A 113,174-nucleotide genomic window follows, 5' to 3' on the forward strand; every position below is an offset into this window, starting at 1 on the left:
GAATGTCCCCACCCCTGCCGCAACCGCCAGAACATGAAGACAGGCAGAAGCCCCCCGCCCGGCAGGGGAGGGGGGCTTCTGAGAGTGGCGCGCCCTGCAGGACTCGAACCTGCGACCGACCGCTTAGAAGGCGGTTGCTCTATCCAGCTGAGCTAAGGGCGCGTGCGTGGGCAGTAGACGGGGAAGAGGCCAGGAAGAGAAGAAAGGAAAAGGGCCCCCTGGAGTGGGGGCCGGTCTGTGGAGCGGGATCACGGATTCGAACCGAGGCCAGAAGCTTGGAAGGCTGCTGTGCTACCACTACACCAATCCCGCGTGCGGCGCGCTGCGTTGTGCTGCCTGTAAAGAACAGTCTGGTCGAGGCGACTGGATTCGAACCAGCGACCCCTTGGTCCCAAACCAAGTGCGCTACCGGCCTGCGCTACGCCTCGTCAAGCAACGCGCGCCTGAGCACTATAGCAAAAACATGGCGGGTGGGTAAGAGGCGCGCGGGCCGCCCGGAGGCGTATTCTGCGGCATTGTGAGTGAAGGCGTCGCAGGAACCGGAGTGAAGTCGCGCGTGAAAACCTACCTGGATCTGGTGAAGTTCGAGCACACCGTGTTCGCGCTGCCGTTCGCGTACGCGGGAATGCTGCTGGCCAGCATGCAGCACAGCGGGACGGGCTGGCCCGGCTGGGGCGTGCTGATCTGGGTGACGGTCGCCATGGCCGCCGCCCGCACCGCCGCGATGGGCGCCAACCGCGTGATCGACCGCTTCATTGACGCCCGTAATCCCCGCACGGCAGGCCGGGAGGTGCCCAGCGGGAAGGTCAGCCCGGCACAGGCGTGGACGCTGGTGATTGTCAGTCTGATCGTCATGGCGTTCGCGGCGGCGCAACTGAACCCGCTGTGTCTGGCGCTGCTGCCGCTGGCCGTGGTGTTCCTGATCGGATACCCGTACACCAAGCGCTTCACGTGGCTGTGCCACGCGTGGCTGGGCGTGACGGACGGCGCGGCGGCGGCCGGCGGCTGGATCGCCGTGACCGGCGAGTTCGCGCCGCCCGCCTGGGCGCTGTGGGCGGTCGTGATCTTCTGGATGATCGGCCTGGACGTCATCTACGCCACCATGGACCGGGATTTCGACGTGCAGAACGGCGTCCGGAGCATCCCGGCCCGCTTCGGGATTCCGCGCGCCCTGCGGATCGCGGCCGTGAGTCACGCCCTGACCTTCGCGCTGCTGCTGCTGGTGGGCGTGCTGGCGGGCGCGAGCTTCTGGTATTACCTCGCGGCGCTGGCGATGGGCGGCATTCTGCTGTTCGAGCACCGCATCGTGAACCCGAACGACCTGGCGAAGGTGAACGTGGCGTTCTTCGACGCGAACATGTGGCTGGCGCTGACCATGCTGGCCGGCGTGATCGTGGACGTGGCGTGGCGGACCCTGACCTGAATGACTGACCGGGCCTCCCTGCGGCGGCTGGTGCCGCGCGCGGCCGCGCAGGCGTTCGCGGACGGCGACGACCGGCTGACCGCCACCCTGCTGCAACGCGCCCGCGACGCGCACCCGCCGGGCACGCTGGCCTGGGCGGTGCTGGAACGCCTGCTGGGACTGGCCTTCATTCACGTGCAGCGGGAGGTCGAGGGCACCTTCGCGCTGGAGCGGGCCGACGCGCTGCTGGACACCCTGACGGACGAGCAGCGGCTCGTCGTGGGCCGCCCCGACCTCGACTGGCTGGACCTGGACGGCCTGGACGAAGACTGACCCGGCCCAGGAGGCCCCGGTCGGTGCATGGCCAGTGGCGCGGGCAGGCGGCGGAGCGTGCGCTAGACTTCCGGGAATGTTGATGTCCTGGCGGTTGGTGCCGAAGAACGGGGGGCCGCGTTGACGCTGGAAACGTCGGAGCGGGAGTTCACGGCGCGTTTCGCGGCGTTCGCGGCGGACGGGACGCTGTACCCGCAGCGCGAGGGCAGCCCGCTGCTGGAGTTCGCCTCCGGCGGGCGGGTGCTGTACCTGTTCGACCGTTCCGGGCCGTACGCGGCGCTGCCGGGGCCGGGGCGGGTGGTGGTTCACGGCGTGCTGGACCCGCAGGGCACGGCCCCGGCTCCGGGCGGTCCCGAGGCGCTGTCGGTGGTGGGCGTGTCGGGGGTGGAGGGCGTGGGGCGGGTGCTGGCCGTGATGCCGGGTACGCTGGTGGTGCAGGCGCGGTTGCCGCTGGTACTGGGAAGCTTCGGACCGCTTCCGGAGGTCGCGGCGGGTGGGTGGCTGGCCTTCCGGACGCTGCCGCCGCTGCATGGGTTTCTGGCTCCGTAGTTCTGCCGCGCAGCAGACCTGACCGGAAAGGTCAAGACCAATCCCGCTGTGTTCCCCGGCGAGTAACGGATTTGCTGTGAATTGTTCCCCAGAACCGTTTGACGTCCGCTGATTCAGGCCTTTCACTGAAACCTTTCGTCATTCATCATGAAGGGGTCCTATGGCTGACCTGCTGCTTCCCCTTCCCGGTGCCCACGACAGCACCCACGCGTGCTTCGTGCTGGTCGACCTGGTCGGCAGTACCACCATGGCCCAGCAGCTCCCGCTGCGGAACTACCAGACCCTCATGCAGGAATTCGTGCAGGTCATGATCCTGAGCTTCGAGGCGCGTGGCGGTGAGGTCCTGCAGCACCAGGGCGACGCCGTCCTGGCGTGGTGGCCGCTGCAACAGGCCGCGCAGGCCTGCCAGGCCGCCGCCGAGGCCCACGGCCGCGCCGCCCGCCTGACCCTGGCTGCCCGCCTGGGCCAGCGCCTGCACCTGCGCGCCGGGGTGTCTGGCGGCGAGGTCATCATGGGTGTCGTGGGCGGTCAGAACAGCGCCTACGGACTGCCCGTCAATTACGCCGCCCGCCTGTGCGGTGCAGCCGAACCCGGCCAGACCCTGGTGTGCGACGCGGTCCTGGCCAGCGCCCCCGGCGTCCGCACCGAACCGTACCAGCCGCTGCACCTGCAGGGCTTCGGTGAGAACTGCTGCGCGCACCTGCTGCTGCCCATCCTGAACGCAGGCCCGCGCACGGCGCATGAAAGCTGATTAAGCAGCGCAACCCTCTTCTCATGAGAACGGTCCCTAGACTGACCGCATGGAACGCAAGCCCCTGGTACTGGTCATCGAGGATGAGAAAGACATCGCTCGGTTTATCGAACTCGAACTCGCCGCTGAAGGGTACGCCACCGAAGTCGCCTTCGACGGCGTCACCGGCCTCTCCAAATTCCGTGAAGTCAACCCCGACCTCGTCATCCTGGACCTGATGCTCCCCGTTCTGGACGGCTTGGAAGTCGCGCGGCGCATCCGCAAGACCAGCAACACCCCCATCATCATCCTGACCGCCAAGGACGGCATTCAGGACAAGGTCGAGGGCCTCGACAGCGGCGCCGACGACTACCTGATCAAGCCGTTCTCCATCGAGGAACTGCTGGCCCGCGTGCGCGCCCACCTGCGCCGCGTGAACCCGGCCGTGACCGGCGAGGTCCGCGTGGCCGATCTGGTCATGAACCTCGACGGCCGCGAGATCTTCCGTGGGGGCCGCCGCGTGGAACTGTCTGCCAAGGAGTTCGAACTGCTGGAACTGCTGGCCCGCAACCCCGGTAAGGTCTTCTCGCGCTTCGAGATCGAGGAGAAAGTCTGGCCCGAGTACACGGGCGGCAGTAACGTCGTGGACGTGTACATCGGGTACCTGCGCCGCAAACTGGAAGAAGGTGGCGAGCGCCGCCTGATCCACACCGTGCGCGGCGTCGGCTACGTGCTGCGCGAGGAGTAACCCAGGCATCAGGCCCACTCCTGGCGTTCCGAGTGGCCGCAGACCATCCCGTCCCAGCTTGTGGGGCGCGTGGTCTGCGGCCCGTCTGCATTCCCCGCGTTCCTCATGGCCGGGTGAGGGCGACTCATGAGGCGGCCCGGTAAACTGCCGGACATGCCCGTGCCAGACGCCCCCACCCGCCGCAGGGCCGCATGACGCTCCGCTGGCGACTGACCCTGTTCTATACCGCGCTGCTGGCCCTGCTGCTGACCAGCGTGGGCGTCACGACGTTGTACCTGATGCGCAGCAGCCTGATCGGCGGCCTGGACAACGAACTTCGGGGTACGTACACGCAGTTCACCACGTACGTTCAGAGCACCCGCGCGGCCAGCGAACTGTCCCTGCCGCTGGATACCGCCCGCAACGACCCCGGTCAGGTGTCCGACTCGCTGATGCTGGCCCGCTACCAGTTCCCTAACTCCAGTCTGGCGCTCGAGCAGATCGACGTGTACGACCGGCAGACGCTGCTGGACTCCCTGAACCGCGCCCGCAGCCCCGAGGAACGCGCTGCGCTGCTCAGCACCCTCGAAGCCCTGCGCAACGCCTCGCGCCGCTCGCTGGGCGTGGACACGCAGCGGCCCATCAGCCTGTCCGGTGAGGAACTGTCCGACCTGATCCGCTCCAGCAGCGGCCAGATGTTCCTCAATCACCTCGTGCAGGAGCCGTACCGCTCGGCCCCCACCCTGATGCGCCTGATGGTCGTCCTGACCCCGCTGCCGCAGGTGCCGGGCGGCGCGGAAAGTGCCGGCGTGTTCGGCCCCAACGACGGCCTGAGCATCGTGTACGTCGCGCGGTCCCTGAGCACCGTGCAGGACACCCTCTCACAGTTGCAGAACGTGATCCTGCTGCTGTTCGTGGTGGGCCTGATCACCGCCGGCAGCGGCGCGTACGTACTGGCCGGGCAGGCCCTGCAACCCCTGCGCCGCGTGCAGCGGGCCGCCGAACGCATCGGCGGGCAGACCCTCACCGAGCGCGTGCCCGTCCCGCAGACCGGCGACGAGGTCGAGTCCCTCGCCATGGCCCTGAACGCCATGCTGGGCCGCCTGGAGGACAGCTTCGACGCGCAGCGCCGCTTCACCAGCGACGCCAGCCACGAACTGCGCACGCCGGTCACGGCCATCAGCGGGCACGCCGGGTACCTGCTGCGCCGCACCAACCCCAACGAGCAGCAGCAGGAAAGCCTGAAGATCATCCAGAGCGAATCGGCCCGCCTGACCAACCTGATCGCCAGCCTGCTGCAACTGGCCCGCAGTGACAGCGGCGCGCTGCTGCTGACCCGCGAACCCATCTTCGCCACGCTGCTGCTGTCCGACATCGCCCGCGAGCTTGCGCCGCTGGCACAGGCGCAGCGGACCGCGCTGACCACCATCGGCCAGGAAGTCGCCTTCGAGGGCGACCCGGACCGCCTGAAACAGGTGATCATCAACCTCGTCAGCAACGCCCTGAAAGCCGGCGCGCAGACCGTCACGCTCGACAGTCATACCGTCAGCAGCGCCGCCGTGGGCGGACAGGCCGTGCGCCTGAGCGTGCACGATGACGGCCCCGGCATTCCCGCCGATCAACTCGAGCGGCTGTTCGACCGCTTCTACCGCCTGGAAGACAGCCGCAGCCGCGACCAGGGCGGCGCCGGCCTGGGCCTCAGCATCGCGCGCGGCATCGTAGACGCCCACGGCGGGCGCATCTGGCTAGAAAGCGAGGTCGGACGCGGCACCACCGCCCACGTCGAATTACCCATCGGGAACGTGCCCGTGCTGGACGAGGACGACGTCCCGTAACAGGGGATGATGGTGAACGGTTGATGGTTGATAGAAAGGGCCGCCCGCCGCCTCTCTATCAACCATCAACTTTCAACCATCACCCGCTGTTATCCCAGCATCAGGGCGTGGAATTCCTCCATGATGCTTTCCGCCTCGGTGGTGGTGCGGGCCACGACGAAGATGGTGTCCTCGCCGGCGATGGTGCCGACAATGTCGTCGCGGCGGACCCGGTCGAGCAGCAGTGCCACACCGCTGGCGTGCCCCTCGGCGGTGCGGATGACCAGCATGTTCTCGCCCCGGTCCACGTCGTGCACGAAGTTCTGGAACAGGCGGGCCAGTTCTTCCAGGGCGTCGGTGTGTCCGGTCGTCTGCGCCAGGGCGTAGCGGTGGCGGCCCTTGCCGACCGGGAGGCGCACGAGGCGCAGTTCGTTGATGTCGCGGCTGACGGTGGCCTGCGTGACACGGATGCCGCCCTGACGGAGGCGTTCGACCAGTTCACCCTGGGTGCTGACGCTTTCGCGCGCGATGATGTCCTGAATGCGTTTCTGACGTTGTTCCTTGCTCAGCGGTCCCGGCATTCCTCACATGGTATGCATAAGCGGTGAATTATTCAATGGGCGTGGTGGGGGCAGCTGCCACCCGTCCCGCCTCACGGCCCGGCAGGCGCCGCGCCGCCTCATCCAGCAGCCGCCGCGCCACCTCGCGCTTGCTGACGCGCGGCCAGTCCTCATGCGAGCCGTCCGGGCGCACCAGCGTCACCTGATTGTCATCCCCACCGAACGCCGTGCCCTCGCGCGTCGGGTAGTTCAGCAGGATGAAATCCGCGTTCTTGCGCTGCGCCTTGAGGGCCGCGCGCTCCACGCCCGCGTGCGTCTCCATGGCAAAGCCCACCAGCACGCGGTTGCCCTTCTCCTGCCCCAGTTGCGCCAGGATGTCCGGGTTCGGCGTCAGGTGCACCGTCACGTCCCCCGCCACCTTCGCCTGCTTCTCGCCGCTCTGGGTGGCCGCGCGGTAATCCGCGACCGCCGCCGTCATCACCACGATGCCCGCCGCGCGCGCCGCCTCCACCACCGCGTCCCGCAGTTCCAGCGCCGACTCGATCCGCACGACCCGCATGCCCGCCGGGTCCGGCAGGTTCACCGGGCCGGTCACCAGCGTCACCGCCGCCCCCCGGTCACGCGCCTCCTCGGCCACCGCGAAGCCCATCTTGCCGCTTGACGGGTTACTGATGAACCGCACCGGGTCCAGGTACTCGCGGGTCGGGCCGGCTGACACGACCACCGGCACGCCCTCCAGGTCGCGCACCCGGGCAGGGGAGAGCGGTGACAGGAGGGCCAGCGCTGCGTCCGCGATGTCGCCCGGCTCGCTCATGCGGCCCACGCCACTGCCCTCGCCGCGCGTCCCGAAGGCTCCCACCTCCGGCCCCAGGAACGCGTGCCCCCAGCCGCGCAGGGTCGCCGCGTTCGCCTGCACCGCCGGGTGCATCCACATCAGCTCGTTCATGGCGGGCACCCACAGCACCGGCCCGCGTACGCTCAGCAGCGTCGCCAGCGCCAGCTCGTTCGCGTGCCCGTGCGCCGCCCCGGCTAGCAACTCCGCCGACGCACCCACCACCACCGCCACGTCCGCCCGCGCGTGCGTCAGGTGCAGCGCGTCGGGCCGGGCTGCGAACCAGTGCTCGTCGGTCCCGACCGGCCCGTCCGCCGCCGTACTCAGGCTCAGTTCCGTGATGAACGCCAGCGCCGCGCGCGTGGCGATCACCTGCACCGCCGCTCCCCGCTCGCGCAGCCGGCGCAGCACCGACGGGGCCTTCACCGCCGCCATGCTTCCACCCACGATCACCAGCACGGTCGGCCCGGACTTCAACGCATTCACGCCCCACAGGATAGGGCGCGCCGGGCCTGGCAAAGGCGCGGGCCACCCCCCCACCGGGAAGGAGTGGCCCGCCTGCGCCCAGGGCTCAGCCCTCGCGCTGCCCGGTCACCCAGTAACGCACGCGCTCGGCGATGTTCTCCATGTGGTCGCCCACGCGTTCCAGGCTGCGGCCCACCCGCATCAGCATCAGCGCCTTGCTGATGTTCCGGGGGTCTTCGAGCATGTACGTGACCAGTTCGCGCTGAATCTGCTCGTACAGGTCGTCGACCTCGTCGTCCATCTGCACGGTCGCCTCGGCGCGCGTCACGTCACGGTCGGCGATGGCGGTGCGCAGGTTCTCGCTCATCTCGCCCAGCCGCTCAAGCATGCGCGCGAGGTTCACGTACCGTTTGAGTGCCGGCGCCTGCGCGAGTTCCGCGCCGTCCTCGGCGACATGCACCACGTAATCGCCCATGCGCTCGATATCGCTGAGGCTCTTGAGGATCAGCGCGACCATCCGCAGGTCCCGCGCGACCGGCTGGTGCAGCGCGATGATCCGCAGGCACTCGGCCTCGATCTGCGCCTCCTGCGCGTCCACCTCGCGGTCCAGGGCCTTGACTTCCGGCAGGCGGTCCACGTTCTCACGCAGCAGCACGTCGGCCGCCACGGGCAGCATCCGCTCGACCGTGCCGAGCATGTTCAGGGCGCCGTTCAGGACGGCACGTAGATCGTTTTCAAGGGCTTCACGCATGGGAACTCCTGTTCATGAACGTACCACCCCGCAGGGGGGAACGTGTCAGAGGGTGGTCAGTGGTGGGGTGGGCCAGCCGGGCGGGCACCGTCCAGACGGGCACGGTGTGGGCCAGCTGGGAGCGGTGCAGGCCAGAGGGGAAGGGCTCTGCGCGGCGCCCGGCCAGGGCAGGCGGTGAGAACGGGGCGACCTACAGGCCCAGGCCCCCCACGCCGGGCAGCGTGAAGCAGAAGGCGTTCGCGTCGCCGCGCCGCTCGGCCCACGCCTGCCCGCCCCAGCCCTGCACGATGCTCCGGACGATATACAGGCCCATGCCGCTGCCCTGCCCGGTCGCCGCGCGGCCCCGCGTGTGCGCCCGGAACAGGTTCTCGGTATCGGGAATCGGGGTGCCCCGGTCGAGCACGCTGACTTCCACCCAGGTGCCCCGCTCAGCTGTGACGACCTCGACCCGCTGCCCGGCCGGGCCGTACTTCAGGGCGTTCTCGATCAGGTTCAGCAGCACCTGCAGCAGCTTGTCGGGGTCGGCGCGCACCAGGTGATCCGCACCGAACGTGACGGCCGCGCCGCGCGCATGCAGGTCCGCTTTCAGCAACCGCTCGGCGCGCGTGAACGCCTCGGCCAGCGGCAGCGTCCGCGCCCGCGTGGGCCGGAACCCCACCGCGAGGTCCTCGACCAGCCGCGCCAGCCGCTCGGTCTCCTGCAGGCCCTGCCGCACGAAGTTCTGCGACAGGTCGCGCGGCATGTCGTACTCCAGCGCCTCCAGTACCCCGCGCAGCGCCGCGACCGGCGTGCGGAACTCGTGGCTCAGCACGGCCGTCGCCTCGCGCAGTTCCGCCTCGCGGCGGCGGTGCTCGGTCACGTCCTCCACGATCAGCGCCGTGTGCTCGCCACTGCGGGTGGCCGTGCAGCGCAGCGTGCGGCCCGTGACCTCCAGTTCCAGTTCCCCGCCGCGTTCCAGCAGCGTTTCCAGCGTGTGCCGCCGCACGACCTCCAGCACCGGCCGGCCCGAGGCGCGCTCCTGCGGCACCCCCCACAGCCGCACGGCGGAGGCGTTCACGCGCGTGACCAGCCCCGCGCGGGTCAGCAGCACCGCCTGCGGCAGCGCGTCCATCCAGGCGTCGCCGGGCCCGCCAGCCGCCCCGGCGGTCACGGGCCCGGCTTCCGGGGGCAGGGGGGGCGTCACGGGGTGTCCGTCCAGGGGCGCATGCGGTAGCCCTTGCCGCGCACCGTCTCCAGGAAGCCGGGGCGGCTGGGATCGTCCCCCAGGTGCGCGCGCAGCTGCGTCACGTGCTGGTCCACCGTGCGCTCGCCGCCCAGGAAGTCCGCGCCCCACACCCGGTCCAGCAGTTCCGTGCGCGAGTACACGCGGCCCACGTGCTGCGTCAGGAACGCCAGCAGGTCGAACTCCCGGCGGGTCAGGTTCAGGCGGCCGCCGCTCACGCGGGCCTCGGCCGCCCCCATGTCCACGGTCAGCGGGCCGTTCGTCATGGTGGGCGGCACTTCCGGCTGCGTGCGCCGCAGCAGCGCCCGCACGCGCGCCACCAGTTCCGCCGCTGAAAACGGTTTGGTCAGGTAATCGTCCGCGCCGGACTCCAGGCCCTCGACCCGCTCGGCCTCGGCGGCGCGGGCGGTCAGCATCAGCACCGGCAGGCGGCGCAGTTCCGCGTCGGCGCGCAGGCGGCGCAGGAAACCCAGGCCGCTCTCGCCGGGCAGCATCCAGTCCAGTACCAGCGCGTCCGCGCCGCTCAGGGCGTCCAGGGCGCCCGCCGTGGAATCCAGGGCCGTGACCCGCAGCCCCGCCCGCTCCAGGTGAAAGCGCAGGACGTCCCGCACTGTTCCCTCATCCTCGATGACAACGACGTGGCTCATTCACCTCATTCTGAGCCCTCCGGTCAGGCCCATGTCAGGTACCGCGCCCCGCAGGCACCGGGATCGCCCCGTCCAGACCCGGCGCGTCTGGCGTGGCCGGCCACGCCTTCACCCAGGCCAGACCCTGCCCTTTCGTCCTTTTCAGCCCTGGCGCGGTGCGGTACGCTGCGGCACGACACGGCCTGTCCCGCCCGGTTGATCCGGCCCGGGCCGGGCCGCGCCGTGCGGGGACCGCAGCGACATCCCTCTCCAGGCGGTTCTGTGAGACGCCCCCCCGCACGCAAGGAGCCAGTATGCGGAAGTCCAGTATGCGGAAATACTACACCTCGGAATCGGTGTCCGAAGGGCACCCTGACAAGCTCGCCGACTTCATCTCGGACAGCATCCTCGACGAGTTCCTGCGCCAGGAACCCACCAGCCGCGTGGCCGTCGAGACCCTCCTGACCACCGGCATGGCCGTCGTGGCCGGCGAGGTCCGCGCCGAGACCGCGCACGTGGACGTGCAGAAAACCGTCCGCGAGGCCGTCAAACAGGTCGGTTATACCCGCGCCAACTACGGCTTCGATGCCGAGTACAGCGCGGTGCTGGTCAGCATCCACGAGCAGAGCCCTGAGATCGCCACTGGCGTGGACACCAGCGAGGAGTGGCGCGCCATGACCCCCGAGCAGCGCGCCGACCCGGCCAACGCGCACTCCATGGTCGGTGCGGGCGACCAGGGCCTGATGTTCGGCTACGCCACCGACGAGACCCCGGAACTGATGCCGCTGCCCATCAGCCTCGCGCACAAGCTGACGCGCCGGCTGGCCGAACTGCGCAAGGACGGCAGCCTGCCGTACCTGCGCCCCGACGCCAAGGCCCAGGTCACGGTCGTCCGGGACGGCGAACCCCACGAGGCCACGCAGACCCTGGTGGACACCGTCGTGATCAGCACCCAGCACAGCGAGGACGTCACGCAGGAACAGATCCGCGCCGACATGCTCGAGCACGTCCTCCGCGCCGTGATTCCCGCCGAGTACCTGACCGACGACACCAAGTACTTCATCAACCCCAGCGGGCGCTTCGTCATCGGCGGCCCGCACGGCGACACCGGCCTGACCGGCCGCAAGATCATCGTGGACACCTACGGCGGGGCCGTCCCTCACGGCGGCGGCGCGTTCAGCGGCAAGGACCCTACCAAGGTCGACCGCAGCGCGGCGTACTACGCCCGCTTCATCGCCAAGAACGTCGTGGCCGCCGGACTGGCCCGCCGCGCGCTGGTCGAGATCGCGTACGCCATCGGCCGCGCTGGACCCGTCAGCCTGCGCGTGGACACCTACGGCACCGGCACCGTCAGCGACGAGCAGCTGGCCGCGCTGATCGCTGCGCACTTCGACGCCCGCCCGCAGTCGATCATCGCGGAACTGGACCTGCAGCGCCCCATCTACGCGCAGACCGCCGCGTACGGTCACTTCGGGCGCCCCGAGTTCCCCTGGGAGCAGACGCCCAAGGCCGGGGCCCTGAAGACTGCCGCGCAGCAGTAACGACGCAGTGAAAGGAGGGGGCCGGACACAGTCAACGTGTCCGGCCCCCTTCCCTTGCTGCGTGGCCCTTGCTGCGTGGCAGTCAGCGGCCCGGCTGTTCCTGCTGCTGCGCCTGCTTCTGCTCTTCCTTCTCGGCCTCGCGTTCGGCGTACACGTCGGCGTGCTTGCGGCGCAGCGCGGCGGCACTGGCGCGCGGGACCATCTCGCTCACGTCGCCGCCGTAACTGGCGATCTCGCGGACCATGGAGCTGCTTACGAAACTCCAGCGGGTGGCAGCCATGATGAACACCGTCTCGGCGTCCCCGATCTGGCGGTTCAGGTGCGCGATCTGCAACTCGTACTCGTAGTCGCTGACCGCCCGCAGGCCGCGCAGGATCACGCTGCCGGGCTCCTGGCGGGCCATGTAGTCCACCAGCAGGCCCCCGAAGGTGTCCACCCGGACGTTCGGGAGGTGCGTGGTCGCCTCGCGCAGAATGTCCATGCGTTCCTCCAGCGTGAACAGGTGGCGGCCCTGCTTGCGGGCGTTGTGCATGACCGTCAGGGTCACGTGGTCGAAGATCTTCGCGGCGCGCGTCAGGACGTCCATGTGCCCGCTGGTGATGGGGTCGAACGACCCGGGAAAGACAGCGTTCATAGCCCCGTCACCTTACCCTACTTCCGCCGCGCCTTCATGGCCGCCCGCCTCGTCCGTGGGTTCTTCCGTTGGTTCTTCCGTGGGTTCGTCGCGTTCATAGATGGTCAGGCTGTTGCTGCCGTACTCGCGGAGCTCGCGGGTGTACCCGGCCTTCTCGGGCAGGCGCGTGCGGTCCGGGTGCTGGCAGACCAGCAGGCCGCCGGGCCGCACCACGTTCCGGGAGAGCAGGTTGGCGGCCAGCGCGGGAATATCCACGTCGTACGGCGGGTCGCTGAACACGATGTCGAACGGTCCCAGGGCCGGCATCAGGCTCTGCGCGTCACCTTTCAGGATGCGGGCACGCAGGCCCAGCGCGCGGGCGTTCGCCTCGAGCGCCTTCACGGCGCGGCCGTCCATCTCGATCAGCGTCACCCGGTACCCCCGGCTGGCGGCTTCCAGGCCGATGGCGCCGCTGCCGCCGTGCATGTCCAGGAAGGTCCCTTCCGGCAGGCGCGCGGCCAGCAGGTCGAACAGGCTCTTGCGGATGCGCGCGCCGCTGGGCCGGGCGCTGTCCGGCACTTCCAGCGCGCGGCCCTTGGCGCTGCCGCCCAGGATGCGCAGGCTCATACAGACTCCGACTGAATGGTTTGCAAAAACCGTTCAGTCCGAGCGGATGCGAGCAGGAGCAAAGAGGATTCCGGGCGTGGAGTTGGCAACCCGGTGCATGGGCGGGTTGTGAACGAAACAGACGGAATCCGCATCATACGGACTCCGGGCGGGCGGGGCAGTGAAGAAAGGAGGCAGTCATCCGTACAGGATACGGGCTGCCCCTCAGGTCAGGAACGGCTGCGCCTGCGGGAAGCCGCTCAGGGCGTCCGGGGTCAGGTGCCAGTCCTCGCCGCTACGGGTCGCGTGGCCCGCCTGCACCAGCCGGTTCAGTTCGGCCTCCACGCGCTGCTGCACGCGCCGCAGCGGCATGCCGGCAGCGTCCTCGATGCCGCGCCACGTCAGGAACGCCCGGTGAAAGGCGGGCAGGTCATCCAGGCCCACGCGGGTTTCCAGGGCGCGCCAGCTGAGGGGCGTGTGGGTGGGTGGGGTGGCCGGGGCAGTGTCTGTCATGTTTCCTGTTCTACCCGCCGGGGCCCGCCGCGTACAATGGCCCTCATGAGTGCCGACCTGCCCCCTGACCTGCCCGGCGACCCGAACGGAGACGGCCGCCCGCCGGTCACGCCGGACCTGCTGCGTCAGCTGGAGGCGCTGGGCGGGCAGCTGGTCTGGCGTATCGGGAAGGACGAGGCCAGCGACGACGTGATCGTCCGGCTGGGCTTCGCGTCCGCCACGCCCCGCTTCGCGCACCTCTCAAGGCTGCGCAGCGCCGGGGACGCCGAGTTGCAGGCCGCACTGGCCGAGGACCGCATCGTGATCGAATGGGTGGACTGACCCCGGCCCCAGCCCGGAGCGGCGCGTGATCTTCGACGCCGAGCAGATTTTCACGCTGCCGTACCCCGGCCCCCCCGCCGACGCCCTGGCGTTCGTGCGCGACCCCGCCCGCGCGCTGGGCCGCCTGCGGTTCCTACGGGACCTGCGCGCAGGCGAGGGCAGCGTGCGCGGCGAACTGGTCGTGCCGCTGCCGGGCCTGGGTGACGCCGACCTGCCGTTTCACAGCCTCCTGAGCCTCACGCCGGACGGCGCGAACCTGATCCCGCAGGCCCTGAGCGGCGAGCGCGCCTGGGTGGAGGTCAGCGGGCAGGCCCGCGCGGAGGGCACGGACCTGCACTTCACCTTCCAGTTCCGCGCGCATCTCGCCACGCCCGACGCGCAGGGTTGGGGCGGCGCGGCCTTCGAGAAGATGATCCGCGCCGCTGCGAGCCGCACCCTGGACCGCGTGGCCCGCGAACTGCCGGGCAGCATCAGCCGCGCCATGCCGACCGAACCGGCCTGAATCCAGGCATACACGCAACGGCCCGGCCTGCACCGCGTGGGTGAGGCCGGGCCGCTACATGCCGGATCAGGCTTTGGGGCTTTCCTGCAGGTCCGGGAAGTCCAGGGGGCGCGCGTCGCTCCAGAGGCCTTCGAGGTCGTAGTACTCGCGGGCGTCCTTGGTCATGATGTGCACGACGATGCCGCCGCCGAAGGCGAGCAGCAGCCAGCGTTCGCTGGGGCCTTCCACGCTGGGGCGGGGCAGGCCGGCGGCCATGGCCTTCTCGCGGATGTTCTCCTGCACGGCGTTCAGCTGCAACCCGGCAGTGGCGGTGCAGATCACGAAGTACTCCAGGGTGGAGCTGACGGCCGTCAGGTCCAGAACGGTGACGTCCTCGGCGCGGCGTTCACGGGCGGCGTCCACGATGGCTTGCAGTTGGGTCAGGGTGCGGGTGTCTGGTGTCATGAAAACTCCGGTGGTTCAGGGGGTGGGGGTCGTGGGGCGCGCGGCGCCAGCGGCAGAGGGCAGGGAGCAGTCACCTGCTGGAAAGTGGAAGCCGGAAACGCAGGCCTGAAACGCGGTGAGCGCGGCCCCGTCAGCGTTCCTGCCACCCTTAGTGGGGGGTGGGCGTGGCGGCGGGCGGCGCAGCAACAGGTCAGTGTACAGGGACGCGCCGCGCCGAAGGCAACGCGGCTCACCCGGCCCGGCCGCCCGGCGGCCCTCCCGGCGCGCCCAGCGCCGGAATTCCGTCTCAGTTGCTGCCGGGAGCGGTGGTGGGCAGCGGTTCGGGTGACGGGCCCGGCAGCGCGGTGTCGTCGGCCACCCGGGGATCGGCGGCCAGTGGGGTGCCGGCCAGCGCGGCCAGTTCCTTCAGGTTCTCCTGGGCGTCGCGGGTCAGCAGGACGCCCACCTCGCCCGCCGCGACCGGGAAGCGCTCGCCCTGCAGGCGCGGCAGGTTCAGCAGGTCCGCCAGCGCCCCGGCCTGCGCCACGTCCTGCTGCGTGAAGACCTGACTGGCCTCCTGACTGGCCGGCGCGACCGTGACCTGCACGTCCGCGTAGCCCAGCGCCGTCAGGGCGGTCTTCAGGCCTTCGCCCAGGCCCGCGCCGCTGGCGTCCACGACCGTGACCTTCACTCCCGGCGCGTCCGTGACCGGGGCGGGTGCGTCGCCCCACAGTGCGGCCAGCCGCTCGCGGTTCACGGCGAGGTTGAACGTGCCGGGAATCTCGTCGGTGGGCAGCGTCGCGAAACTCAGTTTCAGGCCCGGCAGGAACGGCCGCAGCGCCGCGAGGGTGTTCGGGTCCGCGTTCGTCTCCACGCCGTTCCCGATGCCGCCCAGAATGGTGGGGAGCGCCGCGAGGCCCTGCGCGGATTTCAGGCGGCCGGCCAGTTGCGTCAGCGCCTGCTTCTGATGATCGATGCGGCCGTAGTCATCCCCGAAGCCCTTGCGGACCCGCAGGAACAGCACCGCGTCCGGGCCTTCCAGGTGGTGCGGGCCGGCGTCCAGTTGCAGGTTCACGCCCGCCGCCCGGTCGATCCACTCGATGCCGCCCTCGGGCACGGTCACGTCCAGGCCGCCCAGCGCATTGATGACCCGCTCGACGTAATCGGTGCGGACGATCACGTACGAGTCCACCCGCTCGCCGGTGATGGTCTCCACAGCCTGCTTCAGTGCCTGCGGGCCGCCCGAGAAGTACTGACTGTTCACCTTCTGCGCCGCCACGGATTCCCCACGGTCGAACTCGCCGACGTTCGTGTCACGCGGGATGTTCAGCACCCGCACGCGCGCGCCGTCCACCTTGACCAGCATGACCGTGTCCGTGTTCGGCGGCTGCACCAGCCCCGTCCGCTGATCCTGATCCTTGCAGGGCTGCTGGTAGTAGCAGTACACGATGTCCCGCCCGGCGATCAGCACCGTGAACTGCGGCGCCGTGCCCGGCAGTACCGACGACGCGACCGTGCGCCCCGCCCCGCTGAGCAGCGCGAAACCACCCAGCGACAGGCAGGACAGGGTCAACCCGAAGGCCTGCAGGGCGCGCAGCCTGCCCAGGCGGGAAGGGCGCGTCACAGGAGAGACGGACGGGGAGGGGAAGGCTGGATCTGTTGAGCGACGCACGGCAGCGCATGATAGGCCTGCAACGTCCGCGGATGCACCTGAATGCCCCGCCCCTGCAGGTACGTGACCTTCGAGACGATGGCGCGCTCCAGCGCGGCGTTCAGGTCCCGCAGCGCCAGTTCGCGGATGTCGGCGTTCACGCCCCGCCCCGGCTCGGACACGTCCGCGATGTACACGCACTCCGCGACCCGATTCCCGCCGCGCGGCCCGGTCGTGTGGTCCTCCACGGCCTCCAGCACCACCTGATCCTGGTACCCCCAGCGTTCCAGCAGCACCCGCGCGGCCCGCCCGTGCAGCGCCAGCGGATGCCCGGCGTCGATCTCGCACTCGGGCGGGGCGAGGCGCAGCAGCTCGGCGTCGGGCAGGTCGCGGGCAATGTCGTGCAGAATCCCGGCGGCGTAGGCGCGCATGTCGTCCAGACCGTTCGCCAGGGCAATCTGGGCAGCCAGTTCAGCCACGCGCAGCACGTGCTCGTAGCGGCGTGGGCGCACCATCAGGCGCACGCGTTCTTCCCAGCCGGTCCACTCCGCCACAGGGTGCCGGGGTACGAGGAGCTGGGCGATCACAGGGGCATGTGGCCGGTTCTCCACATCATGACCTGACTATACGCCCCGCACTCCCGGCCGCGCTGACATCCGGGTCACTTTCCCCCCCCTGTTACCCCGCAGGTTCCGCCGCCCGACCAGTGCTGCCCAACCCGTTGCCGGGATAGCCGGCAGCCCAGGCGCGGGTGTCTCAGGGCTGATGTTTCAGGCGCTGGCCTCTCACGGAGCGGCCCTTCTCACGGAGCGGCCGAGGTGACCCGCTCGACGGTCAGGCGCACGCTGACGGTCTCCAGCGCCTGCGCGCCAGCCGGAATCGAGAGGTTCACGGCCGCCGTGTACGTCCCGGCGCGGTACGTGACGGTTCCCCCCACCTCACGCAGTCGCCCCAGCAGTTCCGGCGCCGCGACCACCCGCACGGTGCTGGGCTGCACGCTGACCGACGTGACCCGCAGCGTCGCCGGCGGATCGTTCAGCACCACCCGCACCGTCTTGACCGGCAGTTCCCCGGTATCCAGGCGGCGGACCGTCACGGTCGACGGCGTGGCCTTGACCCCACCCACCGGCAGGCCCGCGCCGTCCAGCGCGACCAGCGGCACCTCCCGCTCGGCCCCCGCCGACAGGGCCGCCGGACTGGTCACCACACGCGTCACGGTGGACACCACCCGGCCCGGCCCGGACACCTGCGCCTCGGCCGGCGAGACCACGTACCGGGGCACGCTCGCCTCGGGTGGCGACGCCACGCTCAGCGTGACCGGCAGTGTGCGCGTCACCTGCGTATCCAGGAACCCCTGCACCCGCGCGGGCGTCTGCCGGCGCACCTCGGTCCCGCTGGGCGCCGTGACCGTCACGGGCTGCGTGAAACTCCCCTCCGGCACGCCTGTCACGTCCACGACTGCCTCGATGTTCTCCGGTTGCAGTTCCCGCAGCCGGTCCGGGCTGCCCCACAACGTCACCCGCACCGACGCCGGGCTCAGGTCACTCGTGGCGCGCTTCTCCTCGCCGCTGCCGGTCGTGTCCCGCACGGACACCGGCACGTTGAATCCCTGCTCGACGTTCGCGCGCCGGTCCGTGGTCGCCACCACCCACAGCGTCAGGGACACGCCCAGCGCCAGCATCTTCAACCCCAGGTTGTGCGTGCCACGCGTCCAGGCGTGACGCGGGTCCAGCCAGCGCCGCAACTGCGCCGCCAGATCAGACCCGGCCCTCACGACGACTCCCGCGCCGGTTCACCCTCGGCGCCGCGCTCATCCGGGTCCGGTTCCGACTCCCCGGCCGCCAGGAACCCCGCCCGGTCGTACACCAGCGCCCGCAACTGCTCCCTCAACTCCGTTCCGTTCAGGTCCGGACCCAGCCGCCCCGTCAACGCGATCCTCATGCTGCCCCGCTCCTCACTGACCACCAGCACCACCGCGTCCGTCAACTCCGACAGGCCGATCGCCGCGCGGTGCCGCGTGCCGTACCGCCGGTACGTACCGTCACTCGACTGCAACGGAAACAGGCACCCGGCCGAGATGACCCGCGACCCCTGAATGATCACCCCGCCGTCATGCAGCGGCGCGTTCCGCGCGAACAACGCCTCCAGGAACGGCACGCTGACCAGCGCGTCCAGCGACACGCCCGTCGCCGCGTACTCACCCAGAGGCGTGCGCCGCTCGATCGCGATCAGCGCCCCGGTCTTGCGCTCCGCGAGGCGCTCCATGGCCCGTGCCAGGTCCTGCAACGCCGCGCCGCTCGCCCCGGTATCCCGCCCGCGCGGCCGCCCCACCCGCTCCAGCGCCGCCCGCAACTCCGGCTGGAACAGCACCACCAGCGCGAAGATGCCCACCGTTCCCGCCCGGCCCAGCAGGTAACTCAGGGTCGGCAGGTTCAGCACCTGCGCCGCCACCCACACGCCCGCGAACACCAGAATGCCGCGCACCACGTTCACCGCCCGCGTTCCCGCCACCAGCAGGTACCCCTGGTACACCAGGAACGTGACCAGCAGGATGTCCAGAACATCCCGGACATTCACCTGACCGAACGGAGTGGGCATGACTTGAACGGCGCTCCTTTCAAAAAACGGGACGAAAAACAAAAGTCGTTGCGCGCCCACTATACGGTGTTCAGCCCCACCGTCCCGCACGCCGCGCCGCCGTAGCCTCAGCAGCGGCGCGGCCCCAGCGGCGCCCCCCCCAAGGAGACCCCCATGAACATTCACTTCATCGGCCACAGCGCCTTCATGCTCGAACACGGCCAGACGCGCCTGCTGATCGACCCGTTCATCCAGGGCAATCCCCAGGCGGCCGTCACCCTGCAACAGGCGCTCGACTGGAACGTCACGGCTGTCCTGATCAGCCACGCGCACGGCGACCACTGGGGCGACACCCTGGAGTTCACGCGCGGCGGCACCCCGCTGATCGCCACCGCCGAAATCGCCGGGTACGCCCAGCAGCACGGCGCGACGAACGTCACCGGCATGAACATCGGCGGCACCTACCGCACCGACTGGGGCAGCGTCACCCTCACCCCCGCCTGGCACAGCAGCTCCTTCCCCGACGGCACGTACGGCGGCATGCCCACCGGCCTGATCATCGAACTCGGCGCTCAGCGCGTGTACTTCGCCGGCGACACCAACCTCTTCGGCGACATGAAACTCATCGGCGACCGGGGCCTCGACGCCGCCATCCTGCCCATCGGCGACCACTACACCATGGGCCCCGAGGAAGCCGCCCGCACCCTCGACCTGCTGCGCCCCCGCGTGGCCATCCCCATGCACTATGGCACCTTCCCACCCCTGACCGGCGACCCCGCCGTCTTCCAGCGCGAGGGACAGGCCCGCGGCGTGGACATCCGCATCATTAAACCCGGCGAACACACCACCCTGTAAGAACCAGAGAGAGATGGCAGATGGCCGTTACGTGCCATCTGCCAGCTTTTTATGCCCGTCCGCTCAGCGTTCCCCGGTCACCAGCGCGCGGCCCGCCAGATCATCCTCGGACGCCACGCGCGTCTGATTCGGCGTGGCCTCCGGAAACTCCGGATTCGCCTTCCGGTCCGGCACGCGCACCAGCGACCGCGAATCCACCAGCACCGACTGCGGCTCCCGCAGCTTGAAGCGCGTCGTGCGCGCTGGCACCCCCATCGCAATCCCATGCGGCGGAATATCACTGCGCAGCAGCGCGTGCGTCGCTAGCATCGCGTCATCACTCACCACACTGCCCGCCAGGACCGTCGAATGGTACGTGATCCGCGCCCCACGCCCGATCACCGTGCGCCGCAACGTCACGTCCGGACCGTCCAGCACGCTGTGCGTATGACTGTACACATTCACGTAATCGCTGATACTCGCCCCGTCATGCAACTCGATCCCACCGATGTCATCCAGCAGCACATGCCGGTGAACGACCACATCGTCCCCCACCTCCATGTTGTACCCCACGCTGAACTCCACGTTCTGCCAGCACTTGAAATCCCGCCCCACCCGCCGGAAAATCCGTTCCGCCAGCACCCGCCGCACCGGAATCCCCAGCACCGGATTCTGCCCAACCGGCGTCAGATCCAGATTCTTCCACAGCCACAGCAGCGGCTTGACCTGCCCGAACAACTCCGCGTCCGTCGCCATGTAGTACTCCGCCTCGAACGTCACGTTCCTCGCGTCCAGATTCAGAGCCGCCAGCGGAGCGTCCGCCAGCAGTGCCTCATAGGGCCGGCCGTACATCGCCTCGGACAGCACCTCACGCGCCAGCACGAACCGGTCCGTACCCGCATCCGACAGACGCGCCTCCAGATCCCGCAAGAACTCACCGTACGCCGACTGCGCGTCACGACCCACATCCACCGGCTTCAGCCAAGTCACCCCCACACTGTAACGCCTACAGTGAAAAACAAAGTGGTGGCAGGTGTGCCGACTCTTTGCGTGTTTCGGTGCCCAGTCAGCAGTCTCGCCGCGCACAGGTGCTACACCCCTCCGCCTCACAAAAAAGTCACAAACGGCGTCTGAATCGACAAAATACCCCCTATCAGGTGAGCCCCTGCCCTGGGGTGGTTTCTGCTCCTCACAAAGAACAGACTGCTGCTATGAAGAAGTCTCACCGCACCGAGGGAGCCATGCTGATCGTGACCGTGTTGGTGGTCATGGTCATGATGGTCGTGATCCTGGCGATCACCTCTCAACTGGCACTGTCCTCCCGGCGCACTTCCACCGCTCAGGAATCCTCTATTCGCGCCATGTACGCGGCGGAAGCGGGCCTGTCGCGCTCGCAGACGCAACTGAACCTCGTCAACAGCCTCCTGCAACCCAACTCCATGGTCATTCCCTCATCTGGCTTATCGGCCGTCACAACCACCCAAATGCAAACAGACATCCTGAACCTGTGCGGCCTAACCGCCCTGCCCACTGCCACCACCCTGTGTAGCGGCACCAGTTCACAGGGCGTGCTTGGCACACTGTCGACCAGCGACCTCGGAACAGGAAACCGCCTGGATTTCTTCGCAAAATACATTCCTGTGTCCTCGTTTACGTCGGGGGCGTACACCCTGACTGGAGACAGCCGTGCTTTCTGGGCACAGCTGTTCAGCGAGAACGGCGTTGAGCTGAAGGGCGGCAAGAACAACGCTGAATACTCCAGCCGCATCCAGCTGGTCCTGAACTCCGTGCAGAAAACCGCAACAGACACCTTCGTCCTGACCCTCTCGGTACCCTCCGTCTCTGCCGCGGGTACTCCTGACAGCAGTTCAACCCGCAATCTCGTCGTGGGTAGCCAGAACAGGACGTACACACTGAATGTTGGGCGTGGTTCGTTCGCCAAGTATGCCCTGCTGACCAACCGGCATTACTCCAGCAAAGGCGCTGAAGACGAGTGCGCTTTGAAACCCAGTGACTGCTCCCGCATCACATTCACCAGCAACACCCTGTTCTCCGGTCCTGTGCACACCAACTCCAACTTCAACTTCCAGGGCACACCGTACTTTGGCGGGGAAGTCACTTCTGCTGGCTGCCCTGGCGGTGCCATCAAGACCAACAGTAGTGGCGACGACTACTGCTCGGTAACCGCGAAACCCGGCGCCTACTTCTACAGCACGACCTGGAAGGACAAGAGTGCGATGTCCCCGAATGATCAGGCTCCGATCGTCTCCACCACCAGCGGGAACTCCGACCCCCGGTTCCAGGGTGGAGTGTCGTGGAACAAGAATTTCATCCCGCTGCCCAAGAACGCCAACAACCAGGCGCTGCAGGCTAAGTCGGGCGGTGTGTTCATCAACGGCACGGCCTCCAACCTGACCCTTCAGGCCTCGAATATCACCTTAGGCACAACCAGCACTCCGGTGCAGCGCATCTCGTACACCCTGAGCGGCAATACCGTCAATCTGGCCACTGACGCTGACCAGAACGTGTACCTGCTGAATACCACGACCAACGTGTGGTCTAAAGCCACCCAGGACCCCATCACGGGCACCTGGATTCCGGGCGGCGCAGGAACGAAATTCACGGGCGTCATCTACGCGAAGGACGGAGTGACTAACCTCAACGGTCCTGCGCGGACCGACGCCAACAACCCCGCCACTGCTCCCGCCGCTATTGCTTCCTTCGCACAGATGACCCTGGCCTCCACCGGCGATATCGCCATCACCAGCGACCTCAAGTACGCAGATCCTCCCTGTAGCGGCAGTAACTCGGTGACGAACGGCGTGTTCAATGCTGCTACCTGCACCAACAAGAACGCCAAGAACATTCTGGGCATCTATTCCTCCGGTGGGGACGTCGATCTGGTCAGCCCGAAATGTGCAGTAACGAACGCCGACGGCGCCTGCACCACCGCCGGAACCCGCCCGGGCATGCCCAAGAACGTCAACATCCACGCCGTTCTGATGGCCAGTCAGGGCAAAGTCAAGGTTGATGGGTACGATGGCGGTGCCGCAGACGGTAGTCTGGGACAGGTGAACCTGATGGGCGGCATCATCGAGAACTACTACGGCGCGTTCGGTCTGACGAGCGGCAAGGGTTACGGTCGTAACTTCGTCTACGATCAGCGCACCAACGAGGGTGTCACCCCTCCCTTCTTCCCCACACAGCAGGAATGGTCCGCCGGTCTGACGACCCCCATCAAGCTGCAGCAGAACGGCAATCAGGTTCAGACTGCAAAGGATGGAACCTGAGGTGACCGCGTTTCCCTCACGAAACCGGCGCACCCAGGGGTTCTCCCTTATCGAGCTTCTCATGGTGATGGCGATCGTTGGGATTCTCTCTGCTGTCCTGTTCGTCAGCAGCGCCCGTGGCGTTCGGCAGCAGCAGTTGCGGGAGGCCGGAACCCAGCTGCTGGCGGATTTAAACAGGACTCGCACCCAGGCCACGCAAAGCTCTACCGCCACTAGTGTGACGCTGACCAGTGCCGCAGCCTCGTCGCCTAAGGCAACATACGTGACCGTCTGGTCGCCGGGCGGGAGTGTCACACGTACCTTGCCGAACAACGTGCTGGTCGCCCCGGTGGCCACCTACGCAAATACCATCACCTACACGGCTCCCTACGCGGAGAGCAGCGTGCCGGGCGGAGCCGTCTGGGTCCTGAGCAACTCAGCCGGTGAACTGCTCTACATGAAACTCCTGGGAACCACAGGAAAGGGGACTTTCAGTGCGCAACCCTGATTCAGATCACCGGTACACCCAGCAGGGTTTCACCATCGTCGAAGTCTTGGTAGCAGTCATGCTGCTGCTTGTCATCGTGACTGCCGTCCTAGCGCCGCTGACCGGACTCTTCGGGCTGTCACGGCAATCAACTCAGCAGGTGGCCGCAACCAACCTCGCGCAGGCGGCCATAGAACAGGTTAAAGGCGAATGGCAAGACAGCCCCAAGTACCAGATGAATTGCGTATCCCTGACCAGTTTTCCTGCGGGTGTGCAGGTCCGGGCACAGGGTATGGACTCTAATTTCAACAAAGTTGGCAGTGAAACGGACGTTCAGGCGACTGGTACCGCCTGCGGTGTCAGTCCGGCCCTGCCGGATACCAGCCCGACCAACCGGACCGTGACAGCGTCAGCCACGAGTGCAGGCAAAACAGTCAGTTTCTCCACGGAGATTGCCCACCCATGAGGACTGATCTTGCAATGATCCGGCAGGCCGGCTTCACGCTGGTAGAACTGTTGATCGGCATGGCCCTGATGAGCGTGGTCCTGCTGGCAGTCTTCAACGTGAATCTGTCCTCTACGCGGGCGTCCATGTCATTGCAGACGCGCAATGACCTCCTGCCGGAAACGCAGATCGCGCAGACATACCTGCTCTCCAAACTCCGTGAGGCAGCGTACGTGTACCCCACCGCAACAGCGTTTGATCTGGGAACAGATCCCACTGTGCGGAATCCCCGTACCGGTTCTGGCATCTGGTCTGTGGGTACAGATGCGTTTGTCGCCGTAGTCCTACCGCCCAGAAGCGGGACGCCGAATTGCGCTGTCACTGCTCCAGCCGTGCCGGACACAGCCAACTGCTATACCCTGCACGCTTACTACCCGGTCTTGCGCTCGGCCCTGACCGGCAGCACCACCCTGAGCAGTGGCCGTCGACCGTCGACTGAGCCGCTGAACGACTCAGCCTGGGTATTGATGGAATACCGCCGCTCGTTCGGCAAACTGACCGGCACCGTGTTCCCAGTCCCAGCGGCCAACACCACGCAGGGCGCGATGGTGATGGATTACCTGCTGCCGGTCACCCTTCCGCAGGTGAGCAGCATTCCAGACCGCCTGTTCAGTCTGGCGGGAGATGCAGGCATTCAACAGGTCGGCAGGACCGCTATCACCGTGAATCTGGCTGCCCAGCGTCAGGTGGGTGGCAGTCCAAGCGTGCGTGTTCCCGGCAGTGGTCGCTCCACGGTCACAGTGTTCCCCAGAAACGTCGGTAAGGGCATCGGCCTGAACTGAACGGCAGGCGTTCTCACTCTGACTGGTGGCTGGTGCGGACTGCATCAGTCACTAGCTTCGCGTTACACCCGATAGGGGTGGCGGTAGGTTTGCTGAAGGTGTGGTCAGGTGGGGGCGGGTAGGCTGTCTGACATGTTGGTGTCGAGTCGGGTGCAGGATCTGCTGGGGCGTGAGCGGGCGCTGCTGGGTGACGTGCTGGGGTTGCTGGTGGGGCAGGGCGCGCCGCCGGACGTGGTGGAGGGGGCGCGGGTGGCGGTGCGGGCGCTGGATGAGGCGTTCCTGCTGGTGGTGGTCGGGGAGTTCAATGCGGGGAAGAGCTCGTTCGTGAATGCGCTGCTGGGCGCGTCGGTGCTGCCGGAGGGGGTGACGCCGACCACGGACCGGATTTACGTGCTGGTGAACGGTGAGGTGCCGGGGCAGATGGAGGCGACCCGTGATCCCTTCGTGAGTCGTCTGACGTACCCGCTGCCGAGTCTGGAGGGGGTGGCGCTGGTGGATACGCCGGGCACGAACGCGATTGTCCGGCAGCATCAGGCGCTGACGGAGGGGTTCCTGCCGCGCGCGGATCTGGTGTTGTTTCTGACGTCGGCGGACCGGCCGTTCACGGAGTCCGAGCGGCAGTTCCTGTCGCTGGCGGCGCGCTGGGGCCGGAGTGTGATCATGGTGGTGAACAAGGCGGATCTGCTGGAGACGCCGGAGCAGAAGGCGCAGGTGCGGGAGTTCGTGGAGGCGGGCGCGCGGGGCGTGCTGGGCCTGACGCCGCCGGTGCTGCTGATCAGCGCGCGGGCTGAGCAGCGGGGCGGGGACGTGGGTTTTCACGCGCTTCGTGAGGTGCTGCGGATGCGGCTGTCCGAGGTGGAACGCACGCGCCTGAAGTTGCTGAGTCCGCTGGGGACGGTGTCGGAATTGCTGGCGGGGGAGGAGGCACGGGGCGTGGCGTCCCGGCAGACGCTGGCGGAGGACCTGGGTGTGCTGCGGGAGCTGGAGGCGCGGCAACTGGCGCACCAGGAGAGCACGCTGGGAGAACTGGATGGGCAGCTGAACCGCGTGAACCGCCTGCTGAGCGAGTTCGAGGTGCGCGCCGACCGGTTTATTGACGAGAAGTTGCGGTTCGGGAACCTGCGGGGCCTGCTGAACGGGCGGGAACTGGAGGAGGCGTTCCGGCGGGAGGCGGTGGCGGAGTTGCCGGACGCGATCGACCGGCAGTTCGGGACGATGATCGACCGGTTCGTGGAGGTGAACCTGGGCTTCTGGGAGGACGTGCAGGTGTTCCTGGCACGGCGGCAGCCGGAGTCGGCGGTGGCCAGAACGCGCTTCAGTTACGACCGGGCGGCGCTGCTGGAGGGTATTGCGGGCAGCGCGCAGCAGCACCTGCAGGCGACCACGCAGACGGAACTGGCGCGGCAACTGTCGCGGGACGCTGAGGACGCCATGAAGGGCGCGGTGGGTGGTCTGGCAGGTGGCCTGGGAATCGGGGCGGGTCTGGGCGCGCTGATCGGGGCGTCCGCGCTGGATTTCACGGGCGGGATTCTGGCGGGCCTGACGCTGGGCAGCCTGGGTCTGTTCGTCCTGCCGAACAAGAGGTTGCAGGCGCACCGGCAGCTCCGTGAGAAGGTCGCGGCGCTGCGTGAGGCCCTCGAGCGGATCGTGCGCAGTGAGTACGGGCGCGAGCAGGAGCGGGCCGATACGCGCCTGCGGGACGCGGTGCGGCCGTTCACGCAGTTCACGGCGCAGGAGCAGACGCGCCTGAATGAAGCCGAGCGGAAACTCACGGCGCTGCAGGCGGAACTCGACGGTCTGCGGACCGAGGTGGGCGCGCTGTCCGCCCCGCCGCTGCCATCAGGAGGCGCGACCGGCTGACATTCTGGGTCATGCGGGTGCCGGGCGTGGAGTTGCCAGCCCGGCACCCGTTTTTCTCCTGCTCGCGTCCGCTCGGATTGAATGGCTTGCACCTGGGGTCAGGGCAGCGCTTCGGCCTCGCGGACAATCTGCAGGACGCGTTCGCGGATGCTGCGTTCCTCGCGCAGGTAGCGTCCGGCGCTCATCTGCACGCCGATGGCCGCCACGACCGTGTCGCCGGGGTGACCGTCGGGCAGGCCGCTGTGCAGCGCGTGGTACGGCACGCCCAGGGTGCACTGCCCGGGAATCCACTCCTCGATGGAGTACGCGTACCCGAGGCGGCGGACCTTGGCGACCTCGGTTTTCCATTCGTCCAGTGAGGTGATGGAACTGGGCGTGCACGCCTCGAAACTGCGGGGTGTGATGTCGGCGTGCGCGTAGAGGATCTTGCCGCTGGCGGTGGCGGTGGCGGGCAGGTACACGTCGAGCGGCAGGTCGATGTCGGCGTCCGGGTGGCGTTCGCGGATGGTCGCGACGACCTCCTCGCCTTCCAGGATGCACAGGAACGCCACGGCGCGCACCTCCAGGGCCAGCCGGGTGATCAGGGAGCGGGCCTCGGGGAACCAGGGGAGCGAGGCGGTGAGCTGCGCGCCCATCTCGGCGAGGTGCCAGGACAGGCGGTACTTGCCGGCGGGAGTGCGGCGCAGGAAGCCCGCCTCGGTCAGGCCGGCGAGGTAGGCGTGTGCGGTGGCGCGGGGCACGCTGAGGTGGGAGGCCAGCGCCCGGACGCCCCATTCGGGTTGTTCGGCGCTAAAAGCTCCCAGAATGTTGGCCGCTTTCTGGAGTGAGAGCACACGTCCAGCCTACAGGGACGACGGCGGATTGTATACATCTTTTTTCTCGTTTCCTGCCCTCATTTGACCGGGTTCAGCAATCCACATCCAGAGGCGCCGCCACCCGCAGGGAAGAGGTCGGAACCACCGTTGCGCACGGTCAAAAAGGACTGCTGATCAGTCCGGGTCGGTCCACGCCCGGAGGGGCGTTTCTCTCCTGCTCGCTCTGCGGCGCAGCTCTACGAGTCCGCTCGGGTTGAAAGCTTTTGCAGACCTTTCAACCGGCGTCCGTATCAAACGAAGCAGACGGACTCCGCATCACGCCCAACCCTGCCCGCCAGGCGCGGTCAGCTGTGGCCCGCATGGGCGCACGCTACAGTGCCCCGTGTGCCCGCCCGACCCACCCCCACGCCCCGACCTGCGCGCCTGAACCGCATCCTGCTGCCGGGGCTGCTGGCACTCGGCCTCGCTGCCCTGCCGGTCGTGGCGGCCCCGGCCTCCGCCCCGGTCAGCACCTCACCAGTCAGCGCCGCCCAGGTGCAGGCCGCGCGCGGCGAGACGGTGTACGTCCTGGCCTGCGCCATGTGTCACGGCGACCGCCTGGAGGGCCTCAGCGGTCCCGGTCTGCGCGACGAGAGCTTCGAGGCGGGCTTCGCGGACCTGCCGCCCCTGGGCCTGCACGACCTGATCCGCGACACCATGCCCCAGGACCAGCGCGGCACCCTGAGTCCGCAGGAGGTGCTGGACGTCACCGCCTACCTGCTCGGCGAGAACGGCCACGTGCTCCCGGACACCGGCCTGAACGCCGGGAACCTCTCCGGGCTGCTGCCGCACCGGCAGGACACGCCGCCCTCTCCCTGAACCGGAGCGGCCCCAGTCTGGCATCCGGTTCAGTCGCGGTGCAGGTAGGCCAGCATCAGGTCACCCGTGGCGCGCAGGGCGTCGGTGTGCGTGCGCTCGTAGGCGTGACTGGCGTCCACGCCCGGCCCGATCAGCGCGACCGGGTAATCCCCACCGGCCCGCCACGCCGCCGTGCCGTCCGAGGCGTAGAAGGGGTAGATATCCACCCGCAGGTCCAGCCCGGCCGTGCGGGCGGCGGCGCGCAGCCGGTTCCCGAGCGCGTGATCGTACGGCCCGCCGCCGTCCGCAACGCACAGCGTCACGTGATGCTCGCTGCTGGTCTGCCCGTCCCCGACTGCCGCCATGTCCACGGCGATCAGCTCGTCGGTGTGCGCGGGAATGCCGGTGGCCGCGCCGTGCCCGACCTCCTCGTACGTGGTGATGTGAAAGGCGGCCGTAATACCCGCCGGGCGGGCCAGCAGCTCGCGCGTGACCGCCAGGAACACCGCGACCGCCGCCTTGTTATCCAGGTGGCGGGCCTTCACGTACCCGCTGCCGGTCACGCGGGGCCGCGCGTCGAAACTCACGAAATCCCCCACGCTCACGCCCAGCGCCTGCACGTCCCGCGCGCCGAACACTGGTTCGTCCAGCCGGACTTCCATGACGGCCGCCTCGCGTTTCAGGTCCCGCAGCGCCGCGCCGTGCACGTGCGTGCTCTGGCGGACGTTCACGACCGTGCCCGTCAGTTCCCGCCCGGCCTGCGTGTGCACGCGCACGTCCTCGCCCTCCACGGTCGCCCAGTCGTACCCGCCCAGCCCCCACAGCCGCAGCCGCCCGCTGTCCTTGACGCCCTTGACCATCGCGCCCAGCGTGTCCACGTGCCCGCTGAACGTCACGTGCCCCGCGCCCGTGCCCGGCACCGCCCAGGTCAGCGCACCCTTGCGGGTCCGGTGGGACGGCACGCCCAGCGCCCGCAATTCCGACTCGATCAGGGTCACGGCGCGGTCCGTGAAGCCCGTGGGGCTGGGCGTGTCCAGCAGGCGCACCAGCACGTCCAGGGTGTACTCGAGGTTCAGGCCCGGAGCGCTCATGCCAGCACGTCCAGTTCGGCGACCGCGAAGCCCGCGGCCTGCGCGGACGCCAGGGTCGCCGTGAGTTCCGGCGTGCCCGGCAGTGCCAGCACGTGCAGGGTCTGCACAGCCCGCCCGTGCAGCTGCGCGGCCAGTTCCGAGTCCTCGAAGGCGTCCGGGCGGCCCGCGCGGACCAGCACGTCACCCTGCTCGGCCCGGAAATCCGGGTGCAGCGTCCACGCTTTCGAGAAGGTCTCCCAGTCCGCGCCGCGCGGCGCGTCCCACTGCACGAACGCCACCAGCCACCCGGCCGCGCGGGCCTCATCCACGTGGTGCGCCCAGTCGCGCGCCAGCGCCCGCTCGTCGCTGCGGTCCTCCAGGTCGTGACGCTGCGCGTTCAGCAGCAGCAGGGCGTTCGGGGTGAGGGTCATGCCGCCCAGAATAAGGCAGCGATCCCGTGCGGGGCGGGAACAGGAGCCGGTCAGGGGCGCAGTACGAGCTTGCCGACCGTGCGGCCGGTCTGCTGGGCGCGGTGCGCGTCGGCCACCTGCGACAGCGGGAACACCTGACTCACGTGCGAGCGCAGTTGCCCGGCCGTGACCAGCCGCACGAGTTCGTTCAGGTGCGCGCGTGACGGGTACACCAGAATCCGGGTGGCGTGCACGCCCCGCTCCTGCGCCAGTGCCGCAGACGGCGCGGCCGTGATGGACACCAGCCAGCCGCCGGGGCGGATCACCGCGAACGAGCGGTCCGTGGTGTCGCCGCCCACCGTGTCGAACACGGCGTCCACGTTCTGCACCTGCTGCTCGAAGGGCTGCGCGCGGTAATCCACGACCTCGTCGGCCCCCAGGCTGCGCACGAAGTCCACGTTCCCGGCCGAGGCGGTGGCGATCACGTGGGCGCCGCGCGCGCGGGCCAGCTGCACCGCGTAGTGCCCGACGCCCCCGGCGCCCGCGTGGATCAGGACGCGCTGACCGGCGCGCAGGTCCATCTTCTCCAGCGCCTGATGCGCGGTCAGGGCCGCCAGGGTCATGGCGGCGGCGTCCTCGTGACTCAGCGTGGCGGGCTTCAGGGTGATGTCGGCCGCGCGGGCCAGGACGTATTCGGCGTAGGCGCCGGGCAACTGCGGGAAGGCCAGCATGCCGAACACCTCGTCACCCGCCGCGAACTCCATCACGTACGGCCCGACTGCCTCGATCACGCCGGACACGTCCCAGCCCAGCACGACCGGGAATTCCTTGAGTGGCCCCCCGGCGCGCCACTTGGTGTCCACGGGGTTGATGCTGATCGCCTGTACGCGTACGAGCACCTCGCCCAGGCCGGGTGTGGGGACGGGGCGCGTGGCGGGCTGCAGGACTTCGGGGCCGCCGGGCTGCTGGATTTCCATGACGGTCATGGTCTCGGGAATGGGCATGGGGACTCCTGCGGCGGGTCCGCCCGGAGGCGCCCGCCGTTCTGAACGGGGAGGAGGGGAGGGGAGGCAGGCGGGCGGTTTCCCCCTGCGGTGGCCCCAGTCTGCCAGGGTACCCACGCATTGCCAAGTACGTACACTTCTGGTAGGTACGCACATTCTGGGAACCATGGACTGTTACCCTGCGGGCATGACCGCGCCCGCCGGACCGTCCGCACCTGCCAACCCCCTGCCCTGTCCCGTCACGACCACCGTGGCCGTGATCGGCGGGAAGTGGAAGGCCGTGGCGATCTATCACCTGCTGGGTGGGCTGCGCCGCTTCTCGGAATTGCAGCGGCGCATGCCGGGCGTCACGCAGCGCATGCTGACCCTGCAACTGCGGGAACTGGAAGCCGACGGACTGGTCCACCGTGAGGTCTACCCGCAGGTGCCGCCCAGAGTCGAGTACTCCCTGACCCCGCTGGGCCTGACGCTGGAACCCATCGTGCGCGCCATGCTGGCCTGGGGAGCCGCGTACCGCGAACGCCCCACCCGGCCCGATCCGACCCTGCCCACCCCGGACGCCTGAAGGGCGCGGCGGGCCAGACAGGCCCGCCGCGCCCCGTATACCTCCGTCCTTAGCTGTCGGCCTTCATGGCCATGATGCTGGACCCGGCGTCCACGTACACGGTCTGCCCGGTCATGCCGCTGCCCAGGTCGCTGAGCAGGAACAGTGCGAGCTTGCCGACCTCGTCGGGCGTGGCGTTGCGGCCCAGCGGGGCGGCCTCGGCGGCCTTCTCGTACATGGTCCCGAAGCCGGGGATGGAGCGGGCCGCGATGGTCCGCATAGGGCCGGCGCTGATGGTGTTCACGCGCACGCCGGCCGCGCCCATCTCGCTGGCCAGGTAGCGGGTCGTGGCTTCCAGCGCGGCCTTGGCCACGCCCATCACGTTGTACTTCGGCACGACTTTCTGCGAGGCGTGGTAGGTGAGGCTGATCACGCTGCCGCCGGGGCGCAGCAGGCTCTCGGCGTGCCGGCAGGTGGAGACCAGCGTGTACGCGCTGACGTTCAGGGCGGTGTTCCAGTCGGCTTCGGTGGTGTCCAGGAACCGGCCGTCCATGGCGGCGCGCGGCGCGAACGCGATGGAGTGCACGAGGTAATCCAGCCCGCCGAATTCGTCTTTCACGCGGCCGAACAGGGCGCCCAGGTCGTCCTCGCTGGTCGCGTCGGCCTGCTGGGTCCAGACGTTCTCGCGTCCGGCCAGCAGTTTGTCCAGCTCACCTTTCAGGCGTTCGCCCTGATACGAGAAACCCACCCGGCACCCGGCCGCCAGAAGCTGTTCCGCGATGGCCCAGCCGAGGCTGCGTGCGTTCGCCACGCCCATCACCAGGGCCGTCTTGCTGCTCAAGTCAATGCTGACACTCATGGGGGGGACTCTAGCAACCCGCGCGTGAGCCTGCTGAAGCCGGTGCAAAACGTGCCCGGGCGCCGCCCTTCCGGGCCGGGGGCGTTCCCTGCATGAAGACCGCCTCCCCCGGTGTGGGCCTTGACGCGTCAGAATCCGGTGAGAGATGACCCTGCATACTGAACGCCTGATGCTGATCCGCGCGCCGCACCTCACTGCGCCGCACGCCTTCACGACGCGTGCTGGTGGCGTGTCCACCGGTCCCTACGGTGGGCTGAACCTCGACGACCGTGAAGACGACCCCGCGCACGTGCAGGAAAACCGCCAGAGGCTGTGCGCCGCGCTGGGCTTCACGCCCGCCCAGGTGGCCCGCCTGACCCAGGTGCACGGCACCGACGTCGTGCACGCCCGCAGCGGCGGCCACTGGACCGGGGACGCCCTGGTCACCGCCGACGCCGGGGTGCTGCTGGCCATCGGCACCGCCGACTGCTACCCGCTGCTGCTGCACGACCCGCACGCCGGCGTGATCGGCGCCGCCCACGCCGGCTGGAAGGGCACGCTGGGCCGCGTGGCTGCCCGCACCGTGCAGGCCATGACGGACCTGGGAGCCGACCCGGCGCGGATCCTGGCCGCCGTCGGCCCCGGCATCCGCGCCGCCGCGTACCCGGTGGGCGAGGAGGTCGCGCTGGCCTTCGCGCAGGACGGTCTGGGCGCGCACGTGGGCGCCGACGAGGACGAACTGCGCGGCGATCCCACCTGGCACCTGGACCTCGCCGGAGCGAACCGCGCGGTGCTGCGGGAGGCGGGCATCCCGGCCGCGCAGGTGTGGGTCAGTGGCCGCTGCTCGACCGAGGCTGACTTCTACTCATACCGCCGCGACTCGGGCCGCACCGGGCGCATGTGGGCCGTGATCGGCCAGCACGCCCTGGGCGACGGTGCCGGCCGGGGGCAGGCGTGAGCCTGCTGCGCCCCCGCGCCGTGATCGACCACGTCACGCACCTCACGCCGGAATTCCTGGCCGACCGGGGCCTGCACGGCCTGCTGCTGGACCTGGACAACACCCTGGTCCCGTACGGCAGTTACGACCCGGCGGGCGTCACGCAGACCCTGGCGTGGGTGCGGGACCTGAAGCTCGCCGGGGTGGGCCTGTACCTGCTGAGCAACGCCACCGGGCGGCGCGCGGCCTTCTGGCTGGACCGCCTGGAATTCCAGGGTGTCGGGCTGGCCGGGAAACCCAACCCGCGCGCATTCCGCCGCGCCCTGAGCGAACTGGGGCTCCCGCCGCATCAGGTGGGCATGGTCGGTGATCAACTGTTCACGGACGTGCTGGGCGGCAACCTCAGCGGCATGTACACCATCCTGGTGCGCCCCCTGGCCACCAACGCCCTGCCGCACACCCGCGTGGCCCGCCGACTGGAACGCGCGGTCCTGAAACGCTACGGGCATGACTGGAACCACTGACATGACGGCACCCCCTGACCCGCCCCGCCTGCACGCGGCCCACGCTTCCCTTCCTCATCTTCCCGTAATCTGCACTTTCCCTCACGCCGCGCGGCCCGACCGGGTCTGAACAAGGAGACACAACATGGCACTCTCAATCGGTGACCGGCGCCTGGGCGCCATTCTGCTCGAACAGGGGTACGTGAACGACACGGACCTGCAAAAAGCCCTGGTCCGTCACGCCGAGGTGGGCGGCCGCCTCGCAGAGATCCTGATCGACTCCGGCATGGTCGGCGAGAAACGCATCGCGCGCGCCATCGAGGAGGCGCTGGGTATTCCGCTGGTGAACCTGCTGGTCGTGACGCCCGAACCGCAGGCCCTGGCCGCCGTGCGCTCCCAGACGGCCCTGAGCGTGCAGGCCTTCCCGTTCGCCGTGGAGGGCGGCACCCTGCGCGTGGCGATCGTGGACCCGCTGTCCAGCCTGAGCATCGAGGCGCTCGAGGACGACAGCGGCCTGAACATCGAGCCGTACCAGGCGCTGCGCGACCAGATCATGTGGGCCATCGCCACGAACTACCCGGACCTGAACCTGCAGGCCGACCTGCCTGCCGACGCCGAGGGTAACAGTGGCGGCGGCATGATGGGCCAGCGCCTGATCTCGCGCGGCCTGATCACGGACGCCCAGCTTCAGATTGCGCTGGACTCGCAGCAGCAGACGGGCGAACCGCTGGGCTCCACCCTGATCGCGCAGAAATCCATCACCGAGGATCAACTGTACGAGGTGCTGGCCGAACAGGTCGGCGCGGTGTACCTGCGTAACCCCCGCGACTTCCAGCCCAGTGAGGACGTGCTGGGCAGCATGCTGCGCGCCGACGCGCTGCGCCTGAACGCCGTGCCCGTCGACGAGACCGACTCGGGCGTCACCGTGGTCGCCAGCGATCCCCGCAAACGCGAGGACATCGAGGCGCTGGTGGGCCGCCCCGTGCAGCTGATCCTCGCCAAGCCCCGCGACGTGGAACTGCTGATCGAACGCTTCTACCCGCAGCGCGGCCGCCTGGGCGAGCAGATGGTGCAGCAGGGCACCCTGTCACGCGCGCAACTGCGCGAGGCGCTGCAGGTGCAGGCCCGCGAGGGCCGCGTCAAACCGCTGGGCGAGGTGATCGTGGAACTCGGCTTCGCCGGGGCCGACGAGATCGACAACGCCCTGCAGAAACAGAACTCCGGGGGCGGCCGACTGGAAGACACGCTGGTGCAGTCCGGGAAGCTCAGCCCGGAAATGCTGGCCCGCTCGCTGGCTGCGCAGCTCGGCTACGAGTTCCTCGACCCGGTTCAGAACCCGCCGGACAGCAAGGTCGCGCTGATGATCCCGGAAAGCACCGCCCGCCGCTACGGCGTGGTCCCGGTCCGCCTTCAGGGCGAGTCTCTGGTCATCGCCATGAAGGACCCGCGCAATGTGTTCGCGCTGGACGACCTGAAACTCATCACGGGCCGCGAGGTCATCCCGGCCGTCATGGCCGAAAAGGACATCGTCCGCCTGATCGAGCGGTACTTCGGCAGCAAGGACATGGCCGACCTGAACCAGAGGCTGGTGCAGGAAAGCAACAAGCGCGACAAGGACAACAAACGCCAGGAAGACACCGACGTCACCGCCGGACTGGACGACAACGCCGTGGTGCGCGTCGTGGACAACATCATCCGCGAGGCGGCCCTGCAGGAAGCCAGTGACATCCACATCGAACCGACCGAGACGGCCCTGCGCGTCCGCTACCGCGTGGACGGCATCCTGCGCGAGCAGAACGAGCTTCCCAAGGGCAGTTCGCAGAGCATCCTGGCGCGCATCAAGATCATGGGCCACCTGGACATCAGCGAGCGGCGCGTGCCGCAGGACGGCCGCGTGCGCTTCAAGAAGGGCAGCATCGACCTCGACCTGCGACTGTCCACGCTGCCCACCGTGTACGGCGAGAAGGCCGTCATGCGACTGCTGCAGAAGGCCAGCAACATCCCGGAAGTCGAGCAGCTGGGCTTTTCCGAACACAACTACCAGCGCTACCTGGACACCATCCACAAACCCAACGGCATCTTCCTGGTGACCGGCCCCACGGGTTCCGGGAAGTCCTTCACCAGCTTCTCGACCCTCAAGCGCATCGCGGTTCCCGAGAAGAACACCACCACCATCGAGGACCCGGTCGAGTACGAGATTCCGGGCATCATCCAGTCGCAGGTGAACAACACGGCGGGCATGACCTTCGCCCGTGCCCTGCGAGCCTTCCTGCGACAGGATCCCGACATCATCTTCGTTGGCGAGATCCGAGACACCGAAACCGCCAAGATCGCCGTCGAGGCCGCCCTGACCGGACACCTCGTGCTGGCCACCCTGCACACCAACGACGCGCCCGGCGCGATCGTGCGACTGGAAGAGATGGGCGTCGAGCACTTCAACATCGGCGCGGCCGTCGTGGGCGTGGTCGCCCAGCGCCTCGTGCGTAAGGTCTGCCCGGACTGCAAGGCCCCCACCAACGCCGACCCGGACGTGCTGCGCCGCCTGGGCATCACGGAACGCGACCTGCGCGGCGCGCAACTGATGCGCGGGGCCGGCTGCAACCGCTGCGGCGGCACCGGCTACAAGGGCCGCATGGGTATCCACGAACTGATGGTCATCGATGAGCCGCTGCGCGTGGCCATCGGTTCAGGCAGGAACGCCACCGAGATCGCCGAGGTCGCCATGACCCAGAGCGGCATGAAAACCCTGCGCCAGGACGGCATCGAGAAGGCGCTGTCCGGCATCACCACCCTCGAGGAGGTGCTGGCCGTCACCAGCAAGTAAGCTCCCGCGCGCCCGTCCCCCCCGCCCGCCCCCCGTTCACCCCCGAGGTACTCCCATGACCCAGCCCGCCGCCGACATCACCGACATCCTGCGTTTCGCCGCCGACAAGGGCGCGTCCGACGTGATCCTGACCGTGGGACTCCCCCCGAAGTTCAAGTTGCAGGGCGTGTACGACTCGCAGGGGTTCACGGAACTGGCCGCCACCGAGACCCGCAAACTGATGTACTCCATGATGAACGAGAAGCAGCAGCGCACCTTCGAGGAACGCCGCGAACTGGACTTCTCGTTCGCGCTGGGCGAGAAGGCCCGCTTCCGCGTGAACGCCTTCATGCAGCGCGGCAACGTGGGCGGCGTGCTGCGACTGATCCCCACCAAGATCAAGAGCGCCCAGGAGATGGGCCTGCCGCAGAACGTCATCGACATCGCCAACGCGCCGCGCGGACTGGTGCTCGTGACCGGCCCGACCGGCTCGGGGAAATCCACCACGCTGGCCGCCATGATCGATTACATCAACACCACCAAGAACCTGCACATCATGACCATCGAGGATCCCATCGAGTTCATGCACACGCACAAGCAGTGCGTCATCAACCAGCGTGAGGTCGGTGCGGATACCATGAGCTTCAACGACGCCCTGCGCGCTGTGCTGCGTCAGGCCCCGGACGTCATCCTGGTCGGCGAAATGCGCGACTACGAGACCATCAAGGCCGCCGTGACCGCCGCCGAAACCGGTCACCTCGTGATGGGCACCCTGCACACCAACTCTGCCCCGGAATCCATCGACCGTATCGTGGACGTGTTCCCGGAAGAGCAGCAGTCGCAGATCCGCGTGCAGCTCGCCAACAACCTCGTGGCCGTCATGACCCAGCAGCTGCTGCCCCGCCTGGACGGACAGGGTCGCATCCTGGCGTACGAACTGCTGATCGCCAACCCCGCTGTGCGCGCCCTGATCCGCGAGGGCAAGACCTACCAGATCACCAGTGTCATGCAGACTGGCGCGCGCGAGGGCATGGTCACCATGGACGCCTTCCTGGCGAACCTGTACCGCCGCCGCGTGATCTCCTTCGACGTGGGCGTGGAACGCTCCGTGGACAGCAAGGAATTCGCCCGCCTCGCCAACGACCCCACGGTCGGCACGGCCGGCGGCAGCGCCGCCGCGCCCGCCGGGTACGGCAGCGCGCCCGTGGCTGGCTTCGCGCCCAGCACCGCCCCCGCACCCGGCGGGTACGCGGGCCGTGACGCCGGAGCCGGGCGCGGCGCGGATACCGGACGCAGCGCCAGCACCACCAGCACCCCCGAAATGGGCGGCGGCACCAGCGGGTACGGACGCCGCTGACCGACCCGCACAACAGGAACGTCCCCCCAGTCTGACTGGGGGGACGTTCCTGTTGTGCGTTTTGTTGTGACGCCGGGTGCTTACGCGCCGGGCTGGGTGGGGGCCTTGCTCAGGGGGACCGGCATGCTGTCCGTATCGGCCTCGGGTTTGGGCAGCAGCAGCAGCTCCAGCACCTCTCCGACCCGCTCGGCCGCGTGGATGCGCAGGTCACCGCGAATGCTGTCCGGCACTTCCTGAAGCTGAGGCTCGTTGTCCTTGGGAATGATGACCTCGCGGATCCCGCCCTGGTGCGCGGCCAGCAGTTTCTCCTTGACGCCGCCGATGGGCAGCACCCGGCCGCGCAGGCTGATCTCGCCGGTCATGGCGACGTCCATGCGCACGGGGCGGCCGGTCACGGCGCTGATCACGGCTGTGGCGATCGTGATGCCGGCGCTGGGGCCGTCCTTGGGCGTGGCGCCGTCCGGGAAGTGCACGTGCAGGTCCATCGTCTTGTGGAAGTCGGGGTCCGCGCCGTACTGCGCGGCGTGCGCCCGCAGGTACGCGATGGCCGCGCTGACGCTTTCCTTCATCACGTCACCCAGCGAGCCGGTCATGACGATCTTGCCGTTGCCGGGCGTGGCGAGCGCCTCGACGAGCAGCATGGTGCCGCCCACGCTGGTCCACGCGAGGCCCTGGGCCACGCCAACCTGCGGTTCCTTCTCCATCTTCTCCGGGCGGTGCACGGGCACGCCCAGGTAATCCGGAACCTGCGCCGCGTCGATGACTTTCACGCCGTCCCAGGCCTTCTCCAGCAGTTCGCGGGCGGCCTTGCGGGCCAGTTTGCTGACCTGCCGGTCGAGGTTCCGCACGCCGCTCTCGGCGGTGTACTCCTCGACGATGCGGTTCAGGGCGGCGTCCGTGATCTCCAGCTTGCCGGTCAGGCCGTGGCTCTTGATCTGCCGGGGCACGCGGTAACGCCGGGCAATCTCGACCTTCTCCGGCTGGGTGTAGCCGGGAATGTTGATGATCTCCATGCGGTCCAGCAGCGGGCGCGGAATGGTCTGCAGGCTGTTGGCGGTCGTGATGAACATCACCTGCGACAGGTCGTACGGGACTTCCAGGTAGTGATCCTGGAAGGTGTGGTTCTGTTCGGGGTCCAGCACTTCCAGCATGGCGCTGCTGGGGTCGCCGCGCCAGTCGCTGCTCATCTTGTCGATCTCGTCGAGCAGGATCACGGGGTTCGTGACGCCCGCGTTCTTCATGGCCTGAATGATCCGCCCCGGCATGCTGCCGATGTACGTGCGGCGGTGACCGCGGATCTCGGCCTCGTCACGCACGCCGCCCAGCGCCATGCGGACGAACTTGCGGTTCAGGCTGCGCGCGATGCTCTTGCCCAGGCTGGTCTTGCCGACGCCGGGAGGGCCGACGAGCACCAGGATCGGGGCGCGCAGTTCGGCGTCGTCCGTGCGTTCCTCGGCGCTGCGTTCCTTGCGGGCTTCCTCGGTCTCGCCGGGCTTGTGGGTCAGCTGACGCACCGCCAGGAATTCCAGGATGCGGTCCTTCACGTCGCCCAGCGCGTAGTGATCGGCGTCCAGGATCTCGCGGGTGCGGGCGATATCCAGGATCTCCTCGTCGCGTTTGCTCCAGGGCACGTCGACCAGCCAGTCGATGTAGTTGCGGACCACGGTGCTCTCGGGGCTGCCGCCGGGCGTGCGTTCCAGACGCTGGAGTTCCTTCAGCGCCTTTTCCTTCACGCTGTCGGGCATGCCGGCTCCCTCGATCTTCTCGCGCAGCGCCTCTACCTCGGCCGGGCCGTCCTCACCGCCGCCGAGTTCTTTACCGATGGCTTTCATCTGCTCACGCAGGTAGTACTCGCGCTGGTTGGCGTCCATCTGTTCCTTGACGCGCCCCGCGATCTTCTTGTCCATGTTGAAGCGTTCGGTGTCGCGGCCCAGGAACTTCAGCACGCCTTCCAGGCGGGCGCGCAGCGCGACGGCCTGCAGGATCTCCTGCTTCTCCTCAGGCGTCCAGGTGGCGTGGTGCGTGACCTGATCGGCGAGCGCGCCGGCGTCGGTCAGGGCTTTCAAGCCTTCAAGCTGGTAGTTATCCAGGCGCAGGTTCTTGTTCTGGCGCTGGTACTCCTCAAAGGCACTCTTGACTTCCTGGGCCAGTACGACGACCTCGCGGCTGTCGTCGGCGGGCGCGGGCTGCGTTTCGGCGCGCACGCGCATGTAGGCCGAGGGCACCTCGTCCTGCACGGCGGCGCGTTCCTGCGCCTCGACGAGCACCTGATAGGTGTTGTCGGGCATACGCACGACCTGCTTGATGACGGCCAGCACGCCCATGTCGAACAGTTCGGCGCGGGTGGGGTCGTCGGTGCGGGCGTCACGCTGGGTCAGCAGCAGCACGCGGCGGTCGCTGGCCTGGGCCTCGTCGACGGCGCGTTTGCTCTTGGGGCGGCCCACGTCGACGTTCATGGTGACGCCGGGCAGGATCACGATGTTTCTTAAGGCGACTACGGGCAGTTCCCAGATCATGCTTGCTCCTTACGGCCACGCCCTTGCGGGCGCGGGAATGGTTGAGTGTAACGCGGGGACTCCGGTAGACGACACCCCCGCACGGTGTCCCAGAAGTGTAGGGACGCCGGCAGGGGCTCGCTGTAATCTCTGTTGCGTTTAGGCAGACTTCTTGAGTCCCTTAGACTCAAGCAGGGCCAGCGGCGCATCGATGTGTTCCGCGTCGAAACGCAGGTCCTTCAGGCCCTCGACCGGCAGTTCGAACAGCAGGTCCGTCATGGCCTTCTCCAGAACGGCCCGCAGTCCACGCGCCCCGGTCTTGCGGTCACGCGCCCGGCGCGCCACCTCCCGCAGGGCTTCCTCCGTGAACGACAGGTCCACATCCTGGAAGCCGAACAGCGCCTGGTACTGCGACGCGATGGCCCCCTGCGGCTCGGTCAGGATGCGCACCAGCGCCTCCTCGTCCAGATCCTGAAGTTGCACGACCAGCGGCAGGCGACCCACGAACTCGGGAATCAACCCGAACTTCACGAGGTCTTCGGGCAGGAAGCGCAGTTCGGCCTTCTCGTCGCCCTTGTGCTCGGCCCCGAAGCCCACCGCGCGCACGTTCGTGCGGCTGCGGCCGATGTCCGCGATCCCGTCGAACGCGCCGCCCACGATGAACAGGATGTTTTTCGTGTTCACCTGCACCAGTTCCTGCTGCGGGTGCTTGCGGCCCCCCTGCGGCGGCACCTGCGCGACCGTGCCCTCGATGATCTTCAGCAGCGCCTGCTGAACACCCTCGCCCGACACGTCACGCGTGATGCTGGTCCCCTCGGACTTGCGGGCGATCTTGTCGATCTCATCGACGTAAATGATCCCGCGTTCGGCGGCGGCCACGTCGTACTCGGCGGCCTGCAGCAGGCGCACGATCACGTTCTCCACATCGTCACCCACGTACCCGGCCTCGGTCAGGGTGGTCGCGTCCGCAATCGCGAAGGGAACTTCCAGCATCTCGGCCAGCGACTGCGCCAGCAGCGTCTTGCCGGTCCCGGTCGGCCCGATCAGCAGGATGTTGCTCTTCTGAAGGTTCACGTCCGGGTGCGCCAGCCGCTGGTAGTGACTGACGACCGCCACGGCCAGCGCCTTTTTCGCCTCGTCCTGCCCGATCACGAACTCGTCGAGGTACGCCTTGATCTCACGCGGGGTCGGCAGTTCTTCCAGGCTGAACTCGGCGCCCACCTTCTTGTTCTGCTTGACCAGCTCGTGCGCCCGCTCGGTGCACTCGTTGCAGATGAACGCCGCGCGGCCCGGAGCCTCGATCAGCTGCGCGATCTGCGGGTGCTGCCGGCCACAGAACGAGCAGCGGTCCCCACCATTCTTCGTCACTGTTCCTCAGCCTCCCCGGACCGGACGCGGTCCACCACACTGTCGATCAGGCCGTACCCCATGGCTTCCTCGGGCGACATGAAGTAGTCGCGTTCCATGTCCCGCATCAGTTTCTCGTGCGGAATGCTGGTGTGCTCGTGGTAGATGCCGACCAGCTTGTCACGCAGGTGCAGCACCTCCTTGGCCTGCACTTCCAGGTCCGGCGTGTTCCCACGGAAGCCCGCCGACCCCTGGTGAATCATGATCCGGCTGTTCGGCAGCGCCATGCGCTTACCCTTATCCCCGGCCATCAGCAGCACGCTGCCCATGCTCATCGCGATTCCCACGCAGATCGTGCTGATCGGCGCCTTGATGTAGCGCATGGTGTCGTAGATCGCCAGGCCCGCGTACACCTCACCGCCGGGGCAGTTGATGTACATCTGGATCTCCTGCTCCGGGTTCTGGCTGTCCAGCAGCAGCAGCTGCGCCACGATGGTGTTCGCCATCTGCGACTCGATGGGCGTGCCCACGAAGATAATCCGGTCCTTCAGCAGGCGCGAGTAGATGTCGTACATCCGCTCGCCACGCCCGGTCTGCTCGATCACGTAGGGAATCACGCTCATAGAGCAATTATCGCACGGCGCGGGAACGGGAACGTAGGCGAACCCGGACTTAACTGCACTGCGTTGATCCCGCAGACAGACCGGGCGGAGGGAGAAGCAGGAACAGGCCGTCCCAGTGGCCGTGAAGGGCTCCGGGCGCGTCATCATACGGATGTCGTCTGTTTCGTTCACAGCCCGGTGTCGTCCCGGGGTGTGAACTCCATGCCCGCAACCCGTTTCGCTCCTGCTCGCATCCGCTCGGACTGGACGGTTTGCCAGGACCATTCAATCGGAGTCCGTATCAGGTCCGCGTCACGCCGTAGGCTGGCAGGTATGCGGGTCAAGATCAGTGAAGTGGCGACTGCCGCCGGCGTGAGCGCCGCCACCGTCTCCAAGGTGCTCTCGGGCCGCCCCGGGTACACCGTCAACGTCAGTACCGCCGAACGCGTCCGCGAGGCCGCCCGCACGCTCGGGTACGTGCCGGACGTCGCCGCGCGCAACCTGCGGACCCGCCGGACCGGGCAGCTGGGCGTCATCCTGGAAGCGGTCGGGGCGTCCGAACCCGAGGACCTGACCGACGGCGTGAATGCCGCCGCCGTGCGCCGCACATTCGACGGGGCGATCATGGCGGGCCTCAGCGGCGCGGCCCGCGACCTGGGCGTCCCGGCGCTGGTCGTGTACCCCGGCGGGAACGTCCCCCCGGAAAGTTTCCTGGACGGCCGGGTGGACGGCCTGCTGGTCAGCTGCAACCCGCTGCGCGGCCATGAGCTGCTGCACGCCCTGGCCGCCGCGCGCCTGCCGGTCGTGGCCCTGTGGACCCAGCAGGCCCCGCCGGGCCTGAGCGCCGTGGACGTCGATCACCGCGCCGGGACGCGGCAGGCCACCCGGCACCTGCTGGACCTGGGGCACCGCCGGATCGTGTTCTACGGCGCAGGGCGCGGCAGTCAGGTCGAGCATTTCCGGCGGCGCGAGGACGGCTACCGGGACGCGCTGGAGCAGGCGGGCCTGAGCCCCCGCCCCGCCCTTCACGGCGGCCCCGACCTGATCGCCCAGGTGCGGCGGGACGGCGTGACCGGCGTGGTCGCCGAGACGGATCTGGCCGCCGCCGCCGCCTTTCACGCCCTGCGCGAGGTGGGCCTGCGCGTGCCCGAGGACGTGTCCCTGGTGGGCTTCGACGACATTCTGGGTGCCGAGTACATCGCGGGCGGACTGACCACCGTGTACCACCCGGCCGCCGAGATGGCCGCCGGGGGAGTCGCGGCCCTGATGCGCCGCATGGAAGGTGCGCCCGCCACGCAGACGCTGCTGCCCACGCACCTGGTGCGGCGGCACAGTACGTCCGCGCCGCGCCGCTGACCGGGAGCCGCGCCGCGCAGGTCGGCGGGCGGATTCGCTGGGTGGAATCGGCAGGCAGGGTCGGGCGGTGGGGAAGAGGCGGGCTGCACTGAAGCGGAGCCCGCCTCTCCCTCTTGCGCCGGGGGGGGCGTTCTGTATACTGAACCTGTACCGAAATCGATTTCCATGATGGTCTGAATGCCTCGCCCGAGGCTCAGGACCGCCGCCCTGCCCCCCGGCCCAGTGCCCCCACTGGGAGTCCAGGCAGGCCCCCTCACACAGGCCTGCACCTGCATCCAAAGGAGCCCCATGAAACGACACGCGACCGTCCTCTGCACCCTGCTCGGCCTGTCCCTGCTGGCCGGCCCCGCCCACGCCCAGGCCCCGATCACGGTGGGCGTCAGCTGGTCGAACTTTCAGGAGGAACGCTGGAAGACCGACGAGGCCGCCATCAAGGCCCAACTGAGCAAACTGGGCGCGAAATACATCAGCGCCGACGCGCAGAGCAGCAACGAAAAACAACTGTCGGACATCGAGAGCCTCATCACGCGCGGCGCGAACGTCCTGATCGTTCTGGCGCAGGACTCCGAGGCCATCCTGCCCGGCGTCTCCAAGGCCAGGGCCGAAGGGATTCCCGTCATCTCCTACGACCGCCTGATCGAGGACCCCTGGGCCTTCTACATCTCCTTCGACAACAAGGAAGTCGGCCGCCTGCAGGCCCGCATGATCCTGGCCGCCAAACCCAAAGGCAACTACGCCTTCATCAAGGGCAGCCCCACCGACCCCAACGCGCAACTGCTGTACGACGGACAGCTGGAAGTCCTGGCGGGCGCCCTCAAGTCCGGCGCCATCAAGAACGTGGGCAACCAGTTCACGGAAGCCTGGAAACCCGAGGTCGCGCAGCGCAACATGGAACAGATCCTGACCGCCAACGCCAGCAAGATCGACGCGGTCGTCGCCTCCAACGACGGCACGGCCGGCGGCGCCGTCGCCGCGCTGGCCGCCGTGGGCCTGTCCGGCAAGGTCCCCGTCTCCGGCCAGGACGCCGACAAGGCCGCCCTGAACCGCATCGCGCTGGGCCAGCAGACCGGCACCGTCTGGAAAGACTCCCGCACCCTGGGCACCGAGGCCGCCAGGATCGCCGTGCAACTGGGGCGCGGCACCAAGCTCGCCGCCATTCCCGGCGCGAAAGTCTTCAGCGGCGGGCCGCGCAAGGTCAAGGTCAGCAGCATCCTGCTCAAGCCCGTGGTCATCACCAAAGCGAACCTGGGCACCCTGATCACCGCCAAGTGGGCCACCAAGGCAGAAATCTGCAAGGGCGTCAGCGGCGCTGCGGCCCCCGCCGCCTGCAAGTAAGCCCGTCCACCCGGCACATTTACCCTGCCCTGACCATCACCCCCACCCGCCGCCGACCGGCCCGGACGTCGCGCCCCTGTCAGGTTGATTCCTGAAAGGACGGCGCGACTTTCACGCCCCTGGAGACCCATGCAGACCGTCCGTACCGCCCCGCTGACCCGCCCCCTGATGCACCGGCTTGGCCTGGACGGCCGGCTGGTGTTCATGGTGGCCGCCATTGCCGTCATCTGGATTCTCTTTCACCTCCTCACGCAGGGCACGTTCATCAGCGCCCGGAACCTCTGGAATCTCTCGGTGCAGACCGCGTCGGTCGGCGTGATGGTCAGCGGCATGGTGCTGGTGATCGTCATGCGTAACATCGACCTGTCCATCGGGTCGGTGCTGGGCTTCACCGGGATGGCCATGGCCGTCGTGAACACCCGCCTCGTCACGGCCGACACGTGGTGGGGCACGCTGATCACGCTGCTGATCGGACTGCTGCTGGGAGCCCTGGTGGGGGCACTTCAGGGCACCTGGATCGCGCGGCTGGAGGTGCCGTCGTTCATCGTCACGCTGGGCGGCCTGCTGATCTTCCGGGGCGGCGCGTGGCTGCTTACCAGCGGCCAGACGGTCGCGCCCCTCACCGAGTCCTTTCAGGTGATGGGCGGCGGCCTGAACGGCGCGATCGGCGGCCCCTGGAGCTGGGTGGTGGGCCTGACCCTGATGGCCGCCATCGGCCTGTCCGACCTGAACACCCGCCGTACCCGCGACCGGCGCGGCCTGCCCAACCGCCCTCTGGCCGTGCAGGCGCTGTTTACCGGCGGGAGCCTGCTGCTGGTGCTGGCCTTCGTGCTGGTCATGAACGGCTACCCGGACCCCCGCACGGGCCTGCCGCGCGGTATACCGGTGCCCGTGCTGATCATGCTGGCCGTGACCGCGCTGATGATGTGGGTCGTGCGCGCCACCCGCTTCGGCCGGTACGTGTTCGCGTACGGCGGGAACCCGGAAGCGGCCCGGCTGGCTGGCATCAACACCACCCAGCTGACCATCACGGTCTTCGCGCTGATGGGCGCCCTGGCAGCCCTGGCCGGAGCCATTCAGACGGCCCGCCTGAACGCCGGCACGAACAGCACCGGCACCCTGGCCGAACTGAGCGTCATCGCCGCCGCCGTGATCGGCGGCACGTCCCTGTCCGGCGGGACGGGCAGCATTCCCGGCGCGTTCCTGGGCGCGGTCCTGATGGCCAGCCTGATCAACGGCATGCTGCTGCTCGACCTGTCCAGCGCGTGGCAGAACGTCGTGCAGGGCCTCGTGCTGATGCTGGCCGTGACCCTCGACGTGATCGCGCAGAGGAGACGCACCCGCTGATGACCGACCCACACCCCACCGCCCCCGGCACCCCACTGATCGAGACGCGCGGCCTGTCCAAGGCCTTCGGCGGCGTGCACGCCCTGGAGAACGTGGACGTGCAACTGCACTCCGGCGAGGTCCTGGGCCTGCTGGGCCACAACGGCGCGGGCAAGAGCACCCTGATCAAGATGCTCTCCGGCGCGTACACGCCCGACACCGGGCAGGTCCTGATGAACGGCCAGGAGGTGCGCCTCAGCTCCCCACGCGCCGCGCAGCGACTGGGCATCGAGACGATCTACCAGAACCTCGCGCTGGCCGACAACCTCGACGTGGCCGCCAACATCTTCCTGGGCCGCGAACTGATGCGCGGCGGACGGCTCGACGAGGACACCATGGAGCTCGAGAGCCGCCGCGTGCTCGACCGCCTGAAAGTGAACCTGCCGGACCTGAAAAAACCCGTGTTCAACCTGTCCGGCGGGCAGCGGCAGTGCATCGCCATCAGCCGCGCCATCCACTTCCGCGCGCGGGTCCTGATCATGGACGAACCCACCGCCGCGCTCGGCCCGCAGGAGACCGCGCAGGTGAATGAACTGATCGCCTCGCTGAAACAGGAGGGCGTGGGCATCTTCCTGATCAGCCACGACCTGCACGACGTGTTCGATCTGGCCGACCGCCTGACCGTCATGAAGAACGGCCGCGTGGTCGGCAGCGTCCGCACCGATCAGGTCACGCAGGACGAGGTGCTGGAGATGATCATCGCCGGGAAAGTCCCGCGCGCCTGAACCCCGGCCCGGCACGGTCAATACACCATAGGAACGGGCCCGCCAGTGATTCCTGGCAGGCCCGTTCAGGTGGGGCGTTCAGTCCCGCGTTCAGTCCACCAGCAGGGGGATCAGGACGGGGTTGCGGCCCGTGACCTTGCGCACGAAGCGCCTGACGGCTCCGTACATGTCGTCACGCACGTCTTCAAGGCGTTTCTTCTCGCGCAGGCCCTGTTCGATGGCTTCCAGCGCGACCTTGCGGATCTGCCCGTCGAGTTCACGGTTGGCGCGCACGAAGCCGCGCGACACGATTTCCACGTGCGGGGTGGGGTGCAGCACGGCTGTCATGATCAGGATGCCTTCCTGGCTCATGTTCACGCGGTCGAGCAGCACGTCGTCCCCGATGTCCCCGACGCCCAGGCCGTCCACGTACACGGCTCCGGCGGGTACGGTGCCCGTGACCTTGAATTCGTCCTGGCTCAGGCGGATCACGTCGCCGTTCTTGGCGATCAGGGTGCGCTTGGGCGGGCGGGGGAGGGTCTGGGCGAGGCGGGCGTGGTTGATCTGGTGGCGGGGCTCACCGTGCCACGGCAGGAAGTACTTGGGCCGCGCGAGGTTCAGGATCGTGGCGAGTTCTTCCTGGCTGCCGTGCCCGGAGGCGTGCACCTTGTAGGTGGGGGGGTAGTACACGTCCACGCCGATCTCGTACAGGCGGTTGATGACGAGGTTCACGGCTTCCTCGTTCCCGGGGATGGGGTTGCTGCTCAGGATGACGCTGTCGCCGCGGCGCAGGGCGATCTTGGCGTGGTTCCCGAACGCCAGGCGCGACAGGACGCTCATGGGCTGGCCCTGGCTGCCGGTGCAGACGTACAGCACCTGCTGGTCCTGCAGGCCGCCGACCTCGTCGTTCGTGAGGAACGGTTCGGGCAGTTCCATGTACCCGAGCTGCTGCGAGACCTGCGCGTACTTGAGCATGCTGCGGCCTTCCATGACCACGCGGCGGCTCTGGCGGTGCGCGATGTTGATGACGTTCTGGATGCGGTGCACGTTCGACGCGAAGGTCGTCATGAACACGCGGCCCTTGATGCCGGCGATCAGGGTTTCCAGGCTGCGGGCCACGTCGGCCTCGCTGGCCGTGCGGCCCGGACGCTCGGCGTTGGTGGAGTCGCTGAGCAGCAGCAGTACGCCGTCCTTCCCGGCCTGCTCGATGCGCGCCAGGTCCGAGAGTTTGCCGTCGCTGGGTTCCTCGTCGAGTTTGAAGTCCCCGGTGTGCAGCACCACGCCGGCCGGCGTGGTCAGGATGTACCCGGCGTTGTCGGGGATCGAGTGGGTCATGCGGATGAATTCCACCTGGAAGTGCGTGCCGATGCGGATCTTGTCGGTCAGCCCGATCTCGCGCAGGTCCACGTCGCCGTCCTTGATGCCGAACTCGGACAGTTTCTCGCGCACCAGGCCCAGCGTCAGGCCCGCGCCGTACACGGGAATGCGCGGCAGGCGGGGCAGGACGTACGGCAGGCTGCCGATGTGATCCTCGTGCCCGTGCGTGAGGATCATGCCCTTGATCAGCCCGGCGTTCTGCTGCAGGTAATCGATGCGCGGGATGATCAGGTCGATGCCCATCTGGTGGCTTTCCGGGAAGGCCAGCCCGGCGTCCACGATCATGATCTCGTCTTCAAAACGGTAGGCGGTGATGTTCTTGCCGATCTCGCCCATGCCGCCCAGCGGAATGACTTCGAGGTGTGGGGCGGCGACCGCTTCGGTCTGGTCGGCTTTGTGTTGGGTCATGGGTACTCCGGGTGGCCTGCGGGCAGAGCGCAGGCGGGTTGTGTGAGACGGCGGGGCCTGGAATGCGGCCTGAGTGTGGATCATGCGGTTGTGTCGCTCGGCCCCCCGGTAGTGCCCTGGGACGTGGTGCCCGGGGACGGGGTCAGAGCGCGGTAGGTTCAGGCTACCACACCCCACACCCCGCGCTGCGCGCCCCCCGCCAGATGCCGGTGCCAGCGGAGCGCGGGGACGCGGTATCATCCGGGACGTGACCTCTCAACGCATTCTTGTCATCGAGGACGACCTGGATATCGCCAACGTCCTGCGCATGGACCTGACGGACGCCGGCTTCGAAGTGGAACACGCCGATTCGGCCATGAACGGCCTGATCAAGGCCCGCGAGGAGCAGCCCACGCTGATCCTGCTGGACCTGGGTCTCCCGGATTTCGACGGCGGTGACGTCGTGCAGCGCCTGCGCAAGAACAGCGCCGTGCCCATCATCGTGCTGACCGCCCGCGACACCGTCGAGGAGAAGGTCCGCCTGCTGGGCCTGGGTGCCGACGACTACCTGATCAAGCCCTTCCACCCGGACGAACTGCTGGCCCGCGTGAAGGTGCAGCTCCGGCAGCGCACCACCGAGAGCCTCACCATGGGCGAACTGACCCTGGACCCCCAGAAACGCCTCGTGACCTACAAGGGCGACGAGCTGCGCCTGTCGCCCAAGGAGTTCGACATCCTGGCGCTCCTGATCCGCCAGCCGGGCCGCGTGTACTCCCGCCAGGAGATCGGCCAGGAAATCTGGCAGGGTCGCCTGCCCGAGGGCAGCAACGTCGTGGACGTGCACATGGCCAACCTGCGCGCCAAACTGCGTGACCTGGACGGCTACGGCCTGCTGCGCACCGTGCGTGGCGTCGGGTACGCCCTGCGCGGCTGAGCCCGGCAGACCCCGTGACAGACCAGTCTGACTCCCGGCCGCTGACCCGGCCGGGCTTCAGCGGTGCGGACGCCCCGGCCCTGCTGCTGGCGTTGCCCGACCCGCTGCTGCTGATCGCCGCCGACGGAACGGCGTACCTGAACCCGGCGGCGCAGACGGCCCTGACGGACGCCGCGCCGCAACCCGGTGGGGGCCGCGTGACCGTGTGGACGGCGCTGTTCACGCCGGAAGTGGCGGGCGTGCTGCGCGGTCCCCTGGAGGCCGCGCTGGAAGGTCAGACCGCGCGGGCCAGCGTGGTGCTGCGTCCCGGCGGGCCCGTCACGCTGGTCACGGCCGCGCCGGCCGCCCCCGGACCTGACGGTGAGGCCCGCGCGCTGCTGCACCTGCGCGAGACGGGCGCACCGCTGAGCGTGGCCCTGGACTTCATGGACGGCCTGGGGCTGGGCGTGGCCGTGCAGGGCCACGACTCCCGCATCCTGCAGGTGAACCCCAGCGCCACCCGCATCCTGGGTCTCAGCGAGGCGCAACTGAGCGGGCGGGACTCCCTGGACCCCCGCTGGCGCGCCATTCACCCGGACGGCCTGCCGTTCCCCGGCGACACGCACCCCTCCAACGCCGCGCTGCGCAGCGGTCAGACGATCCGGGACGTCCCCATGGGCATCTACCGCCCGGAACCCGGCGACTGGCGCTGGCTGCACGTGACGGCCATTCCGCACACCCTGCCCGGCCAGGACACCCCGGAGCAGGTGACGACCGTGTTCGCCGACGTCACCGACCGCTACCGCATGGAAGCCGACCTGCGCGGCAGCGAACAGCGCTTCCGGTCGCTGGTCGAGGCGACCACGCAGATCGTCTGGGACGCCCACCCGGACGGCACGTTCCTGCCCCCGCAGCCCGGCTGGGAAGCCTTCACCGGCCAGAGCGAGGCGAGTTACAGCTACGCCGGCTGGCTGAACGCCGTGCACCCGGAAGACCGCGCCCGGACCATCGAGTGCTGGCAGCGCGCCACCCTGACCCGGCAACCGTACCTGGTCGAGCACCGCCTGCGCCGCGCCGACGGCACGTACGTGCCCATGCAGGCGCGCGCCGTGCCGGTCATCGACGACGGCGGCCAGATCCGCGAGTGGGTCGGCACGCACACCGACATGAGCGACGTGCGCGAGGCGCAGCAGGCCCTGATCGACCTGAACGCCGACCTGGAACGCCGCGTGCAGGCCCGAACCCTGGACCTGGCGAACGTCACGCGCTTCAGCACGCTGCTGCTGACCGCCGCCGGTGAAGGCATCTTCGGGCTGGACCTGCGCGGCGTGACCACCTTCGCCAACCCGGCCGCCGCGCGCATGCTGGGCTACAGCGTGGAACGCATGATCGGGCACAGCCAGCACGAACTGGTCCACCACCATCACGCCGACGGCCGCGAGTACCCCCTGCACGACTGCCCCATCCACCAGACCATTCAGGACGGCCAGACGCGCCGCGTGGACCACGATGTGATGTGGCACGCGCAGGGGTACCCGGTGCCGGTCGCGTACGTGGTCACCCCCACCCACGACGAGGCGGGCGCGGTCAGCGGCGCGGTGGTCATGGTGCAGGACACCACCGAACGCGAGCGCGCCCAGGCGCAACTGCGCGACGTGATCGAGAACCTGGAACGCAGCAACCAGGACCTCGAACAGTTCGCGTACGTTGCCAGTCACGACCTGCAGGAACCGCTACGCACCGTCGGCAGTTACACCGAACTGCTCGTCCGCCGCTACCAGGGCCAGCTGGACCCCCGCGCCGACCAGTACCTGCACTACATGCAGGACGCCGTGACCCGCATGCGCAGCCTGATTCAGGACCTGCTGGGCTTCGCGCGGGTCGGCCGGCAGGAAACGCCGCTGGAACGCACGGACCTGGGGGGCCTGCTGCGCGCCGCTGAGCAGAACGTGCGCGCCACGCTGGAACAGGGCGGCGGCACGCTGGAATGGCACACCCCGCACGCCGTGCTGGGGCGGCCGTCCCTGCTGCTGCAACTGCTGACCAACCTGATCAGCAACGGCCTGAAATTCCGCGCCGAGGACCGCCTGCCGCGCGTGCAGGTCCGCTCGGAACTGGACGGTGAATTCGTGCACATAACCGTGCAGGACAACGGCATCGGGATCGCGCCGGAATACCACACGCGCGTGTTCGACATCTTCCAGCGCCTGCACCTGCGTGAAACCTTTGCTGGTAACGGTATGGGCCTCGCCATCTGCCGTAAAATCGTGGAGTTCCACGGGGGCCGCATCTGGCTGGAATCTCTGCCCGGACAGGGCAGCACCTTCCACCTGACCCTGCCCGTGGCGCCCACTTCCTAATGACCCCAACATCCACCATCCAACCCATTGAGATCCTGCTGGTCGAGGACAACGAACCGGACGTCCTGCTGACCCTGGAAGCCTTCGAGGACGCCCACGTTCCCAACCGCCTGCACGTCACCCGTGACGGCGTGGACGCCCTGCGCTTCCTGCGTGGCGAGGGTGAACACAGCGGCGCGCCCCGTCCCGACGTGATCCTGATGGACATCAACATGCCCCGCAAGACCGGCCTGGAAGTCCTGGAGGAGATCAAAGCCGACCCCGAACTGCGCAGCATTCCGGTCGTGATGCTCACCACCAGTCAGGCGGACGACGACGTGCGCGCCTCGTACGAACGCCACGCCAGCGGGTACGTGGTCAAACCCGTGGGCTTCGAGAACTTCCTGGGCGCCATGCGCGCCTTCGAGGCGTTCTGGCTGACCTTCGTGCGCTTCCCCCCGCGCGGCCCGTAGCCGCCACGCGCACCACGGACAGCGGGGGAGAGGGGACCGGGTGTGCTGGCCGGTCCCCTCTCCCCGTGCGGTTCAGGAGGGGGTCGGTTCGGGCGCGCTGTCCTGAAGGGCACCCAGAACCCGCTGCATGTGCTCGTCGAGCGGCACGCCCAGTTCGCGGGCGCCCTGCTCGACCTCGTCGCGGTTGACGCCCGCCGCGAACGCCCGGTTTTTAAAGCGTTTTTTCAGGCTGCCCAGTTCCACCTGCCGCACGTCCCGGTCCGGGCGGACCAGCGCGGCCGCCTGCACCAGCCCGGTCAGTTCATCCACCGCGAACAGCGTCTTCGAGAGCTGCGACTCGCGGGGCGTGCCCGTGAACGCCGCGTGGCCCATGATCGCGTCCAGCACGGTTGCCGGCGTGTCGGTGTGCTCGCGCAGGAACGCCACGCCCCAGCTCGGGTGCTCGTCCGGGTGGGCCTCGTAATCGAAGTCGTGCAGCAGGCCCGCCACGGCGTACAGGTCCTCGTCCTCGCCCCAGTGGCGGGCGTAGGCGCGCATGGCGGCCTCCACGTTCAGCATGTGCCGCCGCAGCGACCCGGACGGAGTGTGCTCCAGCATCAACGCGTACGCCTGATCACGGTTCATACGGCAGTCTAGCGGCCAAGCAGCTACGCGGGGGGGGCCGGGGTCAGCCGCCCAGGTAGCGGGTCCACTGCGGCTGCCAGTGCGCGAACTGCCCGTGGGCGTACACCCCGAAGGTCGGGGCGCGCGGGCGGGTGCGCAGCGGCATCGCGGCCTCCTCGGGCGTGCGGTTGCCCTTGCGCTGGTTGCAGGCGCGGCAGGCGGTCGTGACGTTGTCCCAGGTGTGCCGCCCGCCGCGCGAGCGGGGCATCACGTGGTCCAGCGTGAGTTCCTCCGGCGAGCCGCAGTACTGGCAGGCGAAGGTGTCGCGGCGCAGTACGTTGCGGCGGTTGAACGGCACCGGGTGCACGCGCGGGCGGCGCACGTAGCGGCGCAGGCGGATCACGCTGGGCACGGTCATGACGGTGCTGGGCGAGCGGACCACGTCGGCGCTGTCCTCCAGAATCTCGGCCACGCCGTACTGCACCAGCGTGATGGCCCGCTTGGCACTCGTGACGTGCAGCGGCTCGTACGAGGCGTTCAGGACCAGCACGCGCGGCGCGTTCAGGTCGGCCGCAATACGAGGTATTCGGGTGTCTTCCTGCACGTCCTTTCTGGAGGTCATGCACGGCATTCTAAGGCGCGGCGGTCAGGTCAATGTTGCGCTGGGACGCTTAGTGATTCTCCCCGGCCCCTGCGGCGAATGGCCTACCGGGGGCCGGGTCGGATCAGTGGGGTCAGGTCAGCCAGGGGAGCGTGCCGGGCAGCCACCCGGTCTTCAGGCCGCCCCGGATCAGTTCCAGCGTGCCGTCGGCCACGTACTGCACGGCCAGCGCGCCCAGCAGCACGCCCAGCACGCGCGTGACCACGTGCACGCCGGTCAGGCCGATCACGCGCGCGATCTGCCCGGACAGGCGCAGCGCGAGGTAACACAGCAGCAGCACGGCGGCCGTCACCAGGAACACGGCCGTCAGCAGCAGCGGCGAGCCGTGCGCGTCCGCCGCGAGAATCATGATGCTCGCCAGCGTGCCTGGGCCCGCGATCAGCGGAATGGCGAGCGGGAACACGCTGATATCCTCGCGCTGCTGCGCCTCCTGCTCTTCCTCGGCGGTTTCCTTGCTGCCGCTGGGCCGCGCGAACACCATGTCCAGCGCAATCAGGAACAGCAGGATCCCGCCCGCAATACGAAACGAACTGAGGCTGATGCCCAGGTGCTCCAGCAGCGCCCGGCCGAACAGCCCGAACAGCAGGATGATGATGCCCGCCACCAGGCACGCCTTGAGCGCCACGCGCCGCCGCTCGAAACTGGGGCGGTTCCCGGCCAGCCCGATAAAGATGGGCGCCAGGCCCACCGGGTCCATGACGACCAGCATCGTCAGGAACGTCTGAAGGGCAATGCTGGAAAGTTCCGTCACGTTCACCGACCGAGCGTACCACCCGCGCCCGGCCTGCCCACACCCCCCGGCGCGGGTTCAGGGAGCGGGCGGCGGCGTGCCCTGGGGCGAGGACTGGGTGCCCTGGGGCGAGGGCTGGCGCGGCGCGGGCCGCACGTCGATCTCGATGGTGCCGGCCGCCTCGACGGTCTTCTCGCCCTGCGGCGTGCGGGCGCTGACGCCCACGGTGTAGGTGTTCACGGGCGCGCCGGGGGCCGCCGACACGGTCAGGCGGAAGGGCTGCCCCGCGCGCACGCGGTCCGGCGTGACGGTCACGTTGATGCCGGGCGCGCTGCCCTGCGCCCGCACCGTGAACACGCCCGGATGCGTCTGCGGGGTGTACCCGCCCACCCGCGCCGTGAGTTCCTGCGACGTGCCGGCCACCAGCGAGACGCTGCTGACACTGCCGCCCGCCTGCCCGGCACTGTCCAGGCGGGAGACGACCACGTACCCGCCGGCGCAGCCCGTGCGGCGCAGCCCGCCGATGTCCTGCGCGCCCACGTACAGCGCCGGCAGCAGCGAGGCCAGCACCAGCCCCAGCCCCAGCGCCGCGCGGCGCGGCCGGCGCCAGTTCGCGGCCGTGAACGCCAGTCCGCCCGGCCCCAGCAGCAGCGGCACCAGCAGCGCCAGCACGGTCCGGCCCTCGCAGGGACCACCCAGCAGCGCGCTTCCCACGCCCCGGACCGTGAACGTCAGCGCCACTCCCAGCCCCCAGCCCAGCAGGAATGCCGGAACGAACGAGTTCAGGCGGAAGGTCGGGAACTCCTGAAGTTCCGGGGCGGGTGGAGCAGGGGGCGCGGGGGGCGGCGGGGTCATACGCGGCAGAGTACCGCCCGCCCGCCGGGACGAACCGCCCCGGGCTGTCCGGGGGTCGTTACCCGGCGGTGCTGGTGGTGGCGTCGGCCTGCGCGTGGCAGGCGGGGCACACGCCCAGGAATTCCAGGCGCACGTCGGTCACCTGGAACCCGGCGGGCAGGGCCGAGGCGGGCAGCGTGGGAATCACGGCGGCGTCCACGTCAAAGATCGCGCCGCAGCCCCGGCACACCGCGTGGTGGTGGGTGTCGCCCTCGTGCTTGTAATCGTAGCGGGTGGCCTGCCCGGCGCGTTCCAGCGTGACCACCACGCCGTCGCGGACCAGGGCGTCCAGCGTGCGGTACACGGTGCCCAGGCTCACGCTGGGCAGTTGTCCGCGCACCTGCGCGTGAATCCAGGCGGCGTCCGGGTGGGACCGCGCGCCCTGAAGCACCTCGATCACCGCCGCCCGCTGCTTGGTCTGCCGCACCATCGTCATGCGCGCAGTCTAGCAAATGCGTCCTGACCCGCTCATGACGCGCGGAACAAAGCCCGCCGCGCCCCCGGTCCGGCCCGGCCAGCCCTGTTTTCTGAACCGGGTTCATTTGCCTTCGTTCAGAAAAGCGCGTAGAACACTGAACGAATGTCCGAACGCCTCCTTCCCCTCCTGACCGAACGCGCCCAGACCGGCGACGCGCTCGGACAGGCACTTGGCGTGAACCGCGTCACCGTGAACACCCTGGCCCGCCGCCTGATCGACAGCGGCGTTCCCGTGCAGGTCACCCGCGCCGGGTACGCCCTGGCGCCCGGCACGCCCGCCCCGCAACTGACCGCCCGCAGCGGCACGCTGGGACAGGCCATGCGCTACCACGGCACCGTCACCAGCACCCAGGACGCCCTGCGAGCCTGGGCTGACCATCCCGACCACCCCGCCCCGCACGGCGCGGTCATGGTCGCCGAACGCCAGACCGCCGGACGCGGCCGCCGGGGCCGCACCTGGGACACCACCAACGGCACGCTGGTCTTCAGTGTGCTGCTGACCAGCGGCCCGCACGGCGCGCCCCTGACCCTGGCCGACCTGCCCCTGATGCCCCTGGCCGCCGGAGTCGCCCTGCACCGCGCCGCCGGGGTGGGCGGCCTGAAATGGCCGAACGACCTGCTCGCCCCCGGAGGCCGCAAACTGGCCGGCATCCTGCTGGAAGCCGACCTGCGAGGCGAGGAAGCCCGCCGGGTCGTGATCGGCATCGGCGTGAACGTCACGGCCGCCCCGCAGGACGCCGCGCACCTGAGCGCCCTGCACACCCCCGGCACCCCGGAACCCACCCGCGCCGCCCTGCTCGGCACCCTGCTGCGCGAACTGGAACGCGCGCTGGCCGCCACGCCCGAACAGACCCTGGCCGCGTGGCGGGCCGCGAACGTCACGCTGGGCCGCCCCGTGCGCATCCAGACGCACGCGGGCCTGCTGGAAGGCACCGCCACCGACCTCGACGCGCAGGGCAGCCTGATCGTCACCACGCCCGCCGGCCCCCGCACCGTCAGCGCCGGGGACGTGCAACTGATCGGCAGCCTCAGCCCCGATCAGCCCAGCCCGGACGCCCCCCTGCCGGCCACCTCCCTTCCGGCTGCCGACGTGCCGGAAGGCGGCAGCGGCCCGGCCCCCTGAACGGCACCCGGCCAGACCGCTGACAGTCCATCCCATCCCACACCCCCCGCAAAGGAGAGACCACCATGACCCTGACCCACCCCACCCTGGCCCGCCAGCTGGCCCCCACCCCCAGCCTCGTGCGCGACCTGCTGCTCGTCGGCGGCGGCGCAGCCTTCATCGCCCTGCTCGCCCAGGCCGAAGTGCCCCTGCAGCCCGTCCCCATGACCCTCCAGACGCTGGGCGTGCTGCTGGTCGGCGCGGCCCTCGGCTGGAAACGCGCCTTTGCCGCCGTGCTGCTGTACGCCCTGGCCGGCGCGGCCGGACTGCCCGTGTACGCCGGCGGTGCCAGCGGCTTCATGAACACCGCCGGCACCGGCCTGCGCGCCAGCATCGGGTACGTCATCAGCTGGCCCTTCGCGGCCGCGCTGGTCGGTTTCCTGGTCGAACGCTTCGGCCTGGACCGCCGTTTCCTGGGCACCTGCCTCGCCATGCTGGCCGGCAGCGTCGTCATCTACGCCATCGGCCTGCCCGTCCTGGGCGCCATTACCGGCCTGAAGGGTGCGGCCCTCATGACCGCCGGCCTGACCCCCTTCATCATCGGCGACAGCATCAAGCTGTTGCTGGCCGCGCTGCTGCTGCCCACCGCCTGGCAGTTCACCCGCCGGTAAGCCGCTACAGGCAGTCAAAAAAGCCCCCCACCCTCACCCGGGTGGGGGGCTTTGCCTGGGCGTGGGTTGTCGATGTCTCCCATGCGGAAACCCCACCCCGAAGCGTGCGCCCAGTCTGCGCCGGGCAGCCCTGGCACGGCATCCGCCTAAAGAGGGATGGCCGGGTAAGCCAGATGGGGGAGGGCACATGAGGGACGGGGGAGAGGCACGCTGGCCCCTTCCCCCGTGAACCCTCAACCGTCAACCGTCAACTTTATTCAGCGATGACGGGGGGCTTGGCGGGCAGTTCCGGGGCGTTGCCGGTGCGGATGGCGGTCAGGACGCGCTCGCGGATCTCGTTTTCCATGTCGGGACGCTCGGCGATGTACGCGATGGCCTTCTCCTTGCCCTGGCCGATGCGTTCGTCGCCGTACGAGTAGAAGCTCCCGGCCTTCTTGATGATGTCCATGTCGCTGGCCAGCGTGACAAGGTCGGACAGCTGGTCGAAGCCCTTGCCGTACACCAGGGCCAGTTCGACTTCCTTGAAGGGCGCGGCGACCTTGTTCTTCACGGTCTTGACCTTCACGGTGTTCGCGACGGCGTCGTTGCCGACCTTGATGGGCTGCCCGATCTTGCGGACGTCCAGGCGCACGGAGGCGTAGAACTTCAGGGCGCGGCCGCCGGTGGTGGTTTCCGGGTTGCCGTACATCACGCCGATCTTCTCGCGGACCTGGTTGATGAAGATGGCGGCGGTGTTCGTCTTGCTGAGAATCCCGGTCAGTTTGCGCAGCGCCTGACTCATCAACCTCGCCTGCAGGCCGGGGAGGCTGTCGCCCATCTCGCCCTCGATCTCGGCGCGGGGGGTCAGGGCGGCGACCGAGTCGACGACGACGATATCGACGGCGCCGCTGCGCACCAGCAGTTCCATGATTTCCAGGGCCTGCTCACCGTTATCGGGCTGCGAGACGAGCAGTTCGTCGGTGTTCACGCCGAGCGCGCGGGCGTACACGGGGTCCAGGGCGTGTTCGGCGTCGATGAACGCAGCGGTCCCGCCGGCCTTCTGGGCCTGCGCGATGATGCTGAGGGCCAGGGTGGTCTTACCGCCGGATTCCGGGCCGTAGATCTCGGTGACGCGGCCCTTGGGGATGCCGCCCACGCCGAGGGCGAGGTCGAGGCTGAGGCTGCCGGTGCTGATGGTCTGCACGTCCAGTTTGCTCTCGGCGCCGAGTTTCATGATGCTGCCCTTGCCGAACGCCTTCTCGATCTGGCTCATGGCGGTGTCGATGGCCTTGGCGCGTTCCTTGGCGTCGGTGGGGGCGGCAGTGATTTCTTTTTCCTTGCTCATGGTGTCTCCTTACTGATGGTCCGGGGCGGCCTGCGGGGCCGGGGAGGTCGTGGTGGGCGCGGTGCTGGGTTCGGTCGTGCTGGGTTCAGTGGGAGTGGGTTCAGTGGTCGGGTCTGCGGGCAGCGGGGCACGGAAGCGGAAGGTGCTGGCGGTCTCGTAGATGGGACCGGTCTTGCGCAGGATGCTGCGGTACAGGACCGCGCCGCCCGCCTGCCAGTTCTGCGTGAAGATCAGCGGCGGCACGCGCGGCGCCGGGCCCTTCTTGCGCGCCAGGGTGATGTGCCCCTTGAACGGCTGGTCATCGGTGCGCAGGCCCAGTTCGTGAATGCCGTCGCGCAGCGCCTGCGCCAGTTCGGTCAGGCCCTCGGCCTCGACCTTCACGAACCACACGCGCGGGCTACCCTCGTTGGGGTGGTAGCCGGTGCCGCGCAGGTGCACCTGCATGGGGGCGAGGTCCTGCATCAGCTGCACGCCCAGGCGTTTGAGTTCGTCCACGCGTTCGTTCGGCACGGCCGGCAGGTACGCCAGCGTGACGTGCATCTGGTCGGCGTTCACGTTGCGCCAGTTGCCGCGCAGTTTGCGCTGCGCTTCCCGGATCGGCCCGGCGAGGTTCGCGGGAACCTTCAGCGCGAAGAACAGACGCTGCGTGCCCGGAGGCTGGTGCTCGTCATCGCCGCGCCCCCGGCCAGGAGCGCCGCCTGCGCCGGCTGGTTTCGCAGGGCGGGGGGGCCGCTCACCACGGGGTTTCGCGGCAGCGGGTTGGGCACGGTCAGGCTTCTCGCGGGTGGGCTTGTCACCCCTGGGCTGCTCGCGGTCGGGTTTCGGGGCGCGCGCCTGCCCGGCCGGGGCTTTTGCACTCTGGGGGGATGCGGGGCGCGGCCCGGCGCTGCGTGGTTCGGCGCTGCGCTGCGCGCTACTGGGCGGCGCGCTGGCCTGCCGCGCTTCGGCCAGGGCGCGCTGCACGACGCTGCGGCCGTCCTGCGGGGCGGCGGGTTCTGGTTTGCGGGCTGTTTTCTTGATTTTCATGCGGTCCTTCCTTCGGGCCGCTGCGCGGAATCCGGGGTGGTGCTGGTCTGTGAATCGATCTGGGAACTGGTCTGTGAATCGGTCGGGGTGGGTGTGGGGGCGGGCGGGCCGGTCAGTGTGCTGCGCAGCAGAGACAGGGCGCTCACGGCGGCGCGTTCCCGCACCTGCGCGGCGTCGCCGGGCCAGTTGACGTGCAGCGTGCGCTCCAGCGGCGCGCTCCCGGCCTGCGGGACGTTCACGGCCACGAAGGCCTGCCCGGCCCGGTCGCCCGTGGTTGCGACGACCACCGCGAGGCCCACGTCGGCCCCCAGGTGTTCGCGCGCCCCGGCGGCCAGTTCGCGGGCGGCCTGCTCGCTGACCAGTCCGGTCCCGCGCAGCGTGACGGGCGTCAGGCCCAGCGTGATCAGGCGCGCGTGGTCCTGCGTGACGGCGGCGTCCAGGAAGGCGGGTTGGTCGGCCAGCAGCGTGCAGAGCATTCCGGCACTGCCGGCCTCGATCACGCCCAATGTGCGTCCCTGTAAGGCTCCCTGCGCGGCCCCGGCGAGGGTCTGGTCGTCCTCGCCCCAGGTCCAGCGGGCCAGCAGTTCGCGGACGCGCTGCCGGACCGGGTGCAGCAGCGCCGCCGCCTGATCGCGGTCCGGGGCGCTGGCGGCCACGCGCACGTCCACGCCGGTCGCGCGGGCGTACGTGGCGACGCTGGGGTTCGCCTGCCGGGTCAGGTCGCCCAGCAGTTCGGCGAGGTTGCTCTCGCCGATGCCCTGCGTGTGAATGGTGGTGTGTTCCAGCGCCGCCCCGGGCAGTGGCAGGCGCGGCAGCACCTGCTCGCGCCACATGCGCTGCATCTCACGGGCCGGGCCGGGCAGCGCGACCAGCAGCTTTGCAGAGCCGCCGCGCGTGGTCTGCACGAACCAGCCGGGCGCGGTGCCGACCGGGTTGGGCAGGGCGCTGGCGCTGGGAATCAGCCACGCCTGCTTGCGGTTGATTTCGGGCATGGCGCGCCCGCGTGATTCGTACAGGCCGCGCAGGTGCGCGAGTTGCGCGGGGTCCTCGGTGGGAGTCTCGTTCAGGGCAGCGGCGATGGCCTCGCGGGTCAGGTCGTCGTCGGTGGGGCCCAGGCCGCCGCCCAGGATGACCAGATCCGCGCGGTCCAGGGCCGTGCCGATGGCGTCGGTCAGGCGGGGCAGGTTGTCTCCCAGCACGGTCTTGCGGTGCAGGGTGACGCCGCGCGCCCCGAGTTCACGGGCGAGGAACGCGGCGTTACTGTCGACGATCTCGCCGAACAGTAGCTCCGTGCCCACGCTGATAATTTCTGCTAGAAGCATAACAACCTCGGCGCAGTATAGGCCAAAGCGAAACGTACGTCCAGTGAATCACCAGACGTACGCACGGGCAGAAGGGGCGTCATCCCCTCAGTCTACCCCCAGGCCATGACCGGCCCCGGTCCCACCGCGACACCCTCTGCGATCCCGGAAAGACCGCGTTCAGGCCGCCAGTTTCCGGCAGGCCTCCTCGCAGCGGCGGCACGCCTCGGCGCAGCGCTGGCAGTGCTCATGACTGTGCTGACCGCACTCGGCGGCGCAGGCCGCGCAGGCCTCGGCACACAGCGCGCACGCCCGCGCATGCACCGCGCTGCCCCGCATCAGCAGCCGCGCCGTGACCATGCACACGTCCGCGCAGTCCCGGTCCAGACGGATACAGCCGCGCATCATGTCAATATCCGGCTCCGACAGGCACGCCGAGGCGCACTCCTCGCACGCCGCCACGCACGCCAGACACGCATCGATGCACTCCTGAATCAGCTGTTTGTCCATGCCCAACCGTGGCACACCCCGCCGCCGCAAGGATAGGAAGAAACTTCAGACGGGATTGGCCCGGCGCAGAGCGGGCGTTCATCCGCCCAGCGGCAACTCGAAACACAGGCTGTTCTCCAGGCCCTCGTAGTACCCGAAGTTCGGAATGCGCCGGAAGCCCGCCCGCGTGTACAGTGCCAGCGCCGCCGCCTGCTGAACCCCGGTTTCCAGCAACAGCCGCGCTCCGCGCAAGGCCAGCGCCTACCGGTTCACGAGTTCCGCCACCCACGCACTAGACAGTTCCCGGTCATCCCGCGACTCCCCGGCCGCGCTGGCGTGCGATGTGAAGCGCGACACCGGCCACTCGTGCGCCCCGGCGCTCAGCACGTACGACCCGTGCTCGGACGCCCCGGTCACGCGGCGGCCCGGATCGCGGTACCGCACCACGACCTCCGCCCTGACCGGAAGCGCTTCCAACGTGGACTCGGTCACCTCACCATGAAAGGAACGCGACGGATCCGTCGCCTCGCCCCGCCACGCCCCAAGCAGGCCCACCGTCACACTCGCACTGGAATCAGTCATACCCCATCAGGCCACACCCACCATGAAGAGACGTGAGCGCCCGCCCACGCCCCCTTCACGCCCGGCCACCCCGCCCGGATCAGCAGGATCAGGCCAGGCCGTGTCAGGTCAGGCAGCGTCAGGTGAGGAACAGGCGGTACGCCGGATTGGCCGTCATGTCCACCGCCGGGTACCCCAACCCCGCCAGGAACGCCGCGAACGCCGCCTCATCCCCGGCCGGCACCTGAAGCCCCGCCAGCACCCGCCCATGCGCCGACCCGTGATTCCGGTAGTGGAACAGGCTGATATTCCAGCGCCCATGCAGGTGCGTCAGGAACTCCAGCAGCGCCCCCGGCCGCTCCGGGAACGTAAACGAGTACACCCGCTCATCCGTCGCCTCCGGCGCCCGGCCCCCCACCATGTGCCGCACATGCACCTTGGCCAGCTCATCCTCCGTCAGGTCCGCCACCGCGTAGCCCAGCCCCACCAGCCCCGCCACCAGCTCCGCCCGCTGCCCCGGCCGCGCCAGCTGCACCCCCACAAAAATCTGAGCCTCCTCACGCGGCGCGAAGCGGTAATTGAACTCCGTGATCGCCCGCGCCCCGATTGCCTCAATGAACTCCCGGTACGCCCCCGGCCGCTCCGGAATCGTCACCGCCAGGATCGCCTCGCGCTGTTCACCCACCTCGGCCCGCTCCGCCACGTGCCGCAACCGGTCGAAATTCACGTTCGCGCCGCACGTCAGGCCCACCAGCGTCTCCCCGCGCACGCCCCGCTCGGCCACGTACTTCTTCAGGCCCGCCACCGCCAGCGCCCCCGCCGGCTCCATCACGGCCCGCGTATCGTCGAACACGTCCTTGATCGCCGCGCACACCTCATCCGTGTTCACCCGCACCCAGTCATCCACGTACCGGCGCGTCAGATCGAACGTGAACGCCCCCACCTGCTTGACCGCCACGCCATCCACAAAAATCCCTACCGTGTCCAGCCGCACCCGCTCCCCGGCCTGCACCGACTGGAACATCGCGTCACTGTCATCCGGCTCCACGCCCACCACCCGGATATCCGGCCGCAGCGCCTTCAGAACCCCCGCCACACCCGCAATCAGGCCGCCGCCACCCACCGGCACGAACACCGTCACCGGCCCGTCCACCTCCACCTGACGCAGCAACTCCAGCGCCACCGTCCCCTGCCCCGCCAGCACCAGCGGATCATCGTACGGATGCACGAACGTCATCCCCCACTCCCGCTGCAACTCGAACGCCCGCGCCTCCGCGTCACTGAACGAATCACCGAACAGCACCACCTCCGCCCCCCGCGCCCGGCACGCCCCCACCTTGATCTCCGGCGTCGTCGCCGGCATCACGATCACCGACCGCACCCCCAACTTCTGCGCCGCGAACGCCACCCCCTGCGCGTGATTCCCCGCCGACGCACAGATCACCCCACGCGCGCGCTCCTCCGGCGTCAACTGAGCCATCTTGTTGTAAGCGCCCCGCAGCTTGAACGAAAAGATCGGCTGCAGATCCTCCCGCTTCAGCAGCACCCGGTTCCCCAACCGCGCACTCAACGACGGCGTCTCACTCACCGGCGTCTCGATCGCCGCGCCGTACACCTTGCTCGTCAGCGCCAGCCGCAGCACATCCATCGCGTCCATCTCACCCGGTTTGAACTCCCTGACCTGCATCACCACGAATCACCCCTTGATCCCACCGAAAGAAAAAACCCCCACCAGCAGCGGGTGGGGGACGATTGGCAGCGCGCAGGCCGTCAGGCAATCACCCCTGACCAGCCCGTAATTCGCGCCGCTCTCATGGGCGACAGCTTAGGCGCCAGGGGCGGCGGGCGGGTGGGGAAGGGGTAGACAACAGGGGGCGCCTTCCCGTGTGCTGCCCCACCCCCCAGCCCCCTACCCCAGGGGGGCAGGGGGAGCTTTCGTTGGCACTGGGCAGGTATTTCGCGGGCTTTTCGGGTGTGTGATCGGCGGGTTCGGCCACGCCTCACACGCCATCCTCCGCTCCCGCCGCGTTCGCCCCGCGCGCTGCGCGCACGACGGGCCTGGTGGCTACGGCGGTCACGGGCGAATCTGTCTTGGCTCCCCTTGAGGGGAGCTGTCAGCAAAGCTGACTGAGGGGTCCTGCGAAGCAGCTGTGTTCCGCTGCGTAGCAGCCTCACTTCCCAATCCCTACGTCCCTGCCAGTTGCTGCGCGAGTTCCTGGGCGGTGTGTGGGCCGAGGGTGTCGGCGTGGGGGCCGCCGAGGAGGAGGGTGGTGTGGGGGTCGAGGGGTTCGTGGGTGGGTGGGGCGTGGGGGTTGCCGTGGGGGAGGGCGACCCAGCTGCCGGGGATGTCGCTGAGGCTGCGGCCGAGGTGGAGGGCCGGGGTGGCGAGGGTGGGGAGGGCGTCCATGAGGGCGACGAGGTCTTCGAGGGTTTCGCGGCGCAGGCCGGTGGGCACGCCGGTCAGGTGGCCGCCGGTGGGGGCGTACCCGTGCGGGTCGCGGTGGTGGATGGCGGGGTGCAGGGTGTACGCGCCGTGCTGGGGGTTCAGGGTCAGTCCGGCGGCGTGCAGGGTGGGGCTGGTGGGGGTGCTGGGGGCGTTCAGGTGCGGGGTCTGCTGGTAGGCGCGGGCGTGGCGGGTGTGAATGCCGAGGTGGTGTTCGGCCTGGGTGGGGGCGTCGGCGCCGGTGGCGAGGATGACGTGCCGGGCGCGCAGGGTGTGGGTTTCGTGCGTGATGATCTGGTGGGTGTTGGTGACGGTCAGGCGTTCGGCGGTGACCACTCCGGCGGGGTGGGGGGCGGCGCGGGTGTTGAGCATCAGGTGCGCGCCGGCGCGGATGGCGGTCTGCGTGGCGTTCAGGGCGAGCGTGCCGGGGCGGTAGGCCAGGGCGTGCGGGTCGGTGGTGGCGTGCGTGAGGACGCCAGGGTCGATCAGGGCGAGGCTGTCCGGGTGGCCCTCCAGGGCGTCTGCGGTGGGCACGCTGCCGGGGGCGGGGTGGGTGTGCAGGGTGATGTGGGGGCGGGGGGTGGGCTGGCCGAGTTCCTCGATCAGGGCGCGGCTGGCGTGCGCGGCGGCGTGCTGGTCGTGGGTCAGGTGCGCGGTGGTCCACAGGCCGGGCGCGAGGATGGTGTGGCCTTCCTCGTTGGGCAGACCGCCCTGTTCGATCAGCAGCAGGCGCGTCTGGGGCGCGGCGCGGGTCAGGGCGAGCGTCAGGAGGCTCCCCATGCGGCCCGCGCCGATCACGATGAAGTCGTAGTGCGTGCCGTCCGGGCGGGCGGCAGGCGGCGTGAACGGCTGACCGACGTGGGCCCAGACTTGGCCGGGGGCGGGCGGATCGGACGCGGGGGTCATGCCCGGCATGATGGCGTGGCGGCGGGGTGCGGCGGGTGGGGCGTGCGTTCACGTCACGTCCACCTCGGCGTCCACCTCAGCTTTCGCAGGCTGCCACTGCCCCGCCCGCACGGCACTGGGCTGTCTGCCCGTCTCTCACGGTTCTGTCAGGCGCGTGCTGGGCGGCGTGGGTATACTTGGCCTTGATCATGCGTTCATGCCTGCGTTTCGGCGCTTCTCTGCTGTCTGCGGCGTTGCTGGGGCTGGGCAGCGCGTCTGCCCTGAATGTCCGCGTGCTGGTGGCCGCCGCGCCGCAACTGACGGTGCGGGTGCCGTCCTCACCGGCCGCCGTGACGGGCGTGCCGGGGTCGGTATCGGGGTCGCTGCCCTCCACCACGCTGCCCACGCAGGCGTGGACGGTGGGCGTGTCCGGGTCGGGCGCGGCGGCGCAACTGACCCTGAACGGCCAGCCGACCGGCAGCGTCACGCTGTACCTGCCGCCCGGCGCGGGCCGCACGGTCGAGATTGCCGGGAACACCTACCGGGGCGGCGTGCAGCTGCGCATCGAGCGGGGCGGCGTGCAGGGCATCAACGTGGTGGACGTCGAGGATTACCTGCGGGCCGTGGTGCCGGCCGAGATGCCTGCCTCGTGGCCGTCGGCGGCCGTGCAGGCGCAGGCGGTGATCGCGCGGACGTACGTGTCGGCCCGCATCAACCCGGCCGCGCCGTACGACACCTGCGCCACCGAAAGCTGCCAGGTGTACCCGGGCCTGAAGGCCGAGAAGCCCGCCTCGGACGCCGCCGTGACGGCCACGCGCGCGCAGGTCGTGGCGTTCGGCGGTCGGGCGGCCAGCACGTACTTCAGCAGTGATTCCGGCGGGTTCACGGCCTCCAGCGCCGAGGTGTGGGGCAGCGAGGTGCCGTACCTGACGGCCCGCGCCGACCCGTTCTCGGCCGGCAGTCCCCGCGCCAGCTGGCAGGTCACGGTGCCCCTTGCGAAGGTGCAGGCGGTCGCGGCGCAGTACGGCGCGAAGACGGGCGCGCTGACGAGCGTGACCGTCACGCGCCTGAGCCCGTCGGGCCGCCCGACCGAGATCATGCTGGTCGGCGCGGCGGGCGCCGCGAAACTCAGCGGCGCGAACGCCGGGGGCTTCGTGCGTTCACTGGGCGCGGCGGGCACGCGCGTGACCCTGGCGGGCCTGAACCCCCTGGTCATCACGGGCAGCGGCGCGGGGCACGGCGTGGGCCTCTCGCAGTACGGGGCGCTGGGACTGGCGCGCGCCGGGTACGACCACCTGCACGTGCTGGGCTTCTACTACCCGGGCACGGTGCTGGGCACCCTGACCGGCGCCCGGCCCACCACCCTGCCCGGCGAGCGGCCCGTGCTGGCGATGGGCGCGGCCCTGCCCACCCCAAACCTGCCGCTGCCCGCCCTGCCGCTGCCTGCCGCTGCCCCAGTCCTGGCGACGGCGCCGTGGACGGCCGCCGAATGATACGGATTCCGTCTGTTTCGCCCTCCACCCGGAAAGGCGCCGGGTTGCCAACTCCACGTCCGGAACCCGTTCTGCTCCTACTCGCTCTGCTGCGCAGCTCTACGAGTCCGCTCGGATTGAACGGCTTTGCAAGCCATTCAATCGGAGTCCGTATGAGCCGCCCATGACGCGTCGCCGCCGCCGTGGGCGGGTGCGGGCCGCGCTGCTGGGCCTGGGCCTGCTGGGCGGGCTGCTGGGCGGCGCGCAGGCCCGCACGGTGAAGATCATCTCGGCCGACACGCTGGAACTGCGGCAGGTGGACGATCAGGAACTGGTGATCATCACGGGCGACGTCGAACTACGCGTGGATGACGACGTGGTCCGCGCGCGGCGCGTGGAGTTCAACCGCACGCGCCGCACCCTGACCCTGATCGGCGCGGCCAGTTACCGCAGCGCCCGGGACGGCCAGAACCTCAGCGGTGAGAACCTGGTCGTGGAGCTCGGGCAGGAGCAGGTGACGGGCGAGGACGTGCTGATCAGCGACTCGCAACTGGAAATTCGCGGTCAGGAAATAGAGCGCATTCCGGGGCAACTGCGCGCCACGGGCGGGTACTTCACGACCTGCGCCCGCTGCGGCCGCACACCGAACGATTTCGCGTTCCGCGCCGAGCGGCTGCTGCTGTACCCCGGCGACCGGCTGGTCGCGTACCGCGCGCAACTGCTGCTGGCCGACGTGCCCGTGCTGTTCCTGCCGGTGCTGGTGCTGCCCCTGAACGACCGCGAGCGCCAGCCGCGCCTGGAAGTCGGGCGGGACGCCGTGGACGGCTACACCGTGCAGGCCGACCTGCCTTTCAGCATCGGCAGCAGCACGCTGGGCACCACGCTGCTGCGCTACTACCAGAACCGTGACCCCAGCCTGGGCCTGGGCGTGAGCCTGCGCTCGTACGCGCCGCTGGCGTGGGTGGACCGCGTGAACCTGTACGCCCTGGCGAACCCCCGCCCGGTGGGCAGCAGCGGCTACGACCTGGACCTGAACTTCGGCGTGCGGGGCCGCGTGCCGCTGGAACTGGCGCTGCGCGACCTGGATTACACGCTGGGCGTCACGCGCAGCGACATCGGGCGCAGCGACACCGACCCGCAGCGGGGCGTCACGAACGTCACGTTCGGTGCCAAGGTGGACTACCCGCTGTACACGGCGGAATTCAACTACGTGAACCGTTTCGGGCCCGAGCCCACCACGGCCCTGAGCGCGCCCCTGAAACTCCCGGAAGTCACGGTGGACCCCAAGGTGTACACCAACGGGAACCTCAGCGCGGACTTTCGCGTGAGTGCCGGTCGGTACACCGGGGCCAGCAACCCGCTGTCGCGCAGCGCGTCGGCGAAGGGCGTGAACATCACCACCGAACGCCTCGAGGAGCAGCACAGCCTCGCGTACACCGCCAGACCCTGGCAGAACGCGGACCTGAGCCTCAGCAACACCTTCACCGGCCGGTACTACGGCACGGGCGCGCGCACCGTGCAGCTGAACCTGGGGGCGACCCTCACGCAGCGGTTCAATACAACCAACACCTTCAGCGTGGGCGCGGGGTACCTGCGTACCGAGGGCACCAGCCCCCTGGCCTTCGACGCGCTGTACGGCCGGACCCTCAGCGCCCCCCTGAGCGTCACGCTGTCCACCGTGCCCGTGCGGGACGTGACGTTCGGCGTGTCGTACAGCCGCGACCTGTTCCTGAAGGCCGAGCAGCAGCCGCCCGCCTCGTTCACGCTGAACGTCAACCGCAGTCCCCTGAGCCTGAACGCCAGCAGCACGGTGGACCTGTACGCCCGCGAACTGAAGACCTTCTCGTACTCCGCGACCCTCAGCAACACCACGGGGAACAGCAGCCTGCCGCTGTCGCCGACTGGCACGGCCGGCCGCGTGAAGGCCGCGCCGCGCCCGCAGTGGCCGTCCACCCTGGCCCTGAGCGCGCAGGGCGGCTACGACCAGACGACCGGGCCGCGCCCCTTCACGGTGAGCGCGACGGTCAACGGCGACGTGCGCACCAACAACTTCACCGTCAGCGTCACGCACAACGTCAGCACCCCGGTCATCAACGAGGCCCGCGTGAACTACTCGCTGTCGCGCACCAGCGACACCGTCCTGAACCCCCTGACCTTCAGCGGCACCGAGCGCCTGCTGCCGCCCAGCGGGCAGATCATCGGGGACGCCAGCCTGACCTGGCGGGGCCGCTACCGCCTGAGCACCGCGCACAGCCTGTACCTGACCCGCCCGGCCGGCGCGACCAGTAACGGCACCCTGAGCATCAGCGCCGGCACCGTGCAGGGCAGCGCCACCAACTGGAACGTCACGTACGGCGGCCCGTACGATCTGGTACGCGGCGGGTTCACGCAACCCACCCTGAGCGGCAGCCTGGGAGCCACCCGCCCCGGCCAGAGCCTCGCGCTGGGCGCGACCCTGAACACGCCGGGCCTGGACCAGCCGCGCACCGAACTGAGCCGCGCCAGCCTGGACGCCTCCTGGCAGTTCGGGAGCCGCGCCGCCCTGTCGGGCCGGGGCACGTACGCCCGCACCCGCAGCGGCACCTTCCCGGACGACCGGGCCACCGACACCCTGACCCTGGACCCCCTGCGGCTCAGCGTGGGCCTGGGCCGCAGCGGGCAGCCGCCCGGCGCGTACCTGAGCGGCAGCCTGCGCCAGACCTTCACCTGGGTGGACGGCGTGCGGCAGAACCCCGCGCCGCTCTCCCCGGTGCTGGGCCTGACCATCGACCGCTGCTGCTGGGCGCTCCAGGCCGAGGCGGACCTGGGCCTGCGCCGCTACCGCGTGGCCGTGGGACTGCCCGGGCAGTCGTTCTACCCGCTGTTCGACCTGACCGGCGACGGCCTGAACGTGCCCCTCATCAACCCCTGATCCCACCCCCACGAGGTAACTCCATGCCGATCCACCGTTCCGCCCGCCCAACGCGCGTCCCGCTGGCCGCCCTGCTGGCCCTGCCCCTGCTGCTGGCCGCCTGCACCGGCACCGAGGAAACCAGCGCGCCCCTGAGACTGGTCCTGCTGACCGACGGCGGCTCGGTCCTGCGCGCGGTCACGCCGTCCGGCAGCAGCGGCGGCAACGTGATCGTCACCGAGGACGCCCGCGAGTCCGTCACGGGCGGCGTGAATGTCACCACGCCCACCGGCGGGCAGCGCGTCACCCTGACCCGCGCGGCCGGCACCGAGAGCCGCGCCGCCGACCTGAGCGACCCGCGCGCCTACCCGGACCCCGCCTACACGCCGCGCTGCACCGTGCGGGCCGCGCAGAACGCCGCGCGTGACCGCCTGCTGATCCTCAGCGACTGCGGCGGCGTGCAGAACCTCGCCATGTACCAGAACGCCGCGCTGCAATGGACGGCGGCGCTGCCCACCGCGCTGCAACCCGCGCCGGGCAGCGACACGCCCCCCACCCGCGTGGCCGTGCAGGGCGACCTGGGCGTCGTGGCCCGCGCCCGCCTGGGCGGAGGCAGCGAGGTCCTGCGCGCCGCGCCCGCCAGCACCGGCGACGCGGTGGCCGAGGTCAGTCAGCCGGTCGCCGCGCCCGCCATCCGCGACCTCGCCAACTACGGCGGGCAGCTGATCGCCGCGACCGACAGCGGCATCCAGAAGCTGGCCAGCAGCGGCGTGCCTGACAGCACTACGACCTTCAGCGCCTTCGGGAACGTCCGCTACGACCGCCTCTGGAGCGGCACCGGCAGTCAGAACCTGCTGGCCGCGTGGCGCGACAACGCCCTGTCCGGCGCGTTCAGCGAACCCCTGCGCCTCTGGAATGGCCAGAGCGCTGCCGCCGCCACCATCGAGAACGTCACCGACCTGCGCGACCTGACCATCGCCCCCGACGGGTACCTGTACGCCCTGAGCGCTGGCAGCCTGCGCCGCCACGACACCCTGCCCGGCCTGCAAAGCGGCAACTGGCGCAGCGCCACCCTGCCTGCCGCCATCAACGACGCCCGCAGCGTCACCTGGGTCGTGCCCACGCCCTGAAGAGCGGCTGCCGGCGGCGCGGACCCTGTCCTCGACTGTCCATGGGCCGCTGTCACCCGGTTCACTCCAGCGCCCGCAGCAGCAGGCGCGTCACCTGGGCGCGGCGGCCCAGCAGCGGCTCGCCACCGCGCGCCAGGACGGCCAGGACCGCGCCGGTCTGCGCGTGGAAGGCCAGTCCGGTGCGGGTGTGGCGGGCCACGCCGTCATGCCAGCGCAGCGGGCCGCGCGCCAGCCACCCGGCGCTGACCTGCATACCCGGCGGCAGGCCCGGCGGGCGGACGGTGTCCTGCCACGCGCCCAGCGGTCCCGTGGGCGCGGCCGTGCCGGGCAGGTGCGCCTGCGCGAAGCTCAGCAGGGAGTCCGGGGTGGCGAACAGGCCGCCCGCCCCGACCAGCGGCCCGAACGCCGTGTGCGGAGAGTGCGCGGCCGCCGCACGCCGGGGCACGAGGCTGACGTCCAGGTTCAGCGGGCCGGTCACGTGGCGGCGCAGCGCCCGCCCGTACCCGTCGGCGCTGCACTCCTCGCCGGCAGCGGCGGCACAGGCCAGCGCCAGGGCGCCCACGCCCAGGTTCGAGTACACGAAGCGGCCCGGCCCGCCCGCCCAGCGGCGCACGCTGCCCAGCACGGCCCGCGCGTCCATCCCACCGTACGGGTCGTGGTAGCGGGTCAGGACCGTCAGGGTCGCGCGGGCCGGGTGGGGCGGCAGGCCCGCCGTGTGCGTCGCCAGTCGCCACGCCGTCACCGTGCGCGGCACGCCCCGCAGCAGCCCGCCCAGCGCCGAGAGGGGCGCGTGCCATTCCAGCCGCCCGCTGTCGACCAGCGCGGCGGCCAGCGCCCCGGTAAACGGTTTGGTCACGCTGGCCAGTTCCCAGCGGTCCAGTTCCCAGCAGTCCGGCTCCCACGGGTCCAGCGTCCAGTCGTGCGGGTCGTGCTGGCCCGGCGTGACCCTGGGGGCGCCCAGGGCCGTCACCACGCGCGCCTCGCCGCGCGCCGCCGCGATCACGCCGCCGTGCGGCAGGGCGGCGCGCAGCAGGGGCCGCAGGGCACTCAGGTCGCGGCCCAGCACTTCACCCACCCCGCGCAGGGCGGCCCGGTGCGCGTCACGGCGGAACATGACTCCAGGGTAGCCCGCCGGTAGCGTCGGGGACAGACCCGCCCAGGCGACCGGGCCGCTGTCAGAGTCGTGGGAGAGGCCCGTTCGTATCCTGCACCGTGTGGTCCGGCCCTCCGGTTGGCCCGTGGGTACTCCGGGAATACACCCACGTGCCCACGCCCCATTCCGGTGGCCGCACAAGGAGTCTGCTGTCATGCCCAGTCGTTCCCGTACCCTGCCCGTTCAGACTGGCCGCTGCCCGGCGCACGGCCGGTGCTGCGCTGCCGTGCGTACTGGCGGGGGTCCGGCATGACCGGTGACCGGCAGGGTCAGCCGCAGGAGCCGGAGGTGTTCAGTCTGCCGGAACGCATCGGCCGCCTGTACTTCCGGATCGCGCTGCCGATGGTGGGCGGGTCGCTGCTGGTCGGGGCGGTGGGGGCGTCCGCGAACTCGCAGCGGGTGATCGTGGCCCTGACGGGCATGACGGTGGTGGGGGCGCTGCTGCACCTGCTGCTACCTGCCCGCTGGCACGATGTGGTGCGCCGCGCGTTCCCGGTGATGGCCATCGCGTTCGTGCTGACGGTCGCGCTTCTGTCCGGCGTGGGTGGACTGCCCGGTGATTCGCTGCTGCTGTCCGTGGTGCTGCTGCTCGCGCCGGGCACCGTGCTGGCCTGGAGCCTGCTGTTCATGGATGACGCCCGCATGGGCCGACTGGTCGGGCTGGGCCTGACCGCCAGTGCCACGCTGCTGGTCTGGCGCTGGCAGCAGGCCGGATTGCAGCCGGCCCTGGCGGGCACCACGCCCCTGCTGCTGCTGGTGGTGTGCCTGACGGTCGTGTCGTACGGCGCGGCGTTCACCGAGATCAACCGCCGGTACCTGGACGGCGAGCAGGCGCAGCGGCAGGACCCGCTGACCGGCCTGCTCAACCGCCGCGCCTTCGACGAGCACACTCGCCGCGCCCACCCACCCGGCACCGCGCTGGCCGTGCTGGACATCGACCACTTCAAACGCGTGAACGACACGCACGGGCACACGGCCGGGGACCGCGTGCTGCGCGGCGTGGCCGACGTGATGCTCGACGTTCTCGCCGGGCGCGGACAGGTGTACCGCTGGGGCGGCGAGGAATTCGCGCTGCTGCTGCCGTCGGGCGGGGCGGACCTGTCGGCCGAGGCGGCCGGGCTGCTCGAACAGATCCGCGCGGAGGTCGCGCGCCGCACCTTCACGGGTGGGCAGCGCGTGACCCTCAGCGCCGGCCTGAGCACCGTGCAGCCCGGCGAGGCCGTGCAGGCCGCCTTCGAGCGCGCCGACGCGGCCCTGCGGGAAGCCAAGGCGGGCGGGCGTGACCGGGTGGTCAGCCGCCTGCACCCGGGACCGCCGGGCCTGCCCTCTTGACTTCCGGGCCCGTGACCCTTAACCTCTGTTCCGCTGGTCCGGTAGTGTAGCGGTTAGCATATCTGCCTGTCACGCAGAAGGTCGCGGGTTCAAATCCCGTCCGGACCGCCAGCCAGAAGGGAGCGAGGTGAAAGCCTCCGCTCCCTTCTTCCTTTGTTATTTCCTGTTTCTGGTGCCTGCTGCGGCTGGCCCACTCGCCGCCGCGTGCCCGTGAGGCTGCCCCCCGCGACCAATGAAGTGACAGATGACATCCGCGCCGCGGCGTTTGCCGTATCATGCGCCCGGTTTCGCACGGCGTCCGTGAGTGCTGCCCACCTGATCCCGCTCCGGCGGAGGCCGGGGCAGCGCAACTCCGAACCCCGCGCACGGCGAGCCTATCCACACGGAGGAGGACGCCCTCAATGACGACACCCAGCATATTTTCCACCACCGACGCCGCCGAGCTGTACCAGGTTCCCAACTGGTCCGGAGGCTGGTTCCGCGTGTCCGACAAGGGCCAGGTCGAAGTGACCCCCACCCCCGGCCTGCACGCCCCGCTGCGCGCCATCGTGGACGAGATCGTGGACCGCGGCGAGAGCCTGCCGGTCATCCTGCGCTTCCCGCAGGTCATCACGGGCCGCGTCAAGCACCTGAACGAGTCCTTCCAGGCCGCCATTCAGGAGTACGGGTACACCGGGCACTACCAGGGCGTGTTCCCCATCAAGGTCAACCAGCGCCGCATGGTCGTCGAGAGTGTCGCCGCCGCCGGGTACGACTACGCGCACGGCCTGGAGGCCGGCAGCAAGGCCGAACTGGCGCTGTGCCTCGCGCAGAAGATGCACCCCGACGCCCTGCTGTGCTGCAACGGCTTCAAGGACGACGGCTTCATCAAGCTGGCCCTGTGGGGCCGCACGCTCGGCAAGAACGTGGTCATCACCATCGAGAAGTACAGCGAACTCGACCGGATCCTCAAGCAGGCCAAGGCGCTCGGCGTTCGCCCGGCCATGGGGGTGCGTTTCAAGCTGCACGCGCGCGGCTCGGGGCAGTGGGAGGAGAGTGGCGGGGATCAGGCGAAGTTCGGCCTGAACGCCTACGAACTGCTGCGCGTCGTCGAACGCCTGCGTGAAGAGGACATGCTGGACACGCTGGTGATGCTGCACACCCACATCGGGTCGCAGATCACCGACATCCGCCGCGTGAAAGTCGCCGTGCGCGAGGCTACCCAGACGTACGCCGGCCTGATCGCCGCCGGCGCGCAACTGAAGTACCTGAACGTGGGCGGCGGTCTGGGCGTCGACTACGACGGCTCCAAGACTACCTTCTACGCCAGCATGAACTACACCGTCCGCGAGTACGCCGCCGACATCGTGTACACCGTGCAGGAAGTCTGCAAGGCCCGCAGCGTGCCCGAACCTGTGATCGTCAGCGAATCCGGCCGGGCGCTCACCGCGCACCACGCCGTGCTGATCATGCCCGTCGTGGACGTGACCGGCCCCACCCGCGACCTCGAGGACCTCGCCCCGGCCGTCGAGACCAGCCACCAGATCGTCAAGGACATGGAAGACATCCTGTCGAACATCACGGCCCGCAACTACCGCGAGTCGTACAACGACGCCGTGGGCGACAAGCAGACGCTGCACAACCTGTTCGACCTGGGCTACGTCACCCTGACCGACCGGGCGCGCGGCGAGGCGCTGTTCAACGCCATCCTGCGCAAGATCGCCAAACTCATCCAGAACGAGAAGTACGTCCCGGACGAACTGGAAGACCTGCAAAAAGTGCTGGCCGACAAGTTCATCTGCAACTTCAGCCTGTTCCAGAGCCTCCCGGACAACTGGGCCATTCAGGCGCTGTTCCCGATCGTGCCGCTGGACCGCCTGAACGAGAAACCCACCCGTCAGGCGACCATCGTGGACATCACCTGCGACAGCGACGGCAAGATCGAGAAGTTCATCGACCTGCGCGACGTGAAAGCCACCCTGCCCCTGCACGAACCCGGCGACCGCCCCTACTACCTGGGCGTGTTCCTGATGGGCGCGTACCAGGACGTGCTGGGCAGCGCACACAACCTGTTCGGCAAGGTCAGCGAGGCCCACGTGACGGTGCGCCCCGGCGGGAAGTACCACATTGACCTGTTTGTGCGCGGCCAGAAGGCGCGGCGCATGATCGAATCCATGGGCTACGAGGAACCCATGCTGCGCGACGCCATCGAGGATCAGGCCGACGCCGCCATCAAGGCGAAGACCCTGACCAGCGAGCAGGAACACGAACTGCTCGAAGATTACGGCGAGGAACTGCTGGGCTACACGTACCTCGAATACGAGAACTGAAGACCGACTTTCAATGGCGCGGCGGCCTCCGGGGTGACTCCCTGGGGGCCGCCGCATCCGTCCTGACCGGGGTGCGCCGGGCACGGCCGGGGCGCAACGTGAGCTGGGGGCAGCGGCGCGGGTACCGGACGCGCTACCCTGTACGTTATGTCGGACGCTTTACTTACGCTGGAAATCGAGAAACTTGTTGCGGGGGGGCTGGGGCTCGCCCGGGATGAGTCCGGCGTGGTGCTGGTCCGCGGGGCCCTGCCCGGCGAGCAGGTCACGGCCCGCGTGCGCGCCGGGAAGGGCGTGCGCCAGGGCCAGACGGTCGAGGTGCTGCGCCGCAGTCCCGCCCGCGTGGACGGCCCGGAACTGCCCACCGCCGATCTGGCGCACGCCACGTACGAGGCGCAACTGGACTTCAAGCGCGCCTTCGTGCAGGAGGCCCTGAGCCGCATCGCGAAGGTGCAGCACGGCGTGGCCGCCACCGTCCCCAGCCCCGAGGCGTGGGGGTACCGCAACACCGCGCAGTACCTCGTGACGCCCGGCGGGCTGGCATACCGCGAGCGGCGCGGCAGCGAACCGCTGGTCGTGCAGAATGACCCGCTGGTCATGCCGCAGATTCAGGCCGTCATGGACCGCATTGACCCCACGTTGCTGGACCCAGCCACCGAGGTCGCCTTCCGCGCCAGCCGCCTGACCGGTGAGGTCGTCGCCGCGCTGATCGGGCCGGGCGAGACCCGCCAGTACCTGCGCGCCAGCGACCACCTGATGGAAGCCGGCGTGGTCGGCGTGTCCCTGGCGCAACCCGCCGGGAAACGCTTCAGCGCCGGCGTGCGCCTGATCGCCGGGGAAAGCGAGATCCGCGAGCAGTTCGGTCAGGTACAGGTCAGCGTGTCCGCCACGGGCTTCGCGCAGGTGAACCCGCAGGCCGCCGGACTGGCGTACGAACGGGCCGCCGAACTGGCCGGCAAGGGCGAGCACGCCGTGGACCTGTACGGCGGGGCCGGCGCGATCGGTCGTCACCTCGCCCCGAACTTCCGCCGCGTGACCGTGCTGGACGCCGCGCCCGAGGCGCTCGCCCGTGGCCGCCAGGACGTGGCCGTCAGCGGCGAGAGCAACGTCACCTTCCGCAGCGGCGACGCCGCCCGCTTCAGCGAACTGGGCACCGACGTGATCGTCGTGGACCCGCCCCGCGCCGGACTGGAAGAGGGCGCGCGTGAGCACATCAACTCCAGCACCGCCGACCGCCTCGTGTACGTGTCCTGCGACCCGGCCACCTGGGCGCGCGACGTGGGCGACCTCGTGCGGCGCGGCTGGAAACTCGCGGAAGTCATCCCGCACGACTTCTACCCGCAGACCAGCCACGTGGAGATCGTCAGCGTCCTGAACCGCTGATCTGATACGGACTCCGGTTGAAAGGTTTGCAAAAGCTTTCAACCCGAGCGGAGCGAGCAGGAGAGAAGCGGGTTCCGGGCGTGGAGTTGGCAACCCGGTGCATTGCCGGGTTGTCACCGAAACAGACGGAATCCGTATGACTGGCTCTGCGCGCCGCCTCCCTTCCTGCTGCCGGAAGGGGGCGGCGCGTCCCTGTTGACCCCCCCGTGCTGACCCGCCCGCGCATCTTCATGAAGAAACGAATGGTGGACGGTGCCCGGTCCACGCGGCGACGCGTGCGCTAACCTGCGCCGCGTGATCCGCCGCCCGTTCCCTGCCTCCGCCCCGCCGCTCCCTTCCCTGGCCGCATGAAGCGTCCTGCCCTGATCCTGATCCTGCTGCCGCTGCTCAGTGCCTGCCAGGACCGCGAGGCCCGCGCGCAGAACGCCGACCTGACCCGCCGCGTCGAGGCGCTGGAACGGCAACTGAACGCCGTGCAGACCGTGCAGCAGAAAGACCCGCTGACCGACGCGGGCCGCGTGACCACCCAGGCCGCCGCGCAGAACTGCGCGAACAGCCTGACCCGCGAACTCGAGACGTTCCGGCAGAACAGCATCGACCGCCTGTACCCCACACCCGCCCAGCTGGAACTGCCGGGCGCCTGCGTGGACCAGCGCGTGAACTGGCTGCGGCAGGACACGGCGCAGTACACCTTCACGGTCACGGACCGCCAGGGCCGCGAACTGGCCCGCCAGACCAGCCAGAACGGCTCCTGATACGGACTCCGGTTGAAAAGTTTGCAGAAACTTTCAACCCGAGCGGACTCGTAGAGCTGCGGAGCAGAGCGAGCAGGAGAGAAACGGGTTCCGGACGTGGAGTTGGCAACCCGGCGTTCTTCCGGGTTGTTAACGAAACAGACGGAGTCCGTCTGACAGCGCAATCAGCGTGAGGCGGGGTGCAGGGCGACGGGCGCGTCGCTGCGGTCCTCTTCCAGCGCGATCCCGAAGGTCGTGACCTGCGTGCCGGTGAAGCCCAGTACGACCGCCCACACCAGATCCGGCGCTTTCTCGAAGGCGGCGCTGCGCACGTAGAACACCTCGGGGCCACGCGTGAAGGTGCGTTCCTGCACGACCTGCCGTTCGGGGCCGTACTGCGCCAGTCCGTCGCGCCGGAACGCCCGGAAGTCCGTCAGCGCTCCCCACTGGGACCGCACGCCGGGCGAGAAGGCTCCCCACAGCCCGTCGAGTTTCACGGCGTAGAAGTCCCGCACCAGTGTCCGCCCGCGCGTCATGGCGGCCTGCTCGGCGGCGCTGACCCTGGCAGGGGCCGCGCTGGTGGCCGGCGGCGCTTTGGGCGCGGCGGCCCCCGCCTCCTGACCGGCCAGCAGGACGGCACCCAGCAGCAGGGTCAGCGGTGCCAGCCGGACGGAAAACGCGGACCTGCGTGCAGGGTTCATGCCCCAGCGTAGGCCCGCGCCCGATAGGTCTGGTGTCAGCGGGGCAACGATTGCTCCGCCCGCCTCGTCACTCTGAAGGAACACTCAACGCGGCGTTCCCTGGCGCGGCGTGCAGGTCCGGCAGCCGCTCGATCACGGCTGCCACGCCGTCCCGGTCGTTGCTCAGGGTCACCTCGTCGGCCGACGCCTGCACGTCCGGCCCGGCGTTCCCCATCGCCACGCCACGTCCGGCCCAGGCGAGCATCTCGGTGTCGTTCCGTTCATCCCCGAAGGCCAGCACGTCGCCGCGCGCCACGCCCAGGTGTGCGCACAGCCGCTCCAGGCCCCAGGCTTTACTGACCCCGGCGGCCAGGACCTCCAGGAACGGCGCGCCGCTGTGCGTGACCGCGAAGCCCGGCAGCTTCAGGGCCTGCACCTGCTCCAGCAGTTCGAGTGGCGACAGGGTCGGGTGCCGCACGATGAACTTCAGGCTGGGCGCGGCCAGCACGTCCTCCAGCGGGAACCCTCCCAGGCCGCGCGGCTCCCGCCGGTGATCTGTGAACGACGCCAGCGCCGCGTACCCCTGCTGCGCCACGAACACCTCGCCGCCCGCCCGCACCGACGCGAACACCACGCCCGGCACCCGCTCCGCCAGCGCCCCGGCCAGTGCCCGCTGCGCCGCGACCGGCAGGTGCTGTGCGAACAGCGCTTCGCCCGTGCCAAGGTGCAGGGCGTGCGCGCCGTTCCCGCACACCGCCCACCCCGTGAACCCCGCCGCCCGCGCGATCAGCGTCAGCCCGCGCGGTTGCCGCGCCGTGACCGGCACCACCCACAGTCCGGCGGCGCGGGCCGAGTCCAGCGCCGCGCGGGTCCGGGTGCTCACGCTGCCGTCACCTCGCAGCAGGGTTCCGTCGAGGTCCGTGGCGATCAGGCGAACAGGCATACGCGGCAGTATCGCGTGACCGGCGGGTCAGCGCCCTTCGAGAATCACCACGGCCGACGCGTGCTCGCGGGTGTGCGTGAGCGTCAGGTGCGCCGCCCAGCCCTGCTCGCGCATGTGCTGCGCGATGTGCGGCGCGAATTCCAGGTGCGGCCGCGCGAACGGGAAGGGACCGCCGGGCGTGGCTGTGCGCTCCACCCACACGTCCCGCCAGCCGTGCGGGCGCGGCCAGACCTTCTGGAAGGCTTCCTTGGCCGCGAACCGCGCCGCGAGGCTGGGCGCCGGGTCGCTCAGGCGCGCGCAGTACGCGAGTTCCGTGGGTGTGAACAGCTTCTCGGCCCGCCGGCCCTCGCGCTCCAGCATGCGCCGGATGCGGTCGATCTCGATCAGGTCGTGGCCCACGGCGATAATCACCCGTTCAGGATACGGTCCCCGCGCGCCGGCGCGCCGTATTCTGGGCGGAATGAACGCTGCCCAGCCGCTTTTTCCCGATGTTCGCCTCGAAACGGTCGCCGGGCGCCTGCGGGAAGTCCGGGCGCAGTGGGAGGCGCTGGGCGTCACGCGCGTGCGGGTGTTCGGGTCGGTCGCGCGCGGCGAGGCGGGTGAGGCCAGCGATATCGATCTGCTGATCGACTTCGCGCCGGGCGAGGCGCGCGGCCTGCTGGACCTGATGCGGGCGCGTGAGGTGTGCGAGCGTGCCCTGGCACGCCGGGTGGACGTGGTGACGGAGGCGGCCCTGCGCCCCCCGCTGCGCGGCGAGATTCTGGCCGACGCGGTGGACGTGACGCAGGTGCCGGACCCGGTTCCCTATTCGCACCGCGAGAAACGCTGGCGCTGGAGGGTGTTCGACCTGCTGCGCGCCATCGACCGCGTGACGGCCTTCACGGACAGCCACACCCTGAGTACCTTCGAACGCGACGAACTGGCGCAGGACGCCGCACTGCACGGACTGGCGCGGCTGGGTGAGACCACCAAGTTCATTCCGCAGTCCGTGCAGGACACCAACCCGCACGTGCCGTGGGCGCTGCTGCGCGACGTTCGCAACCTCGTCTCGCACGATTACTTCGGGATCGAGGTGGCGCTCGTGTGGCACACGGCGCGCGTGGAACTCCCGGCGCTGCGGCCCGCCCTTCAGACCCTGGCGGACGGCGAGGCGGCGTCCGGAACGGCCGGTCAGTAGGAACACCGGGAACCACGACCGACCGGAACCCGTGTAAAACTTCACACCCCGATGGGAGCCCCCGATGGGGGAAATTTCACATTTCTGCCGGTCCAGGTTCTAGCATCCGGTCATGAACAGCATCGTCCTGACCGATTCCACCAGCGACCTGGAGGCCGGACAGGCCGACGCCATCGGCCTGCGGGTCATTCCGTTGACCGTCCACTTCGACGGGCATGACTGGCTGGATCACCAGGAACTCGGCAGCGACGAGCTGTTCCGCCGCGTGGACGCCGGCGCCGGCATGCCCATCACCGCGCCCCCCAGCGTGCAGGCGTACCGCGACACGCTCGACGACCTGCTGCGCACCCACGATCACGTGTTCGCCGTGCACCTCAGCAGCCGCCTGAGCGACACGTACGCTCACGCCACCGAGGCCGCCCGGTCCTTCCCCGGCCGCGTCACCGTCCACGACTCCTGGCAGTCCGCCGCCGGACTGGCCCTTCAGGCCGAACGCGCCGCCCGCCTGCTGCGAGACGGCGTACCCGCCGCGCAGGTCGCGGCCGCCCTGACCGCCCTGCGCCCCTACGCCACCACCCGCATGTGCCTGAACACCCTGAGTTACCTGCAACGCAGCGGCCGGATCGGCGGCGCGGCCGCCCTGGTCGGCGGCCTGCTGAACATGAAACCCATCATCGGCCTGCGCGACGGCCGCGTGGAACCCTTCACGCGGGCTCTCGGCACCCGCCGCGCCCTGAACAGCATGACCGAGCAGCTGCGCGCCTGCGCCCGTGAACTCCCGCACGGCCGCGTCGCGTTCTTCCATAACGGCGCGCCCGACAGCGTGGAAGCCCTGCGGTTCGAGGCCCGGCGCCTGGGCGTGCAGGAAAGCATGACCCTGGGCCTGGGCACGGTCCTGTCCGCGCATGGCGGCCCCGGCGTGTTCGGATTCAGCTTCGAACCGGCCAAAGTCTGGCAGAACTTCCGCGCGTACTGATACGGGTTCCGGGTCAGTTCCAGGGCAGCGCGGCCCGCTTCTGCCAGTACGTGCGGGCGTCCAGCGCCAGTTCCGGCAGGGCTTCCGCCGGCACCGTGACACGCAGTGCGGCCAGATTCTGAGCCAGCTGTTCAGAGGTTCCCGCGCCACTCAGGACCACGTCCGCCCAGGGTTGCGCCAGGACCGCTGCCAGCGCCGCCGCGTCCGGCGTGACCTCCAGTTCCGCCGCCAGCGCCGCCAGCGGGGCCGGCACGTCTCCGCGCCCGCTCAGGCCCCGCGCGCTCAGGCGGCCGTTCGCCACGCCCTCCTTCACCACCACCGCCCACCCGGCCGCGTGTGCCCCGGCCAGCGCCGCACCCGCCGACGGGTCCAGCAGGTTCCAGGTGGCCTGCACGGCACTCAGGGGATTCACGCCGTCCACCCGCACCTCCAGCGCCCGCCGGATCGTGTCCGCCTGCGCCGGACCGCTGGTACTCAGGCCCACCCGCACGCCCCCCGCCGCCAGTTCCGCCAGCCGCGCCAGCACCGCCGGGTTCTCCAGCACGCCCGACTCCAGCGTCGCCGAGTGAATCAGGTACAGCGCCGGGGCCGCGCCCAGCGCCGAGAGCGTCTGCGGCCACTGCCGGTCCAGCGTGGCCCGGTCATGCGTCTTGACCTCATGCACGGGCGCGTCCGGCTGCCAGTCCGCCACGTACGTGTACCCCCACTTGCTGCCCAGCACGGCGTCCCGGTGCCCGCGCGCCTGCACCCACGCGCCCAGGAACTCCTCGGCCAGCCCGTAACTGCGCGCCGCGTCGAAGTACCGCACGCCCGCCGCGTACGCCTCGTCCAGCACCGCCCACGCCTGCGCCCGCATGCCCCCCGCCGACCGGTCCGGCAGGTCACGCGCGTGCCCCAGATTGATGTACCCCGGTCGGCCCAGCGCTGCCAGCCCCATCCCCAGGCGGGGTGAAGCCGGATCGAAGGGACGGACGGAACCGGACAGGGAAGAGGTCATGCGTCCATTGTCGCTGCCCGCAACCCGGCCGCCAACGCAGCGGACCACTGCAACGACAGCGCCGCCGCGAGGTCCAGCGTCCAGGCCACGGCGTTCGTGTACGCGACCTCCAGACCCTCCAGGCTGGCCGTGACCCCTGCGTAGCGGGCCAGGGTCATGGCGTCCAGTTCCTGCTCGGCGCAGCGCGAGGCGTTCGCCCAGTGCGCAGGGCGGCCCGCGTGCAGCCGGGCCAGTCGCAGCAGGCCGCCCTGCACCCAGCCCAGCAGCTCGTGCGCCCGGATGCGCTCGCCGCGCGCCAGCACGTTCAACCCGAAGGCCAGCCAGTTCAGCAGCCGGTCCAGGATGCCCTGAGCCTCGCCCGCCGGGTCTGTCCGGCGCGCGGCCAGGACCGCGAGGTGCCGCGCCAGCTGCCCGTCCGAGTCCTTGATCAGCATCCGTTCCGGGCGCACGTGCTGCGGTGTCCAGCCCTCCACTTCCGGTAGGCGGTCCTGCGCGGCCACGTGCAATTCCACGCGCCGCAGCCCCGGCAGGAGCGCGGTGGGCGTCCCGAACTCGTTCACCACGAAGTGCTGCACGTCCAGCCACGCCGACAGCCACGCCCGCACGTCGAAGGCCGCGCCGTGCGCCGGGTCAAGAAACGCCCAGTACTCCAGATCGCTGAACGCATCGGCGCTGCCCTGCGGCACGCTCCCGTACGCCACGACATGCGAGAACCGCGCCTCCCTGACCAGCGCTGAACGCAACCGGTCGTCCAGGGCCAGCAGTTCCGTCAGGTCAGGGGAAGACAGGTGGGGGGCCGTCATACTCCCCAGTCTGCCTGACGGGCGGGGATCACCCGCCGATAACGGCTTCCGCCTCGATTTCCACGAGGTGCAGCGGGTCGATCAGGGCGGCGACCTGCACCATGGTCGTGGCGGGGCGGATGTCGCCGAACACCTCGCCGTGCGCGCGGCCCACCTCTTCCCAGCGGCTGATGTCGGTCACGTAGATGCGGGTGCGGACCACGTCGGACAGCTGCGCGCCGGCCGTTTCCAGGGCGGTGCGGATGATGCCCAGGGCCGCGCGGGTCTGCTCGGCGGGGTCGCCCTCGCCGACGACCTCGCCGTTCACGGTGGCGGTCGTGCCGCTGACCTGCACGGTGTTCCCGATCTTCACGGCGCGCGAGTACCCGATCTGCGCTTCCCAGGGGCTGCCACTGCTGATGTTCTGACGCATGACCCAGCGTAAACGGCCCGGCCAGCAGCGCGCAGCGCCGTCGTCTGACCCGGCCTGTGCCGCGCCGCGTGACAGGCGACGCGGGACAGGCCACGGACTCGCTCTCCATCACCCGTCAACCGGAACCCATTCATACGGACTCCGTCTGCTGCGTTGATAGCCCGGAAGAACGCCGGGGGGCCGACTCCGCGCCCGGAACCCGCCTTGCTCCTGCTCGCATCCGCTCGGGTTGAATGAGTTGTACAAGCCATTCAACCCGAGTCCGTATTACTCCTCGTACAGTTCGCCGGTGCGGGGCTTGAGGGTCCAGTCGGTGACCTGCCAGCCTGTCGCGGCGCGGTCGAGGTTCACGGTCAGGGTGTGGCGCTCGCCGCTGACGTACTCGCTGTCGGTGCGGTCGTCGGTGAAGCCGACGGTGGTCGTGATGACGGCCTGCGCCTGCGCGGGGCTGTCCTGGGTGAGGGTGACGCTGCCGAACGTGAAGTTCCCCAGGCGGCCCAGCGGGAAGTCGGTGAGACCGCGCCGGGTGTCCAGCCACGGGCGGGCGCGGGTGACGGCCGCACCGATGCGGCGCTGCACCTCGGCGGTCTGCGCGGCAGTGCGGGGCACGCTGCGGTACTGCGAGGCGACGTGCCCGGCCACGCTGCTCAGGTCGCTCAGCAGGGCGGCCGTGACGGCCAGCGGGTCGTCCCGCAGTTCGGTCAGGGCGGCGCTGCCCACGCGGTACGCGGCGTAGCGGACGCTGCCGCTGCGGGCGTCGCGCAGCAGGGTGTCGTCCCGGCCGCCCGCGCGGCGGACCGTGACGGCCGGCCAGACGGTCAGGGTCGGCTGGCCGTACGTGTCGCGGGTCACGGGGACGGTCAGCAGGGTGGGGCCGGCCGTGATGTCCGCGCCGCGCGGCTGGAACAGGCGCAGGGTGGCGGCCCCGGTCACGCCCGGTTCCTGCGTGACGGCCAGGTACGCGCGCGTGCCGGGGGCGGTGAACGCCCCGCCAATGCCGCTGCGGGCGCCGTCCGCGTTCAGGCCGGCGCGTGTGGGCCAGTCCCGCAGGCCGAAGTCCGAGAGGTCCTGCCGGATGTCCGGGCCGTAGTTCGTCAGCCAGGCCCGGAAGGACGCGGGTTGCGCCGTCGCCCAGGTGTCGGCGCCGGCGGCGCCCTGCGTGACCGCGCGGGTGGCGTACTCGACCAGCACGCCCCCGCTGAACGGGTCGGCGTTCATGCCGCGCGCATAGGTCTGCATGAAGCCGGGGAAGGCGCGGGTGTTCTCCACGTACTGGCCGTTCAGGAACGAGTACACGGCGGGCAGTGGGGCGCTCTCGGCGAAGCTCATGCCGTACGCGTACGCGAATCGCCAGTCGGACCCGACCAGTTCCAGCGGGCCGCGTCCGTCCAGTTGCCGTACGTCCAGCCCGGAACTGTGCGCGCTGAATGCCGTAAGCAGTCGCCGGGGCGGGCTGGTCAGCGAGTACAGCGTGTGCGTGAAGCAGCAGTGGGCGCCGCCGGAAAAGCCGGCCACCAGGACTTCCGGGACGCCGTCGCCGGTCACGTCCCGGCACCAGTCCACGCTGACCATGGTGTCCTCGACCGTGGCGTAACTGGTCGCGCCGCGCGTGATGGTCACGCGGTCGGCCGGTTCCTCGAAGCCGTTCTCGCGCAGGGTCAGGGTGTACGCCCCGCAGGTGCGCGAGGAGACCTTCGTGGGCGTGGCGGCGGGCTGCGCGGCGGCGGGCGCGGCCAGCGGGAGGCTCAGGGCGGCGGCCAGCAGGAACGGCAGCGTGCCGGGGCGGGTGCGGGGCGTGCGGGGCTGGGTCATGCGGAACCTCCGGGAAGAAGTGGGTCGGTCTGGCGGGCTTCCCTCACAGCATGGCGGATCGCTGGGCAGGGGGCAGGCCGGGCGGGTCCGGGAAGGCGGGCAGATGCAACCCACGCCACACCCAACCTAACGCTCGTTAGGTACACTGGCGGAAGTTCCCACCCCGGAGGTTGCCCCCATGACCCACACGAACACCCTGCCCAGCGGCGAAACGCCCGAACAGCACGCCCACTTCGAGGCCCGCATCGCCCGTGGCGAGAAGATCGAGGCCGGCGACTGGATGCCCGCCGAGTACCGCCGCCAGCTCATCCGCATGATCAGCCAGCACGCCCACAGCGAGGTCGTCGGCATGCTCCCCGAAGGCGAATGGATCAGCCGCGCGCCCAGCCTCAGGCGCAAGACCATCCTGATGGCCAAGGTGCAGGACGAGGCCGGGCACGGCCAGTACCTCTACCACGCCGCCGAAACGCTGGGTGCCACCCGCGAGGACATGCTCGCCGCGCTGCTGTCAGGCAAGGCCAAGTACAGCAGCATCTTCAACTACCCCACCCACACCTGGGCGGACGTCGGCATGATCGGCTGGCTCGTGGACGGCGCCGCCATCAAGAACCAGACCATGCTCGCCGGGTGCAGTTACGGCCCGTACAGCCGCGCCATGGTCCGCATCTGCAGCGAGGAAACCTTCCACCACAAGCAGGGCAAGGAAATGATCGTCGCCTATGCCCAGGGAACCCCCGAGCAGCGCGCCATGGCGCAGGAATCCCTGAACCGCTGGTGGTGGCCCGCCATGATGATGCTCGGCCCGCACGACGCCGACAGCCCCAACAGCGGCCCCCTCACGAAATGGGGCATCAAGCTCAAGAGCAACGACGAGGTCCGGCAGGAATTCATCAACGAACACGTCCCCGAACTCCTCGAAGCGGGCCTGACCATCCCCGACCCACACCTGCACCAGGACGAGCACGGCAACTGGCGGCACGGCCCCATCGACTGGACTGAATTCTGGGCCGTCATTAAGGGCGAACGCGGCCTGAACCGCGAACGCCTCGGCACCCGACAGGCCGCCCACGACGACGGCGCCTGGGTGCGCGACGCCATGCAGGCCTACGCGGACCGGCAACGCGCCGTCGCGGCCGACTGAAGAACCCCTCAGTCAGCTTCGCTGACAGCTCCCCTCAAAGGGAGCCAGTGTGATGGTTGGCTCCCCTCCAAGGGGAGCTGGCCGCGCAGCGGACTGAGGGGTCGCCCCTCAGCCCAGAAAGGAACCCCATGACTCAACCTCAATCCCACTCCCAGCCCGCCGATACGCAGTGGCCGCGCTGGGAGGTGTTCAAGCAGGACGCCCAGGGCCGCCCGCATCAGGCGGTGGGCAGTGTGCACGCCGGTGACCCGCAGCACGCGTTGCTGACGGCCCGGAACGTGTTCGTGCGCCGCCCCGCCGCCGTGAGCCTCTGGTGCGTGCTGGAAAGCGACATCCTGACCGCCACGCCCGAGGAACTGACCACGAATCCCGCGCTGCTGGGCACGCCGGGCGAGACGGGCACGTACCACGTGGGCGTGAAACGCACGAACAAACGCTCCATGACCTTCGTGGATCTCAGCGGCACCGTGCAGGCCACGGGGAGCGGCGACGCGCTGCGGCAGGCGCAGATCATGCACCCGGAAGTCCTGGCCTGGATGGTCTTCCCGGAAACGGTCGTCGTCCGCACCGACGAGGACCCCGGCACCGTCGAGAGCTGGTTCGCGCCCGCGAAAGACAAGACGTACAAGCAGCAGCAGCATTACGGCGTGATTGGCCGTCACGTCGGCGAACTTAAACGCGCGGGCCTGATGCCGGGCCGCGCCCCCAGCGAGGACAGCGCATGACCACTGGCACCCAAGCCCTCACCGACACGCAGACGCAGGCCCTCCTCCTGAAACTCACGGTCCTCGCCGACGACGAGATCGTAGTCGCGCACCGGAACGGCGAGTGGACCGGGCACGCCCCCATCCTGGAAGAGGACATCGCGCTGGCGAACATCGCGCAGGACGAACTGGGCCACGCGGGCCTGTACCTGACCCTCGCGCAGAACCTCGGCGGCAGCGACCCCGATCAGGTGGCGTTCTGGCGCGGCCCGGACGACTACCTGAACACCCGCCTCGTGGAACTCCCGAAGGGCGACTGGGCGTTCACGATGATCCGCCAGTTCCTGTACGACACCTACGAGGCCCTCTGGCTGGAGGCCGCCACCCGCAGCACCTACGCGCCCCTGGCGGAGATCGCCGCGAAAGCCGCGCGTGAGGAGAAATTCCACCTGCAACACACCGCTCTGTGGGCCGAACGCCTCGCCCTCGGCACGCCCGAAAGCGAACGCCGCACCCAGGCCGCCCTGACCGAACTGTGGCCGCACGCCGCGCAACTCTTCCAACCCACCCACGGTGAGGCCGAGCTGACCGCAGCGGGCATCCTCCCCGACCTGAACGCCGTGCACGTCCGCTGGACCGACCTCGTCACCCGGCACCTCACCGAGAAATGCGGTCTGACCCTCCCCGCCACCCCCGACGCCCAACCGGGCCGCGACACGCACACCGAACACCTCGCCCCCCTGCTGGAAGAAATGCAGAGCGTCGCGCGGGAATACCCCACCGCCGAGGTCTGGTGAAACGGTTGAAGGTTGATAGTCGAAAGTTGATGGAGGAACACACCTCATCGACCATCAACCTTCAACCATCTACGGTCTGGGCCGCGCTCGCCAGCGTCCCGGACCCCGAGATTCCCGTCGTGAGCATCACGGACATGGGCATGGTCCGCGACGTGACCGTGAGCGACGCGGGGCGCGTGACCGTCACGTTCACGCCCACCTTCAGCGGCTGCCCCGCCCTGCACGTCATCCGGGACAGCATCGAGCAGGCCGTGCGTGACCTGGGCGTGACGGACATTGAAGTAAAAAGCACCCTCACGCCCCCCTGGACGACCGACTGGATAGGCGACGACGCCCGCGAACGGCTGCGGCAGTACGGTATCGCCCCCCCCGCCCCCACCGGGGAAGGACAGCTGATTCAGCTGGACGCGGAACCCACCCGCTGCCCCCGCTGCGGCAGCCTGAACGTCCGCATGACCGCCAGCTTCGGCCCGACGTTATGCAAACGCATGTACGTCTGCGACGCCTGCCGCGAACCGTTCGAGGGGTTCAAGAGCCTCTAGGTCACTCAGCGCATTTCAGGTTATTTGACTCCAGTTGTTATTAGGCATGCGGTGAAAAATGAATTTTCTACTGGGGATAGGTTGATGTGGAGATAGTCTTTGTATTCTAGGGGAAACAGTCCGGAGGGGTTGCTGATTCCAGGCTCTTTAAATTTATAATATACATATATTCCCTTGGGTCTATCTGCTTTTAAGTCGCTCCATCCACTAATGTCATATTTGAGTGAAATAAGAGATGAGATGATTGACTCCATGACTTTGGCTTGATCTCCGGAATAAGTATAAGATTTAAAACCAATGAACACCTTTCCATCGGTAAGAGCTCTTTCTCTGTAATATTTAATGAGAGGCTCGCAACTCTTGGCCGCATCGGCAGACTCTTTGAACCCTGCACTCTGAAAATATTTATCAAGCTTGGAAAAATTTTCTCTCATTAGATATATGCGGTCAAGATTCTTGATGGAGGGTGAATGATTTGAGTATGTTGTTGAGGGCGAGCAGGACATACAAAGGAATCCAACCAGGGTTAATGCCGCGTTGGGCTTCATGGCACAATATTATCACATTTGAAAAAATATTTCCATGAGGAGGGCCTGCCGAGATAGATTGTTTTTAATCATTTTTTTTGCCCAAGCTATTATTCTAGGGCGGGAGTTTTAAGATGGATTGTTTAATGGTGAATTTCTATTTCAATAGGAGATCTAAGGGAAATACAAATGCATTTGAACAAAAACTCAATTCTGCAGATCGCGTAAATTTAGGCGGTGATTTATTGGGCCTCCTGCGAAAGTGGGTTGTTGGTCACCTCGCTTATCCGCTGCTGTCGTCTGCAAGGAGAAATCGCCGCGCATATTCAGGAGTCAGAGTGACTTTCGCAGGAGGTCTATTCTATCAGTGTGAATTTCTGGAAATAAGAATTTTAAGCGGTCAGCACCACCGGTTTTCCCTCGGTGATCATGATGGTGTGTTCGACATGGGCGGCGATGCCGCCGTCGGTGGTGGCGAGGGTCCAGCCGTCGCGGCGGGTGCGGACGCGGGGGCTGCGGCCGGTGCTGATCATGGGTTCCACGGCGATCACGAGCCCCTCGTGCAGGGGTTTACGCAGCGCGGGGCGGTAGTAGTTGGGGACGTCGGGTTTTTCGTGGATGGCGCGGCCCACGCCGTGCCCCTGAAGTTCCGGCAGGAGCGTGAAGCCCCGGCGCTGCACCTCGGTCTGGATGGCGCGGCCGATGCCGTTCAGGGGTCGTCCGGCGCGGGCGGCGTTCAGGCCCTGCGCGAGCGCAGCCTCGGCGGCGGCGATGAGGTTCGCGGTGATGGGGGAGACGGGCGGCACGGCGACCGTGATGGCGGCGTCTGCGACGAATCCGCCGACGTTCGGCGTGACGTCGATGCACACCACGTCCCCCGCCTGGAGTGGGCGGTGGGTGGGGAGGCCATGCACGATGTCGTCGTTCACGCTGATGAATACGTTCACGGGCGCGCCGTACTCGGCACGCGGGGCGGAGAACGCCCCGAACCTCGCGAAGACCTGCTCGGCCAGGGCGTCCAACTCGGCGGGCGTCACGCCCGGTTCGACGGCGGCGCGCAGGGCGTCCAGGGTGCGGGCGACGACCTTCCCGGCGAGGGTCATGCCGTCCAGTTCATGCTGCGTGGTGATCGTCATGCGGCAGTGTAAGCGCCCGGTCGGGGCCGGGAGTGTGACGATCGGGTGACCCGTTTCTTTTCTCCTCCCCCTTGCCTTGCAAAGCTGCGCAGCAGAGGGGGGAGGCCGGGAGGGGGTGCGCGCAGCGCATGTTCGCCTGGCTTCCGCCTCAACTTCCGTTCGATTCTTCTTTCTCTTCCAAGGAGCGTTTTCTGTGACTCAATCAATCACCCCTGAGATTCTTCGTCCGGCGTCTTATGTGTCTGGCTCGTGGCGTGCGAATGCGGATGGGCAGTTGCTCTTGGACGCGGTGTATGGGCGTCCGGTAGCCGTTATTTCGTCGGAGGGTGTGGATTTCGGGGGGGCGCTGGCGTATGGCCGGCGGGCGGGTGGGGCGCTGCGGCGCATGACGTTCCATGAGCGGGCGCGGGCGCTGAGGGCACTGGGCGCGTACCTGATGGAACGCAAGGAGGCGTATTACGCCATGAGCACCCTGACGGGGGCGACCCGGCGGGATTCGTGGGTGGATATCGAGGGTGGGATCGGCACGCTGTTCAGTTACGCGAGTGCGGCGCGGCGGGAACTGCCGGACGAGCGCTTCTGGCCCGACGGCAAGGTGGAGCGGCTGGGGCGGGAGGGGACGTTCGTGGGCCGTCACCTGCTGGTGCCGCGTGAGGGTGTGGCGGTGCAGATCAATGCGTTCAACTTCCCGGTGTGGGGGATGCTGGAGAAGTTCGCGCCCGCGTTTATTGGTGGGATGCCGAGTCTGGTAAAGCCGGCGCCGCAGACGGCGTACCTGACGGAGCGGGTGGTGCGCGACATTGTGGCGTCGGGCCTGATTCCGGAGGGGACGCTGCAACTGGTAACGGGGGAGCCGGGGTCGCTGCTCGATCACGTGGAGGAGCAGGACGTGGTGGCGTTCACGGGGTCGGCGGCGACGGCGGCAAAGTTGCGGGTGCATCCGGCGATCGTGGGGCGGTCGGTGCCGTTCAACGCGGAGGCGGACAGCCTGAACGCGTCGGTGCTGGGCCTGTCGGTGAAGCCGGAGGACCCGGAATTTGCGCTGTTCGTGCGGGAGGTGGCGAGGGAGATGACCGGGAAAGCCGGGCAGAAGTGCACCGCGATCCGCCGCGCGATGGTGCCTATCTCTCTGATCGAGGCGGTGACGGAGGGCCTGCGCCGCGAACTGGCGAAGGTCACGCTGGGCGACCCGGCGCGTGACGACGTGCGGATGGGCGCGCTCGTCAGCGTGGAGCAGCGCGAGCGGGTGCGCGAGACGCTTGCGAAGCTGGCGGGGGAGACGCGCGTGCTGATCAGCGGCGAGGCGACCCTGCTGGGCGGTGACCGCGAGAAGGGCGCGTTCCTCGACCCGACGGTGCTGCTGTGCGAGAACCCCCTGACCGCGCGGGGGCCGCATGAGCTGGAGGCGTTCGGGCCGGTGGTGACGCTGCTGCCGTACGACTCCCTGGAGGACGCCGTGACCCTCACCAAGCTGGGCCGGGGCTCGCTGGCTGGCAGCATCGTCACGCACGACCGGGCCGAGGCGACCGAGCTGGTACTGGGCATGGCGAGCTCGCACGGGCGCCTGCTGGTGCTGAACCGTGACAACGCGCGGGAGAACACCGGGCACGGGTCGCCGCTGCCGCAACTGAATCACGGTGGGCCGGGCCGCGCTGGGGGTGGCTCGGAACTGGGCGGCCTGAGCGCGGTGCGGCATCACATGAACCGCGTGGCGGTGCAGGCCGACCCGACCATCCTGACGGGCATCACGCGCGAGTTCGTGCCCGGCGCCGAAGTGACCGAGGATGTCGTCCACCCGTTCCGCAAGTCCTTCGACGAGATCCAGGTGGGGGACAGCCTCCTCACGCACCGCCGCACCGTGACCGAGGCGGACATCGTGAACTTCGCGGGCCTGACCGGCGACCACTTCTACGCGCACGTCGATGAGATCGGCGCGAAGGAGGGCATCTTCGGGAAGCGGGTGGCGCACGGGTACTTCCTGATCTCGGCGGCGGCCGGGCAGTTCGTGTCGCCCGCGCCGGGGCCGGTGCTGGCGAACTACGGCCTGGAGAACCTGCGCTTTATCGAGCCGGTCGGCATCGGGGACACCATCCGCACCCGCCTGACCTGCAAGCGCCGCATCCGCAAGGACCTGCGGCCCGGCGAGATCCGCCCGACCGGCGTGGTCGAGTGGCGCAGCGAGATCACCAATCAGGACGGCGCCCTGGTCGCCACGTACGATATTCTCACGCTGGTCGAGCGGGCGCGCGATGCCTTCGACCCGCCTGTGGAGGTGCCGGGCTCACTGGCCTGAACGCGGGCCGTCTGGGCATGGGCGTTTCATACGCGGCGGGCATTGTGCTGAGTGTCTCTTTATGCGCGCTTCACCTGACGGCTGGCGGATGCTTTATCCGATAAAGTATCCCGCATGGAATACCGGAACCTCGGCAAGAGCGGTCTGAAAGTCAGCGAAGTCGCCCTGGGCGGCTGGGAAACGTACGGCGTCGGTGTGAACGAGCAGCAGATGGTGCGCGACATCGTGACCGCCGCGTACGACGGCGGCGTCAACTTCTTCGATCAGGCCGACATCTACGCCAAGGGCCGCAGCGAGGAACTGATGGGCAACGTGCTGCGTGAACTGCCGCGCCACACGCTGGTCATCAGCTCCAAGGTGTACTGGCCCATGAGCGACGACGTGAACGACCGTGGCCTGAGCCGCAAGCATGTCCTGCACAGCATCGACGGCAGCCTGAAGCGCCTGGGCACCGACCACCTCGACGTGTACTTCGCGCACCGCTACGACCCCGACGTGCCCATGGAAGAGATCGTCATGGCCTTCGATCAGGTCATCCGCGACGGCAAGGCCCTGTACTGGGGGACCAGCATGTGGCCCGCCGCGCGCATTGCCCAGGCGGTCGAGTTCGCCCGTGCGAACGGCCTGCACGCGCCCATCACCGAGCAGCCCGAGTACTCCATGATCCGCCGCGACCGCGTCGAGAAGGAGATCCTGCCGTACACCGAGACGGCCGGCGTGGGCCTGGTCGTCTGGAGCCCGCTCGCCATGGGCCTGCTGACCGGCAAGTACGACGACGGCAAACCCGAGGGCGCGCGCCTGACCGAGAAGGAAAACTGGGGCAAGAACTTCCTGACCGACGAGAACATCCAGAAAGTCCGCGACCTGAAGGCCTTGGCCGACGACCTGAACATCACCCGCGCGCAACTGGCCCTCGCCTGGATCCTGCGGCAGAAAGGCGTGAGCAGCGTCATCACGGGGGCCACGAAAGTCCAGCAGATCGAGGACACCGTCAAGGCCGCCGGCGTGCGCCTGAGCAGCGACGTGATCGAGCAGATCGAAACCATCCTGACCCGCTGACAGCGGCGTCTGTTCGCGCGGCCCCCTCCACCCCGGAGGCGGGCCGCCGGTTTTGCTGCCCGCGCCCTAGCTCCCAGCGGAGTCCGTATCATACCAAGAGTTTCCACTTCCCTGCTGATGTCGTGTCACGCGGCGTCAAGCAGGGGGCCGTCCTGCTCCATCCCGGTCAGGACGTACTTTTCGGCATTCTGAGCTGCCTGCCGTTGTGCGGCCCGCCACGTCATTCCCGGTACTTCCCTACGCACCCGTAACACCGCGTGAAAGGCCTCCACCACGCACCACACCCAGTTCTCCTGCGCCTGGATCGTCCGGCAATGACAGCGTCCCAGTCCCAGGTTCTGCTTGAAGAACCGGTGAATCACCTCAATTCCCCAGCGGGCCTTCCAGGCCCGCAGCAGTGAGCGAACCGTGACGTCACCACCAAACGTGCTGAACAGGAAAAACCGTGTCCACTCCCCGTGCACCTTGCGCCACACGATCAGGACATCGAACCCACCGACCTCACGGGTGACCGACAATCGACGGACACGCCACCCGAACTCCGCGTACAGGTGGCAGCGTTCTGGAGGGAACTGCCGACTCAGCGCACCGAGGGTGAGTCCCTCACCCTCGAACTGCACGGTCATATTGGCTTTGGCACGGATCAATACCGGAATCTGATGCTCGCGACTGAAGGTCACAGCCGCGTCCCGCCCGAACTCCCCATCCAGGAGGAGACCCGCCATGGGGACGCCCGCCGCGAGGCAATCCTGGACGACGTGGATCATTTCCTGAGTCGCTGTACGGTAAGGATAGCGCTCTGTATGCAGGGCCTGGGAAACCTTGAAGCGCTCCAGCAACGGAACTGGATCTTCACCGAACCTGACCAGGGCCGCGGAGGTGAACTGATGGCCCAGACGGGTCTGGGCCTGACCGCTGTAGTGGTAGTTCACGCCTTCCATCGTCCGTCCGGCGTGGGGCACCATGACGAAATCAATGGCCAGGAACGCGCCCTCCGGCGCGTTCCTGGCTCGACGCTTGAAGTCCTCCGTGGAGGCGAAGGAGTCCCGCGCCATCTCTTTGGAGATGGCACTTTTACACAGGGTGCTGTAGGGGATGAGGCCACTGAGGCTGGTGACCCGGTTCAGCTGAGCGGTGATGATGCTGTGCGGTAGGCTGGGGATGCGAGGCATAGTCACTTCGCATAAAGGCCCATGAGACCGGGGAATTTCAAGCCCCTGCCTCCTGGGCCTTCGTGCTGGTCGCTATTCCCTCGCCTGTGGAAACTCTTGATCATACGGATTCCGTCTGTTTCGTTAACAACCCGGGACAGCACCGGGTTGCCAATTCCACGCCCGGAACCCGTTTCTCTCCTGCTCGCGTCCGCTCGGATGGAACGGTTTTTGCAAACCATTCCATCGGAGTCCGTATCAGTCGCTGGGTGGGTACACGCGGTTGCGGCCGGCGCGTTTGGCGCGGTACAGGTGCTCGTCGGCCTGCGTGAGCGCCTCGGGCAGGCGTTCGCCGGGTTCGACGGCGTACCCGACGCTGGCGGTCAGGTTCGTGCCGGGCAGCAGCGCGGCCCAGTCGTGGCCGGCCACGGCGCGGCGGCACGCTTCGGCCAGCGCGTGGGCCTGCGCGTGCGTGCCGACCGGGGTGATCAGCACGAACTCCTCGCCGCCGTAGCGGGCCAGCAGCGCCTGCGGCCAGCGGGTCAGCTGCGCGCGCAACAGGCCGGCCACGCCCTGAAGCGCCTGGTCCCCGCCCGCGTGAGAGTGCCGGTCGTTCACGCGTTTGAAGTGATCGATGTCCAGGAACAGTGCGGCCAGCAGGTCCGCGCCGTTCCCGGTCAGGGCCAGCAGGCCTTCTTCCAGGCCCCGGCGGTTCAGCAGGCCGGTCAGTGGGTCCTGGCGGGCCTGGGTTTCGGCGTGCCGCAGGCGGTCCTGCCAGGAACTGGCGTCCTGGCGGGCCTGTTGCAGGTCGTGGGCCAGTGACAGGTGCCGCTGGGCGGCCGTGTTCACGCGTTCCAGGGCCTCCTGGGTGTCCTGCAGGGCGTCGCGGGTCACCTGCAGGGCCTGCGGGTACTGCCCGGCGCGTTCGTGCAGGGCGGCCACGGCCCGCAGGATCACCTGCGTGTCCCGGTGGCGTTTCTGGCTGCGCACCAGGGTCAGCGCCTGCTGGTAGTCGGCCAGCGCGGCGGCCGGGTCGCCCTGCGCCTCGTGCAGTTCCGCGAGGCACATGGGCACCTCGATGTACAGCTGCTGGTCGAGGTCACTGCTCATGGCGGCGGCCCGTTCGGCGGCCTGCTGCGCGCCGCTCAGGTTGCCCAGCAGCAGGTGCAGGGCGCTCTCGTGCGCGTGACACAGCACCTCGGCGGTCAGGCTGGGGTGGGTGCGCAGGGACGTCGTGGCGGCGCGCAGCACCATCAGGCCCTGGCGGGCCGCCTGCTCCGCCGCTTCCGGGCGGCCCCGGTCGCGGGCGCGGCGGGCCAGCAGCACGTACGCGGCCGCGCGGTTCTCGTGCAGGTAGTTGTTCAGGTCATGGATGATGTCCGCGTCGCTGAGGGTATGAATGTGCTCTTCGAGCAGGTTCAGCTGGTGCAGGGCCTCGCCGGGGTCGCCCGCGCTGTTCGCCAGCCACCCCAGGTTCACGAGGGCGTTCCCGATATCGCCCGGATGGCCTTCTTGCTGCGCAGTGCTCAGGGCTTCCTGCAGATCCTGCCGGGCGCTGTTCATGTCGCCGATCAGCATCTGCGTCAGGGCGCGCACGTTCACCACCGATGACCGCAGGTGACTCAGGCCGTGCTCGTGAATCAGTTCGGTGGCGCGCGCCACGCTCTCCTGCGAGCGGTCCGGCTGGTTCAGGTGCGCCGCCACGAACCCCAGCCCGACCAGTGCCAGGACTGCTTCCTCGGGCGCGCCGGCCTGCATGGCGAGGTCCAGGGCCGCCTCGCCCAGCTGCTGCGCGCCGCGCATGGACGAGTCCCGCGTGAAGCGGGCAATGGTCACCAGCGCGTGCGCCCGCTCCTGGTCGCTGGCCACCGAGTGCCACTGCGCGAGCAACTCCGGCGGGAGAGCCTCGGGCAGTCCCGGCAGGCCAGGAGTGAGTGGGGCGGACATGACAGGCATTGTTCCTGATTGTGCAGCGCGGCGTATCAAGTTTCCATGAAGTCGCTCTCCCGGCCCCCCCCCATCACCCCCAGCGAGGGAGGGGAGAGCGAGGGGAGGCGGCGGCACAGCGCGCGCAACCCGGCGCCGCACCGGGCCGCCGCAGCACCGGGCCGGGCCGTCCGCAGAAAGACTGACGATTCGGCAGGCGGCGCGCGCCTATGCTGAGCCGCGTGAACGCCATAGAAACGCAGGAGCTGCGCAAGGAATACCGGGGCCGGGCCGTGGTGGAGAGCCTGACCCTGACCGTCCCACCGGGCGAGGTGTTCGGATTCCTCGGCCCGAACGGCGCGGGCAAGAGCACCACCGTGAAGATGCTCCTGGGTCTCGTGCACCCCACGGGCGGGCGCGTGCAGGTGCTGGGCGGCAGTCCGCACGATCCGGCCGTGCGGGCCCGCCTGGGCTTCCTGCCCGAGCAGTTCCGCTTTCAGACCTGGATGACCGCCGAGGAATTCCTGCGGTTTCACGGGCGGCTGGCGGGCCTGAAGGCCGCCGAACTGAGCGCCCGCATCCCGCAGGTGCTGGAGACCGTGGGCCTGGGCGGGCGCGGCGGCGAGAACCTGGGCGGCTACAGCAAGGGCATGTTGCAGCGCGCCGGGCTGGCCGGAGCGATCCTGGCCCGCCCGGCGCTGGTGTTCCTGGATGAACCGACCAGCGCCCTGGACCCCATCGGGCGGGTCGAGGTGCGCGAGATCATTGAGCGGCTGCGCGGCGAGGGCACGGCCGTGTTCCTGAACTCGCACCTGCTGTCGGAAGTCGAGCAGGTGTGCGACCGCGTGGCGTTCGTGAAACAGGGCCGCGTGCTGCGGCAGGGCAGCATGCGGGAACTGATGGGCGGCGTCCTGCCGCTGGACGTGCGCGTGGACCACCTGCCGCCGGGCCTGCTGGAGACCCTGGCGGGCCTGGGTGAACTGCGTCACACCGATACGAACACGCCGGGCCGCGCCGACGTGGAACTGTGGCTGGACCACGAGGACGCCATTCCCGCCGTCGCCAGCGCCATTCACGCCGCCGGCGCGCGCCTGTACGCCCTGAACCCGCGCCGCCCGGACCTGGAAACCATGTTCCTGGATCTGATCGAGGATACCCCGGACAGCAGCGCCCGCACCGCCCGCCTGGGCCAGGGGGCCGCTCGTGCGTAACGCCCTGCTGATCGCGGAACTCTCGTTGCGCGAGGCGGTCCGTAAACGCCTCGTGAGCGTGTTGCTGCTGCTGACCGCCCTGTTCCTGGGCTTCTACCTGTACGGCATCGTGCGGCTGGAAGGCACCCTGGACCAGCGGTCCCTGGACGCCGGACTGGACGGCCGCAGCCTGAACGGCGCGTCGAACCTGCCCGTCATCTACTCGGCCATGTTCGGCATGTACCTCGTGTACTTCCTGGGGTCCCTGATGGCCGTGCTGTCCACGGTGGGCGCCGTCAGCGGCGACATCGAGAACGGCGTCATGCAGAGCGTCATCGCCCGGCCCATCAGCCGCGCGCAACTGGTGCTGGGCCGCTGGCTGGGCTTCAGCGCCGTGAACCTCGGCTACGTGGCCCTGCTGAGCGCCGGCCTGCTCGGCGGCGTGTACGCCATCACCGGCTACCTGCCGCCCGCCCCGCTGGCCGCGACCGGCCTGATCCTGCTGTCCACGCTGCTGCTGACCGCCCTGACCGTGCTGGGCAGCACGCTGTTCACCACGCTCGCCAACGGCATCGGCGTGTTCGTGCTGTACGGCGTGGGCTTCACGGGCGGCATCCTGGGGTCCATCGGCACGTTCGCCGACACGCCCACCCTGACCACCCTGGGCCGCACCGCGAACGCCCTGATGCCCACCAACGCCCTGTGGCTGGGCGCCAGTTACCACCTGCAACCCGCCGTGGCCCTTCAGATCAGCGAGGCCTCACGCGGCGCGAACCCCTTCTTCGCCAACGCCCCCATCGCCGCCGGTCTGGTCGTCTGGGCTGTCGTCCTGGCCGTCCTGGCCGTCCTGGGAGGCATGTACCGCTTCAGCCGACGCGACCTGTAAGAGGGGGTGATGGTTGAAAGTCGATGGTTGATGGAGGCGGCGATTCCCTCCATCAACCATCAACCTTTGACCATCACCGGCTGCCAACGGCTGCTTATCTGATCTGTCCGAGCTGGCCGCCCGTCTCGAACCAGAGGGTGCCGCCCGCCGCGACGGTCAGGGCGCGGGGGCCTCCGCCGGGCATGGCAGGTAGGTCGATGGTGACGGCGCGGGTGTCGCCCGGCCCGGCGCGCAGCAGGTCGCCGCGCACGGTGTCGGCGGCCCAGACGGTTCCGTCGGGGGCCACGGCAACCTCGCCCGCGCGGGCGTTCGTGCCGGTGGGCAGGGTCACGCTGCGCTGCTTCCCGCTGACCGGGTCGAGGTTCCACAGGCTGCCGGTGCGGGATTCCGTGAACCACAGCGTGCCGTCCGGCGCGGCGTTCAGGTTGCCGGGCACGCTCACGCCGGGCGTGCCGACCGGGAACGCGCGGGACTGCCCGCTGGCCGGGTTCACCTGCATGACTGCCGGGGCGTCGCCACGCCGCGTGAAGTACAGCAGGCCGTCTGTACCCAGCGCGGCGCTGTCGGGCGGGCCGTCCGTGGGAAGGCGGCTGACCGCGCCGCCCACCGGGTCCAGCAGCAGCACCTGCGGCTGCCCGTACGCCGTGAATGCCACGCGGCCGTCCGGGAGGACCAGCAGGTTGTTCAGCGTCTCGACCGTGCCTGCCAGGAACCGCTGCGTGCGGCCGTCCGCGCCGCGCCGCAGCAGGAAACTGCCCTCGGCACTCACGCCGCGCACCGCCACCCAGACGTCTGTGCCGCTCACGGCGTGACTGGTGATGGTCTCGAATCCCGTGACTGGGAAGGCCAGGGGCGCGAAGGTGGCGTCCGCCGGGTTGAAGCGCATCAGGCTGTGCCGCGAGGCCTCGTCCGCGCTGGCCGGCGCGCGCAGCAGCACCTGCTGGCCCTGCGTGCGGGCGGCGCTGGCCAGGTAAGGCGTGCCCGCCGGGATGGAGTGGGACGCGCTGCCCAGCACGGTCACGGTCACGGTCTGCTGGCGCGTTCCGGCCGTCACGGTCAGTTGCACCGACCCACCAGAGGCGAGGGCCGCGCCGCCCAGCGTGACGGGCAGCAGGGTGTCGCTGCCACTGGCGACCGGGGTGCCCACGCTCAGCTGCGCCCCCGCCTGCCCGGCCGCGAGGGCCGCACCCACACCGGCCGGTGACACGCTCCGGACGCGCAGGCTGCCGCTCTGCGCGAACGCGCCCACCACCGCCGCGCCCTCCACGCTGACCACCAGCGCGCCCGGCGTGACGTTCCCGCCCGTGCCGGGCGCCGCGCCGCTGACTGCGGGCGTGCCCGTCCCGCCGCAGGAGGCCAGCAGCAACGACGCCGCCAGCAGCAGCGCCGGGGTGCGCCAGCCGCGCGCGGGCCGCCGCAGGGGGTGGGTGGGGAGAGCGGTGAGGGATCGCTTCATGCCCGGATTTCAACACGCCGCGCCTTGCGGGACCCTTACGGACACGGCGGCCCGCCACTCAGTGAAGCGGGGGTCTCCCGAAGTCCGTTCTGCTCCTCCTCTGCGGGGCAGCTCTACGAGTCGCGTCCGCTCGGACCCAGCGGCTTTGCAAGCCATTCAATCGGAGTCCGTATGACACCCTCAGCGGCGGGCGGTGCTCAGGCGGCGCGGCAGGGCGTGCAGGTCGGCCACGCTGGCCACTGGCAGCAGCGCGTCCAGGAACGGCAGGGCCGCCATGATCGCCCGCTGCACCGGCTGGTAGCCCGGCAGGGCCGCCAGCGGCGAGAGCCACACCACCTGTCCCGCCTGGGCGCGCAGGTCCCGCAGCGCCCGGCTGACCAGCGCCGGCTCGCCGGTATCCAGCCCGTCACTGAGGATCAGGACCAGCGTGTCGCGGTTCACGCGGGCGCGTTCCTCGCGCGCCAGCCGCAGCAGGTTCTCGCCGATGCGGGTGCCGCCGCCCCAGGCTTCCCCCAGGTCCGGCAGGGCCAGGGGCACGCCCGGGGCGGCCTGCCGCAGCGCGGGCGTCAGGCGGGTCAGGCCAGTACTGAAGGCGTAGACCTCCACCCGCCGCGAGCGCAGATGCAGCGCCTGCGCGAACCGCAGTAGCAGCGTGGCGTCCGCACCCATCGAGCGGCTCCCGTCGATCACCAGCAGGAAGCGCGGCGCGCGGCGCGGGCGGCCCAGCCAGCGCAGCAGCGTGGCGTCCCCGGCAGTGCGGGCGGCGGCGCGCAGGGTGCGGCGGGCGTCCAGTTTCGGCCCCCGGTTGGGTTGCGGTTTCAGGCGGCGCGCTCGGCCCAGTTGCAGCGACCGCACCAGCGCCGACGCGGCCCGCAGCAGCTCCGGCAGGTCGTCGCCGCCCGCCTGCACGGCCTGTCCCGGCGCGGCGTTCGGGCTCAGGCGGGCGCGCAGGCTGGGCACGGCCGCGTCGTCCGGCGGGGCGGTGTCGTCGCCGTCCAGCGGCTGGCCCGGCGCCTGACTGTCCGGCGCGTCCTCGTCCGGGTCCGGCGCGTCGTCCGGGGCGGGCGCGCGGGTGGGTTTCGGCGCGGGTTGCTGGCCGGGCCGGGGTGGGGGCGGCTGTCCGGCCTCGGTCTGCTGCTCGGTGCCCGGCGCTTTCGTTTCCGGCAGCAGCGGCGGCAGTTTCGGCTGCGCCGCGCCCTCCACCCGGAAGAAGGCGTTGAATTCCAGGTCGAACAGCCGCGCCTGCTCGGGGCTGGCACTCAGGACCGCCCGCAGCGCCCCGCGCACCTCGCGCCGCTCCAGCACGTCCACCGCGCCCAGCGCCCGCAGCGCGTCGGCCGTCTCGCCCGGCCCGATCAGGAAGTCGTGCCGGTCCCGCAGCCGCGCCGTGAACGCCGACACCTGCGACGCCAGGTCCGGCGGGATGACCCCCAACCCGCTCACGCGCCCGACTGGTGGCCCGCCGCCGCCTGCGCCGCCAGCCCCTGCAGGGTCGGCGCGGCCAGCAGCTGATCCTCCCGCAGTTTCAGGACCGCGCCCAGCGTCGCGCGGATGCCCGCCGCGTCCAGGTGATCGGCGTGCAGGCTGACCAGCGCCGCCGCCCAGTCCAGCGTTTCCGCCACGCCCGGCGGTTTGCCCAGCGGCAGGGCGCGCAGGGCGTGCACGGCGTTCGTGACCTGCTGCGCCAGCGTCTCGTTCACGCCGGGCAGGCGCGCGTGGACGATGGCCAGTTCCTGCGCGCGGCTGGGGTACTCGGTCCAGTGGTACAGGCAGCGGCGGCGCAGCGCGTCACTCAGTTCCCGCGAGCGGTTGCTGGTGAGGATCACGTGCGGGCGGGTGCGGGCCTCGATGGTGCCCAGTTCCGGCACGGTGATCTGCCACTCGGCCAGCAGTTCCAGCAGGAACGCCTCGAAGGCGTCGTCGGCGCGGTCCACCTCGTCGATCAGCAGCACAGGCGCGCGCTCCTCGCGGATGGCCTGCAGCAGCGGGCGGGCCATCAGGAAGCGCTCGCTGTACAGGTCTTCGTCGGTCACGCCGCCCAGCCCTCCCAACTCGGCAGCGCGCAGGTGCAGCAGTTGCCGCGCGTAGTTCCACTCGTACAGCGCCGACTGCGCGTCCAGGCCCTCGTAGCATTGCAGGCGGATCAGGCGCGTGCCGAGCACGCCGGCCAGCGTCTTGGCGGCCTCGGTCTTCCCGACCCCGGCCGGACCTTCCAGCAGCAGCGGCTTACCGAGCGCCACGACCAGCCGCAGCGCGGTCGCCAGGGCGTCGTCCGCCACGTACCCGCGCGTCAGGAAGGCCTCCTGCAGGTCGGCGGGACTGGGCCACGCGTCCGGGGCGGGCCGCGCGGCGTTCACGCGGCCCTCATGTCGGTGGGGGGGGTGAGGCGCGCCGCGCCCGTCTTACAGCAATTCTTACAAGACATGTTTCTCTCTCCTGGCGCGGCTCCAGCCGGTTCGGGCCGCGATCTTAATGTTCGGGTGTGGCGGGGCCGGTGACGGGACGGTGAGAGTCCGGAGCGTACCGTTCCAGCATGACGTTTCCCCTGATGCTCTGCGCGATGATCGCCCTGTTCTCCGGCCTGCACTTCGGGCGCCGCTTCGCGCAGGCGCACCGGGACGGCGGGAACATCCTCCTGCCCGCCCTGGCGCACGGCGTGATCGCCGCGCCGCTCATGGTCCTGACCGTCCTGATGGACCCCACCGAGGCCGGCCTGCTGTGGATGGCCGTCGCCCTGACCGCCCTGATGAGCCTCGCCCTGGGCGCCCTCCTGCCCGCCCCGGTCGCTGCAGGCCGAGCCGCCCGCCAGAACGTGGCCCTGGCCCCGCAGCGCGTGGCCGAAACGGCCGCCCGGTCCTCCAGCGCCGCCTGAACCCGGCCCGCCGACCCGAACGAACACAACCCAGCTGGAAACGTCATCAGGCCGCGCCGCCCCCTCCGACAGGAGCCGGGCGGCGCGGCTGCGTGAGGGCCCGTGCCGTGCGGGCGCAGGCCTGGCAGGCGCGGGCCGTTCAGGTGAAGGGAACGGCACCCCCCGGCGGATGAAAGTCACGCGCGGCTGCGGCAGACTGGGAGTATTCACGGGCCGACGCCCACCCCCACCCGCCGCACTCCCGGAGGCCCCATGAGCCGCAGCAAGACTGGCCGCACCCTGAACACCCTGATCCGCCTGGGCCGCGCCCTGACCGACACCGACCCCACCGACACCCGCGATCCCGTGCAGGCTGCCAGCAGCGTGCTGCGCGGCCCGGTCGACAGCGCCGCCGAACGCCTGCGCGCCGCCGGAACCGAGGCCCGCACCCGCCTGGGTGAACGCGCCGACGCCCGCCTGGAACGCCTGATCACCGAACGCCGCGCCGGGCAGGACACCCGCCCCGACCCGGAAGCGCTGGCCGTGCTGGCCCGCCGCCGCGCGGAACGCGAGGCCCGCGTGGCCCGCATCCGCGCCCGCGAGACGCTGCTGGCCCTGGCCCAGACGCCCGCGCAGCGGCAGGTGCTGAGCGCTGTGGTCGACGCGACCCCCTGGGCGGGCGGCGCGCCGGACACCGAACTGCGCTATACCGCGCTCCTCGACCGCCTCGCGCCGCGCGGGGACGCCGCGACCGAGATGGGCGTGCACCGCGCCCTGTGGACCCTGGCCGAACGCCGCGTGCTGAGCGTCTCGCCGCACGGCCTGATCCGCGCCGAACCGCTGCGCGCGCCACTGGCCCTGCCCAGCAGTGAACGGGCCATCAGCGAACGGGACAGCGGCGAGCCGGACAGCAGCGAGCCGGACAGCAGCGAGCCGGACAGCATTGACTGAGCCGGGCCGCTGCTGACGGGCCGCAGCAGACCAGCCCGGAACCGTGCCCACCCGACCAGGGCAGACCGGAACAGGGCAACCCGGCCCCCCACGTGGGGTGAACCGGGCTGCCCTGCACGGCCGCAACCTTGTCACTCAGGCCAGCGTGCTGCTGGACGCACTGACGTGCGCGCTCATGTTCTCGAAGGTCTTGGAGATCAGCTTCTGCGCCTGGGCGTCCAGCAGGCGGCCGCCGACCGTGGCGACCGGGCCGCGCATGGTGGCGTCACCGGTCCAGTCCAGGGTGGTCGTGCCGTTGCCGTTGTCCACGACGTTCGCTCCGGCGGTCAGGTCCACGACGCTGCCCAGCCCGCCGCCCTGCACCTTCACGCTCACGCGGTTCGCCGCTTCGTCAGGCAGCACCTCGATCTTGAACTTGAACTTGCCGCGCACCATGCCCACGCCGACCTGCACGGTGGCGTCCATGTGCGTCTGGTCGTGCACGACGACCTCCTGCACGTCCGGCAGGCAGCGCGCCACGCGCTCCGGGTCCTGCACGAACGCCCACACGGCGGCGGGGGGGGCCTGCACCTGTTCCTGACCTGAGTAACTGAGTTTCATAGCGGACCTCCTGCGGCGCGCGGGCCACGGTGAATTGACAGAACAGCTCTCATTGTAAAGCGGCGGGGGTTGAAGAAAGATTGGCGGCCCCTACCATCTGCCGCTGGCCTGCTGCCCCGTCAGGCCGGTTGCGGGTCCGGCCGGCACTACCATGCGGGTATGACCGTACCTTCTCACGCGCCACAGGCTCACGGTCCCGTCGCGGGCGTGCTGCTGGCAGCCGGGCTGGGCACCCGCATGGGCGGCCCCAAGCAACTGGCCCCGCTGGCCGGGCGGCCCCTGGTGCGGCACGCCGCGCAGGCCCTGGCGGACGCCGGGCACGACACGCTGCTGTGCGCCGTGCCGCCCGGCGAGGTGGGCGACGGTATCCGCGAGGCCCTGCGGGGCCTACCCTTCGCCTTCGTGGTGAACCCGGACCCGGCGCGCGGCCTGGGCAGTTCTTTCCGCGCCGCCGTGGGGGCCCTGCCCGCCGGGCTGGCCGCCGTGAACTTCGCGCTGGCCGATATGCCCCTCCTGACGCCCGCCGTGCACGCCGCGCTGATCCGCGCCTACCGTGAGACCGGCGCGCCCGTCGTGCTGGCCGAGTACGCGGGCCCGGACGCGGGCCCTGGCGTGGCCCCGGTGCGTGCGCCCCCGCACCTGTTCCGCGCGGACCTGCTGGCGGCCGTGCGGGACGCCCCGGACGCCGATCACGGCCCCAGGCACCTGATCCGCGAGCACGCCGCGCAGGCCGTCACGCTGACCTTCCCGGCCGCGCTGCTGCTGGACGTGGATACCCCCGAGGCGCTGGCGCAGGCCGAAGAGTGGCTGAAGGGAACGTAGGCAGTGAAGTGGGGGAGGTGGGGTGCGGGGCTGTGTCCCCACAGCCCCCACCCGTACAGCCCCCACCCGTTACCTGGGCGGCGCGCCGGGCAGGTCGACCGGGGTGACGGGAATGGGTTCCCCGAACCGGGCGTACTTGCGGGCCCGCGCGGGTTCGCCGCGCCCGCAGAACACCGTGATGGCGGGCAGGCCGTGCACGTTCACTTCGGCCACGGCGAGGCGGCCGGTATCGTACGCGCCCAGGTCGATGTACAGGTGGCGGCCCATGCGTGACGGCGTGGGAACCGGTGTGTGCCCGTGCACGGAGTACATGACCCCGTCGGGCAGCGGGAACGGTCCCTCGAAGGGCCGCAGCCACAGCGCCGCCGACAGCGGGTTGGGGTGCTGCGGGTGCCGCACGGGCGGGGAGGCGTGCGCGATCATCACGCTGGGGTGCGCGGGCGCCTCGTCGTGGATGTCGCCGTCGGCGGTGACGTACACGACGCGCCGCAGGACTTTCAGGTATGCCTCGAGCAGCGGCGGGAATTTTTCGAGGGTCAGGCCGCCCAGTTCCGTGCGGACGGTCTCTCCGCCGGCGCGCATCCACCACTGGTAGCCTTCCATGGCCTTGCGGTAATCCCCAAGGTCGTGGGTGCCCTCGTACTGCCGGTACCATTTCACGCCTTCCTGCATCATGCGTTCGTGGTTGCCCATCAGCAGGGTGGCGCGCCCGGCGGCGTGCAGTTCCATCAGTTTCTCCACGACGGGCATGGAGCGCGGGCCGCGGTCGATGGCGTCGCCCAGCGACACGTAGTGCGCGTCCGGGAAGCGTTCGAGGGTGGCGCGTAGCAGGTCCGGGCGGCCGTGCAGGTCGGGAATGATCAGCACCTGCCGGCTCACGGGCGGTCCTCATTGCCGGGCCGGTCCCCGCTGTCGGGCCGGTCACTGTCGGGTTCGTCGCTGAAGTCCAGCAGCGTCTGCTTGCTGCGTTCGCGCAGCAGGGCCGCGCCGTTCGGGTCGGGCGTGAAGGTCACCTGCGCGCCGCTGACGCTCACGCGGTACGCTGCGCCGTCGGCCGCGCCTGGCAGCCACTCGGCCGGCAGTTGAAAGGTGCGGCCCCGCAGGTCCTCCACGTCCGCCAGTCCGGCGTCCTCGTCCAGTACGTCTATGACCAGCAGATTCTCGGGCTCGGCGTGCATCCCGGCAGTCTAGCGCGCCGCTGTGAGAGCTGCGGGGCGGGGGAGCGGGCAGCGGGCTGCATCTTCCGGGGGACGTTCCGGGCCGTCAGTGGGCGCTAGGCTGGTGCGGATGACCGTGACCCGACGTCTGTTCCTGCGCACCCTGGCCGGGGGGGGCGCGGCGGCGCTGGTGGCGGGCGGGGCGGGGGCGGCGCAGGCGTACCGCTTCGGCGTGACCCGCCACGCCCGCACGCTGCCGGGCCTGCGCGCGCCGCTGCGGGCCGTGTTCCTGACGGACCTGCACTACGGGCTGTTCATCGGGGCCGGGAGCGTGGCGGCCTGGGTGGACGCCACGAACGACCTGCGGCCCGATCTGGTGCTGCTGGGCGGCGATCAGCTGGACGCCCGCATGGACGACCTGCCGGGGCCGCTGCTGCGCGAACTGGGGCGCCTGCGCGCACCCCTGGGCGTGCTGGGCGTGTGGGGCAACCACGATTACGGCAGTTTCGGACGGTACGGCGGGCGGCAGTACGGCGCGCCCCGAGCGGACTGGGCCGCCAAACGCGCGGAACTGACGGCGGCGTTCTCGGGGGCGGGCGTGACGATCCTGCGGGACGAGGGCCGCGCGGTGCGGGGCGACCTGTGGGTGGGCGGCACGGACGACCTGTGGTTCGGCAAGCTGGACGTGACGGCGGCCCTGGCGGGCGCGCAGGAGCGGGCGACGCTGCTGGTCACTCACAACCCGGACCTGCTGCCCGACCTGCCGCGCCCGGTGGGACTGGTGCTGTGCGGGCACACGCACGGCGGGCAGGTGCGCCTTCCGTTGATTGGGGCGCCAGTGGTGCCCAGCGCGTTCGGGCAGCGGTACGCGATGGGATGGGTACAGGGGCAGCACGCCACGCCCGCGTATGTCAGCCGGGGCCTGGGCCTGAGCGGCCTGCCGGTGCGGAACCTGTGCGAACCGGAAATCACGCTCCTGCAGCTGAGCCCGGCTGCCGGCTGACCCGGCGTCAGGTGGGGTGTGCCCCCCGCCGGGTGAAGGGAATGGTGTAGGCGGGGTCTGATGGGGGCGTGCATGGAAGCACTTCATTCCTTGCGTCGCCTCGGGCGCTCTGGGCCGGCTTAATTGCGTAAAAACGCCAGCTTAATTAATTTTATTGCCACAGCGGGGGCTAGATGGGCGGGCTGCCGGAGAAATAGTGCGCAGAAGATTGGACCCGTTATAAACAACGGCCCTGCATAGACATGCATCTCTCTGTATGGTGGATTCTAGCAGCCTGCACCCTGCGGGCGAGCGAGTCACGTGCGAGATGGGAGCGTCAACATGAACAGAACAGACAACCGGGTGACTCCGGCTGCAGTGCCGCACACCCCCCAGAACGAACCGGTCCAGACCGGAAACGGTCTGCACACGCCCTCCGCCGCCGAACAGCGCGGCGCGCGCGAGCAGGGCCTCTACGCCGCGCAGGAACACGACGCCTGCGGCGTGGGCTTCGTGGCGCACATCAAGGGCCAGAAAAACCACTCGATCATCCAGCAGGGCCTGAAGATCCTCGAGAACCTCGACCACCGGGGCGCGGTCGGCGCGGACCCCCTGATGGGCGACGGGGCCGGCATCCTGATCCAGATTCCCGACGAGTTCTACCGCGCCGAATTTGCCGAGCAGGGCGTCACGCTGCCCCCCCTGGGCGATTACGGCGTCGGCATGATCTTCCTGCCCAAGGAAATCGCCTCGCGCCGTGCCTGCGAGCAGGAACTCGAACGCGCCGTGCAGGCCGAGGGTCAGGTCGTGCTGGGCTGGCGTGACGTGCCCGTGAACGCCGAGATGCCCATGAGCCCCACCGTCCGCGAGAAGGAACCCGTCATCCGGCAGATCTTCATCGGCGCCGGACCCGACACCCTGGTCCCGGACGCCCTGGAACGCAAGCTGTACGTGATTCGCCGCCGCGCGAGCAACGCCATCCGCGCGCTGAACTTCACGCACGGCGCCGAGTACTACGTGCCCAGCATGTCCTGCCGCACCGTGATCTACAAGGGCCTGCTGCTGGCCACGCAGGTCGGCGAGTACTACCTGGACCTGCAGGACGCGCGGGTCGTTTCGGCCCTGGCCCTGGTGCACCAGCGCTTCAGCACGAACACCTTCCCCGAGTGGCCCCTGGCGCACCCGTACCGCATGGTCGCGCACAACGGCGAGATCAACACCGTCAAGGGGAACTTCAACTGGATGCGTGCCCGCGAGGGCATCATGCAGAGCCCCGTGCTGGGCGACGACCTGAAGAAGCTCTACCCGATCTCCTTCGAGGGCGAGAGCGACACCGCCACCTTCGACAACGCGCTCGAACTCCTGACCCTGGCCGGGTACCCCATGGCGCACGCCGCCATGATGATGATCCCGGAAGCCTGGGAGCAGAACGAGAACCTGCACCCCAGCCGCCGCGCGTTCTACGAGTACCACGCCAGCATGATGGAACCCTGGGACGGCCCGGCTGCGATGGTCTTCACAGATGGCCGTCAGGTGGGCGCGACCCTGGACCGCAACGGACTGCGCCCCGCCCGCTACGTGCAGACCCGCGACGACCTCGTGATCCTGGCCAGCGAGTCCGGCGTGCTGCCGGTTCCCGAGAGCAAGATCGTCAAGAAGTGGCGCCTGCAACCGGGCCGCATGTTCCTGATCGACTTCGAGCAGGGCCGCATCATCGAGGACGACGAACTGAAAAACCAGTTCTCGTCGGCCAAACCCTACGCGCAGTGGGTCGAGAACACCCGCTTCCGCCTGGATGACAGTGACGAGTCCGGCACGGTCGCGCAGTTCCGCGAGCCGCTGCTGGAACGCCAGCAGGCCTTCGGGTACACCCAGGAGGACCTGAAGTTCCTGATGGGCCCCATGGCCCTGAGCGGCGAGGAAGGCATCGGCAGCATGGGCAACGACAGCCCGCTGGCCGTGCTGTCCGGCAAGAACAAGCCCCTGTACTCGTACTTCAAGCAGCTGTTCGCGCAGGTGACCAACCCGCCCATCGACCCGATCCGCGAAGCCGTGGTCATGAGCCTCGTGTCGTTCGTGGGGCCGCGCCCGAACCTGCTGGACATCAACGCGGTCAACCCCCAGCTGCGCCTGGAAGTCGAGCAGCCCATCCTGGACTTCGACGACATGGCCCGCGTGCGCTCCATCGAGGAGTACACGCGTGGCAAGTTCAAGGCCTACGAACTGGACATCACCTACCCCGCCGAGTGGGGCGCGCGCGGCGTCGAGGCCAAGATCGCCACCATCAACGCCTGGGCCGTGGACGCCATCGAGAGCGGCCACAACATCATCATCATCAGTGACCGCCGCGTGGACCGCGAACGCGTCGCCATTCCCAGCGTGCTGGCGCTCAGTAGCGTGCACCACCACCTCGTGAAGGCCGGTCTGCGCATGAAAGTCGGTCTGGTCGTGGAAACCGGGGACGCCCGCGAGGTGCATCACTTTGCCGTGCTGGCCGGGTTCGGCGCGGAAGCCATTCACCCGTACCTGGCGCTGGAAACCCTGATCAACCTGCACGCCGACGTGCCCGGCGTGCCCGACCTGGGCGGCATCGGGGCCGGGAAGGCCATGCGCAACTACATCAAGGCCATCGGCAAGGGCATGAGCAAGATCATGTCCAAGATGGGCGTCAGCACGTACATGAGTTACTGCGGCGCGCAGCTGTTCGAGGCCATCGGTCTGAAGAGCGACTTCGTGCAGAAGTACTTCTACGGCACGCCCACGCAGGTCGGCGGCATCGGCATCTTCGAGGTGGCCGAGGAAGCCCTGCGTAACCACCGCGCGGCGTTCAGCGAGGACCCCGTCCTGGCACACAGCCTCGACGCGGGCGGCGAGTACGCGTGGCGCGTGCGCGGCGAGGAGCACATGTGGACGCCGGACTCGATCGCCAAGCTGCAACACTCGGTGCGCAGCGGCTCGTACAGCACCTTCGAGGAGTACGCCCGCATCATCAACGACCAGAGCAAGCGCCACATGACCCTGCGCGGCCTGTTCGACTTCAAGACCGAGGGCCTCACGCCCATTCCCATTGAGGAAGTCGAGGCGGCCAGCGAGATCGTCAAACGCTTCGCCACCGGCGCCATGAGCCTCGGCTCGATCAGCACCGAGGCGCACACCACGCTGGCCGTCGCCATGAACCGCATCGGCGGTAAGAGCAACACCGGCGAGGGCGGCGAGGACCCCGCCCGCTACGAACGCGAGATGCGCGGCGAGACCCTCGGCGAGGGCCACACCCTGGCCAGCATCCTCGGTGAAAGCGCCGACGGCCAGAAACGCGTCGAGGTGGACTACCCGCTGGAACCCGGCGACAGCCTGCGCAGCAAGATCAAACAGGTCGCCTCGGGCCGCTTTGGCGTCACCACCGGCTACCTGACCAGCGCCGACCAGATCCAGATCAAGATGGCGCAGGGCGCCAAGCCCGGCGAGGGCGGCCAGCTGCCCGGCGGGAAGGTCAGCGAGTACATCGGGTTCCTGCGCCACAGCGTGCCCGGCGTGGGCCTGATCAGCCCGCCCCCGCACCACGACATCTACTCCATCGAGGACCTCGCGCAGCTGATCCACGACCTGAAGAACGTGAACTCCCGCGCGGACATCAGCGTGAAACTCGTCTCGGAAGTCGGCGTGGGCACCATTGCTGCCGGGGTCGCCAAGGCCAAGGCCGACCACATCGTGATCGCCGGGCATGACGGCGGCACGGGTGCGAGCCCCTGGAGCAGCATCAAGCACGCCGGGTCGCCCTGGGAACTGGGTCTGGCGGAAACGCAGCAGACGCTGGTCCTGAACCGCCTGCGTGACCGGGTGCGCGTGCAGACCGACGGGCAACTCAAGACCGGCCGTGACGTCGTGATCGCCTCCATGCTCGGCGCGGACGAGTTCGGCTTCGCCACCGCCCCGCTGGTCGCGCAGGGCTGCATCATGATGCGCAAGTGTCACCTGAACACCTGCCCCGTCGGCGTGGCCACGCAGGACCCGCTGCTGCGCGCCCGCTTCCAGGGGAAACCCGAGCACGTCATCAACTTCTTCTTCTTCATCGCCGAGGAAGTCCGCACCATCATGGCCAGCCTGGGCATCCGCACCCTGAACGAACTGACGGGCCGCAGCGACCTGCTCGACACCCGCAAGGGCATCGAGCACTGGAAAGCGCAGGGCCTGGACTTCAGCCGCGTGTTCTACCGCCCGGAACTGCCCGAAGGGGTCGGCACCCGCCACCTGCACACCCAGGACCACGGCCTGGACCGCGCGCTGGACCTGCAACTGATCGACAAGTGCCGCCCCGCCTTCGACACCGGCGTGAAAGTGCACTTCCTTCAGGACGTGCGCAACGTGAACCGCACCGTCGGCGCGATGCTGTCCGGCGAACTGATCCGCCGCCACCCGCAGGGCCTGCCGGACAACACCGTGTTCATCCAGATGGAAGGCACGGGCGGCCAGAGCTTCGGCGCGTTCCTGGCCCCCGGCATCACCCTGTACCTGATCGGGGACGCCAACGACTACACCGGCAAGGGCCTGTCCGGCGGCCGCGTGGTCGTGCGCCCCAGCATCGAGTTCCGCGGCCGCGCCGAGGAGAACATCATCGTGGGCAACACCGTCCTGTACGGCGCGACCACCGGTGAGGCCTTCTTCCGGGGCGTGGCGGGCGAACGCTTCGCCGTGCGCCTCAGCGGCGCGCGGGCCGTCGTGGAAGGCGTGGGCGACCACGGCTGCGAGTACATGACCGGCGGCACCGCCGTCGTGCTCGGCCAGACCGGACGGAACTTCGCCGCAGGCATGAGCGGCGGCGTCGCGTACGTGTACGACGTGGACGGCAAGTTCGCGCAGCGCTGCAACACCAGCATGGTCGACCTGCTGCCCCTGGAACCCGAAGCCGAGCAGCTGGCCCACACGCCCGCCAGCGGCCTGCACATGGGCCAGAGCGACGAGGCGCACCTGCGCGGCCTGCTGGAAAACCACCACAAGTGGACCGGCTCGCAGCGCGCCAGCGAACTCCTCGACGACTGGGAGAACAGCCTGCGGAAATTCGTGAAGGTCTTCCCCCGCGAGTACCAGCGCGCCCTGCGGGAACGCACCGACAGCGACGCCGGGACCGTTCACGCCGCCGACACCACCAGCATGCAGACCGCGCAGCCCGCCAACGCCGTGGCCGCGCAGGGCACGCTCACCAAATAACACTCCGCTCCGTTCAGTGTCGTGCTGAACGGAGCCGAGCGGATGCGAGTACGAGTCTGGACGGGACTCAGGAGATGAAACAGCATGGCAGCGCCCTTCTGACA

At 69.5% G+C, this 113,174-nt stretch carries 106 protein-coding genes and 4 tRNA genes; 53 read left to right on the plus strand and 57 right to left on the minus strand.

The window, feature by feature from the left end; translation table 11 throughout:
- Positions 1–85: 85 nt before the first annotated feature.
- From M8445_RS06120 to M8445_RS06130, 3 genes are all read right to left on the minus strand, one after another.
- A tRNA-Arg gene (locus M8445_RS06120) sits at positions 86–162 on the minus strand.
- Positions 163–238: 76 nt separating this feature from the next.
- Positions 239–312: transfer RNA gene (locus M8445_RS06125), tRNA-Gly, on the minus strand.
- 39 nt (positions 313–351) lie between these two features.
- Positions 352–428, minus strand: a tRNA-Pro gene (locus tag M8445_RS06130).
- A 128-nt stretch (positions 429–556) separates the two neighbouring features.
- Here M8445_RS06130 and mqnP point away from each other — a divergent pair.
- The 6 genes from mqnP to M8445_RS06160 all read left to right on the plus strand — a co-directional run bounded on the left by mqnP (position 557) and on the right by M8445_RS06160 (position 5,576).
- Positions 557–1,423, plus strand: a complete 867-nt coding sequence (gene mqnP / locus M8445_RS06135) for a menaquinone biosynthesis prenyltransferase MqnP (protein WP_273990416.1) — start codon at positions 557–559, stop codon at positions 1,421–1,423.
- Entirely contained in the window at positions 1,424–1,735 is a 312-nt protein-coding gene (locus M8445_RS06140) for a hypothetical protein (RefSeq protein WP_273990418.1), read from the plus strand.
- 120 nt (positions 1,736–1,855) lie between these two features.
- Positions 1,856–2,284, plus strand: coding sequence for a hypothetical protein (locus tag M8445_RS06145; RefSeq protein WP_273990419.1), 429 nt, complete (start codon positions 1,856–1,858; stop codon positions 2,282–2,284).
- 160 nt (positions 2,285–2,444) lie between these two features.
- Positions 2,445–3,035, plus strand: coding sequence for an adenylate/guanylate cyclase domain-containing protein (locus M8445_RS06150; RefSeq protein WP_273990420.1), 591 nt, complete (start codon positions 2,445–2,447; stop codon positions 3,033–3,035).
- Positions 3,036–3,084: 49 nt separating this feature from the next.
- Positions 3,085–3,762, plus strand: coding sequence for a response regulator transcription factor (locus M8445_RS06155; RefSeq protein ID WP_010887388.1), 678 nt, complete (start codon positions 3,085–3,087; stop codon positions 3,760–3,762).
- 191 nt (positions 3,763–3,953) lie between these two features.
- Positions 3,954–5,576: an ATP-binding protein gene (locus M8445_RS06160; RefSeq protein ID WP_273990424.1), complete on the plus strand. Its 1,623-nt coding sequence runs from the start codon at positions 3,954–3,956 to the stop codon at positions 5,574–5,576.
- 89 nt (positions 5,577–5,665) lie between these two features.
- On the opposite strand, the gene argR is transcribed toward M8445_RS06160, so the two are convergent.
- The 5 genes from argR to M8445_RS06185 form a co-directional block, all read right to left on the minus strand.
- Positions 5,666–6,136, minus strand: a complete 471-nt coding sequence (gene argR / locus M8445_RS06165; protein WP_273990425.1) for an arginine repressor — start codon at positions 6,134–6,136, stop codon at positions 5,666–5,668.
- Between the two features lie 28 nt (positions 6,137–6,164).
- Positions 6,165–7,433: a bifunctional phosphopantothenoylcysteine decarboxylase/phosphopantothenate--cysteine ligase CoaBC gene (coaBC, locus tag M8445_RS06170; RefSeq protein ID WP_273990426.1), complete on the minus strand. Its 1,269-nt coding sequence runs from the start codon at positions 7,431–7,433 to the stop codon at positions 6,165–6,167.
- Between the two features lie 85 nt (positions 7,434–7,518).
- Complete coding sequence (gene phoU / locus M8445_RS06175) at positions 7,519–8,163, minus strand: phosphate signaling complex protein PhoU (protein WP_088248791.1); 645 nt, start codon at positions 8,161–8,163, stop codon at positions 7,519–7,521.
- A 190-nt stretch (positions 8,164–8,353) separates the two neighbouring features.
- Positions 8,354–9,274, minus strand: coding sequence for a sensor histidine kinase (locus M8445_RS06180; RefSeq protein ID WP_273990851.1), 921 nt, complete (start codon positions 9,272–9,274; stop codon positions 8,354–8,356).
- 68 nt (positions 9,275–9,342) lie between these two features.
- Positions 9,343–10,032: a response regulator transcription factor gene (locus M8445_RS06185; protein WP_273990428.1), complete on the minus strand. Its 690-nt coding sequence runs from the start codon at positions 10,030–10,032 to the stop codon at positions 9,343–9,345.
- 308 nt (positions 10,033–10,340) lie between these two features.
- On the opposite strand from M8445_RS06185, the gene metK reads away from it, so the two are divergent.
- The gene (gene metK / locus M8445_RS06190; RefSeq protein ID WP_273990429.1) at positions 10,341–11,552 is read left to right on the plus strand and encodes a methionine adenosyltransferase; all 1,212 of its coding nucleotides are present in this window, start codon (positions 10,341–10,343) and stop codon (positions 11,550–11,552) included.
- 82 nt (positions 11,553–11,634) lie between these two features.
- Here metK and coaD read toward each other — a convergent pair whose 3' ends face one another.
- From coaD to M8445_RS06205, 3 genes are all read right to left on the minus strand, one after another.
- On the minus strand, positions 11,635–12,186 hold the full coding sequence (gene coaD, locus M8445_RS06195; RefSeq protein WP_273990430.1) for a pantetheine-phosphate adenylyltransferase: 552 nt from the start codon (positions 12,184–12,186) through the stop codon (positions 11,635–11,637).
- 12 nt (positions 12,187–12,198) lie between these two features.
- Positions 12,199–12,792 (minus strand): RsmD family RNA methyltransferase, encoded by a 594-nt coding sequence (locus tag M8445_RS06200; protein WP_273990432.1) that lies wholly within the window; start codon positions 12,790–12,792, stop codon positions 12,199–12,201.
- A 204-nt stretch (positions 12,793–12,996) separates the two neighbouring features.
- The gene (locus M8445_RS06205; RefSeq protein WP_273990434.1) at positions 12,997–13,284 is read right to left on the minus strand and encodes a hypothetical protein; all 288 of its coding nucleotides are present in this window, start codon (positions 13,282–13,284) and stop codon (positions 12,997–12,999) included.
- 45 nt (positions 13,285–13,329) lie between these two features.
- Between M8445_RS06205 and M8445_RS06210 the strand changes: the two genes are divergently transcribed.
- Both M8445_RS06210 and M8445_RS06215 read left to right on the plus strand, forming a co-directional pair.
- Positions 13,330–13,605 (plus strand): DUF3248 domain-containing protein, encoded by a 276-nt coding sequence (locus tag M8445_RS06210; protein ID WP_273990435.1) that lies wholly within the window; start codon positions 13,330–13,332, stop codon positions 13,603–13,605.
- Positions 13,606–13,630: 25 nt separating this feature from the next.
- The gene (locus M8445_RS06215; protein ID WP_273990436.1) at positions 13,631–14,107 is read left to right on the plus strand and encodes a DUF3809 domain-containing protein; all 477 of its coding nucleotides are present in this window, start codon (positions 13,631–13,633) and stop codon (positions 14,105–14,107) included.
- A gap of 66 nt (positions 14,108–14,173) precedes the next feature.
- Here the strand turns inward: M8445_RS06215 and rsfS are convergent, their stop codons facing one another.
- The 5 genes from rsfS to cdaA form a co-directional block, all read right to left on the minus strand.
- Entirely contained in the window at positions 14,174–14,551 is a 378-nt protein-coding gene (gene rsfS / locus M8445_RS06220; RefSeq protein ID WP_273990437.1) for a ribosome silencing factor, read from the minus strand.
- 286 nt (positions 14,552–14,837) lie between these two features.
- Complete coding sequence (locus tag M8445_RS06225; RefSeq protein ID WP_273990438.1) at positions 14,838–16,154, minus strand: LCP family protein; 1,317 nt, start codon at positions 16,152–16,154, stop codon at positions 14,838–14,840.
- On the minus strand, positions 16,151–16,696 hold the full coding sequence (gene yqeK, locus M8445_RS06230; RefSeq protein ID WP_380091489.1) for a bis(5'-nucleosyl)-tetraphosphatase (symmetrical) YqeK: 546 nt from the start codon (positions 16,694–16,696) through the stop codon (positions 16,151–16,153). Before yqeK ends, M8445_RS06225 begins: the two co-directional genes overlap by 4 nt.
- 287 nt (positions 16,697–16,983) lie before the next feature.
- Complete coding sequence (locus tag M8445_RS06235; RefSeq protein ID WP_273990442.1) at positions 16,984–17,955, minus strand: CdaR family protein; 972 nt, start codon at positions 17,953–17,955, stop codon at positions 16,984–16,986.
- Entirely contained in the window at positions 17,952–18,779 is an 828-nt protein-coding gene (gene cdaA / locus M8445_RS06240) for a diadenylate cyclase CdaA (protein ID WP_273990444.1), read from the minus strand. The genes M8445_RS06235 and cdaA overlap by 4 nt, the downstream gene beginning before the upstream one ends.
- 153 nt (positions 18,780–18,932) lie before the next feature.
- Between cdaA and M8445_RS06245 the strand changes: the two genes are divergently transcribed.
- Positions 18,933–19,613: a metal-dependent hydrolase gene (locus M8445_RS06245; RefSeq protein WP_273990446.1), complete on the plus strand. Its 681-nt coding sequence runs from the start codon at positions 18,933–18,935 to the stop codon at positions 19,611–19,613.
- A gap of 63 nt (positions 19,614–19,676) precedes the next feature.
- Here the strand turns inward: M8445_RS06245 and M8445_RS06250 are convergent, their stop codons facing one another.
- Complete coding sequence (locus tag M8445_RS06250) at positions 19,677–20,582, minus strand: acyltransferase (protein ID WP_273990448.1); 906 nt, start codon at positions 20,580–20,582, stop codon at positions 19,677–19,679.
- Positions 20,583–20,803: 221 nt separating this feature from the next.
- Here M8445_RS06250 and M8445_RS06255 point away from each other — a divergent pair, with 221 nt between their 5' ends.
- The 5 genes from M8445_RS06255 to M8445_RS06275 all read left to right on the plus strand — a co-directional run bounded on the left by M8445_RS06255 (position 20,804) and on the right by M8445_RS06275 (position 26,495).
- Complete coding sequence (locus M8445_RS06255; RefSeq protein ID WP_273990450.1) at positions 20,804–22,882, plus strand: DUF4900 domain-containing protein; 2,079 nt, start codon at positions 20,804–20,806, stop codon at positions 22,880–22,882.
- Positions 22,872–23,369, plus strand: coding sequence for a type II secretion system protein (locus M8445_RS06260; protein ID WP_273990451.1), 498 nt, complete (start codon positions 22,872–22,874; stop codon positions 23,367–23,369). Before M8445_RS06255 ends, M8445_RS06260 begins: the two co-directional genes overlap by 11 nt.
- On the plus strand, positions 23,356–23,814 hold the full coding sequence (locus M8445_RS06265; protein WP_273990454.1) for a prepilin-type N-terminal cleavage/methylation domain-containing protein: 459 nt from the start codon (positions 23,356–23,358) through the stop codon (positions 23,812–23,814). The genes M8445_RS06260 and M8445_RS06265 overlap by 14 nt, the downstream gene beginning before the upstream one ends.
- Positions 23,811–24,635, plus strand: coding sequence for a PilW family protein (locus M8445_RS06270; RefSeq protein WP_273990455.1), 825 nt, complete (start codon positions 23,811–23,813; stop codon positions 24,633–24,635). The genes M8445_RS06265 and M8445_RS06270 overlap by 4 nt, the downstream gene beginning before the upstream one ends.
- 132 nt (positions 24,636–24,767) lie before the next feature.
- Entirely contained in the window at positions 24,768–26,495 is a 1,728-nt protein-coding gene (locus M8445_RS06275; RefSeq protein ID WP_273990456.1) for a dynamin family protein, read from the plus strand.
- 98 nt (positions 26,496–26,593) lie between these two features.
- On the opposite strand, the gene M8445_RS06280 is transcribed toward M8445_RS06275, so the two are convergent.
- Positions 26,594–27,328, minus strand: coding sequence for an IclR family transcriptional regulator (locus M8445_RS06280; protein WP_273990457.1), 735 nt, complete (start codon positions 27,326–27,328; stop codon positions 26,594–26,596).
- A 366-nt stretch (positions 27,329–27,694) separates the two neighbouring features.
- Between M8445_RS06280 and M8445_RS06285 the strand changes: the two genes are divergently transcribed.
- On the plus strand, positions 27,695–28,168 hold the full coding sequence (locus M8445_RS06285; protein WP_273990459.1) for a c-type cytochrome: 474 nt from the start codon (positions 27,695–27,697) through the stop codon (positions 28,166–28,168).
- A gap of 29 nt (positions 28,169–28,197) precedes the next feature.
- Here M8445_RS06285 and M8445_RS06290 read toward each other — a convergent pair whose 3' ends face one another.
- The 3 genes from M8445_RS06290 to M8445_RS06300 are packed head-to-tail and all read right to left on the minus strand — an operon-like array spanning position 28,198 to position 30,631.
- On the minus strand, positions 28,198–29,238 hold the full coding sequence (locus tag M8445_RS06290; protein ID WP_273990461.1) for a M42 family metallopeptidase: 1,041 nt from the start codon (positions 29,236–29,238) through the stop codon (positions 28,198–28,200).
- The gene (locus M8445_RS06295) at positions 29,235–29,648 is read right to left on the minus strand and encodes an isochorismatase family protein (protein WP_273990463.1); all 414 of its coding nucleotides are present in this window, start codon (positions 29,646–29,648) and stop codon (positions 29,235–29,237) included. The genes M8445_RS06290 and M8445_RS06295 overlap by 4 nt, the downstream gene beginning before the upstream one ends.
- Positions 29,649–29,698: 50 nt before the next feature.
- Positions 29,699–30,631 carry an NADP-dependent oxidoreductase gene (locus tag M8445_RS06300; RefSeq protein WP_273990464.1) on the minus strand — a complete coding sequence of 311 codons (933 nt, stop codon included), beginning with the start codon at positions 30,629–30,631 and terminating at the stop codon, positions 29,699–29,701.
- A 187-nt stretch (positions 30,632–30,818) separates the two neighbouring features.
- Between M8445_RS06300 and M8445_RS06305 the strand changes: the two genes are divergently transcribed.
- Positions 30,819–31,196, plus strand: coding sequence for a winged helix-turn-helix transcriptional regulator (locus M8445_RS06305; RefSeq protein WP_273990465.1), 378 nt, complete (start codon positions 30,819–30,821; stop codon positions 31,194–31,196).
- Between the two features lie 49 nt (positions 31,197–31,245).
- On the opposite strand, the gene M8445_RS06310 is transcribed toward M8445_RS06305, so the two are convergent.
- Entirely contained in the window at positions 31,246–32,034 is a 789-nt protein-coding gene (locus M8445_RS06310; protein ID WP_273990467.1) for an enoyl-ACP reductase FabI, read from the minus strand.
- A gap of 145 nt (positions 32,035–32,179) precedes the next feature.
- Between M8445_RS06310 and pgeF the strand changes: the two genes are divergently transcribed.
- The 4 genes from pgeF to M8445_RS06330 all read left to right on the plus strand — a co-directional run bounded on the left by pgeF (position 32,180) and on the right by M8445_RS06330 (position 37,613).
- Positions 32,180–32,971: a peptidoglycan editing factor PgeF gene (gene pgeF, locus M8445_RS06315; RefSeq protein ID WP_273990468.1), complete on the plus strand. Its 792-nt coding sequence runs from the start codon at positions 32,180–32,182 to the stop codon at positions 32,969–32,971.
- A complete protein-coding gene (locus tag M8445_RS06320; protein WP_273990469.1) occupies positions 32,968–33,474 on the plus strand; it encodes a YqeG family HAD IIIA-type phosphatase in 507 nt (168 codons plus the stop codon). The genes pgeF and M8445_RS06320 overlap by 4 nt, the downstream gene beginning before the upstream one ends.
- A 124-nt stretch (positions 33,475–33,598) precedes the next feature.
- A complete protein-coding gene (locus tag M8445_RS06325; RefSeq protein ID WP_273990470.1) occupies positions 33,599–36,277 on the plus strand; it encodes a type II/IV secretion system protein in 2,679 nt (892 codons plus the stop codon).
- A gap of 55 nt (positions 36,278–36,332) precedes the next feature.
- Positions 36,333–37,613: a type IV pilus twitching motility protein PilT gene (locus tag M8445_RS06330; RefSeq protein ID WP_273990472.1), complete on the plus strand. Its 1,281-nt coding sequence runs from the start codon at positions 36,333–36,335 to the stop codon at positions 37,611–37,613.
- Positions 37,614–37,693: 80 nt separating this feature from the next.
- Here the strand turns inward: M8445_RS06330 and lon are convergent, their stop codons facing one another.
- The 3 genes from lon to clpP form a co-directional block, all read right to left on the minus strand.
- Positions 37,694–40,129 (minus strand): endopeptidase La, encoded by a 2,436-nt coding sequence (gene lon / locus M8445_RS06335; protein WP_273990473.1) that lies wholly within the window; start codon positions 40,127–40,129, stop codon positions 37,694–37,696.
- A gap of 138 nt (positions 40,130–40,267) precedes the next feature.
- Positions 40,268–41,476 (minus strand): ATP-dependent Clp protease ATP-binding subunit ClpX, encoded by a 1,209-nt coding sequence (gene clpX, locus M8445_RS06340; protein ID WP_273990474.1) that lies wholly within the window; start codon positions 41,474–41,476, stop codon positions 40,268–40,270.
- The gene (gene clpP, locus M8445_RS06345) at positions 41,473–42,078 is read right to left on the minus strand and encodes an ATP-dependent Clp protease proteolytic subunit (RefSeq protein WP_273990475.1); all 606 of its coding nucleotides are present in this window, start codon (positions 42,076–42,078) and stop codon (positions 41,473–41,475) included. Before clpP ends, clpX begins: the two co-directional genes overlap by 4 nt.
- Positions 42,079–42,390: 312 nt before the next feature.
- Here clpP and M8445_RS06350 point away from each other — a divergent pair, with 312 nt between their 5' ends.
- The 4 genes from M8445_RS06350 to M8445_RS06365 all read left to right on the plus strand — a co-directional run bounded on the left by M8445_RS06350 (position 42,391) and on the right by M8445_RS06365 (position 46,859).
- Positions 42,391–43,413 (plus strand): LacI family DNA-binding transcriptional regulator, encoded by a 1,023-nt coding sequence (locus M8445_RS06350; RefSeq protein ID WP_273990476.1) that lies wholly within the window; start codon positions 42,391–42,393, stop codon positions 43,411–43,413.
- A 288-nt stretch (positions 43,414–43,701) separates the two neighbouring features.
- Positions 43,702–44,748 carry a D-xylose ABC transporter substrate-binding protein gene (gene xylF, locus M8445_RS06355; RefSeq protein WP_273990477.1) on the plus strand — a complete coding sequence of 349 codons (1,047 nt, stop codon included), beginning with the start codon at positions 43,702–43,704 and terminating at the stop codon, positions 44,746–44,748.
- A gap of 129 nt (positions 44,749–44,877) precedes the next feature.
- Positions 44,878–46,095: a sugar ABC transporter permease gene (locus M8445_RS06360; protein WP_273990478.1), complete on the plus strand. Its 1,218-nt coding sequence runs from the start codon at positions 44,878–44,880 to the stop codon at positions 46,093–46,095.
- Complete coding sequence (locus M8445_RS06365; protein ID WP_273990479.1) at positions 46,095–46,859, plus strand: ATP-binding cassette domain-containing protein; 765 nt, start codon at positions 46,095–46,097, stop codon at positions 46,857–46,859. The genes M8445_RS06360 and M8445_RS06365 overlap by 1 nt, the downstream gene beginning before the upstream one ends.
- 90 nt (positions 46,860–46,949) lie before the next feature.
- Here M8445_RS06365 and M8445_RS06370 read toward each other — a convergent pair whose 3' ends face one another.
- A complete protein-coding gene (locus M8445_RS06370) occupies positions 46,950–48,623 on the minus strand; it encodes a ribonuclease J (protein WP_273990480.1) in 1,674 nt (557 codons plus the stop codon).
- 247 nt (positions 48,624–48,870) lie between these two features.
- Between M8445_RS06370 and M8445_RS06375 the strand changes: the two genes are divergently transcribed.
- Genes M8445_RS06375 through M8445_RS06385 form a run of 3 tightly spaced genes read left to right on the plus strand, consistent with a single transcriptional unit; the run spans position 48,871 to position 52,327 of the window.
- Complete coding sequence (locus M8445_RS06375) at positions 48,871–49,536, plus strand: response regulator transcription factor (protein ID WP_189065307.1); 666 nt, start codon at positions 48,871–48,873, stop codon at positions 49,534–49,536.
- A gap of 14 nt (positions 49,537–49,550) precedes the next feature.
- Positions 49,551–51,875: a PAS domain-containing sensor histidine kinase gene (locus M8445_RS06380; protein ID WP_273990482.1), complete on the plus strand. Its 2,325-nt coding sequence runs from the start codon at positions 49,551–49,553 to the stop codon at positions 51,873–51,875.
- Entirely contained in the window at positions 51,875–52,327 is a 453-nt protein-coding gene (locus M8445_RS06385) for a response regulator (RefSeq protein ID WP_273990484.1), read from the plus strand. Before M8445_RS06380 ends, M8445_RS06385 begins: the two co-directional genes overlap by 1 nt.
- A gap of 72 nt (positions 52,328–52,399) precedes the next feature.
- On the opposite strand, the gene M8445_RS06390 is transcribed toward M8445_RS06385, so the two are convergent.
- The 5 genes from M8445_RS06390 to M8445_RS06410 all read right to left on the minus strand — a co-directional run bounded on the left by M8445_RS06390 (position 52,400) and on the right by M8445_RS06410 (position 55,651).
- The gene (locus M8445_RS06390; protein WP_273990485.1) at positions 52,400–52,951 is read right to left on the minus strand and encodes an HD domain-containing protein; all 552 of its coding nucleotides are present in this window, start codon (positions 52,949–52,951) and stop codon (positions 52,400–52,402) included.
- Between the two features lie 43 nt (positions 52,952–52,994).
- Positions 52,995–53,552 carry an HNH endonuclease gene (locus tag M8445_RS06395; RefSeq protein WP_273990486.1) on the minus strand — a complete coding sequence of 186 codons (558 nt, stop codon included), beginning with the start codon at positions 53,550–53,552 and terminating at the stop codon, positions 52,995–52,997.
- A 112-nt stretch (positions 53,553–53,664) separates the two neighbouring features.
- On the minus strand, positions 53,665–54,348 hold the full coding sequence (locus M8445_RS06400) for a MarC family protein (protein WP_273990487.1): 684 nt from the start codon (positions 54,346–54,348) through the stop codon (positions 53,665–53,667).
- Positions 54,349–54,399: 51 nt separating this feature from the next.
- A complete protein-coding gene (locus M8445_RS06405; protein ID WP_273990488.1) occupies positions 54,400–55,176 on the minus strand; it encodes a hypothetical protein in 777 nt (258 codons plus the stop codon).
- Between the two features lie 58 nt (positions 55,177–55,234).
- Entirely contained in the window at positions 55,235–55,651 is a 417-nt protein-coding gene (locus M8445_RS06410; RefSeq protein ID WP_273990489.1) for a Fur family transcriptional regulator, read from the minus strand.
- 144 nt (positions 55,652–55,795) lie between these two features.
- On the opposite strand from M8445_RS06410, the gene M8445_RS06415 reads away from it, so the two are divergent.
- Together M8445_RS06415 and M8445_RS06420 are read left to right on the plus strand one after the other, a co-directional pair.
- Entirely contained in the window at positions 55,796–56,815 is a 1,020-nt protein-coding gene (locus M8445_RS06415) for a biotin--[acetyl-CoA-carboxylase] ligase (protein WP_273990490.1), read from the plus strand.
- Between the two features lie 65 nt (positions 56,816–56,880).
- A complete protein-coding gene (locus M8445_RS06420; protein ID WP_273990491.1) occupies positions 56,881–57,465 on the plus strand; it encodes a biotin transporter BioY in 585 nt (194 codons plus the stop codon).
- Positions 57,466–57,718: 253 nt separating this feature from the next.
- Here M8445_RS06420 and recA read toward each other — a convergent pair whose 3' ends face one another.
- From recA to M8445_RS06460, 8 genes are all read right to left on the minus strand, one after another.
- The gene (recA, locus tag M8445_RS06425; RefSeq protein ID WP_273990492.1) at positions 57,719–58,789 is read right to left on the minus strand and encodes a recombinase RecA; all 1,071 of its coding nucleotides are present in this window, start codon (positions 58,787–58,789) and stop codon (positions 57,719–57,721) included.
- A 9-nt stretch (positions 58,790–58,798) separates the two neighbouring features.
- Positions 58,799–59,815, minus strand: a complete 1,017-nt coding sequence (gene thpR / locus M8445_RS18295; protein WP_337961611.1) for an RNA 2',3'-cyclic phosphodiesterase — start codon at positions 59,813–59,815, stop codon at positions 58,799–58,801.
- The gene (locus M8445_RS06435) at positions 59,812–61,137 is read right to left on the minus strand and encodes a CinA family nicotinamide mononucleotide deamidase-related protein (protein WP_273990493.1); all 1,326 of its coding nucleotides are present in this window, start codon (positions 61,135–61,137) and stop codon (positions 59,812–59,814) included. The genes thpR and M8445_RS06435 overlap by 4 nt, the downstream gene beginning before the upstream one ends.
- Before the next feature lie 159 nt (positions 61,138–61,296).
- Entirely contained in the window at positions 61,297–61,626 is a 330-nt protein-coding gene (locus M8445_RS06440; RefSeq protein ID WP_273990494.1) for a four-helix bundle copper-binding protein, read from the minus strand.
- Positions 61,627–61,704: 78 nt separating this feature from the next.
- Entirely contained in the window at positions 61,705–61,839 is a 135-nt protein-coding gene (locus tag M8445_RS06445) for a hypothetical protein (protein ID WP_273990495.1), read from the minus strand.
- Between the two features lie 27 nt (positions 61,840–61,866).
- A complete protein-coding gene (locus tag M8445_RS06450; protein WP_273990496.1) occupies positions 61,867–62,187 on the minus strand; it encodes a hypothetical protein in 321 nt (106 codons plus the stop codon).
- A 118-nt stretch (positions 62,188–62,305) separates the two neighbouring features.
- Positions 62,306–63,823 carry a threonine ammonia-lyase, biosynthetic gene (gene ilvA, locus M8445_RS06455; protein WP_273990497.1) on the minus strand — a complete coding sequence of 506 codons (1,518 nt, stop codon included), beginning with the start codon at positions 63,821–63,823 and terminating at the stop codon, positions 62,306–62,308.
- A 528-nt stretch (positions 63,824–64,351) separates the two neighbouring features.
- The gene (locus tag M8445_RS06460; RefSeq protein WP_273990498.1) at positions 64,352–65,515 is read right to left on the minus strand and encodes an FAD-dependent oxidoreductase; all 1,164 of its coding nucleotides are present in this window, start codon (positions 65,513–65,515) and stop codon (positions 64,352–64,354) included.
- 188 nt (positions 65,516–65,703) lie between these two features.
- Between M8445_RS06460 and M8445_RS06465 the strand changes: the two genes are divergently transcribed.
- The 3 genes from M8445_RS06465 to M8445_RS06475 all read left to right on the plus strand — a co-directional run bounded on the left by M8445_RS06465 (position 65,704) and on the right by M8445_RS06475 (position 70,986).
- Positions 65,704–66,987 carry a SpoIID/LytB domain-containing protein gene (locus M8445_RS06465; protein WP_273990853.1) on the plus strand — a complete coding sequence of 428 codons (1,284 nt, stop codon included), beginning with the start codon at positions 65,704–65,706 and terminating at the stop codon, positions 66,985–66,987.
- Between the two features lie 163 nt (positions 66,988–67,150).
- Positions 67,151–69,877, plus strand: a complete 2,727-nt coding sequence (locus tag M8445_RS06470; protein WP_273990499.1) for an LPS-assembly protein LptD — start codon at positions 67,151–67,153, stop codon at positions 69,875–69,877.
- Positions 69,878–69,900: 23 nt separating this feature from the next.
- A complete protein-coding gene (locus M8445_RS06475; protein WP_273990500.1) occupies positions 69,901–70,986 on the plus strand; it encodes a hypothetical protein in 1,086 nt (361 codons plus the stop codon).
- Positions 70,987–71,047: 61 nt separating this feature from the next.
- Here the strand turns inward: M8445_RS06475 and M8445_RS06480 are convergent, their stop codons facing one another.
- On the minus strand, positions 71,048–72,100 hold the full coding sequence (locus tag M8445_RS06480) for a serine hydrolase domain-containing protein (protein ID WP_273990501.1): 1,053 nt from the start codon (positions 72,098–72,100) through the stop codon (positions 71,048–71,050).
- Positions 72,101–72,388: 288 nt separating this feature from the next.
- Between M8445_RS06480 and M8445_RS06485 the strand changes: the two genes are divergently transcribed.
- The 5 genes from M8445_RS06485 to M8445_RS06505 all read left to right on the plus strand — a co-directional run bounded on the left by M8445_RS06485 (position 72,389) and on the right by M8445_RS06505 (position 77,915).
- Positions 72,389–73,471 carry a GGDEF domain-containing protein gene (locus M8445_RS06485; protein WP_273990502.1) on the plus strand — a complete coding sequence of 361 codons (1,083 nt, stop codon included), beginning with the start codon at positions 72,389–72,391 and terminating at the stop codon, positions 73,469–73,471.
- Positions 73,472–73,506: 35 nt separating this feature from the next.
- Positions 73,507–73,582: transfer RNA gene (locus M8445_RS06490), tRNA-Asp, on the plus strand.
- A 290-nt stretch (positions 73,583–73,872) separates the two neighbouring features.
- The gene (gene speA / locus M8445_RS06495) at positions 73,873–75,780 is read left to right on the plus strand and encodes a biosynthetic arginine decarboxylase (RefSeq protein WP_273990503.1); all 1,908 of its coding nucleotides are present in this window, start codon (positions 73,873–73,875) and stop codon (positions 75,778–75,780) included.
- A 147-nt stretch (positions 75,781–75,927) separates the two neighbouring features.
- Complete coding sequence (locus tag M8445_RS06500; protein WP_273990505.1) at positions 75,928–77,160, plus strand: class I SAM-dependent RNA methyltransferase; 1,233 nt, start codon at positions 75,928–75,930, stop codon at positions 77,158–77,160.
- 347 nt (positions 77,161–77,507) lie between these two features.
- The gene (locus tag M8445_RS06505) at positions 77,508–77,915 is read left to right on the plus strand and encodes a hypothetical protein (RefSeq protein WP_273990507.1); all 408 of its coding nucleotides are present in this window, start codon (positions 77,508–77,510) and stop codon (positions 77,913–77,915) included.
- Between the two features lie 164 nt (positions 77,916–78,079).
- Here the strand turns inward: M8445_RS06505 and M8445_RS06510 are convergent, their stop codons facing one another.
- The 3 genes from M8445_RS06510 to M8445_RS06520 form a co-directional block, all read right to left on the minus strand.
- The gene (locus M8445_RS06510; RefSeq protein ID WP_273990508.1) at positions 78,080–78,595 is read right to left on the minus strand and encodes a hypothetical protein; all 516 of its coding nucleotides are present in this window, start codon (positions 78,593–78,595) and stop codon (positions 78,080–78,082) included.
- A 67-nt stretch (positions 78,596–78,662) separates the two neighbouring features.
- Positions 78,663–79,517, minus strand: a complete 855-nt coding sequence (locus tag M8445_RS06515) for an HAD family hydrolase (protein WP_273990509.1) — start codon at positions 79,515–79,517, stop codon at positions 78,663–78,665.
- 27 nt (positions 79,518–79,544) lie between these two features.
- Positions 79,545–79,928, minus strand: a complete 384-nt coding sequence (locus M8445_RS06520) for a 4'-phosphopantetheinyl transferase superfamily protein (protein ID WP_273990510.1) — start codon at positions 79,926–79,928, stop codon at positions 79,545–79,547.
- Positions 79,929–79,977: 49 nt separating this feature from the next.
- Between M8445_RS06520 and M8445_RS06525 the strand changes: the two genes are divergently transcribed.
- Positions 79,978–80,694 carry a HepT-like ribonuclease domain-containing protein gene (locus M8445_RS06525; protein WP_273990511.1) on the plus strand — a complete coding sequence of 239 codons (717 nt, stop codon included), beginning with the start codon at positions 79,978–79,980 and terminating at the stop codon, positions 80,692–80,694.
- A gap of 112 nt (positions 80,695–80,806) precedes the next feature.
- A complete protein-coding gene (locus M8445_RS06530) occupies positions 80,807–81,670 on the plus strand; it encodes a DegV family protein (RefSeq protein WP_273990512.1) in 864 nt (287 codons plus the stop codon).
- A gap of 13 nt (positions 81,671–81,683) precedes the next feature.
- Here M8445_RS06530 and M8445_RS06535 read toward each other — a convergent pair whose 3' ends face one another.
- The 4 genes from M8445_RS06535 to M8445_RS06550 all read right to left on the minus strand — a co-directional run bounded on the left by M8445_RS06535 (position 81,684) and on the right by M8445_RS06550 (position 85,694).
- Complete coding sequence (locus M8445_RS06535; protein WP_273990513.1) at positions 81,684–82,667, minus strand: aldo/keto reductase; 984 nt, start codon at positions 82,665–82,667, stop codon at positions 81,684–81,686.
- Complete coding sequence (locus M8445_RS06540; protein WP_273990514.1) at positions 82,664–83,470, minus strand: hypothetical protein; 807 nt, start codon at positions 83,468–83,470, stop codon at positions 82,664–82,666. Before M8445_RS06540 ends, M8445_RS06535 begins: the two co-directional genes overlap by 4 nt.
- Positions 83,471–83,498: 28 nt before the next feature.
- Positions 83,499–83,882, minus strand: coding sequence for a RidA family protein (locus tag M8445_RS06545; protein WP_273990515.1), 384 nt, complete (start codon positions 83,880–83,882; stop codon positions 83,499–83,501).
- 267 nt (positions 83,883–84,149) lie between these two features.
- Positions 84,150–85,694, minus strand: coding sequence for a hypothetical protein (locus tag M8445_RS06550; RefSeq protein WP_273990516.1), 1,545 nt, complete (start codon positions 85,692–85,694; stop codon positions 84,150–84,152).
- 178 nt (positions 85,695–85,872) lie between these two features.
- On the opposite strand from M8445_RS06550, the gene paaA reads away from it, so the two are divergent.
- The 4 genes from paaA (at position 85,873) to paaD (ending at position 88,878) form a co-directional block, all read left to right on the plus strand.
- The gene (gene paaA, locus M8445_RS06555) at positions 85,873–86,835 is read left to right on the plus strand and encodes a 1,2-phenylacetyl-CoA epoxidase subunit PaaA (protein ID WP_273990518.1); all 963 of its coding nucleotides are present in this window, start codon (positions 85,873–85,875) and stop codon (positions 86,833–86,835) included.
- Positions 86,836–86,963: 128 nt separating this feature from the next.
- Positions 86,964–87,560, plus strand: coding sequence for a phenylacetic acid degradation protein (locus M8445_RS06560; protein ID WP_273990519.1), 597 nt, complete (start codon positions 86,964–86,966; stop codon positions 87,558–87,560).
- Positions 87,557–88,336, plus strand: coding sequence for a 1,2-phenylacetyl-CoA epoxidase subunit PaaC (paaC, locus tag M8445_RS06565; protein WP_273990520.1), 780 nt, complete (start codon positions 87,557–87,559; stop codon positions 88,334–88,336). Before M8445_RS06560 ends, paaC begins: the two co-directional genes overlap by 4 nt.
- Before the next feature lie 29 nt (positions 88,337–88,365).
- Entirely contained in the window at positions 88,366–88,878 is a 513-nt protein-coding gene (gene paaD / locus M8445_RS06570) for a 1,2-phenylacetyl-CoA epoxidase subunit PaaD (RefSeq protein WP_273990521.1), read from the plus strand.
- A 20-nt stretch (positions 88,879–88,898) separates the two neighbouring features.
- Here the strand turns inward: paaD and M8445_RS06575 are convergent, their stop codons facing one another.
- A complete protein-coding gene (locus M8445_RS06575; RefSeq protein ID WP_273990522.1) occupies positions 88,899–89,426 on the minus strand; it encodes a hypothetical protein in 528 nt (175 codons plus the stop codon).
- 371 nt (positions 89,427–89,797) lie between these two features.
- Positions 89,798–90,541: a type I methionyl aminopeptidase gene (map, locus tag M8445_RS06580; RefSeq protein WP_273990523.1), complete on the minus strand. Its 744-nt coding sequence runs from the start codon at positions 90,539–90,541 to the stop codon at positions 89,798–89,800.
- Positions 90,542–90,734: 193 nt separating this feature from the next.
- On the opposite strand from map, the gene paaZ reads away from it, so the two are divergent.
- Positions 90,735–92,834 (plus strand): phenylacetic acid degradation bifunctional protein PaaZ, encoded by a 2,100-nt coding sequence (paaZ, locus tag M8445_RS06585; protein ID WP_273990524.1) that lies wholly within the window; start codon positions 90,735–90,737, stop codon positions 92,832–92,834.
- Positions 92,835–92,948: 114 nt separating this feature from the next.
- The gene (locus M8445_RS06590; RefSeq protein ID WP_273990526.1) at positions 92,949–93,893 is read left to right on the plus strand and encodes an aldo/keto reductase family protein; all 945 of its coding nucleotides are present in this window, start codon (positions 92,949–92,951) and stop codon (positions 93,891–93,893) included.
- A 125-nt stretch (positions 93,894–94,018) separates the two neighbouring features.
- Here the strand turns inward: M8445_RS06590 and M8445_RS06595 are convergent, their stop codons facing one another.
- Together M8445_RS06595 and M8445_RS06600 are read right to left on the minus strand one after the other, a co-directional pair.
- Entirely contained in the window at positions 94,019–95,065 is a 1,047-nt protein-coding gene (locus tag M8445_RS06595) for a transposase (protein WP_273988203.1), read from the minus strand.
- Between the two features lie 237 nt (positions 95,066–95,302).
- Positions 95,303–96,991 carry a GGDEF domain-containing protein gene (locus tag M8445_RS06600; protein ID WP_273990528.1) on the minus strand — a complete coding sequence of 563 codons (1,689 nt, stop codon included), beginning with the start codon at positions 96,989–96,991 and terminating at the stop codon, positions 95,303–95,305.
- Between the two features lie 209 nt (positions 96,992–97,200).
- On the opposite strand from M8445_RS06600, the gene M8445_RS06605 reads away from it, so the two are divergent.
- Both M8445_RS06605 and M8445_RS06610 read left to right on the plus strand, forming a co-directional pair.
- Entirely contained in the window at positions 97,201–98,181 is a 981-nt protein-coding gene (locus M8445_RS06605; protein ID WP_273990529.1) for an ABC transporter ATP-binding protein, read from the plus strand.
- A complete protein-coding gene (locus M8445_RS06610) occupies positions 98,174–99,046 on the plus strand; it encodes an ABC transporter permease (protein ID WP_273990531.1) in 873 nt (290 codons plus the stop codon). The genes M8445_RS06605 and M8445_RS06610 overlap by 8 nt, the downstream gene beginning before the upstream one ends.
- A gap of 94 nt (positions 99,047–99,140) precedes the next feature.
- Here M8445_RS06610 and M8445_RS06615 read toward each other — a convergent pair whose 3' ends face one another.
- From M8445_RS06615 to M8445_RS06625, 3 genes are all read right to left on the minus strand, one after another.
- Complete coding sequence (locus tag M8445_RS06615; RefSeq protein WP_273990532.1) at positions 99,141–100,502, minus strand: Vgb family protein; 1,362 nt, start codon at positions 100,500–100,502, stop codon at positions 99,141–99,143.
- Positions 100,503–100,682: 180 nt separating this feature from the next.
- Positions 100,683–101,945, minus strand: a complete 1,263-nt coding sequence (locus M8445_RS06620) for a VWA domain-containing protein (protein ID WP_273990533.1) — start codon at positions 101,943–101,945, stop codon at positions 100,683–100,685.
- Complete coding sequence (locus M8445_RS06625) at positions 101,942–102,859, minus strand: AAA family ATPase (RefSeq protein ID WP_273990535.1); 918 nt, start codon at positions 102,857–102,859, stop codon at positions 101,942–101,944. Before M8445_RS06625 ends, M8445_RS06620 begins: the two co-directional genes overlap by 4 nt.
- Positions 102,860–103,035: 176 nt before the next feature.
- Between M8445_RS06625 and M8445_RS06630 the strand changes: the two genes are divergently transcribed.
- Both M8445_RS06630 and M8445_RS06635 read left to right on the plus strand, forming a co-directional pair.
- Positions 103,036–103,374 (plus strand): hypothetical protein, encoded by a 339-nt coding sequence (locus tag M8445_RS06630; RefSeq protein ID WP_273990536.1) that lies wholly within the window; start codon positions 103,036–103,038, stop codon positions 103,372–103,374.
- Positions 103,375–103,626: 252 nt separating this feature from the next.
- Positions 103,627–104,304, plus strand: a complete 678-nt coding sequence (locus M8445_RS06635; RefSeq protein ID WP_273990537.1) for a hypothetical protein — start codon at positions 103,627–103,629, stop codon at positions 104,302–104,304.
- 135 nt (positions 104,305–104,439) lie between these two features.
- Here the strand turns inward: M8445_RS06635 and M8445_RS06640 are convergent, their stop codons facing one another.
- Positions 104,440–104,904, minus strand: a complete 465-nt coding sequence (locus tag M8445_RS06640) for an SRPBCC family protein (protein ID WP_273990538.1) — start codon at positions 104,902–104,904, stop codon at positions 104,440–104,442.
- Between the two features lie 159 nt (positions 104,905–105,063).
- Here M8445_RS06640 and M8445_RS06645 point away from each other — a divergent pair, with 159 nt between their 5' ends.
- Complete coding sequence (locus M8445_RS06645) at positions 105,064–105,726, plus strand: nucleotidyltransferase family protein (protein WP_273990539.1); 663 nt, start codon at positions 105,064–105,066, stop codon at positions 105,724–105,726.
- Positions 105,727–105,795: 69 nt separating this feature from the next.
- Here the strand turns inward: M8445_RS06645 and M8445_RS06650 are convergent, their stop codons facing one another.
- Together M8445_RS06650 and M8445_RS06655 are read right to left on the minus strand one after the other, a co-directional pair.
- Positions 105,796–106,605 carry a metallophosphoesterase gene (locus M8445_RS06650; RefSeq protein ID WP_273990540.1) on the minus strand — a complete coding sequence of 270 codons (810 nt, stop codon included), beginning with the start codon at positions 106,603–106,605 and terminating at the stop codon, positions 105,796–105,798.
- Positions 106,602–106,904: a hypothetical protein gene (locus tag M8445_RS06655; RefSeq protein WP_273990541.1), complete on the minus strand. Its 303-nt coding sequence runs from the start codon at positions 106,902–106,904 to the stop codon at positions 106,602–106,604. The genes M8445_RS06650 and M8445_RS06655 overlap by 4 nt, the downstream gene beginning before the upstream one ends.
- 109 nt (positions 106,905–107,013) lie before the next feature.
- Here M8445_RS06655 and M8445_RS06660 point away from each other — a divergent pair, with 109 nt between their 5' ends.
- Positions 107,014–107,886, plus strand: a complete 873-nt coding sequence (locus tag M8445_RS06660) for a metallophosphoesterase (protein WP_273990544.1) — start codon at positions 107,014–107,016, stop codon at positions 107,884–107,886.
- 321 nt (positions 107,887–108,207) lie between these two features.
- The gene (locus tag M8445_RS06665) at positions 108,208–113,070 is read left to right on the plus strand and encodes a glutamate synthase-related protein (protein WP_273990545.1); all 4,863 of its coding nucleotides are present in this window, start codon (positions 108,208–108,210) and stop codon (positions 113,068–113,070) included.
- The last annotated feature ends 104 nt before the right edge of the window (positions 113,071–113,174 follow it).

This window comes from Deinococcus aquaticus (assembly GCF_028622095.1).
GTDB classification, from domain to species: Bacteria; Deinococcota; Deinococci; order Deinococcales; family Deinococcaceae; genus Deinococcus; species Deinococcus aquaticus.

Bases quoted from the DNA above. Each gene is read 5' to 3' on its own strand.
- M8445_RS06140 (WP_273990418.1), top strand. From the start codon at position 1,424: ATGACTGACCGGGCCTCCCTGCGGCGGCTGGTGCCGCGCGCGGCCGCG.
- M8445_RS06150 (WP_273990420.1), top strand. From the start codon at position 2,445: ATGGCTGACCTGCTGCTTCCCCTTCCCGGTGCCCACGACAGCACCCAC.
- M8445_RS06155 (WP_010887388.1), top strand. From the start codon at position 3,085: ATGGAACGCAAGCCCCTGGTACTGGTCATCGAGGATGAGAAAGACATC.
- M8445_RS06160 (WP_273990424.1), top strand. From the start codon at position 3,954: ATGACGCTCCGCTGGCGACTGACCCTGTTCTATACCGCGCTGCTGGCC.
- argR (WP_273990425.1), bottom strand. From the start codon at position 6,136: ATGCCGGGACCGCTGAGCAAGGAACAACGTCAGAAACGCATTCAGGAC.
- phoU (WP_088248791.1), bottom strand. From the start codon at position 8,163: ATGCGTGAAGCCCTTGAAAACGATCTACGTGCCGTCCTGAACGGCGCC.
- M8445_RS06180 (WP_273990851.1), bottom strand. From the start codon at position 9,274: ATGGACGCGCTGCCGCAGGCGGTGCTGCTGACCCGCGCGGGGCTGGTC.
- M8445_RS06185 (WP_273990428.1), bottom strand. From the start codon at position 10,032: ATGAGCCACGTCGTTGTCATCGAGGATGAGGGAACAGTGCGGGACGTC.
- metK (WP_273990429.1), top strand. From the start codon at position 10,341: ATGCGGAAATACTACACCTCGGAATCGGTGTCCGAAGGGCACCCTGAC.
- coaD (WP_273990430.1), bottom strand. From the start codon at position 12,186: ATGAACGCTGTCTTTCCCGGGTCGTTCGACCCCATCACCAGCGGGCAC.
- M8445_RS06200 (WP_273990432.1), bottom strand. From the start codon at position 12,792: ATGAGCCTGCGCATCCTGGGCGGCAGCGCCAAGGGCCGCGCGCTGGAA.
- M8445_RS06205 (WP_273990434.1), bottom strand. From the start codon at position 13,284: ATGACAGACACTGCCCCGGCCACCCCACCCACCCACACGCCCCTCAGC.
- M8445_RS06210 (WP_273990435.1), top strand. From the start codon at position 13,330: ATGAGTGCCGACCTGCCCCCTGACCTGCCCGGCGACCCGAACGGAGAC.
- rsfS (WP_273990437.1), bottom strand. From the start codon at position 14,551: ATGACACCAGACACCCGCACCCTGACCCAACTGCAAGCCATCGTGGAC.
- yqeK (WP_380091489.1), bottom strand. From the start codon at position 16,696: ATGGTGCGCCCACGCCGCTACGAGCACGTGCTGCGCGTGGCTGAACTG.
- cdaA (WP_273990444.1), bottom strand. From the start codon at position 18,779: ATGCCCACTCCGTTCGGTCAGGTGAATGTCCGGGATGTTCTGGACATC.
- M8445_RS06245 (WP_273990446.1), top strand. From the start codon at position 18,933: ATGAACATTCACTTCATCGGCCACAGCGCCTTCATGCTCGAACACGGC.
- M8445_RS06255 (WP_273990450.1), top strand. From the start codon at position 20,804: ATGAAGAAGTCTCACCGCACCGAGGGAGCCATGCTGATCGTGACCGTG.
- M8445_RS06260 (WP_273990451.1), top strand. From the start codon at position 22,872: ATGGAACCTGAGGTGACCGCGTTTCCCTCACGAAACCGGCGCACCCAG.
- M8445_RS06270 (WP_273990455.1), top strand. From the start codon at position 23,811: ATGAGGACTGATCTTGCAATGATCCGGCAGGCCGGCTTCACGCTGGTA.
- M8445_RS06275 (WP_273990456.1), top strand. From the start codon at position 24,768: ATGTTGGTGTCGAGTCGGGTGCAGGATCTGCTGGGGCGTGAGCGGGCG.
- M8445_RS06290 (WP_273990461.1), bottom strand. From the start codon at position 29,238: ATGAGCGCTCCGGGCCTGAACCTCGAGTACACCCTGGACGTGCTGGTG.
- M8445_RS06295 (WP_273990463.1), bottom strand. From the start codon at position 29,648: ATGACCCTCACCCCGAACGCCCTGCTGCTGCTGAACGCGCAGCGTCAC.
- M8445_RS06300 (WP_273990464.1), bottom strand. From the start codon at position 30,631: ATGCCCATTCCCGAGACCATGACCGTCATGGAAATCCAGCAGCCCGGC.
- M8445_RS06305 (WP_273990465.1), top strand. From the start codon at position 30,819: ATGACCGCGCCCGCCGGACCGTCCGCACCTGCCAACCCCCTGCCCTGT.
- M8445_RS06310 (WP_273990467.1), bottom strand. From the start codon at position 32,034: ATGAGTGTCAGCATTGACTTGAGCAGCAAGACGGCCCTGGTGATGGGC.
- pgeF (WP_273990468.1), top strand. From the start codon at position 32,180: ATGACCCTGCATACTGAACGCCTGATGCTGATCCGCGCGCCGCACCTC.
- M8445_RS06325 (WP_273990470.1), top strand. From the start codon at position 33,599: ATGGCACTCTCAATCGGTGACCGGCGCCTGGGCGCCATTCTGCTCGAA.
- M8445_RS06330 (WP_273990472.1), top strand. From the start codon at position 36,333: ATGACCCAGCCCGCCGCCGACATCACCGACATCCTGCGTTTCGCCGCC.
- lon (WP_273990473.1), bottom strand. From the start codon at position 40,129: ATGATCTGGGAACTGCCCGTAGTCGCCTTAAGAAACATCGTGATCCTG.
- clpP (WP_273990475.1), bottom strand. From the start codon at position 42,078: ATGAGCGTGATTCCCTACGTGATCGAGCAGACCGGGCGTGGCGAGCGG.
- M8445_RS06350 (WP_273990476.1), top strand. From the start codon at position 42,391: ATGCGGGTCAAGATCAGTGAAGTGGCGACTGCCGCCGGCGTGAGCGCC.
- xylF (WP_273990477.1), top strand. From the start codon at position 43,702: ATGAAACGACACGCGACCGTCCTCTGCACCCTGCTCGGCCTGTCCCTG.
- M8445_RS06360 (WP_273990478.1), top strand. From the start codon at position 44,878: ATGCAGACCGTCCGTACCGCCCCGCTGACCCGCCCCCTGATGCACCGG.
- M8445_RS06365 (WP_273990479.1), top strand. From the start codon at position 46,095: ATGACCGACCCACACCCCACCGCCCCCGGCACCCCACTGATCGAGACG.
- M8445_RS06370 (WP_273990480.1), bottom strand. From the start codon at position 48,623: ATGACCCAACACAAAGCCGACCAGACCGAAGCGGTCGCCGCCCCACAC.
- M8445_RS06385 (WP_273990484.1), top strand. From the start codon at position 51,875: ATGACCCCAACATCCACCATCCAACCCATTGAGATCCTGCTGGTCGAG.
- M8445_RS06390 (WP_273990485.1), bottom strand. From the start codon at position 52,951: ATGAACCGTGATCAGGCGTACGCGTTGATGCTGGAGCACACTCCGTCC.
- M8445_RS06395 (WP_273990486.1), bottom strand. From the start codon at position 53,552: ATGACCTCCAGAAAGGACGTGCAGGAAGACACCCGAATACCTCGTATT.
- M8445_RS06405 (WP_273990488.1), bottom strand. From the start codon at position 55,176: ATGACCCCGCCGCCCCCCGCGCCCCCTGCTCCACCCGCCCCGGAACTT.
- M8445_RS06410 (WP_273990489.1), bottom strand. From the start codon at position 55,651: ATGACGATGGTGCGGCAGACCAAGCAGCGGGCGGCGGTGATCGAGGTG.
- M8445_RS06415 (WP_273990490.1), top strand. From the start codon at position 55,796: ATGTCCGAACGCCTCCTTCCCCTCCTGACCGAACGCGCCCAGACCGGC.
- M8445_RS06420 (WP_273990491.1), top strand. From the start codon at position 56,881: ATGACCCTGACCCACCCCACCCTGGCCCGCCAGCTGGCCCCCACCCCC.
- recA (WP_273990492.1), bottom strand. From the start codon at position 58,789: ATGAGCAAGGAAAAAGAAATCACTGCCGCCCCCACCGACGCCAAGGAA.
- thpR (WP_337961611.1), bottom strand. From the start codon at position 59,815: ATGAAAATCAAGAAAACAGCCCGCAAACCAGAACCCGCCGCCCCGCAG.
- M8445_RS06435 (WP_273990493.1), bottom strand. From the start codon at position 61,137: ATGCTTCTAGCAGAAATTATCAGCGTGGGCACGGAGCTACTGTTCGGC.
- M8445_RS06440 (WP_273990494.1), bottom strand. From the start codon at position 61,626: ATGGACAAACAGCTGATTCAGGAGTGCATCGATGCGTGTCTGGCGTGC.
- M8445_RS06450 (WP_273990496.1), bottom strand. From the start codon at position 62,187: ATGACTGATTCCAGTGCGAGTGTGACGGTGGGCCTGCTTGGGGCGTGG.
- ilvA (WP_273990497.1), bottom strand. From the start codon at position 63,823: ATGGACGCGATGGATGTGCTGCGGCTGGCGCTGACGAGCAAGGTGTAC.
- M8445_RS06460 (WP_273990498.1), bottom strand. From the start codon at position 65,515: ATGACCCCCGCGTCCGATCCGCCCGCCCCCGGCCAAGTCTGGGCCCAC.
- M8445_RS06465 (WP_273990853.1), top strand. From the start codon at position 65,704: ATGCGTTCATGCCTGCGTTTCGGCGCTTCTCTGCTGTCTGCGGCGTTG.
- M8445_RS06470 (WP_273990499.1), top strand. From the start codon at position 67,151: ATGACGCGTCGCCGCCGCCGTGGGCGGGTGCGGGCCGCGCTGCTGGGC.
- M8445_RS06475 (WP_273990500.1), top strand. From the start codon at position 69,901: ATGCCGATCCACCGTTCCGCCCGCCCAACGCGCGTCCCGCTGGCCGCC.
- M8445_RS06480 (WP_273990501.1), bottom strand. From the start codon at position 72,100: ATGTTCCGCCGTGACGCGCACCGGGCCGCCCTGCGCGGGGTGGGTGAA.
- M8445_RS06485 (WP_273990502.1), top strand. From the start codon at position 72,389: ATGACCGGTGACCGGCAGGGTCAGCCGCAGGAGCCGGAGGTGTTCAGT.
- speA (WP_273990503.1), top strand. From the start codon at position 73,873: ATGACGACACCCAGCATATTTTCCACCACCGACGCCGCCGAGCTGTAC.
- M8445_RS06500 (WP_273990505.1), top strand. From the start codon at position 75,928: ATGTCGGACGCTTTACTTACGCTGGAAATCGAGAAACTTGTTGCGGGG.
- M8445_RS06505 (WP_273990507.1), top strand. From the start codon at position 77,508: ATGAAGCGTCCTGCCCTGATCCTGATCCTGCTGCCGCTGCTCAGTGCC.
- M8445_RS06510 (WP_273990508.1), bottom strand. From the start codon at position 78,595: ATGAACCCTGCACGCAGGTCCGCGTTTTCCGTCCGGCTGGCACCGCTG.
- M8445_RS06515 (WP_273990509.1), bottom strand. From the start codon at position 79,517: ATGCCTGTTCGCCTGATCGCCACGGACCTCGACGGAACCCTGCTGCGA.
- M8445_RS06525 (WP_273990511.1), top strand. From the start codon at position 79,978: ATGAACGCTGCCCAGCCGCTTTTTCCCGATGTTCGCCTCGAAACGGTC.
- M8445_RS06530 (WP_273990512.1), top strand. From the start codon at position 80,807: ATGAACAGCATCGTCCTGACCGATTCCACCAGCGACCTGGAGGCCGGA.
- M8445_RS06535 (WP_273990513.1), bottom strand. From the start codon at position 82,667: ATGACCTCTTCCCTGTCCGGTTCCGTCCGTCCCTTCGATCCGGCTTCA.
- M8445_RS06540 (WP_273990514.1), bottom strand. From the start codon at position 83,470: ATGACGGCCCCCCACCTGTCTTCCCCTGACCTGACGGAACTGCTGGCC.
- M8445_RS06545 (WP_273990515.1), bottom strand. From the start codon at position 83,882: ATGCGTCAGAACATCAGCAGTGGCAGCCCCTGGGAAGCGCAGATCGGG.
- M8445_RS06550 (WP_273990516.1), bottom strand. From the start codon at position 85,694: ATGACCCAGCCCCGCACGCCCCGCACCCGCCCCGGCACGCTGCCGTTC.
- paaA (WP_273990518.1), top strand. From the start codon at position 85,873: ATGACCCACACGAACACCCTGCCCAGCGGCGAAACGCCCGAACAGCAC.
- M8445_RS06560 (WP_273990519.1), top strand. From the start codon at position 86,964: ATGACTCAACCTCAATCCCACTCCCAGCCCGCCGATACGCAGTGGCCG.
- paaC (WP_273990520.1), top strand. From the start codon at position 87,557: ATGACCACTGGCACCCAAGCCCTCACCGACACGCAGACGCAGGCCCTC.
- paaD (WP_273990521.1), top strand. From the start codon at position 88,366: ATGGAGGAACACACCTCATCGACCATCAACCTTCAACCATCTACGGTC.
- M8445_RS06575 (WP_273990522.1), bottom strand. From the start codon at position 89,426: ATGAAGCCCAACGCGGCATTAACCCTGGTTGGATTCCTTTGTATGTCC.
- map (WP_273990523.1), bottom strand. From the start codon at position 90,541: ATGACGATCACCACGCAGCATGAACTGGACGGCATGACCCTCGCCGGG.
- M8445_RS06590 (WP_273990526.1), top strand. From the start codon at position 92,949: ATGGAATACCGGAACCTCGGCAAGAGCGGTCTGAAAGTCAGCGAAGTC.
- M8445_RS06595 (WP_273988203.1), bottom strand. From the start codon at position 95,065: ATGCCTCGCATCCCCAGCCTACCGCACAGCATCATCACCGCTCAGCTG.
- M8445_RS06600 (WP_273990528.1), bottom strand. From the start codon at position 96,991: ATGTCCGCCCCACTCACTCCTGGCCTGCCGGGACTGCCCGAGGCTCTC.
- M8445_RS06605 (WP_273990529.1), top strand. From the start codon at position 97,201: ATGCTGAGCCGCGTGAACGCCATAGAAACGCAGGAGCTGCGCAAGGAA.
- M8445_RS06615 (WP_273990532.1), bottom strand. From the start codon at position 100,502: ATGAAGCGATCCCTCACCGCTCTCCCCACCCACCCCCTGCGGCGGCCC.
- M8445_RS06630 (WP_273990536.1), top strand. From the start codon at position 103,036: ATGACGTTTCCCCTGATGCTCTGCGCGATGATCGCCCTGTTCTCCGGC.
- M8445_RS06635 (WP_273990537.1), top strand. From the start codon at position 103,627: ATGAGCCGCAGCAAGACTGGCCGCACCCTGAACACCCTGATCCGCCTG.
- M8445_RS06640 (WP_273990538.1), bottom strand. From the start codon at position 104,904: ATGAAACTCAGTTACTCAGGTCAGGAACAGGTGCAGGCCCCCCCCGCC.
- M8445_RS06645 (WP_273990539.1), top strand. From the start codon at position 105,064: ATGACCGTACCTTCTCACGCGCCACAGGCTCACGGTCCCGTCGCGGGC.
- M8445_RS06655 (WP_273990541.1), bottom strand. From the start codon at position 106,904: ATGCACGCCGAGCCCGAGAATCTGCTGGTCATAGACGTACTGGACGAG.
- M8445_RS06660 (WP_273990544.1), top strand. From the start codon at position 107,014: ATGACCGTGACCCGACGTCTGTTCCTGCGCACCCTGGCCGGGGGGGGC.
- M8445_RS06665 (WP_273990545.1), top strand. From the start codon at position 108,208: ATGAACAGAACAGACAACCGGGTGACTCCGGCTGCAGTGCCGCACACC.